The sequence below is a fragment of the Algoriphagus vanfongensis DSM 17529 genome (assembly GCF_000429465.1).
GTDB lineage: Bacteria > Bacteroidota > Bacteroidia > Cytophagales > Cyclobacteriaceae > Algoriphagus > Algoriphagus vanfongensis.
Genome location: NZ_AUBX01000018.1, coordinates 1 through 115,343 on the forward strand (window position 1 = coordinate 1; position 115,343 = coordinate 115,343).

Here is a 115,343-nt window from a genome sequence, read left to right on the forward strand (position 1 = left end):
GGTGTAAAGGCAGTAATGTCATAGCTGAGCAGTACTAATTGCCCGAAAGCTTACCTACGCTGTGTTACAGTTTCTACGATATATGTTATCCCGATAGGAATCGGGATAGTACCAAGTACGATGTACAACGTACCAAGAACAATAAAATATTACATACCGAACAGGTATCAAGATTTAGGCGGCCTAGCGCAGGGGTCCCACCTCTTCCCATCCCGAACAGAGAAGTTAAGCCCTGCCGCGCCGATGGTACTGGGGTTACACCCGGGAGAGTAGGTCGCCGCCACATTATTCAAACCTCAGTCTAGCGACTGGGGTTTTTGTGTTTTAGGGCTTTTCCTATTCCGGAGCAGTAGCGTAGAACTTGTCCCGAATATCGGAAACCTGTCCCGAATATCGGGAACCTGTCCCGAGCATCGGGATCACTGCCATATAATTTTAAGCCCCTTGGTTGATCCCAGAGGGCTTTTGTTGTTTAAAGTTCTTTCCCACAAACTTACACCGTGATGTTTTTTTTTGTCTAGTAGAATTAAAGGAAGTTTTTTAATTACATCTGATTTTAAGTATTCCTATTTCCCTAAGAAATGATCCTGATTCTGGAGTGATTTGATTCCCAGCGGTTAAGATGTCCTTTACAACTAGATGTTCTTAGACATAGTACTTGCCTTTTTCATTTTTCCTGATTTTTATCATGTCTTAGGCTGTGATTTGATCAGATAATATCACGTGCTCTAAAAGTAGCTTTGATGTATAATCAAGCACATGGAGACACGTTTATCAATAGCTGCCAAATTTCACCTTCCTGAGGGATTCCTTAGTAGCTATTATAGCGCTTCTTTGAAGCCTGATTTTTTGGATTTGAGAAGTGAAGTTGTACATGAAGGAATTCCGAAATTGGCTAATGATCCTACATTATTTGCAGCTGACTTGGAGGAGATTTTGGATTGGCTTCATGTGGATGAATTGCCCAAGCCTTTCGAAAAAGAATTGTGTGAGACACCCGTCTTACTATACGTCCCTGCATTTTCTACCACGCATTTACTGTTTCATTACGATGGTAGTCCAGCTTCGGCTGAATTGATAAAAAATTTCTTAGTTCTTTTCAAAGACTTGGTCAAAGAGAGTAAAGCTACCATCATTTCGCCAAGTTTTATTCCTAAATCGAAAATCCACGAAGAGCAAGAATTGATCAACCTGGTGTCGCAGTCGACCAAAGAAACAAGTTTTATCAAATTCAATTTTTCTAGAATAGGTGATTTTTGGTCTTATGCAGTACAGCATCGGTGTACCCTTTTGGTGACTTCAAAATCCAATCATTTTGAATTGGTAAAGCTTCTATTTCACTTTTATAAAGGGTCTCTTTGGAGTAGTACACTTTCGTTTTACTTAGCTACTTAGTCCATAAAACTGACTTTTATCATGTTTTACGCCTATTTAATCTCTTAAATTTAATGAAAAACCACTATGTCATCCATCTCTAACTCTACAGCTACTCAATGCTACCACTGTGGTGAGTTATGTGATGATGCGGTCTATTACTTCGATCAAAAGGACTTTTGCTGTCATGGTTGCCAGCTGGTCTACGAAGTATTGGCAGAAAAAGACATGGTTGGTTATTACCAATTGGAATCTTTTCCAGGTGCTAGTCAAAAATCAACATCAACCTTTTCGAACAAATTTGACTATTTGGATGATGAAGAGACTGAGGCAAACCTTTTGGATTTTAAGAATGAGTCAGAGAGTCATGTGACTTTTCTTATTCCTCTGATTCACTGCGCATCCTGTATTTGGCTTCTAGAAAATCTATTTCATCTGAATGCTTCGATCCTTTCTAGTCGGGTAGATTTTATTAAGAAGAAAGTACATATCAGATTCTCGAATTCAGAACTGAGTCTAAAATCTTTGGTGACTTTGCTGGCTACGATTGGCTATGAGCCTTCTATTCACCTTGGAAATCTTGATGAAACTAAGTCCAGAAAAGTGGACCGAAAGACTGTCAAAAAACTTGCGGTGGCTGGCTTTTGCTTTGGGAATATGATGCTGTTCAGTGTCCCGGAGTATTTCAGTGAAACAGCGTTGATAGCCGAAAATTTCAGAGGGCTCTTTAATTATCTAAATATCCTGCTGGCTCTACCGGTGGTTTTCTACGCAGCGAGCGATTACTATACTTCTGCTTGGAACTCTCTCAGACAAAAACGTATCAACATGGACGTGCCTATAGTCCTCGGGATTTTTGCCTTGTTTTTCTATTCTCTATGGGAGGTATTGACACTTGGGAATGCCGGCTATATGGATAGTTTGGGCGGACTTTTGTTTTTCTTGTTACTGGGTAAAGTGTATCAGGAGAAGACCTTTGCTACTTTGGAATTTGATAGAGATTACCGGTCCTATTTCCCCATTGCTGTTACGCGGCTCCAACAAAGTAGTGAGGAGGTAATTCCTTTGCGAAAGTTGGAAATTGGCAATAGGATTTTGGTCAGGGATGAAGAGTTAATTCCGGCTGATTCTGTCTTGCTCAGTGCTTCTGCTTTGATCGATTACAGTTTCGTAACAGGCGAAGAAGTACCTGTTCCTAAGAGAAAAGGGGAGCATATCTATGCAGGTGGAAGACAGATAGGGGAAGCCATAGAATTGGCTGTGGTCAAGTCCCCTTCGCAGGGTTACTTGACAGATCTCTGGAATAATGAAAGTTTCGAAAAGGAGAAAACTGGTCAATTGGTGCCTCTATCCAACAAAATATCAGGCATTTTCACGTGGACTGTCTTGCTTGTTGCATTCGGCTCATTTGTTATTTGGGCGATGACAGATTTGTCCATGGGAGTGAAGGTTTTTGCTTCTGTCCTTATCGTTGCATGCCCCTGTGCTTTGGCGATGTCGACCCCTTTTACTTTGGGAAATACACTTCGGATTTTTGGCAGAAGTAAATTATATCTTAAAAATGGCGCTGTCATCGAGCGATTAGCCGAGGTAAATACCATCGTGTTTGATAAGACAGGGACGTTGACAGATCCCAGCCAGGCCAAAGTAGAGTATCATGGGATTCCTTTGACAGAAGAAACGCTCCAGATACTTCATGCAATGGTAAGTCGCTCTACTCATCCTTTGAGCAACCGAATTCATCAATGGCTTGGGAAAAGACCTCCTTTGGTTTTGGATGAAGCTCGCGAAATAAAAGGGGCCGGAATAAGAGCTCTGTACCACGGACAGGAGATTTTACTGGGCTCAAAAGACTTTGCCGGCTCTGTAGATATGCCTGTTTTTGCTACAGGAAATCAAGTGTATCTATCTATTGGGGGAAGCTGTGTGGGAATGTTCCATGTTCAGTCAGGGCTTCGGGATCAAGCGACCGACTTGATCACACAATTGGGAGATGTGTATGATCTGCATTTGATCTCTGGCGATCATCCACATGAATATGAATCGCTTCAGGCTAGTCTGGGCCGAAAAATGAAGTATAATTTTCTGCAAAGCCCCAAGGACAAACTAGCCTATGTGAAGCAGTTGAATCAGGAAGGGAAAAGCACCTTGATGGTAGGAGATGGGCTTAATGATGCTGGAGCATTGCGGGAAGGTACTGTCGGGGTGGCAGTGACGGACCAGGTATCGCATTTCAGTCCTGCTAGCGATGCGATCATCAGTGCGGATTCTATGTGGAAGATGCCTGGATTTTTAGATTTTGCAAAAAGTAGCAGGAAGATCATCAAAGCCAGTTTTGTGCTGAGTTTGCTCTACAATGTGATCGGCTTGAGTCTAGCTATACAAGGGATACTGAGCCCAGTAATCTGTGCTGTTTTGATGCCTTTGAGCAGTATCTCAGTGGTGGTGTTTACCACTCTGGCCACCAATTTCGTCGCCTGGAAAAAAGGGCTTTTAGCACCAAATACAACATGACATGGAAGTAATATTTCTCTTGATAGGAATCAGTCTTGTCTTGGCCGTCACTTTTTTATGGCTCTTTTTCAAAGCCATGAAAGATGGGCAGTTTGATGACGACTATACCCCGTCTATCCGAATGCTATTCGATTCTCAAAAAAAAACAACTAAAGATCCATCAACAAAACCAAAGTCACATGAATGATGCTACACTGGAGAGGTTCTATTATGACAATAAAATTGTCAAATATTTTGGAGCCGCTACTATCATCTGGGGAGTAGTCGGGATGCTGGTTGGGGTGCTCGCTGCCACCCAACTGTTCCTACCTGAAGCTAATTTGGGCACTCCTTATACCACTTTTGGTAGAATTCGCCCGCTTCATACAAATGCGGTGATTTTCGCCTTTGTGGGAAATGCAATTTTTGCTGGGGTTTATTATTCCATGCCCCGATTGCTCAAAACCCCGATGTGGAATAAAAGTTTGAGCTGGTTTCATTTTTGGGGCTGGCAGCTGATTATCCTGGCAGCCGCGATCACATTGCCTCTGGGACTGACGACATCCAAAGAATATGCTGAGCTGGAGTGGCCTATTGATATTGCGATAGCTTTGGTATGGGTGGCGTTTGGAGCCAACATGATCGGGACCCTGATCAAGAGACGAGAGCGGCACATGTATGTGGCGATTTGGTTTTACTTGGGATCCTTTGTGACAGTAGCTGTTCTCCATATTTTCAACTCACTAGAGCTGCCTGTTAATCTCTTTAAAAGCTATTCTGCCTATGCAGGCGTACAGGATGCACTGGTGCAATGGTGGTATGGGCATAATGCCGTGGCGTTTTTCTTGACCACACCTTTTTTGGGCTTGATGTACTATTACCTTCCCAAAGCTGCCAATAGACCAGTGTATTCCTATAAACTCTCTATTGTACACTTTTGGTCCCTGATATTTATCTACATGTGGGCAGGGCCTCACCATCTCCTGTACACCGCTTTGCCAGAATGGGCCCAAGTATTAGGCACAGTGTTCTCTGTGATGCTGATCGCTCCCTCTTGGGGTGGGATGGTCAATGGGCTCTTGACTCTACGAGGTGCTTGGGACAAGGTCAGACAAGATCCTGTTTTGAAATTCATGGTAGTAGCTGTGACTGCTTATGGCATGGCTACTTTTGAAGGGCCCTTGCTGTCCTTGAAAAATGTAAATGCCATTGCTCACTATACGGATTGGATCGTGGCACACGTCCATATCGGAGGGCTAGGCTGGAATGGCTTTTTGACATTTGGAGTATTGTATTGGATGTGGCCACGAATATTCAAGACCACCATTTACTCCCAGAAACTCGCTAATGTTCATTTTTGGATTGGTACACTTGGGATTGTATTCTATGCTTTGCCGATGTACGTGGCAGCGCTGACTCAGTTTTTTATGCTGAGAGAGTTTGATGAGATGGGCCGATTGGCGTATGGGAATTTCCTCCAGACCGTCGTGGAACTAGTGCCCATGTATATGCTGAGAGCTTTTGGAGGCTTGTTGTACTTGTCTGGAGCAATCATCATGGTATACAATATGTACAAAACTGCCCAACAGGGTTCTTTTCAAGAATATGAAGAGGATCAAGCACCTGCTCTTGCGAAAGCCTATAATCCAAAAGGAGAATTTTGGCATAGAGCATGGGAAAGAAAACCGATTTTCTTTACAATTCTAGCCACCATAGCGATCGCCATAGGTGGAGCGATAGAGATCATTCCTACTATTCTGGTGAAATCTAATGTGCCAACTATTTCTTCAGTGAAGCCTTACACTCCATTGGAACTGGAGGGTCGGGACCTATATATCAAAAATGGCTGTGTAGGCTGTCACTCTCAGATGATTCGGCCGTTTAGGTTTGAGACAGAGCGATATGGAGAGTACTCGAAAGCCGGGGAGTTTGTATATGATAGACCATTCCTCTGGGGGTCCAAAAGAACAGGCCCAGACCTACATCGGGTAGGAGGGAAATATCCGGACTCCTGGCACTATTTCCACATGCAGGATCCTACCTCCATGTCTCCGGGGTCTCTCATGCCTCCTTACCCGTGGATGCTGGAGAATACCATGGATTATTCGGCACTGCCTGCCAAAATCCGCACGCTGCAAAAATTGGGAGTACCATATCCTGAGGGATACGATGAGCAGGCTATGAGTGACCTGAATGCGCAGGCAAGCCAGATTACAGCAAACTTGAAAGATGCTGGAATCGAGACTTTACCGAATACGGAAATTGTAGCCTTGATTGCTTATTTGCAGCGATTGGGTACAGATATCAAAGCAACTGCAGGAAATTAACCCCCAAAAATCATGTATAAAGACGTATTGAGATCGATTGAAAATATAGACATCTATCCGGTGATTTCCCTCTTGATTTTCGTCCTGTTCTTTTTGGGCGTATTTATCTGGGTGATCAAGATGCCGAAGGATTTTGTAGATCATATGAAGTCCCTCCCGATGGATGAAGACACTGAACTAACCGAAAAGCAGCCATGAAAAAGTTTTTAATGAGTTTAGCAATGCTAGCCTTGGCTGGTCCCGCTTGGGCACAATCGGAAGAAGCCCACTGGTTCACCACACTTCAAAATATAGATCCAGGTGAGTTTACGCTGTTGGTAATTATTGGGATAGTTCTGTTTGTGATCCTGATTCTATTGGTATTGATGATTTACCTGATGTCATTTATGGTGACAGTCTTAAAAAAGGAAAATCCTGAATTAGAGCATGAACCTAGTTGGTGGGACAAATTCAATGAGAGGTTTATCACCGGTAAAATGGACGAAGTCGGTGGAGAAGCCGAACAAGAAAAATTGATGTCGGATCACTCTTATGATGGAATCACGGAACTAGATAATTTCATGCCGCCTTGGCTTCAATGGGTTTTTGTAGGCTCCATAGTGGTAGCAGCAGTATATTTTGTGAATTATACTGTGTTGGGATATGGGCTGACAGGGGTAGAAGAATATGAAGAAGAATTGAGAATAGAGGCCATAGCGGCTGAAGCTAGAATGGCAACGATGGTGGCATCGATAGACGAGACGAATGTCACAGTAGATGAATCCTCAGGAGGATTAGGAGCTGGCAAGTCAATCTTCGAAACCAACTGCGCGGCCTGTCATGCTGCAGATGGAGGAGGGGGCGTCGGTCCCAATCTGACAGATACCTATTGGCTTCATGGCGGGGATATCAAGGATGTCTTTACCGTAGTCAAATACGGAGTGGTGGCCAAAGGAATGGTTCCATGGGAAGACTTATTGACACCGCAGGAGATCCAGCAAGTATCCAGCTATATCCTTAGTTTGCAAGGAAGCTCCCCTGCCAACCCCAAGGAACCTCAAGGAGAGCTGTATAGTCCTGAGGCTGCTCCTGATCTTAGTCCGCCGGCAGAGACAGACAGTACAGCAGTAGTAGCAGTGCTTTGAAATACACGAGTCGCTGGAATAGCTCCAGCGACTGACTTCGATAAGTTATGGCAAAGAAAAATCCACATTTAGATCCCAATACCTTCAGAGATTCTCTTGGAACTGTCCGGGATGATGGGAAGAGAAATTGGGTTTATCCTAAAAAGGTTTCAGGGATTTTCTATCGCTACCGAACCTACCTTTCTTGGTTATTGCTGGCAATTTTATTTGCGGGACCATTTATTACTGTGGAAGGAAGACCGTGGCTTCTCTTCAATATATTTGAGAGAAAGTTTATCATCTTCGGAGCAGTATTCTGGCCTCAGGATACACACTTGCTTATTTTTCTGTTGTTGATTCTTTTTGTTTTTATCATCCTCTTTACGGTTGTTTTCGGAAGGGTCTGGTGTGGATGGGCTTGTCCGCAGACTCTTTTTATGGAGATGGTGTTCAGAAAAATCGAGTACTTAATTGAGGGGGATGCAAATCAGCAAAGAAAACTGAATGAAGCTCCTTGGAACAGTGAAAAGATCTGGAAAAAGGGCTTGAAAATCACCGTGTTTGGTCTGATATCGTTAGCCATCGGGCATCTAGTGATGGCTTATTTGATCGGAGTGGAACAAGTGCTCGATATTGTGACTCAGCCCCCATCTGCTCATATGGCCGGTTTTATGGGGCTGGTGGCTTTTTCCGGTATTTTCATGTTTATTTTCACATGGTTTAGAGAGCAGGCATGCATTGTCGTCTGCCCTTACGGGAGACTTCAGGGGGTCTTTTTGGATAATAATTCCATCAATGTCATGTATGACTATGTTCGGGGCGAGCCACGTGGACCTATTCGTAAAAATCAGATAGAAACCAACCCAAAAGGGGATTGTGTAGACTGTAATCTCTGTGTGCAGGTGTGCCCGACAGGTATAGATATCCGGAATGGAATCCAAATGGAATGCGTCAATTGTACTGCCTGCATTGATGTGTGCGATGAAGTCATGGTCAAGGTAGACCGTCCCAAAGGCCTGATTCGCTATGCTTCTGAAAACAGTGTCAAAGAAGGGTTCCAAAAGTTGATTACTGGAAGAGTCAAAGCCTATTCAGTGGTTTTGGTTTTATTGGTGGTGGGATTCATAGCTTTGATAGCCACACGAGATGAATTGTCGGCGACAGTCACACGATTTCCAGGGATGACTTATCAGATGAGGGACAATGGAACTGTGTCCAATCTTTATCAGATCATTTTGATCAATAAGACATTTGAATCTCAAACGGTAGATTTACAGTCTTTGGCACCCGGGATGGATGTTGAAATTTTAGGAGATCAAGTCTGGGTGCTGGAACCGCAATCCAAATTGGAAGGGAGGTTTTTTCTAGTGCAAGATCAACAGGAAGTCCTGACCCCGCAGCAAAAGGTAAAACTATCCCTGAGGCATGAAGGTCAAGAAATAGATGAAATCAATACAAGTTTTATGGCTCCTGTAGCCGAAAAATAAGCCTATGAACTGGGGAAAAGGAATCATATTTACATTCTTGGGTTTTATAGCCATCATGATCACGATGGTAGTGATCTCAGTGAGGATGGAAGGGATAGAGCTCGTGACAGAAAATTACTATGAGGAGGAGATCAAATATCAGCAACAAATAGACAAAGAGCTGTCCACCTTGGCCCTAAATAGGGAGGTGCTTAGGTTTGACGGTCCTTCCAAAGCCCTGATTTTGGATTTGCCTGTAGGTGCCAAAGGAACGCTGAATTTGTTTCGGCCTTCGGATATCGAGCTCGACAGGGAGTTGCCGGTTGATATACAGGAAGTTGGTGAAAAAACAGTTTATCTGGGAGATCTCAAAGCTGGATATTGGAAGATTCAGCTGAGTTGGGAAGAAGATGGAAGAGCTTATTATCAGGAAAAAAAGATCAACCTATGATATTCTGGACTGCAGTCGTGCTAGGGTTTATGGGATCATTTCACTGCGTGGGAATGTGTGGCCCAATAGCCATGGCTGTAGGTAATTCTTCCCAAAAGTTTTTGACCAATAAAATCCTCTACAATATCGGAAGAAGTATCACCTATGCACTTCTGGGCCTCATAGTTGGCGTGATTGGATTTACATTTTCATTGGCAGGCATCCAGCAAGCTTTTTCCATCTTTATTGGTCTCATGATTATTTTAATCGCAGTGAGTGTCAAAGGTTCCGAAAGATGGGTTTCCATCTCATTCCTAGCTACTCCGGTCCGATGGATTAAATCAAGACTTTCCTTTTTCTTAAAAAGAGGTGGAGCAATAGCATTTTTTGCCACTGGCCTGATCAATGGCTTACTTCCATGTGGCATGGTCTATTTGGCCCTTGTAGCAGCTTTGGGCTTGCAAAACCCATGGATGGGAGCGGCATATATGTTTTTCTTTGGTCTTGGCACGATTCCGTTGCTATTGGCTTTGATGTTTTCGGGAAAACTCATCCCTCTCAAGTCTAGACTTAAAATTCAAAAAGTCATGCCATTAGTAGGAGTGTTAGTTGGTCTGATCTTTATTTTTCGCGGATTGGGTCTTGGGATTCATGGCTTCAGTCCAAATCTTCAAGTCTACCATTATGGAGAAAAACAAGTGGAAATTACTGTTTGCCGCTGATTAAATTGCCTTACTAAATACAGGTGATTCACTTGCTTTATTTGCCATTCTCAGATCAAACTGCTTGCAGATATTTCTGACGATGGCCATTCCTTCATCAGTGATTTTTACTCGATTTTGATTGATGTGAAGCAAACCCTCGACTTCCATTTGAAGCAGGTTAGCTTTGTTTTCTTCAGGCATGGCATCCCAAATGACGTCATCGATAGTAGCCTGCTGATTGCAAATCAGATCCAAAATCAACTCTTTGACTGCGATATCTTCCTGACTCAATGCATGTCCTTTGACCAGAGGCCACTTGTCTGCTAAAAGAGTATTCTGATACGTTTCGATAGACTTTGTGTTTTGCGCATAGCCAATATGGAGGTCAGATATGCTACTGGCTCCCAATCCCAGAAGCATTTTTGAAGGAGAGGTGGTATAGCCCATGAAATTGCGATGGAGTTTCCCCACTTTTTTTGCTTGATTGAGTGGATCGGTAGGTTTGGCAAAATGATCCATGCCTATTTCCTCATATCCCATTCTTATGAGTTGATCCTTGCCAAACTCATACATTTGTCGTTTCAAAAATTCATCTGGAAGGTGTTTCTCATAGCTTTTTTGAGCAGGGAAAGCACTCGGAACGTGGGCGTAAGAATAGAATGCGATTCGCTCTGGTGCCAAGTCTTGGACTGATTCAAAGGTGCTTTGCAGGGAGGTGATAGACTGGTGAGGAAGTCCGTAGATCAGATCGAAGTTAATGGATTGATACTCGTTTTGGCGAGCATTATAGACCGCTTTCTTGACGGCGTCCAGCGGCTGAATGCGGTGAATGGCCTGCTGAACTTTAGAGTCAAAATCCTGAATGCCATAACTCACCCGATCAAAGCCCAGTTCAGCTAGATTTTTCAGATGTGAGAAAGTGGTGTTGTTTGGATGGCCTTCAAAGCTAAATTCCCGATCATCCAGTACATCACAGTCATCCATAATGGTTGCGAGTAAGAAATAGAGATTGTCCGGAGAAAAGAAGGTCGGCGTGCCGCCTCCTAAGTGGATTCCTGCAAGTTTTGGCTTCTCCCCAATAAGATTTAAGTATATATCCCATTCTCGCAGCAGAGCCAGAATGTAGGGAAACTCGGTTTGATGATTTTTGGTGATTCTCTTGTTGCAGCCACAGTAGGTACATAGGCTTTCGCAAAAAGGCAAATGAATATAGAGACTGATTCCCTCTTCCTTTCCATAAAGGGCAAAAGCCTTTGTGACAAGGTCGCTCCACGAACTACCAGTGAGGTCATTTTGCCAAAATGGGACCGTGGGATAGCTTGTATAGCGGGGTGCAGGAGTGTTGTATTTGCTGATCAGCTCAGAATTCAGTCTCATAGCTTTTTTTTCAAAGGTCGTCAGACTCCTTGCTCAAAGCTTTGATCTAAATAAGCCCAAAACCTGATCTTTGTCAGGTTTTGGGTGAAGGGAGTGTCAGGTTAGTCCAGAAGAAAATTGTTGAGAAAGCTGCTTTTCAGCATCATCCAAAAGAAGAATAGCAGAATCCCCCAAAAGAGATAAACTCGATAATAATCTGTTGTTTCCCGGTATCTGTTTTCTTCTACTTCACTTTTTTCTAGCGTATCGATCTGGTCAAAGATATTCTGAAGTGCATTGCCATCTGAAGCTCTGAAAAACTCTGCCTCCGTCAACTTGGCTATTTCACGAAGGGTAGTTTCATCAAGATAGCTCTCGACCATCTGTGGTCTGCCAAAGAAGTCAGTACCATAAGGGACCATCCCGTCTTTGCCCACGGCGATAGTATAGATTTTGATTCCAAGCGCTGAGGCTAGCTGAGCCGCAAACATCGGATCGACATTGCCAGCATTGCTCTCCCCATCGGATAGGAGTATCATTACTTTTGATACCGAACCTGCTTCTTTCATTCTGTTGGTTCCAGCGGCGATTGCCGAACCGATAGCAGTGCCTTTTGCCTCCATCATATCAAAGGAAATCTCTGAAATGAGGTCTGTGAGAAGCTTGTAGTCATTGGTCAGGGGAGCCAAAGAGAAAGCTTCGCCGGCAAAAATAACCATGCCGATTCGGTCACCTACTCGACCATTGATGAAATCTATAGCGGTAGATTTGGCAGCCTCCAGTCTATTGGGAGTGAAATCCTGCAGGTCCATCGATTCTGAAATATCCATCACGAGCATGATGTCAATGCCTTCGGTGTATTGCTCCACACGTTCATTGCTTCGCTGCGGTCTGGCTAGCGCGACGATGATCATGGCCAGTGCCAATAGGAAAAATCCGGTAGGAACTAGTCTAAGATAGGTCCAAGGGTTGTTGCTGGCTACTTTCTTAGGGAGGGAAAGTTCCAGAACTGGATTTTTGAGAAATTTGATAAACTTCCTGATAAGCATCAACAGCGGAATGATCCAGATCAGGTTGAGCAGAATAGGTTTTTCCCACTCATAAGTTTGAAAGGTCTCTGGCAGAAACCAAGACCAGCTGAAGAATTCAGACACTTGCTCTAGCATGCTTGATTTTGCTTATTTTTTCGAGATGTTTTTCTTTAGCTACTTGGAGTAGGTAGTTAGATGCTGATTGAATTTCAGCCTTCTTTCCTGCATAGATGATGATTTCGATCGCTCTGAGAGAATCGAAGACTTGCATATCGCCGAGTTTTTCTCCGATCTCGCTGGAGGTCCACTCCCGGATCGGGAGGGAAGTCAGGCTTTCGAGATAGCCTTTCCAAAGTCCGATTAATTCATCTGCAGCTTCCATGGTAGGGTTTTGCTCTAGTTGAGCACTAGCCTGTTGCCATTGTTTTTGAAACTTGCTCCAACGGCGTTTCTCGCCTCTTTCGTTCCAAAATTTCTTGATCTGATCGGCAAACAGCCAATAAAGAGCGCCCAAAAGCACTAATACTGCAAGGGCAATTGCACCAAAGAGCATCCAATTCCACTTCTTTTCTATGGATTGATAGACATTGTTTTCTTTGAATACCAACTGCTCTGGGATGCTGTCTAGGGTCAGTTTGAGTTTGAGCTCAGCTTCTAATGGGAAATGCGTGACACTGTCGTAGCGGTTGAGTTCGTAGACAGGCAGAGTCAAGTATGAGCTCTGGTCCAGCTCAAAGTTGGATAGATAATAGACCACACTGTCCTGAGTGATATCAGATTCGGTATGTGAGATGTAGGTCTTCTTTTCCAACAGCACAAATGAGCCGAAATCAAACGTGGAATCGGGAAATATCAACTGCTTGCTAGCAGGATAGTCGGCTTTTAGCACATAGCCGACCCGTTCGCCAAGTTTGGCGGAATCTTGCATGAAATAGCCTTCTACTTTTACTTCTTGGGCAAAAGAGGTGACTGAGCACAAGAAGCTGATGAGGATCAATAACTTCTTAGCCACGCTTCATGCTTTTATTTCTGTACTTAAATAGCTCTATCAAAGGCATCACGATGTCTTGAGTAGTATCGATGGGTAGATAGTTGATTTGGTTTTTTTTGCAGATATCTTTCAAATTCTCTCTTTCGGAAGTGAAGGTATCAGAAATTTTTCTCGAAAAGCTACCAAAAGCAGTATTGACCCAGGTAGTGCGTCCTTTTTCCTTGTCATAGACCGGGATGATCCCCAGTGAAGGAAGGGCAGACTCTCTCGGGTCAGTCAGCTGGATGGCGACGAGATCATGCCGCTCTGCCAGAGCTCTGAAGGGACGCTCGTAGCCATCGTCTATAAAATCAGAGATCACTACGATGATACTCCGCTTTTTGATCAGATTGAGAGTAAAGGTGAACAGTGCCGAGAGATCTGTGCCGAGTGAGTTGTTTTCATGCTCGAAAATACCCCGGATCATCTTTACTCCTTGTTTACCGCCTTTGGAAGGCAAGATGATTTTTTCCTTTTGATCGGAAAAACTGATCAGCCCCACCTGACTTCCTTCGAAAATAGCGGCTAAAGTCAATACTCCGGCGATGACCTTTCCTTGGTCGATTTTTTTATGACCGGGCTGTCCGATGTCCTGAGAACCCGAAATATCCAGAAGGAAATAGACAGATTGCTCTTTGTCTTCCTTGAAAGTTTTGACAAATGTGCCATGTCCCTTTGCAGAAACCTTCCACTCGATCGTCCGTACATCGTCACCATACTGATAGGGACGCAAATCGTCAAATTCCAGCCCGGAACCTTTAAAGAGGGACTGGTATTCTCCTTGCAGGTGATTGTTGGCCACCTTTCGGATCATGATTTCGTACTTTCGAAGCTTGCTGAAGAGTTGATTCATGCAGGGATATTTTGAACCGACTAAGTTATACTACTGAGTTCAATTTTAAAATTTGACTTACAGGAAGGGTAAGGAGAATATCCGTTAAAAAAACCTAATTTTGAAAGGTGAAAAGATTAATTCCGATTTTATTTTGTGTGGTTTTCTTGATTTCCTGTGATAAGGAAGAAAAACCGAGTGGATTGCTCTCGGAAGATCAAATGGTCAATGTCCTCGTGGATATCCATCTGACCGAAGGAGTGAGTAGCGCTTTGCCGATTCCATACGATTCGTCTCAGGTACTCTATAGACTACTGGAGCGAGAGGTTTTTGTCGAGCACGAGATCTCTGATTCCACTTTTGTCCAAAGCATGCGCTACTATCTCCAGTATCCTAAAACAATGGATGAGATCTATGCCAGAGTAGTGGATACGCTCGTAGTCAAAGAATCCACCCCCATGACAGAAGAGAATTTCTGATGCTATACCCCACCAATCTCGAACAGAAAGTAAATTTTCAAAAAATCAAGGAACTGCTCAAGGCAGAGTGTAGCTCTGGTCTTGGAGCAGAATATGTTGATAAAGTTTCCTTCTCCTCAGATTTTCGTTTGGTCAACAAGCTTTTGGATCAGACTCAGGAGTTTTTGGATATATTGATTTCAGGTGAAAATTTCCCTGCTTCTAATTTTACCAACCTGAATCCCTATTTGGAGAAAGCCAAACTGGAAGGAGCTTTTCTTGATCAGGATGAATTTCATGAGATCAAGCTTTCCCTCCAAACTTTAAAAGGCTGTATTGCCTTCTTCTCCAAGTTTGGAGAGCTCTATCCTGCGTTGGGACAATTGCTCGGTTTGGTTTTGGAGCTGGATTTGGGCTTGCTCAAAGCTATAGAACTGGTAGTCGATGAGAAAGGTGTCATCCGCAGCAATGCCAGCCGTGAACTCCAGCTCATTCGGAGTCAAATCATCTACGAAGAAGGTAGACTGCGCAAAGTGATGGAGCGGGTTTTCAAGGAAGCTCGTGCCAAAGGTCTGACTCCGGAAGACTCTGCGATCACTATTCGTTCAGGAAGAATGGTCATCCCCGTGGCAGCTGAAAACAAAAGAAAACTTAGGGGATTTATCCATGACGAATCTGCAACAGGTCAGACGGTCTTTATGGAGCCTGAGGAAGCATTGGATATCAATAATGAGATCCGGGACTTAGAATACATGGAGAGAAGGGAAATCATTAAGATTTTAACCCAACTCACAGATCGACTCCGACCATCAATTCCTGCTTTGAGAAAAGCTACCAACTATCTAGGATTAATTGATTTCATTCGTGCCAAAGCGAAGTTTGCCCAAAAAACAGAAAGCGTAAAGCCTGTTTTGGTCAAAGAGCGAGTTTTGTCTTGGACCAAGGCAAGACATCCTCTTTTGGAACTAGCCCTGCGATCTCAGCAGAAAAAGATCATTCCTCTTGATATCCATCTAGGAGGCCAAGATAGACTATTGGTGATTTCCGGTCCCAATGCCGGGGGGAAATCAGTGACCTTGAAGACAGTAGCACTTCTCCAATACATGCTCCAGTGTGGGATTTTGATACCGGTTCATCCCGATTCCAAGAGTTCCTTGTTCGATAATTTTTTCATAGATATTGGTGACGAGCAAAACCTAGAAAATGATCTGAGTACGTATAGCTCACATTTGATGAGTATGAAGTACTTTACTCAATTTGCCAATAAGAAGACCATTCTATTTATAGACGAGTTTGGGACGGGGACAGAGCCGCAGTTTGGTGGAGCGATAGCTGAGTCGATTTTGCTTTCACTCAATAAAGCAGGAGCATACGGCGTCGTGACCACACATTATGGTAATCTGAAACAATTGGCAAACAAAAATCAAGGTCTGGTCAATGGAGCTATGCGCTATGACGTAGAAAAGCTGGAGCCCATGTATCAGTTGGAAATCGGTAAGCCAGGCTCTTCGTTCGCATTGGAAATCGCGTCGAAAATCGGGATATCCAAAGAGATTTTGGCTTATGCCAAAAGCCAGATCGGTGATGAAAGAGTACGATATGACCGACTTTTGACACAGTTGGAAAATGAGAAAAATCAATATTCAGGGTTGCTGGCAGATGTCCAATCAAAAGAACGGCTGCTCAAGACCAGACTCCAAGAATATAATGAGCTAAAAGAGACACTCGAATCGACCAAAAAACGCTACATCCAAGAAGCTAAGCAGGAAGCCAAGCGTCTACTTGATGAAAGCAACAAGAAGATCGAGTCTACCATTCGAGAAATAAAAGAGGGGAAAGCTGAAAAGGAAGCAACCAAAAAGGCAAGACAGGTGCTGGAGGAGTTCAAGGAGCAAGTCAAGCCGGAGAAGCAAGCGGTGAAAGAGCCAGGGGTCAAAGTGCTTTCTGGCAAGATCGGAGAAGGAGATTGGGTTCGTCTTAAAGATACCGGCACCATCGCTCAGGTACTTCATGTAAGAAATAAGGAAGTAGATCTCTCAATCGGTGACCTCAAGTCTACGGTAAAGCTGGCACGATTGGAAAAGATCAGCCAAACTCAGGTAAAAAAAGAAAAGAAAACCAAGGCTACTTCCGGAAGCTTCAATGCCAATCAGAAGTTGATGGATTTTTCACCCAATTTGGATTTGAGAGGAAAAAGAGGAGAGGAGGTTTTGTCCTTGATTCAAAACTTCATCGATGAAGGCTATATGCTGGGCATCAAAGACCTTCGAATCGTTCATGGTAAAGGAGATGGGATTCTACGTGAGATCACTAGAAATCTACTTCGAACTATGAATTCGATTCAGAAAGTAGAAGATGAGCATGCAGATCGTGGAGGGAGTGGAGTCACGCTGGTGACTCTTAAATAAACTTCAAATCTTGGATTTCATCCAATTGACCAAGTAGTTCTTCTTTGAGGATCTCTCGATATTCCAGAGTCATTTTACAATCCAGTGTCATCTCTTGTGCGATGATCTGAAGGTCATGGTTTTTTACCAGTTTCATCACATCATTCATCACAGGATAGGGGAAATGGATAGTCACCTTTTCTTTGACCTGCTCGACGATGATTTCATTGGCTTCGATAGCCAAAGATGCTGAGCTTTTATAGGCCTGAATGAGTCCTCCTACTCCGAGTTTGGTACCACCGAAATAGCGAACTACCACGACTAATGTGTTGGTCAGTTGATGGGATCTGATCTGCCCCAAAATCGGGTCTCCGGCAGTATGATTAGGCTCTCCATCATCAGAAGCCCTGAAAAAATCCCCATCACGACCGATGACGAATCCATAACAATGGTGCCTTGCATCGTAATACTTTTTCTTCAATTCTGCCAGACGTTCTTTGACTTCCTCTTCATTGCTGACCGGAAAGGCGAAATAGAAAAACTTGCTGTTACGATCTTTGTAAAGTCCACTGGAATCTTTTGCCAGGGTCAAATAGCTGTCGGATGGGAGTGGTTCTTCCAATCTGATTTATTGTTTGCTGAATCAAAATCGAAATTAGAAAATTAACGGAAGCGTAACCTAGATTACTTTGGATTTGTCTTATTTTTAACTCGATTGTACATCGCATGACGACTTTGATTAAAAAAGAATTAACCCTGATCACCTTGGGCGGACAGAAGAGCCCACATGGAAATTTGTTTTATTGGGAAAATAAGGAATTGTTTCCCTTTGGAATTCAACGTTGTTTTTGGATCAATGAAGTGTCTGGGGACAATTCCCGAGGAAATCACGCTCACTGGGAGGAGTCTCAGGTGCTTGTAGCAGTACATGGCAGCGTGGAAGTGCTAGTACATGAGCCTGGCGAAGCAAAGCGGAAGTTCACACTTGATCATCCAGAAAAAGGACTATTTGTCCCTCCACTGCACTGGGTAGAAACTAGATTTGAAGAGGGAGCGGTTCTTTTGGGGCTTTCGGATCGTGAGTTTTCGGAGCAAGATTATATCAGAGACATCCAAGATTTTGAAAATTTACAAAAAGGAAATCACCGATAATTATAGCGTGGAGGTTTTGCCTTCTACCAAGATCAAGAAAGATTATCTCCTTTCAAATGAGATGTTGGTGGATCAGGGAGACTACCTGGATTTTGTATTGAGTAAAAAGGAAAAGATCAAGGTTACTCTGACACTAGCAGTCAAAGGATCCCAGGCGATATCTTTGCCACAGGCTCCATTTGGAGGCTTTTGGACCGAAGAAATGATCAACAGTGAGACTGCCGAATTTTTTATTTCCCAAGTTGAAGAGCTCCTGAAGTCTCGAGGTGTGAAGTCTCTGACCATCCACCAGGCCCCTAAACCTTACCAAAGGTGCCATGATCTTTTTTCTTTTTTGCTATTTCAAAATGGCTATGTCGCTGAAAATATGTCTGCTCATCAGTTTTTCATCGGTAAAAAGAAAATCAAGAAGCTTTCGCAGCATGATCATGCCAAGTTCACTAAGAAATTGAGTCAGGGGAGTTTGGAATTGTATTGTGGAGCGATTCAAAATTTTACGTTTCTCCAGCAGATTCGTGACTGGAACAGGTCCAAAGGCTATGAAGTCAATCTCCAAGAAAGCCGATTGATCTATCAGGTTTCAGAGTTTCCGGAGCGCTACTTTCTGATCACTTTGAGTAGAGATGGTGTGGCGATAGCGCATACACTGGCTGTCAAGCTGACACAGGATAGTCTATATTACTATCAGTCGGCGATCGATCCCAAAGTGACATTGAAAAATCTGGGAGACTTGTTGCTGATGAGATTGTTTCAATTGGCTGTGGATGAAAAAGTTGAGTTCATAGATCTGGGCACATCCGAACTGAGTACTGGTGCAAATCATAGCCTGATGTTTTTCAAGTCGCGATTTTCAAATGATATTTCTACTAAATTAACCTGGACAAAATCACTCTGAAATGGAAAATGGGGCCAAGGTAGGGATCATTTGTATTGCCTATAATCATGGGGAATGGGTCAAGGAGACGCTGGAAAGCGTAGCCCTGCAGGAATATTATCACAAGGAATTGATCGTGATAGACAATGGCAGCGAGGATCAAACTCGAGAGCAGATAGAGGAATGGGTGGCGCAGTTTACGGGGATGTTTCCCGTTCGAACCATTTTTCTTGATCAAACACGTCCCTATTGCCAACTTTTCAATGAGAGCCTCGAGAACTTGGACGCAGATTATGTCGTGGATTTAGCTGGAGATGATGTGTTATATCCCGATCATATTCTCAAATCTGTAGCCCTGCTTTCGCAAGATCCGAATGCCGCTTTTGTATTTTCTGATGCTTATATTTTGGATAAGAATGGGTTGGTGCGCACCTTCTATGAAAGGAATGACTACGGGGAGTTGATGGAGGGAATCGAGCTGGGGATCTTGTATCAGACACTTCTGGAGCGGAGCTTGATCTGTGCTCCTACGATGGTGTTCAATGCTCAGATTCTAAAGCAGGAGGGAGGGTATGATCCTAATTTGTTTTATGAGGATTTTGATATTCAGTTGCGGCTAGCTAGGAAATATCCGGCTTTGTTTTCTGATCATGTAGGAGTGCTGAAGAGAAAATTACCGAAATCCATGTCTTCGGGACAGTATCAGAGTTATCATTCCAAAATGCTTCCGAGCACAGTGATGGTTTGTGAAAAAGCTTTTGAAATGAATGAGAATGAGCGGGAGAATTGGGCTTTGGGCAAGCGGGTACTCTATGAGCTGAAGCATGCGCTCTGGTCAGCCAATTTTGAAGTGGCAGAAAACCTCGTAGCATTGGGAAAACGGTGTAAGCTCAAGTCTCCCAAATTTGCCATTTATCAGCTGTGGGCGAAATGGAAAGTGGATTTGTCTTGGCTTTATGAGTCTCTGACGTGATTTAGCCTACAATGACTTCAATCAACTCCTGATCTTTAAAATACTTTTGACCAATCCGGAGAATATCTTCTGCAGTGAAAGTTTTGAGGAAATCTAATTTGCGCTGATAAAAGTCCAGATCCAAACCAGCATAATGCACTGCTCTAAATCTGTCCATGAGGTCAAATGTAGAGCTAAATTGAGCCAACATCTGCCCGATTTGATAGTTCCGCAAAATTTCCAACTCATCATCAGTGACCTCTTCTGAGCTGAGTTTTTCAATCTCAATTCCGATTTCCCGGATGACTTCTTGAGTGAAATCTTTTTGAACATCGGCAGCGACTACCCAATAATTGGATTCACCTATTTCCGCCAAAGTGGAATATATTCCATACGTATGTCCCTTGTCTTCTCTGATGTTTTTAATCAGTCTGGACCCAAAATAACCTCCTAGCAATGTATTGAAGACACTCAATGCAATGAAGTCGGGATGATTTTTTGGGATGGAGAGTTTTCCTAGTCTCAAACTGCTCTGAACGGCATTTTCCCGAGTGACATGCGTTTGAGCGTTGGAGGTCATTGTGGGCAAAGCCACACTTTGCGAATATCGACGGACAGGGATTTGTGCCAGGTTTTCTTTTACCAACTCCCATTCTGCAGGTGAAAAATTTCCTGTAACGAAAATTTCCGTTTCCTGCCAAAGCATATTTTTAGCATAAAACTCCAACTGCTCAGGAGTGATCTCATCGACATGCTGAAGATCTATATCTACCCCATATGGATGATGCGTGCCAAATAGGTTTTGGCGAAAAAGCTGACCTGCCAAGGAGGCTGTTTTCTCTTTTTCCAGTTGAATGCTGAGCTTACGCTGTGATTTCTTCTTTGCTAAAATATCCTCAGGAAATGTGGGTTGTAAGATGATTTCCAACAAAAGAGGAAGTACATGGAATAGTTGGATTCGAGTACTCAATAGACTCAACCCCTCATGCGAAAAAGTAGAAATAGGGGAGATTTCACTCGCGTGGAAATCCAACAAGCTGGCTATTTCATCGCTGGATTTACTTTTGGTTCCTTCCAAAAGCATCTGCAACGTGAAGGACGGCAATAAAGTCTGGGAAAGAGGTAAGGCTGTTCGTTGGCCTTTGCCGGTAATTTCGATTTTGATTGCGTCCAGATTTGGAGTAGGAATCCAAAACAGAGAGGCTCCGCTAGCTAGAGTGAATTTTTCCGGCTGTGTCAAAGAGAAATCTTCCGGAACTCTAAATTCCGGTGCATGACTACGATCCAACTTGTACATTAATTGCTTGGGATGGTGTACATCAGAGTAAACCGCAATGTCTCGGCAAGCGGATTGTTTTGTGTCTGAGGTACTAAATAGGAGAAGTCAAAACCAAGTCTGTTCAGGTCCAGTCCTACCCCCATTGTGAAATATTTCCTTCCGCCTTTATTGGCGTTTTCGTAAAAATAACCAGTTCTGACAGCGAATTTTTGATTGTAGACATACTCAGCACCGAAGGAAATCATGATCTCTTGGAGCTCCTCCGAAAAGCCGTCTGGTGCGTCAGCAAAGGAGCCGAACATGCCGGAAATTAAGGCTCTATTAGGATCCTTGCCACTTTCGATGATCAGATTGCCATCTTCATCTGTTGCCAAAGTTCCGTCTGGATTGGTCTGGTATACAGGTGGAGTAGGTACTAGGAGTTTGTTAAAGTCCAACGCAAAAGTCAATTCATTCAGTTCATTCAATTCGATGGAATAGGCTGTACCAATTCTAAAATTGGTGGGGATATAATCCAGGTCATCGGCACTGTTGTAGGTGATCTTTGGACCTATATTGGAAATGTTGACCCCCCAAGACCAAGTGCCTTCTTTAGATCCTGCCAAGATAGGTTTGCTGTAATACAATCCGACGTCTGCTCCCACACTGACACCAGGCCTGCTTTCGCTTCCTCCTACAGAAGTGATTGCGCCTGAAAGATTGGAATGGATAAATCGTGCTGAAATACCCAAGCCCAGATAGTTGGAAAGTTTTCTGGAATAGGTGCCCCCAATAGCGATATCTCTCGGGTTAAATTCTCCTAATTCATTGCCCTGCCCATCTGTCAATTGGATGTCTCCCATGTTGAAATAACGCATGTCAAAGCCAAATGCGGAGTTTTGATCAATCTTGAAAAAGCCTGTCAGATAACTTAGGGACATGTCGTTGACGAGTTTTCCCAACCAAGGAGAATAGGAAAGCGAAAATCCCATATCGTCTTCTATGAATGCAAGTTTGCCGCTATTCCAATGAGCAGAATTGGCATCTGGAGAAGTTGCTACTCCTACATCCCCCATTGCGGAGTGTCGAGAGTCGGGAGCAAAATTAAGAAATGGGACAGCAGTAGTAATGACTCTACGGTCCGGATCTTGTCCTGAGATGACGACTGAATTTTGTGCCAAGGCTGAAGATCCCACTAGGGCAACTATCCCTAGTAGAGCTCCGAAATGCTTACAGATGGCTTTTAATTTCATTCAATGAGTATTTTTCCGCTTACAGAATCCAGGGTTCCGTCTTGTTCAGATTGAAGCGTTATTTTGTAAATATAAGTTCCTTTTGCTGGATATTTGGTTTGGTCCTGTAAAAAAATCCAGCTTAAATCTTTTATGATTTTATCAGCTTCGATTAAACGATAAGAATCACTAAATAGTATTTGACCACTCGAATTTATAATTTCAAATGACAAAATAAGCATTTCATCAGGTTTATTATGAAGAATCTCAAATTGACTTTGGGTAGAGGCAGGGTTGGGATAGACTTTATGTTTTAGAATTTTTAAACTTGTGCTTCCTCTTACCTCTACTTCAAATTCGAGAATACTTCCGTTTCCTACCAAGTCATATGCTTGTACCTGGAAATAATTAATTCCTTCATTCAAGTCTGATGCCTCCAGCAATACATAGCCCTCTCTATAGGATGCATTCAGACTTCTGTACTGGCTATTCAATATACTAGTTTTACTCTCATTGACCCTGATTTGAAGGTTTTTGTTTGGCGTCAAGCCTGAAACGTCAATGCCGCTGGAATCCTTTAGGTCCAGCCGTATTTGCAAGGAAGCACTTGGGAACACCCATGGATTTTCCTCTTGTCCTTCCACAAGGACCCTGATTTCTGGTCCCGCGAAATCTTGCACTTGAGAATTGCTTTCTCCACCAATGGTTACGTGTTCTACTCCCATGGCTTCGATCTGGAGTGTTGGGCTTGTGGCAAATAGTCGAAAATTAGCTGTGTTCAAGTCCACGTCTAAACCTTGCGGAAGAATCAAAGAGCCTTCAAATTGACCGTTCGTGACTTTTGCTATTCCTTTGAAAAGTATAATCTGCTCTTCCTTGAACTCCGCAGCAGCACTTTCATCGCCTAAGGTCTTTACTGCTGTGGCCGGCCCCATTAACTCAACCTCCACTTCTCCTTGAAATTCTGAAGCAATGGCTTGGTGAAGGTTATTGATCTCTCCGAAATAGTGAATTTCTTCTAAAGGAGTGAAGTTGGTCAGGGGAGTTCCTGTCGCATCGGTGAAAGATGTGATCCTTGCTTGATATTCTGGCTGGGCAAGTTTCAAACTTGGATCTCCCAAAAGACTGAAATTTCTATTGAGGGAGCCATTTAAACTGTTGTTTTTGGTTTGTCTGAAGATACTTCCCAGATCTTCGTAAGTATCTGGCTCTTTTGCAAGGACGGCTTTTATAAATGCTTCGTTAAGGGAAAAGTTAACCGAGCTGAAAACCGGACGGCCTGTAGCCAATAATCCAATTGCGCCTTTTCCCTTGGCAATCAACAATTCTTCAGCAGCTGACCTCAAATAGGGGCTATCGTGCCTGCCAAATTCACAGGTAGCTGTGATCCAAAGTGGGAGGCTACTCATCTCTGGCCAATTGGAGATGTCTTCGATTCGAAAAATTTCCTCTACTGCCAGCGTTGACTCATTCCCATGACCGATGTAATTAAGGAATAAAGTGCCTTCCTTTAAGGTTTTTAAAAGAGCCTCTTTTGCTTGGGGTGATTGTTGGTTTTCCTGGTTGAATCTATCTAAATATTGTTTGTGTTGCTTGAATGTGCTATGAGACTCAGCCAGAAAAGCGGAAAGTTTTTCGGCATCGCGGAGATGAATGTTATTGTCGCCATCATCTGCGATCCAGGTGAGATCTCTTTTCCAGTTTCCTAGGGAAGGGCTATTTTCGTAGGCAATAATTTTATTGACTACAAGGGATGCTTCTTGGCGGTTGATTACAGGGATCCTTCCTACACCTATTTGTAAAAGTTCGTCACCTTCTCTGCTTTCAGTCCAAATACCTTGACCTGGTGAAAGCAGTCCATAGAAATCATCCGAACTGTAAGTGGTGAGAGGGTCAAGACTACTTCTACTGCTATAGGATGGGATCAGATTTGGACGGCCACCAACTTTGGATTTGTAATCGAAAGTTCCTTTTCCAAGAAGCAATACGTTTTTTAGATTTTGTCCATTTTGAAAATGCCAAGCAAGAAAATTTCTTATCGCCACGGGATCAGGATTGCCGTAGCCAAATCCATCGTAAATCTCCGTGGTAGTCACTACCTCGGCTTCTATACCCATCGTCAGTTTGTGCGTCCGAAGGGTTTCAGCTTCTGGTAAAAACTCATCAGGGCAAATGATAATCAACTCAGGAGTGGAGGGACTGCTTCTTATACCGAGATTCGCTACTTCTAAGTCTTTTATCTCCAAAGGAGAATTGGGGTCTGTGATGGCTATTTTTTTGCTGGTAATCTCGCCTCCATCGGAAGGTGACAAAGAAGAGGGCTTCCAAAAGTCGCTTACGTCCCAATACATCCATTGAATATTGGAGACTGGAAAACCAGCATCTGAATTAGGGAAGTAGATGCCTGGTTCTAGTTGATCCGAAGCAATCGGGACTCCTAAGGCCAGGTATTCAAAATATCCTTGGCCATTTGGGTCGGAGCTTTCAAAAGCCAATTCTATCGTTTCGATTGCTTTGTCTTCCGGTAAATAGGTGATAGAGAAGTTTTGCTCTATTCCTTTCACTCCATATCTACTGGATGGGATCGACGCAATTGTGGTGGAGAAAATCTCGGTTCCACTTTCTATCAATTGTACCTTTCCTTCTGTGATACTTTGCCCCATTAGGTTTCCTTTGAGTTTCCAAGGCGCATTGCTTTCGGTTCTTTGACGAAAGGGGATGGATCGAATAGTACCAGCAGCAATAGGTTTGGAATACCAAGTTCGTCCTGAGTTAAGGATGTTTTCAAGCTCAGGATTGGCGGCCGACCATTGGTAGAGCGTCGCGGGAGCTCCTGTTTCTGGTTTTAAGGTTTTAGGTGCTACTCGCTTGGGAAGCTCTTTCCTTCCGATTAGGTAACGCTGGACATCGGTATAGGGGTGATTTTGGAAGCTTGGGCATGCAGCGGAATCAGGGATGAACTTATTCGCTGGACTCAAAAAGACCCATAGGTGGCCATCCTGAATATGAGTAGGGATCTCGATTAGTTCCAAAGAGCTTTCATCCAAAAGCTGGGGGAGAGGTCCAGGGTATCCAAAAATTGCGACCTGATTGACATCAGGAAATCCTAATTGCGAAAGTTGATCAGAATGAATTCGATAGATGCCTTCCTCATGGATTGGAAATTTGTACAAATTCTCCTGAGCCAAGGCAGGTGACATCCAGCAGCATGACATGCAAAAGAGAAAAACTAGCCCTATCCAACATGAGGTTTTCATGGGGAAGTAGCAGCATTTTCTACCATGGAAAGAGCTAGGTATGCTACTATGATCAGTGGGATGCCTCCCAACCCGAAGAATGCTAACATCAAAAGAGCAAGCCCGATCAGACCATAGCGGAACCTGTTGGAAGAAAAGGAAAAAGTTTTGAATTTCAATGCGATCAACGGGATTTCACTGACCAACAAAATTGAGAAAATCCATGCCAAAACTACCATTACCCATGGGTTTTGGATCCATGAATCGATCACTTCCCATTTATCTCCCAAAAACAGCAAGGTGCTGAAAAAAAGCGCGTTGGCCGGGGTGGGAAGGCCTATAAACCGATCCGATTGTCGTGTGTCAATGTTGAATTTGGCTAAGCGGTAAGCTGAAAGCAAAGGAAGGATCAAAGTCAGATAGGGGAGCCAGATCAGCTCTGTGTTCGACTCGCATATCTTAAAGATGATAAAGCCAGGCAATACGCCAAACGATACTAAGTCAGCCAAAGAATCCAGTTGTTTACCTATTTCCCCTGCTACATTCAAGAGTCTTGCCGCGAAGCCATCTAAAAAGTCAAAGAAAGCTGACAAGAAAATAAAATAAGCTCCACTTTCTACTTTTCCCTGAAGGACAAATAGAATGCCTATCACCCCGGAGAGTAAATTCAAGAGAGTGAGGCTATTGGGGGTTTGGGATTTGATAGTCAATAGGATGCGTTTTTTCCCACAAAGGGATTATGTTCTTTTTCAAATGCTATAGTCGTCTCGGGTCCATGGCCAGGATAGACTGTGGTCTTGTCTGGAAGGGAGAATAGCTCTGATTTGATACGTGAAAGCAGTAAGTCATGGTTTCCTCCGGGTAGATCTGTTCTGCCGATGCTTCCGCGAAAAAGGGTGTCTCCGGCTATGCAAGTTTGGGTAGATTCATGGTAAAACACCACATGTCCTGGTGCATGCCCCGGTACAAAAAGTACCTGAAGTATCTCGTTACCGATTTCGATGTCGTGGCCTTCAGAGAGGTAGCCATCTGGTTCTACTGATTCAAATCCAGGAAATCCATAGGGGCCAGCTATCACTTCTGCCGAATTGAGCACAGCAACTTCTTGATCATGGATCAGAAAAGGAATTCCATAGGTTCTTTTGACCCAGGCATTGCCAAGCACATGGTCGATATGGCAATGGGTGTTCAGAAGAAGTACTGGCTGGAGGCCTTCCTGTTCAATAAAATCTACCAATTCCTGTTTTTCATATTGCTTATAGCAACCAGGGTCGATGATGGCTGCTGATCCATTGGCATCATACACTACGTAGGTGTTTTCTTGAAATGGATTGAAGGTGAAGGACTTAATTTTCAACATGGTTTTTGTCTTTCCAATTCAAACAAATTAAGGAATAAAACCTTTTATTTGAGCTATGGAAATTGATTTTTTGCTCATTGGACAGGGGCTGGCAGGGACAGCGCTCGGCTACCGACTTAAGCAAAGAGGGTATTCGATCAAGATCATGGATACTCCTGCAGACAACCAGTCCAGTAGGGTAGCTGCAGGCTTGTTTAACCCAGTGACAGGAAGAAAAATGGTGAAAACTTGGAATGCAGACTTGCTGTTTCCAGAGATCATTCCCTTTTATTCAGAGTTGGAGCAGTTGACCGAGCAGCAGTTTCTTACTATTCAGTCGATTTACCGTCCATTTCTCTCTGTGGAAGAGCAAAATGAATGGATGGGCCATAGTGCAGATGAGGCTTTTCAGCCTTATTTGAAGGCAATAGTCCAGGAAAGTCAATCGGAATATTTGCAGGATCCTTATGGAGGAGTGTATTTGAAAAATAGTGGTTGGCTAGATATCGTCAGTTTTTTGGATGCGATGAAAGGCTATTTCGGGGAAGATCTGATCTTGCGGAAATTTACTGAAGAACAGTTTCGGTTGGAAAATGGTAAATGGACAGATGGGGAAATAGTGACTGGAAACCTGATCTTTTGTTCGGGTGTCAAAGCAATGGAGACCCGTTTTTTTTCTGAGCTGCCATTTGCTCCCGTGAAAGGAGAAATTTTGGAGGTGAGGCAAGACTTCACTCCGGACTATATAGTGAACCGAGGAGTATTTCGAGTGCCACTCAGTGAGGGACTCCATCGAGTAGGGTCGACTTACACCTGGCATGATCTGGATCAAGGGCCTACCGAAAGAGCCAAAAAAGAATTGACAGAGCGGCTAGCCTCTTTGGTCAAATTGCCTGTGGAGAAATATGTGTCTCACAAAACAGGAATCAGGCCGGCAACTAAGGATAGAAAACCATTTTTGGGCAAACATCCTGATCATCCAAACGTTTACTTATTCGACGGTTTCGGAGCCAAAGGAGTTTCTTTGATCCCATACTTCAGCAAAATCATGATGCATCACCTAGTAGATCAGTCACCAATCCCGTCAGATGTGGACATCGCTAGGTATTTTGACTATATTTAGATAAAATCACCTGACAGCATGCAATTAAAGTCGACTCGTTTAGTTCTTTTTTTAGGTCTCTGGCTGTTTGCCCTTAGTGCTTATGCACAGTTTGATCAGGAGCGCTTCGGCAAAAATAGGATTCAGCACAAAGAATTCGAATGGTACTTCTTTACGTCCAATAACTTTGAAGTATACTATTACGATCGTGGAGGTGCCAACGCCAAAATGGCGATCGAATATTTGGAATCCGAGTTTCAGAGACTGACTCAAATGATAGGCTATGTAGCCTACACAAAACCCAAAATTTACATTTATAATTCTCCGGAGGAGCTATTGCAAAGCAACCTCAATCTGAATAAAGATGAGTATAGCGAGGATGGTCAGACCAATTTCAGCAGGCTGATCGCTGAGGTGTCCTACAAAGGGGAAATGGATCTTTTCAAAGAAGATCTGGTCTATGCTACCTCCAAGGTCATCATCCAAGAAATGCTTTACGGTGCTTCTGTGGCAGATGCATTTCAGTCCAACTTGATGAATGGCTTTCCGGAATGGTATGTAGATGGGATTTCACTGTATCTGGCTAAAGGTTGGAGCCGGGAAATGGATGATTATATCCGACATTATCTCAAAGAAGATGAAAACCCCAAAATACTTAAGCTGAAATCTCTGGAAGCAGCATTGGTAGGTCAGTCAGTTTGGAATTATATCGCAGAACGCTACGGGAGAAGATATATTTCCAGTATTCTCAATCTATCCAGAATCAATCGCAACGAGGAAAATAGTATTGCTAACACCGTAGGGCTGAATTATAAGACATTCACTGAGGATTGGAAAAAATACTACGTCAATGTGAATCAACAAGTCACTCAAAACTTCAGCGATATCAATCAAGAAGCGGCGATAGCTGAGACAAGTAATAAGGTGATAGGAGTGATCAATGATGTGAAGTTTAGTCCGGATGGTTTGCATCTGGCTTATGTGATCAACAACGGCGGGAAATACAAAGTCCAAATCCGAGAAATCGGCAGTGGCAACGAACGTACCATTATGCAAGGTGGTGCTGTATATGATGATCAGACTCCAAATTTCCGCACGCCCGTCATCGCCTGGAAGGATTCCGCTAATTTGGCGATAGCTTCATTTAAGAGAGGGTTTTCTACCCTGAGGTTGCGGTCTATCGATGGAAGTAATCAGGATAAAATATTTTTAAGAAATATCACGCAAATTCTGAGTTTGGATTTTAATAGCACTGGGAGAAATATGGTTCTTTCTGCTATCTCCAATGGTAAAACAGATATTTATACGTTGAATGTCCGAGGACAGGGACGTAGGCTTACCAATGATGAGTATGATGATTTGACTCCGATGTTTCTCAATGATTCTACGATCATCTATGCTTCTAATTTTGTAGAAACACCCGATTCAGTAGCAGTGGAAGAGCAGGGATTAGACAAATTTCAGGATAGCTATAACCTCTTTTTACTAGAAGATAGGGACACCATGAAGATCAGCAGGCTGACCAATTCATCCAGTAAAAATATCCGACCAAGAAAGGTCAACTCCAATAACGTGGTCTTTTTGAGTGATTTGAGTGGAATCAATAACCTGATGCGATTAAATGTCGGCAATCAGATTTCCAATCAGATCTCTGGTTATAACAAGAGCTTGGAGTCTTTTGACGTCAATTCAAGAATGAATCAGATCGCTTTTTCTGTCCGAGACGGGAAAGAGAGTTTTTTGATTTTGCAAAGCTATAGTGGAGCTGATTATTTTACTCCAAGTACACCAAGGGTGCAATTAGAACAGGCAAAGAGTCTCAATGAACGGATAGCGGCAAGAAGGCTGCTGGAAGAGACTCAGAACAGAACTGCAGCAAAAGAGCAAACACAGGAAGCTACCACCACTCAGGTCGATCCAGTTCCTTTGGATACGGTTTCTACCAAAACGACTACCTCTATAAATGTAGATAGACTGAAATTCCAGAATAAAAAGGGGATTGATACTGAGAATTATACGTTTGACTCACTCCCTCGCCCTCAGAGTAGCGGGCAGCTGGCCTCTGAGCAAGACAACAAAATCAATTTGTTGGAAACATTCAGAAAGCAAAGTCTTCAAAAAAGAGTGTCTGGCCCGAGGTTGATGGAGCCGCAATTTTTCACCAATCACATCAATACCCGATTTATTGTTGACCCATTACGAGGATTCGGAATCAGTCTTCAGGGGAAAATGACAGATTTGCTTGACAATCACTCCTTCCAAGGTGGAGTATCTACTTCATTGGATTTCAGGTCTGGGGGTGATTTGTACTTCGAATATGAATACCTCAAAAGCAGACTTGATTTCAGAGGTCGATTTGATAGGAGAACAATCCGGATTTCAGAAGGAGATATCACTTTCCAAAAATATGTCCTGACCAAAGTGGAATTGGGCGTGTCCTATCCGTTTACAGTTAATTCGCGAATTACCGTCGCCCCATTCCTCGCAAAATCTCAGTATTTCAATTTGAATTCAGATTCTTTGATCTATGGTCAGGTAGCGGAGCAAAACAGATTTGATGTCAACTATGCGGGTGCAAAAGCTGAATTTGTTTTTGATAAGACGAAGCAAATTGGGCTGTATTCCTCTACAGGGTTGAAAGGAAAAGTTGGCTTTGTGCATTATCAGGGATTAAATCACGGCGATAGAAGTTTTAGCAATTTCTATTTGGACATCCGCAATTACCAGAAGATACACAAAAACATAGTCTTGGCCTCCAAGCTCTACGCTGGATCCTTTTTTGGGAATAATCCTCAAACTTATCTCGTTGGAGGAATGGATAACTGGTTGTTCAATGAATTTTACAGACCACCTTCCAATAGACCGGAAGTCTCTCCGATACGGAACCCAACTGGGGTAGAAAATTCCAATATCCTCTTTGCAGACTTTATGGATTTGAGAGGGTATGATTATGACGAGATCCGGGGAAACAAAGTCATTACATTCACGACGGAGCTTAGGATTCCGGTGTTTTCCTATTTGACCAGAGGCAATATTACCTCCAATTTTATCCGAAACTTCCAATTGGTAGGGTTTTATGATATAGGCTCGGCATGGGATGCGTCGGCTCCTTGGGAGCGGGTCAATGATCAAAATACCGAAGTGATCAATACAGAAGGATCACCATTTACAATTGTGCTCAATAATTTCAATAATCCATGGCTGCAAAGTTACGGTGCTGGATTGCGTACGGTGCTGCTGAATTATTTTGTGAAATTCGATGTCGCCCGACCTATCCGAAATTATGAGGCAGAAGATCTGAAGTTCTATGTAACTTTGGGCTACAATTTCTAAAAACAACAAGCATGATAAAATCGATGACCGGCTTTGGGAATGCCGGATGGGAGAATGAGGAATATATGATCCATGTGGAAGTCAAATCACTCAACTCCAAATTTTTGGATTTGTCGATTCGAAGCCCAAGACAATTTTCTGACAAGGAACTGGAAATCAGAAATCTGGTGCAGTCTGTACTAGAAAGGGGAAAAGTAAGCCTTTCAATTGAGTTTTTGGCAAAAAAATCTTCAGACCTTCCCGTGGTCATCAATGAAGAGTTGTTCAAAACTTATTATTCCAAGTTTGAATCTTTGGCCAAGTCTGTCGGCAATGAGTCCGTGGAGTTGTTTAAGCTTGCTCTGCAGGCACCATCTGTCATTTCCAATACCAACGCGGAACAACGCGATACCGAGGCTGAGTGGGAAATCGTCAAAAAAGTCATCGTAGATGCAGTGGCTAACTGTGATGAATTCAGAAAGGATGAAGGAAGGGTGCTGGAGCAAAAGCTTTCGGAGAATATTGAAGCGATAGCTTCGGGACTTGCTAGTGTCAAGGCAGAAGAAGGAGCTCGGAAAGAAAAGATTCAGAAAAGAATCAAGAATCATTTTCAGGAATGGCTCGATGAAAATTCATTTGATGCCAATCGATTTGAGCAAGAGCTGATCTATTACTTTGAAAAGCTGGATATCACAGAAGAACTAGTTCGATTGGATACCCATTTGAAATACTTTGCAAAAACTCTGAAAGAGGATAGCAATCAAGGAAAAAAACTTGGTTTCATCAGCCAGGAAATCGGAAGAGAGATCAATACGATTGGTTCCAAAGCCAACGATGCAGGGATACAGCGTCATGTGATTCTGATGAAAGATGAACTTGAAAAAATCAAAGAGCAATCGATGAATGTAATTTAAAAGGGCTTTTGCCCTTTTTTTATTTCCCTTTTCTGAGCACTTTTCCAGCTCTGATATTTTTGAATTCTCCGTGTTCTACTGCCAATTCCCCATTGATGATGACAGCGTCAATTCCCACAGGATATTGATGCGGGTCTGTGAAAGTGGCTTGGTCTCTTATCGTGGCCGGGTCAAAAATGGTAATATCAGCGAATGCTCCTTCCTTCAGTATTCCTCGATCCGTAATCCCAAGCCTTTTGGCAGGTAGACCGGTCATTTTGTAGATGGCAGTTGATAGCTCTAATACCCCCAATTCCCTGACATAATATCCCAATACTCTTGGGAAAGTGCCATACGCTCTTGGGTGTGGGTGTCCCAATCCTGGCTGCGATAGACGGCCATCAGAACCTATCATTGTCATGGGGTGCTGCATGATTTTTTTAACATCTTCAGCATCGATGGCGTGATAGATTGTTCCTGTTCCGCCATTCAGTTGGGCTTGAATCACAAGTTCAGCTCCATTTTCTACGGTAGGTTCGAAGCCTTCTAGAATAGCCCAATCGTGGAGGGTTTTACCTTCAAGTTCTTTTCTCCAAGCGACTCTGGAGAATTGGATTCTTCTCAAATCTTCACCGCCACGATCATTGAGTATGTTGAAAATAATGGCTGCTTTGATGCTGTCTTTTAGAATAGGATCACTGACTCGCTGCTCAAATTCTGTCCCTTCCAATGCCCAGCTAGGTATCAAGACACTGATTCCAGTGTGGCTGGCTGTATATGGGTACTGATCCATCATGATGTCCAATCCTTTATTCCTTGCGGAGTCCACCAGAGCCAATGTTTGATTACTCGCCCCCCACATTTTGACGCCCATTGCTTTGTGGTGAGTTAAAACTACCGGGATGTCGGCTTCTTTGGAGATTAGAATTGCTTCTTTGACAGCATCGAGGAGGCCGAGACCTTCTTCACGGAGATGAGATGTGTAGATACCGCCTGATTTAGTCGCCATTTGAGAGAGCGTCACTATTTCATCTCTTTTGGCAAAAGTGCCCGGAAGGTATTTCAATCCTGTTGATATGCCAAAAGCTCCAGCAGCCATTGCTTCTTCTACATAGGTTTTCATGAGATCCATTTCTTCCTCAGAAGGCTGTCGATCTTCATTTCCCATCACTTCCCTGCGAATGGTGTTATGCCCAACTAGATAAGCCACGTTTGGGCCGGTTCCGAGATTTTCCAAGGTATCTAAGAATTTCTCGAATGGCCAAGGACTGCCTCCATCTGGCCCTCCAAGTGCTAATGTAGCCCCTTGTCTAACCAAGCTTTCTGCTTCTGGCATTTCCAAAATGGGTTCGAGATGGGTATGCATGTCGATGAATCCTGGACTTACCGCCTTGCCTTTGGCGTCGAAAGTCTTGGCGGCTTTAGCGTGCTTTAACGAGCCTATCTTGACTATTCGGTCACCTATAATTCCGATGTCAGTTAGCCGTGCTTCTGATCCTGTCCCATCATAAACCTGGCCATTGAGGATAAGTATATCGTATGAATCATTGGTGCATGAAATCAAGCAACTGAATATTAAAAAAGCTAAGATTTTTTTCATGAGATGTATGTTGAGAGTTTTAAAAATACAGCTTTGACAGCGAAGTGTTTCTCTCATTGCATATTCTTATAATTAAAAAGGGGCCGAAGCCCCCTAGTTAATTGAGTTTGAACTTGATCGGCATGGCCATTCGGGATCTCACGGGTAGACCTCCCATTTTGCCGGGGTTCCAGTTAGGCGAGTTTTCGATCACTTGTATTGCCTCCTCATCACATCCTCCTCCTATGGATCTCATGACTTGGACATCTTGGACAGATCCATCCTTATTGATCACGAACCTGACAATGACTGTACCTTCTATTCCTATTCTTCTAGCGGTGGTGGGATAGTGGAGATTTTTTCGGAGGTATTCATACCAGGCATCCATTCCGCCTTTGAAAGAGGCCTGTACTTCGGTGAAATCCACAATTTCATCTGCTATTTCTACCTTAGGAGGGACTTCATCTAGAATTACATCTGGGATTGCTGTTTTTTCGTCTGTATTGATATCGATCTGAAGGTCTAGATCATCAATTTGAATATCATCCGGTTTGGCGATGATGACTGGAGCGACTTGTGGAGGTGGTGTAGGAGGAGCTTGGATAGATATGGGGATGTCAAGGTCATCCCAATTTTCCTGATTACTGTGAATTTGTTTTAATGGTCCATCTGGATAGCTTTTCCATTCGAAAGCCAAAAGTGAAAATCCAATACTTGTCGCAAGTCCCAAATGAAGTAATGTTCCAGACCATTTTCTCAGATCAGCTGTGGGGTATTTTTTTGTTTCCATGGTATTTGTGGATTAGGTTTAAAATTAATACCATAGAAATTACCAAGTAATGTTCTGAAAATCTGTTAATTAACGGATGTTAACTATGTTAAAATTACTTACTGAATTGGTGGGGAGGAATAAAAAAAGCCCTGATGTAAATCAGGGCTTTCTATTTATGCTAGGTGTAAATTAGCTCAATTTGAATCGGATTGGAAGTCTCATACGAGTACGTACTGGACGACCTCTTTGCTTACCAGGAGTCCAGTTAGGTGCTTCTTGAACAACCTTCACTGCTTCCTCATCGCAACCTCCGCCAATACCTCTCAGTACTTCTACATCTTGGATAGATCCGTCAGTGTTGATGACGAAAACCACGATTACTGTACCTTCGATACCCATACGTCTTGCTTGAGTAGGGTATTTCAAGTTTTTGGAAAGGTATTGATTCCATCCTGACATACCACCCGGTGGTTCAGGTTGATTTTCTACCACGTCAAAGATTTGATCAGCTTTCTCCTCTACAGGAGCTTCAGCGATCACTACTTCTTTGATCACAGTCTCTTCTTTGACATCGACGTCAAAGTTTACTTCGATTTTTTCTTCGATTTCTACTTCATCAGGGATTTCCTGAATGATAGGCTGCTCTACCGGCGGCGGTGGTGGCGGTGGCGGTTGTTCGGTAATAGGAATATCGAGCAGCTCTTCAAAGTTGTCATCTGTCATGCCTAGATCCTTGAGGGCTCCGTCATCAAATGACTTCCATTCGAAGGCAGCAAGAGTAACACCTACAGCCACTGCCAAACCCAAGTTCAGGAACATTCCTGTCTTTTTGGTTAGATCAGCACTAGGAGTCTTTTTTGCTTCCATGGCGAATTTGGTTTATACAGGTTAACTTATTTCTTATTCAGTCTAACAATTGTAAGGATAATGACGCATTAATGCAAGCGCAAAGGGATGGTTGGAGTCTTAAAATATGCTAATATTCCTACTAAAACGCCTAGTTGATTGACTATCAGGTCATAGATGTCAAAGGAGCGATTGGGGATGTAAAGCTGAGCAAATTCAAATCCTACTGAGGGTATCCCGATAAAGAGGATACTGAGGATTAAATTTTTGAGAGTCCAAGGTTCTAGTTTGCTTTTACGTCCCACACCTATCCATAAGTAGGAGAGTTGTGAGAAGCAAAGCAAATGAATCACTTTGTCTTGAAAGTCAAATGCATCGATTTCCGGAAAGCGATCTCCTGGTGTCAGCATGGCAAAAGCCAGTACAATCATCCAGGAAATACTCAACGCAAGTCTCAATCCTTCTTAGTCTTTTCCGACTAGCTCTGCATACGCATCACTACTCAATAGATCACTAGGAAGATCTCCTTCGATTTTCACTTTGACCATCCATCCATCTTCATAAGGAGACTCATTGACTAGTTCAGGAGAGCCCTCCAATTCTTCATTGAACTCAAGAATTTCACCTGTAAGTGGCATAAAAAGGTCAGAAACGGTTTTTACAGCCTCAACTGTTCCGAAAACCTCTCCTGTTTCGATAGTCTCTCCCACGGTCTCTACTTCTACATAGACGATATCACCCAATTCAGCTTGCGCAAATTCAGTGATGCCGATAGTCGCTACGTCGCCTTCGATTTTTACCCACTCGTGATCTTTGGTGTACTTTAATTCCTGTGGAAAATTCATAGTTACTGTTATTTTAAAAGGAAGCCCAAAAATAAGATGATTCCTAGCTATAAAAAATCTATTGAGATAAATTAAATCTGAGTTGCCCTCCAAAAGAAGTCGAGGCTCGCTTGTAGGAGGTCGTCACTCTCGGGTCATTGATCGTTCGGTCAAAATACAAGGTCAAATTGAGGTTTTGATTGATCACATATCCGACTGTAGGACGGAATTGTAAATTGAGATTGCCATTGGTGATTGTGCTACCTTCTTCGATTTTGCGTTGTACTTGTCGCGTGTCGGTCACTTTCATATCGATTCGGAAAGTGACGTCATTTTTCAGGATTGTTTCTCTCCCTTGGATTTTGAATGGGATTTTCATCCCAGATTTGATGTAGCCGATATTGACACCAAAATCATTGCTACGCTGCTCAGTGACTTGAGAGTTGGAAAAGTTGAGACCCAAGTTTCGCTCTTTGTTGTACACTACTGCGATGTTTAGTCGGTCTTTAGTCAACAAATCGACACCGATAAGCGGTGAAAATCGCTCTGATAGTACTACTTGATTCAGTACAAAAATCGGAATGAATTGTCCATCGTCATTGATTTCGGTAGGTAGCCTCGTCTCTTGAAGTGTGTTGTAAAGTTCCAATCCTTCTTGGTACTGCAGTGAATTGGAGAAGTTACTCACATTGTAATTGGACGTATAGCCATGCTTGATATTGATATTGGTGAAAATATCGCTCAGCCCTTTTAGTCTAGAAAGCCCCGTGTAATTGACGGTCCAATTGGGAAGAGGTGTTTTGGGGAATGGATTTAGGTTAAATGAATTGGCATCTTTTCCCTTGTAGGCAGCCAAGAAAGAAGGGATCAGTACATCCTGACCATTGAGGCTATATTCACCTGCGTTGCTATTTTGAGCATCTAATCTACTCTTGATAATTGCCCGGTTGTTTTCGAAGTCTTGAAATAGCGGTGAGTTATTATCACTGTCATCTTTTGCAAAGCTAGTTCCAAGCATGATCGTCGAGATCGAATATGCACTCATCAGTCGCGTGGGACTCACCGAGACATAGTCACCGGGATCGTCTGCCGAATTCCTGAAAATCTCATTGTATTCGCCGACTTCCCGTTTTTCGGCATTGAGTGTGATCGTGAAATCCTGCACTGGCCTTACCACTGCCCCAAATCGCATATTGACGGCTTTGTTTTGCCGGAATGTTTGTGTCAGCTCGGAGCTTGGGGCCATCAGCCCCTGCATGGCCAGTTCATTTCTGATGGCTGGATTTTGACTGCCAAAGACAAAGGCCCAACCGGGATTGTTAAATGCTCGATCCATTCCCAATAATCCGGAATTAGGTAAATAGCCCGGTAAGAATGTGCCTTCTATCACGCCATAATTAAAGGTGACCTCCTTCACCATCATCAGCATTTTCAAGAGCTTATTGGTAAAAGGCGTACCAATAGTATCTTCCGCTGCGACCGAGTTCCTACCTGGAATACTCGGACGTTTGGGAGCATTCAGCGCTTCCAGTTTTTTGTTTTTATTATACAATCTGACTAGGTCAAATTTGCCAGTCAACGTCTGTTCTCGGGTATTTTGAATCGTATTACCCAAGGTGTCCTTTTGGCCAATGGCGCCAGTCAGCCAAGTATAAGTCGTGTTGTAGCGATAATCTGACCTGATCCAGTTGAGCGCCGGCACTTTGTCAAATGGTATAGTGTAATTCAGATTGACGGCGTGATTGTAATTGGTTCTCCTTCCAAAATTCCAGAAGTTGGTGCGTACAGAATCTATTTTTTCCTCAGTATCCAGATCCCCTTCAGGCTCATCGATCACAGCCATGACCGTGCCGGTGTAGTCAACTCGCAGGTTCTTTGTCAAATCCCAATTCAACGTATAGAATCGATTCATAAAGAATGACTTCTGGAATAATGGATCAACACCAGTGGTACTGAGTTGGTCATTTCTATACTGGGATCTTAAAAATCTCCGATCTATATCTACCCGTGCCAAAACAAGTGTAGGTGAAAGATTGAGGTTAAAGTCTTTGATCAATTGCAAATACGGTGAATTCAGCCATTCTGAATTTTTGAAAGGCTCGAAACTCATCGGTTTAGGCTGAAAACTGTAAGTAATATTTCCCTTGTTGGTTTTGTAGGAATATTCCTGAATCTGAGCGTTGGTTTGGGTAACCGTCCCCATAGCGTAGGAGAAGGATAAATTGCTGAAATCATAGAACCGAGAAGGCGCTTCTGGATTGGATTTTAGCTTTCGGACATTATTGAAACTGACATTTTTGCGGTTTAATTGATCCAGTGCGATTTCCCTGTAAGCGTCTCTTTCTGCGTCAGTTTCAAATTTGGCCAGCGCCAGTTCAAAAGGTACATCCGGATTGAGAGGGTCATATTCAGGCTTGGTGGTGGAGTTTTCCACACTGAAGTACATAGGAATACTTACTCCCAGCTGCTCGGGAAGAAGTTTGTCAATATTGAGGTTCGTAGAGATGTCATACTGAGTGGTGGCATTTCGAGATCTCTCTGAGAGTCGAGTTTCCAGTCCCCCAAATCCGATCGAGCTATGCCGCACTGAAGCTGATACAACACCCAAATCTGCTATTTTAGCATTGAGATAGGCATTAGCTGCCCATCCATTTGATTTGGTAAAGCCGGTTACCCGGAGTTCATTTGCCCAGATGCAGACACTGCGGCTGCCACCCAATCCACCACCTGGATTTCTGACACCGATCATACTTCCCTGAGATTGGTTTAGCTCAGGTCTCCCTATGACTGTGACTGTGTAGATTCCGACTTCTTTAGAGTAGGGGAGGTTTTGGGGTACTCCCATGTTGTCCCGTTCTATTTTCACATCGACAATGTCCTGAATAGCGATGTCTATTTCATTTTCCAAAGGCCAGATTTGTCTGGGGTCATTGGTGCCATTAGGAGTGATGAGTAGCGGGACTTCAATTTCGTAGTAATTGTCTGTGTAGTCCGTACCCAATCTCAAAAATGCAGTCAACTCTCCATCCTGGGCATTTTCACTTTCTGCATGGAAAAACATCTTGATTCGCTCAAACTGAACTAGATCTAGGGTGACGTTTTTAAACACCGCTCTTGCATCCCGATCAGCAAGGTCTTCGACACAGATTCTCAATGATTGCTCGTTGAGCCTTCGCTCTACCGTGGAGGTATTGTCTCTATCTCGGGTGATTCCAGGAGGCAATACGTAGGGGCTCTCCGTAGCACTTCCCTGCGAATTTTCTTCTATACTGACTACATCGACAGTCACATTGGAAATATCAGGCTCTGGGATTTCAAAGAATCCTCTTTCATACAGAGACTCCTGAAATACTCGCCACTGACTACCCACCATCCGGAAATTGGCCATCCTCAAAACAACCGGCTGGCTGAAATCTGTCAAGTATGTTCTGATCCACCGAATTGATTTGAAGCCGGTGATATCACCTTGTGTACGGTCGGGTTGTCGGACAGGAATCCTGAATAGATACCAATTCACTTCCTCGCCGTTTTCGTTGTGCGTGACCTGATCGACGATGTAGTTTTGACCCACCACAAGATTATCGGGCTTTAAGTCGATCTCATACTCATAGTAGTTTTCGAGCTCGTTGATTGTGTTATCTGTATTAAGGTCTTCATTGTCAGGGTTATTTGATCCGGACGGAGTATAAGGGAGGTTTTCATTGGCAGTGACTGGCGAATTGCCTTCCATCCCGTTATATTTTTTGTATCGCTCTAGGATTTTGATGTCTTGCTGATCGAAGTTTTCATCGAGATAATATTGAAACAAATCACCCGAAACATCTTGTCTGATGGTGGAAAGGGCTTGCTGGGATACATTTAATCTATCCAAAAACCGGGATTGGAAAAACTCTGCCTCATCTTCATTTTTCAGTCCATCCAAGCCTACATCCTGATTTTGTCTCGAAGTTTCAGAATTGTCAAAAGCTGGTAAAAGGAACTGCTCTCGGGTGATTCTTCCCCATTCATTAGCTCTGGTTTCTGAAGGATCTCCGTCTGTTGGCAATCCATTTTCAAAAGCATGGCTACCATCTTTCATTACATCCTCAGAAATGTCTCCCAAGTTGAAATATAACTTTCCTCCTGTAGTGTTGTTGGTGTTGAAAACCCCGTCCAGTACCCGGCCATTTTCCCCTTCAATAAAAGGATCCAACAGCCAGAATTCTAGATATTCAATATTGGTTCGGTCAAAATCTACTTCCGTAGTGATCGCTCTGGTGATCCCCCCAAAGTTTTGTCTTGGCTCAGGGAGAAGTCCGTTTTGAGTGAGGTTGGGGTTGTAGTTGTACATCCCTCTTTCACTTGGGAAGTAGGCAAGTTCAAACAAAGGCTCAGGCGTAATGATAACTTCTCGGTCCTGCTGAGGGAAAATCTCCTGAGGTACGACTCTTCTCACATAGTGATTTCTTCGATCTTCCCGGGTAATATTGGTAGGTACTCCCACACCACTCTCCCTATAAAAGATATTGTCAATATTGTACCAAGCCAGTCGAGCTCTCCGATAGGCAGCGCCTAAGTTGTCCTCCGTCTGCATGCTCAGATCAAAACGATTGTCAGGTGTGGCAGGCGTTGATGAAAGTTTCCAGTTTTGGTTGGCTGCACCACCAAGATTGAAAGGAGTGATGGCAGCTTCAAAGTCATCAATGTAAGAAGCTGCTTCTCCATTGACTGTATTGGAGGTGCCTGGGATTAAGTGGGCAAATTCAGCATTGACCTGCACCATAGAGGTCTCTTTGGTGTCTGTAAATGGCAATGCGTCCGCTAGTTTGGTGAGCCATCTGGATTCGTCGGCATAGTTGGCATCCAGTCCCCAAAGACTATTTCTCAGGGTTTCACTTCCTGTGGCAATTCGTGTCACATTGGGGCGCTCATTGAGATAAAGGAATGTACCTCCTAGATTAAACTTGTCATTAAAGAGGTAGTCCAGACGTGTCCCCAGCAAACTTCTGGTTTGAAATGAGACCAAATCCGCTTTTTCAAAACTGATATTGAGCTGTTTTCCTGATTGCAAAATGGCATCATTGATGATCACCAGTCGACCTACATTGTAGTCAATGGTGAAATCAACTCCTTCGGTCAGAGGAATATTGCCAGCCATGACGATGACCGAGCCCGGAGAAATATTCAATCCAGGAAGCTGGATTTCGCTAGCCGATCCAGCAGTCAATCGGCCTTTTATAAAATATTTATTAAGGCGAGTGACTAATTTGGCATCCGCCTGAGTCGTGCCGTAGAGTGTGTCATAGACGTATTTTTCCCGAAGGACACTTTCTGTAGGGAGAAACTTTGAGTCAAGATTAGATCCAAACGGTTCCAATACGGGGAAGACAAGTAGCCCTCTATTTGAAATCATCGTGAGCCCCTCGACGAAGTCAAAATTCCCATCTGGAGCGGGGTCATTTTGAGGGTTGAGATTGTCCAGTCCTGTCAATCTAATCAGCGGAATGTCTTTTACATTTTGACCTTCCAAGAGGGAAGGATTGTCCAGACCTGTGCGGTCATCCCGATAGATCAGCTGCAACTGGAAGCCGTCCCGCATTACCTGACTTGCATTGAGACTGTAGACGTTTTTCATCATCAGATCCCAAGTAGGTACTTGCGTGCTGATCCTAGCTGGACGCAATAGCTTCAAAAATATCAATTCATCTTCTTGTCGACTTTGGTAATCCTCTGTGAGTTCCCCGACTTTATACACCTGTCCGTTGTAGGTATATTCATAGGAGACTGCGAGGACTTCGTCATTTTGCAGTCTGCGGAAAAGGGATAAATACCCGAGTTGCGCATTGAAAAAGTATTCTGTGGATTCAAGCTTTCGAGCGCCGTTGATCTGCTCAAAATCCACCCCTTTGCGGAGCCCCAAAGCGGATTCAATAGCTCTTGATCCTGTGTCAAAGGGTCTAAACGAAGGGTTGTTGGCAATATTGGAATATAGGTTATTTGCTCCATTTCCGGCAGGTGCATTGGGGTCTCCAGGTCCGATGTTAGGGTTGGTCGGATTGAGTAATACTCTTCCTTCACCCATATCCATGAAAGCCGCAAAGTTTCGCAAAGTTTCAGTATTGGCGGCGCGGTTCATGATGTAGACTTCTATTCTGGTTACATTGACTCCGGATAATACTTGGGGAAGTCCCCTCAACCACCTTTCGTAATTGTCCCTAAAGAAATGGGACAGAAAGAAGTGCCTGTTTTCATCATAGTCCGATGCTTGGATTTCAAAACTTCTGCCCTGACCATTGGCATCGATGACCAAATTATCCCTTCTCCCGCGCTGCGTAGATGCCACTGCAGTCACATTTAATTTCCCGAACTGTAACTGGGTTTTGAGACCAAATAGATTTTGTGCCCCTTGAATCAGACTATTCTGAACGGGCATAGATACATTTCCTATTTCGATGGACTGAATGATGTCTTCCTCAAATCCATCGTATTCCAATTTGAGTTGGTTCTGAAAATCAAAGGAGTTGTTGGAGTCGAAATTTGCAGCAATTTTCATTTTTTCTCCCAGTGATCCATTGACGGCCATTTGGATCTGCTGGTCAAAATTGAACCCTCCGTTTCGTTGCTGACGAATCGGCAGAGTAGGATTATCTATCCTCCTGAAAATCGCTCCGAAATCTAAATTCACATAGCCGGTCGGGGTGATATTGATGTCACTCCCACCAAAAATCCTGTCAAAGCTCGGGCTGACTGTCAGGGGAGGGATGAGTCCACGGCCTTCTACAGCGCTTTCTCCATCTGAGCCTCGGGACCTATTTCTCCAATATTCCTGACGGACTTTATATTCCTGAATTTTCGAAAATTGCTCAAAGTCATACTCTTGTTCATTGCCGTATCGAGTTGTGTCGATTTCATCGACGATATTGTAGCGGAGCGTTGAGTCTACTTTGACTTGAACTTCTTGCCTTAAAATAGGATTGGGTAGAAATGGGGAACTGGGCTGTAAAAATGGGTTGCGATAAGGGAAAAGAGGATTAGTTCTCATATTCTGCCAAAGCAGAAATGAGGGAGCCATTCTCCGGGCATTGAGGGAGTCTATTCGGGCTTGGCTGGTGGTGTCGTTGGCTGTTTGTTGGGCCTGAGATGACAAAGTGCTCAGAAACAATGCAAACAGGATGAAGCAAACAGGCCAATAGCCTCTAGACCTTCCCCTGCAAAAAGTCAGTATTGTCCAAAAGTTCAATCCTAATTCAAATTATGTTGTCTTTAAAGATGCTTTAATTAAATCTTCTAAGGAAATTTCTCCGTTGGTTTTTTTGAGTACCTGACTGATATTTTTCTCAGCGGCAGCTTTGGGAAAACCTAATGTAATCAAGGCTTGTAACGCTTCCTCACGGATTTTATTACTTGATTTCAAGAAACCCAATTGACTAGGACTGGTTTCGCTTGTGGTTTTTCCTACTTTATCTTTGAGCTCGAGTATGATACGCTGAGCAGTTTTGGCACCGATACCTTTGACATGCTGGATCGTAGCTACATCTCCGGACAAAATTGCCTGCTCAATTTCCTCTGTAGAGAGGGAGGAAAGTATCATCAGCCCAGTGTTAGGACCTACTCCATTGATAGAGATCAGGAGTAAAAAAAGTCGTTTTTCATCCTCTTCTTTGAACCCGTAGAGGGTATGAGCGTCCTCTTTGATATGCAAAAAGGTGAGGAGCTTGATCTGCTCCTCATCTTTGATTTTGCTATAAGTCTGAAGGGATATTTTCACCTGATATCCTACTCCTGCTACATCTATGATCACATAGGTAGGATCCTTGAAAACGAGTCTTCCCTGTAAGTATGCTATCATAGCGAGTTAGATGATTGTGCATCTACTACTGCCACGGCTACCATGTTGACAATCTCGCGGATCGAGCTGCCCAGCTGCAGAATGTGAACTGGTTTGTTCATCCCCAGCAAAATTGGCCCAATGGCCTCAGCATTGCCGAGTTCTGCCATCAGTTTGTAGGCGATATTTCCAGATGCTAGGTCTGGGAAAATCAAGGTGTTTACTCGCTTGCCTATCAAGTTGGAGAATGGATAGACATCTCGCTGGATTTCTTCATTCAAAGCTACATTAGCTTGCATTTCGCCTTCGATGATCAGTTCCGGATATTTGGCCTTTGCCAGGGCGGTGGCTTTTGCCATTTTCTCTGCAAATTCTCCTTTGGCAGAACCAAAATTGGAATAGGAAAGCATGGCGATGCGAGGCTCCATGTTGAAGAATCTTACAGCCTCAGCAGTCAAACCAATGATTTCCACCAGTTCTTCGGCTGTAGGGTTTAGATTGACAGTCGCGTCGGCAAAGAAATAAGGACCTTTGTCCGTATTCATGATATACATCCCCGCTACACGCTTTGTACCTTCTTTGACTCCGATAGAGTGGAGTGAAGGGAGGATCGTTTTCGGATAGTCTCTCGTCAAACCAGAAATAAAAGCATCAGCCATTCCTGTTTCGACCATCATGGCTCCAAAATAATTTCTTTGAGTCACCAGTCTAGCTGCATCTGCCGGAGTCATGCCTTTTCGCTGTCTTTTTTTGAAAAGGATATCTGTAAACTGACTGAGCCTTTGTGTCTCTTCTAGCGGGTCGATGATCGTCACACCTTGTAGGTCGAGTGAGTTTTCTTCGATTAGAGTCAGGATGCGCTCTTTATTCCCCAATAAGATTGGAATTGCAATTTTTTCATCCCGCACAGTTTGAGCTGCTTTCAGGATTTTGCGATTGTCAGCTTCAGCAAAGACCACACGCTTCGGATCTTTTTTGGCTCGGGCGATGACTACAGACATCAGTCGCTGATCGATACCTATGCGCTCTTGAAGCTCGAGCTCGTATGCTCCCCAGTCAATGACTGGATTTTTAGCAACACCTGTTTCCATAGCTGCCTTAGCCACCGCAGGAGCGATAGTCGTGATCAGTCTTGGATCCAATGGTTTTGGGATCAGGTAAAGTCTACCAAAGCCCAGTTTATCTTCCCCATACGCTTTGTTGACGATATCAGGGACAGGTTCTTTGGCTAGTTTGGCAATAGCTTTGGCTGCTGCCAGTTTCATCTCTTCATTGATAGCTGTGGCTCTTACGTCCAATGCTCCCCTAAAAATGTATGGGAATCCCAGTACATTATTAACTTGGTTTGGATGATCTGATCGACCGGTCGCCATGATGATATCTTCTCTGGCATCCATCGCCAGTTCATAGGCGATTTCAGGATCTGGATTGGCAAGGGCAAAGACGATTGGGTCATTTGCCATCAGTCTGAGCTGATCTTGAGAGACGACATTGCCTGCGGAAAGTCCCAGAAATACATCTGCTCCCTTCATGGCATCATCTAGAGACTTTAGGTCTCGGCTAGTGCTGAATTCCCTTCTGATTTCGTCCAGGTCAGTTCTGTCATGTCTCAAGATTCCATCTTTGTCACACAGTACAATATTTTCTCTTTTTATCCCGAGAGAGATATAGAATCTGGTACATGAGATGGCAGCTGCTCCAGCGCCATTGACGACAAGTTTTATTTCTGAGATATCCTTGCCGACTATTTCCAAGGCATTCAATAATGCAGCTCCGGAAATAATAGCTGTGCCATGCTGATCATCATGCATGACAGGGATATTCATTTCTTTTTTAAGTGTTTGCTCTATTTCAAAGCATTCAGGGGCTTTGATGTCTTCAAGGTTGATACCTCCAAAAGTCGGCTCAAGGGACTTGATAGTTTGAATCAGTTTTTTGGGATCCTTTTCGTCTATTTCGATGTCAAAGACATCTATTCCTGCGAATTTTTTGAATAGGACTCCTTTTCCCTCCATTACTGGTTTGGAAGCTGCCGCACCTATATCTCCTAATCCTAAGACGGCAGAACCGTTGGAAATAACACCTACTAGATTTGCCTTGGAGGTGTACTTGTAGGCGTTTTCTGGGTTGGAAGCGATCTCTTTACAAGGTTCGGCTACTCCAGGAGAATATGCCAAAGCCAGGTCCATTTGACTGGACAGGGGCTTTGTAGGCATGACTTCTATCTTTCCCGGTGTTCCTTGTTGGTGATAATTGAGAGCGTCTTCTTTACGAATTTTGATTGCCATAAAAAGCTCAATATTTGGGTTTAGGCTCCTGTATTGGGAGTCCAACTCACATCAGTATTGAGCAAAATGGTTTCAATTTCACGAAGTGCGTCTCGATGTACTTCATTAGGGAAGTATACAAAGCCTTCGATGTAATACAGTTTTCCTTTTTTCTCGTCAACCATGAGGTACCCGAGATAGGATCCACCCATGCTGATGTTGTTGGTCTTCCAAGAAGCCCTCATTTCGGTAGTAAAATTATCATTTATCACCATGTTTCGGAAAGCAGGAGGGATTTGTTTTTCAGTGATCACAAATGAATTGGGGTCTTCGGGATCGCCGAATATATGCTTGTTAGTGATTGAGTCTCTGATTTTCAGGATGTTTTCAGGGAAAGTTTGCTCTTCGGATATGTAGTCTTCGACATGAAAAAACAGACTGATATCCGCTCTGTTACCCGATGGAGTTGGCTGTCTGACCCATAAGAAGCCAGGTTCTGACTTCGCTACTTGATAGGATGCAGGGACATTGATCTGGATACCTAGGTTCTTTTCCGCCTCAGCATTGGCTGCTGTGTTTTTCCTTGCTAGGATCGCTTTTTCGAGTCTTCCTCTTTCTCTGACTTCAAATAGATTTTGGAGTCTGTCCCCGTTTGCTTTCAGGTTTTTGATGAGCTGCTCCTCAGTATTTCCAAAAAGATACAGGACTTCCTGTCCAACAGCATATTCATCTTCTACCCGAAGTGAATAGATCGTTGGGTCATTGAGTGCTTTTTCTTTGGATTCCTTAGAAAATTGCTGATTGATCACCTGAGAGGATGCTGCTTTGTCATCAAAAGTGGTGACATAGATTAAATTGGTGGACATCTTAAGCATACGGGTCATGGCTCTAGGGTCCACTGTATTTACTTTGAACTTGGCTTCTGATCGGATCATGCCAGGCAGATCTGCTTCGAATATATCTTTGAGAGCATCGCCTACCGGTCCTGCGTATTTGGCAGAATCGATCACTAGGATGATCTCTCCGATGGAGCCTCTTGCTTTGGGTTTGGCGCTATCCAGTCCTTTGCCGTCTGTATCACAGGCGTAAAAGGTGGCGCAAATCGCAATAAGTCCAAGGATTTTTGAAAGGGTTTTCATTCAGATATGGTTTGATTCTTTGGGTATTTCAAAATACGGTAATTCCCCACTTATACCCGAATAGGAGCCCATCTTTTGGGCTTTGTTAAAAAAAATTAACGTTTTCGACTGTCAAATCGATTTTGATCAGCCAATAATCAGTTTTTGACCAGGCTTGATATTGTTGTTGTTCAGATTGTTCAGGCGCTTGATTTGCTCGACTGATAGGCCTGTGTGTCTTTTGGATATGATCCACAAAGAATCGCCTGGCTGTACGGTGTAAGTTTTTTGTCCACTGGAATTGGTGCTGACCTGAGCGATGGCCTGTGTATTAGCTGAATAGATGGTGAGCCTCTGACCGACACGGATCAAATTGGAGGAAAGCCCATTCCAAGATTTGATCTGCGATACACTTACTCCGTGTCTGGAAGCGATTCTTCCTAGTACATCTCCAGAACGTACACGATAGGTGATTCCTTCCCGCTGGATTTCTTGCGCTAGTGACTCTACGGGTTGGACGATCAGTTTGTCACTTGCCAATAATGTCAAAGGTGCATTGCCCAAAGAGTCTGAGATCCAAGCGAGATTATCCTGAACAAAAGGAGCTTTGGACCGAGGAATGCGGATGGCCATGCTACGATTAGTTTCAGGTACTTTCCTGCGCTTGATAGACGGGTTGAGTTTTTCCAAATCAGCTACACAAAGATTGGTCAGCTCTGCAAGCTTTTCCAGACTCATAGCTCTATCAAATCTGATTTTCTCATACGCTACCGCATAGGTGGGCTCTTCTGGGTGGAAGTTGTGCTCATCCAAGTGGTTCAAAATATAGAGCATGGCCTGAAATTGGGGCACATAGCCTCGAGTCTCTCTAGGTAGGTAGTTATACACTCCCCAAAATGTCTTTTTGCCTCCGGATCTACGGATTGCTTTCCGCACATTGCCTGGGCCGCAGTTGTATGCAGCTAGTGCAAGCTCCCAATCATCAAACATCCTGTAGAGCGATTTTAGATATTTGGCTGCAGATTCAGTGGATAGTTCTGGATCCATTCTATCATCCACATCGGGATTGACATTCATCCCATACATTCTGCCAGTGGCTGGCATAAATTGCCAGAGACCCATGGCCCCAACTCTGGAACGGATCTGAGGATCCAGGCCAGATTCTATAATCGAAAGAAATTTGATTTCTTCCGGCATTTCATGCTTGCGGAGAGTCTCATCAAACATGGGCCAAAAATGGTCCTTTCGGGCCAATACCATTTTGGTATAGTCCCGGTTTCGTACAGTGAAATATTGGATAAAAGAAAAAATCCGATCATTCAATTCAAAAGGCATATCTGTCTTCATTGCCTTGATGCGACGGTCGATCTCATCGTAGGTGAAGTCAGGAATGTATTCGTATTGATAATTTGGCTGGATTTCTTCTTCTGAAAAATCAGTAGCTGCTGCCACCAATTCCCCATCTTGAGAAAAGGCAGGACTCAGAAGCATCGTACAGGGAATAAGTGCAAGTAGGAATGATCTGAATCGAGTCTTTTTCATGAGGTCTATGTTATGAAGTCAAATTTGTCAAATAATTGGAAAATGCGTAGAGTTCCGCTTCTTTGAACGAATTGGAAATCACCTGCAAGCCAATTGGCATGCCTTCAGCATCTTTCCCGTTGGGAATAGAGATAGCCGGGACACCGGATACGGATGCTTGGACCGTAAATAAGTCTTCCAGGTACATCGCTACCGGATCACCGCTGTGCTCTCCAAATTTGAACGCTGTAGAAGGCGTTGTCGGCATAATAAGATAGTCAAAATCATTCAAAAGATCTTCGGTGAAATCTTTAATCAGTCTTCTGACTTTCTGTGCCTTGGTGAAATAGGCATCGTAATAACTGGCACTGAGTACAAATGTACCCAGCATGATTCTCTTTTTTACTTCGTCGCCAAATCCCTCGGATCTCGAAAGCTTGTACATGCTTTCCAAATTATGAGCCTGTGGACTGCGATGGCCATACTTGACTCCGTCAAATCTGGATAAGTTGGAGCTGGCCTCAGCAGTAGTCAGGATATAGTAGGTAGGCAAAACATATTCAAGTAGCGGAAATTCCACTTCCTCGACTTCATGGCCTTCTGACTTTAGTTTTTCTAAGACCGCCAATGTCTGCGCTTTGATCTCAGGCTGTAAGGCAGGAGATTCAATGGCTTCCTTGAAGTAGGCTATTTTTGCTTTTTTCTCAAAGTGCAAAAGCTCCGAATAGGGAAGGACAGGCTTGCGAGAAGAGGTGCTGTCAAAGTCATCATGTCCGGCGATGACCTGCATGATTCTCGCATTGTCTTTCACGGTGTGAGAAAATACCCCTATCGTGTCAAAGGAGGAAGCGTAGGCAATCAAGCCCCATCTCGATACTCTTGAATAGGTAGGCTTCATCCCAATGACCCCTGTGAAGGCTGCCGGCTGACGTACAGAACCTCCAGTATCAGTGCCAAGAGATGCAGTGCATAGATTGGCCTGAACAGCTACCGCTGATCCTCCGGACGAACCTCCAGGTACGCGGCTTTCATCTGCTGCATTGAGCACTTTGCCGTGTGCGGAGTTTTCATTGGATGATCCCATTCCGAATTCATCACAGTTCAGACGACCGATGATGATCGCATCTTGATCGATGAGTCTTTGAACTGCCGTGGTAGTGAATTGGGCTTCGTAGCCCTTAAGAATTGAGGAGGCTGCGTTGGACTCAAACCCTTTGTAATTCAAGACGTCCTTGATGCCAATGACCATGCCGGCTAGTTTGCCTGCGTTGCCATTTGCGAGTCGTTCGTCAATGGATCGGGCCTGTTCCAAAGCGGATTGCTCATAAACTTCGACGAAGGCGTTGAGATGCGCCTTCGTCTTGATGTTTTGTAGATAATAGCTGACTATCGCTTGACAATCAGTCTCTTTTTTCTCGAGCGATTTTTTTATTTCGTCGAATGAAATAAATTTTTCCAAAGCTTATGGGCTTAAGGGATTACTTTTTTTTATCCTTTAGTCCCTCTTCGAGATCATTTTGAATATCCTTGGTAGCGTCTTTGAACTCTCTAATTCCTCGTCCAAGACCTCTGGCCAATTCAGGGATTCTTTTAGCTCCGAATAGAAGGAGGATGACCAAAACGATCAATACGATCGAGCCACCGCCCATGTTCTGAATAAAACCCAATGTTGTCATGATTACTTTTGTTTTAGGGTAAATGTGGTCACAAAGATAAAACTGTCATTGGCTTAGACAAAAGAAGCTTTGCAACTCGGGAAATCTTTTTAATGAATATACGAAATTTTAACCTATTTGGACGTGATCCATGTTGCGGGATCCATTTTTTGAAGTCCTTTCCAAGTTTGAAAGTGAACTTCTGCCTCGCCATTGGCATCCGTAGCTACTTGCCCAAGTACGTCTTTTGATTTGACTGACTGGCCGGATTTTACAGAAACGGACTTAAGCTTGGTGTATAAGGTATAATACTCGCCATGTTTGATCAAAACTGTCTCTCCATACCCTGGCATGGAGGCGACTTTGGCCACTGTGCCATCGAAGACTGCCCGGACACTTGAGTTGGGCTGAGTCCGAATATTGATGCCGTCATTTTGGACATAAATGCCTCTCAATGATGGGTGAGGGTTGTTTCCATAGTTCATGGTTATAAAACCAGTTTCCACAGGCCAAGGTAGTCTTCCTTTGTTTCCGGCAAAAGAACTGGAAAGTGCCCGTGCTTCCGGAGTCAGAGGCATACTGCTACCTGCTGATTTCGTAGTAGAGCTATTTTCTTTATTCGCAGCTGCTTCAGCGAGTCGGATTTCCTCCTCAATCGCTTTTCGGATCATAGATTCGAGCTGTTGTTGCTGCTTTTTGGTAGCTGTGATCTGTTTTTTGATGTCTCTTTCTTTGCGGGAAAGGACGTTGACCATACCTTGTTGTTCTTTCCGGAGCTCTTCCAGCTTGGCTCTTTCTTTCTGTTCCTCGGCCAATACTTTTACTTTGTCTGCTTTGCGGACATCAAGTAGTTTTCTTTCTTCTTCCAGTTCTAGGGAGAGAATTTCAATTTGCTCTGCTTGCTGCTTACGGCTGTCAGTGTACTGCTTGAGGTATTTCAGTCTCATGTAGAGCTGATTGAAAGAGCCAGAACTGAATACAAATGAGACGATTGAGAGATTCCTGTTCATTTTGGAAGCATTGTAGACCATGCGGGCGTATTCTTCCTTTAGCTCTTTGAGTTCCTGAGTCAGCGATTCGATTTTGTCCTCGTTTTCGGAGATTTCCTGATCGAGTACTTTTACCTCGCGGGAGAGTGTATTGACGAGTCTGCTTTGTGTTTCGTATTGACGGGTGATAGCGTTGAGCTCTCCGATTGTATTTTTTTTCGTTGCTGCAGTTTGCTTGAGAATGGCGTCAAACTCCCTCAGTTTGGCTTGGACTTCAGCTTTGTCTTTTTCCAGTTGCTCACGTGTACGACTGGTCTGAGCTATCAAGTCTTGACTCAGCAGACCTGTCAAAACCAACATACATACAAAGATCAAAGATAGGTGGCGCATGCTAGGAATTAGAATCTGAATGGAAAACTAAGTGGATCGGATTGCGGATCGATACTGGTCCATTCCACATTGATGATGGTATTTTGACCACCTTCTGGTAGCTTGTAAGCGAGCTTGTAAAGGACTTCCGCAGGAAAAGGCTTTCCTCCCACATCTTGAAAAGTCGCAAAGCTGGCCAGTAAACTGCCTCGATCATCCAGAGAATTGCTGACGAGTTCGGAGACTTTTGCATACGAAACGTCCACCTTGCTGAAATAGCGTACTTTTTCTCTGACCTGTGTCAATTCATACGATTTGCCTACTTTGAGTAGTCTATCTTTGTAGTCAAAAGAGTGAGGTGGGTTGGCCCAAAGGAGATTTTGGAAGAGATCCAGAGAAAGCTTTAATCCATAATGAGTTTCAAATTCGGCAAAAGTCAAATTGATGTCATCTTTACCCAACCTATCTTTGATTTGAATTTTCTCCTGAGTGATCAGACCTCTCACGGCCTCCATGCCCATGCCGGGTGAGATGGTAAACCAAAGAACACTGTCTTTTTTAGCGCGTAGATTGAGACTACCCCGTGTGATTTTACCAGATTCTTCCTCGATCACGATCTTAGCTTTGGCATTGAGATAGTCAAAGTCCGCATAAATGGGACTGAAGTCCTCCATCCTTCCATCGGCATCGAAGGGGATCGTTTTTTTGGCACAAGAATTTAAAAAAATCAGTCCTGACACTAGCAGCAGGAAAGGCAAAAATTTACTCATGGTATTTTCCATCTTTGATTTTTAAAGGCAATAACTCAGAAGCCTCGGTGCTGTCGGCAGCTTTTTTCCAATAACTCAACGCTTCGGACTTGTCACCCAGGTGATACAGGATGTCGCCATAATGCTCCAGCATGACTCCGCTAGGTTCATTTTCATGTTGCATCGCCAAATCCATGTATTTTCTGGCTCCCTCAAAATCTCCTAGCTGAAACAACACCCATGCATGTGTATCCAAAAAAGTGCCATTGTCTGGAAATCTCTCAACAACTTTTTGGGACATGCTTTTTGCCTTTTCCAAATCCCGTTTTTCTAAAGAAAGGAAATAGGCATAATTGTTCATCGTCTGTTCATCTCTTGGGTTGAGTTCAAGAGCTTTGTCAAAGTAGTGAAACGCTGAGTCGATCTCTCCAAGATTGTACAGCGAACTTCCTAAGGAACCGTAAGCGACTTGGTCCAATTGCGGGTTTTTGCTCGAGTTGAGCTCCAGTGCCTTAGTGAGTGATTCCACTGCCGCACTGTCTTTTTTGACAGCGGATTTGACTATGCCGTCATAAAACCAGAATTCTGGATTTTCGGGAAACTCATCCACTCCCATAATGGTAAACTTCTCAGCTTCCGCAAAATCTGGAGTGTCTCCAAATGACCCCAAAATAACCTGCTCGAGAAGTTTTGCATTTTTAGGATTGAGAGTCAGTGATTTTTTGAATAAAGCAATAGCTTCTGCCTGATTACCTTCTTTGATTTTCCGCTCTCCCAACGCTTCATAGATTGCTGCGTTTTGAGGTTCTGTTTGAGACATATATCCCGCGAGTGTGTCGAGCATCCCCTCTCTTTCGGGAGTCTTGATCTCATTGAGCAAGGAGACAAAAGCTCTGGCTTTGACTTCTGGATCCAAGTCCGGGCTGGAAAAAGCCTGGATCAAATAAGAGTTAGAAGCTTTGATTTGTCCCTTTTCTTTGAGCAGGGAATGGGCTGCCATTTGCAACTCGGGTTGATTGGGATATTTGCTGATTTCTTCATTGACAAGCGTCAAGGCTTGATCGATTTGGTTGTTATTATAGAGGATTTCTACAAGATTGAGTACATAAGTCGGGTTGCCGGGACGTGCCTCGATGAGTCTTTCACCTTCTTCTATTGCCTTGTCCAGATTGTTGTTCCGGAGATAGATTCGCTGCTTTTGGACTGTGATCGGTTCCAGCACTCCGTAGTATTCTTCGGCTCTGTCTAATACTACCAAGGCTTGGTCAAATTCCCCCGCATTGAGCAGCAAGGAAGCCAAGTCAAGGTTGTATTGCTGGTTGCTCTCTCCATCAGCAGTGAGCTGATCGAGGATTTCAGCAGCTTTGAGTGGTTGCTTGAGATTATTGTAGATCTCGGCTACCATCAGAGCATAATACTTGTTTTCTGAATCGAGTTGTACAGCTTTTTCAGCATAGGGGAGAGCCTTTTCGGATTGGTTGGCTCTGCTGTAGAGTTCGGCGATTTTATAGTTGATTGCGGCTTCTTCCGGACTGAGTTCGAGAGATTTTTGGAGGTAGAAAAATGCTTTGTCCAGATCGCCCAAACTCATTTGTTTGGTGCCCTCGATGAAATAGCGGCTCGTGAGCGCTTCGGTTTCTTGTTGTTTTCTCTCTTTTTTGGAAAGTTTTTGCTGCGCAAAACCAGTCCAAGTCACAAGAGAAAAGAATATGTATAGGAATAGAAATTTCTTGAAAACCACGTAGTACAGGGATTGAGAATCAAATCACAAACATAATGCCTTTTGACGAAAGGGCGGAAGAAAGATTCGTAGGTGAGGAATCTAGGTGAGAACACATAAAAGCAAAAAATGATCCCAATTGCTTTAGGTAGTTTTTCTCCTAAGTTTTTTTAACTCCTCTTTTTCCAGTAAAAGCAGCAAAAGCGTAAAGGGAATCAAGAGTGCATTTTTGCCCATAAAATTCAATACCGTGCTTCCGAGGTCTAGATAGAATCCACCATAGCTCAGCACAAAAGCAACAATGAGATAGAATGAGTCTCTCCCTGTCTGATATGGGATAGGATAATACTTTTGTCCATAGAGAAAGCAAAGAATACACATCACCAAGTAGCAAAGGATGGTACTCAAGGAGCCGCCCAAATATCCAAACTTTGGCACCAGTAGAAAAATGACTGCAATAGTGACAGCGGCACCTGCCAAGGTGATCCAAAAGCTATACTTGGTTTGATCGGTGATCTTAAACCAGATGGAGAGGTTGAAATAGATCCCCAATAGCAAATAGCCCATCAAGAGCATCGGAACCATAAATAGACCGGTTAAGTAGCTTTCATCTCTCAAAAACAGTGGGCCGATCCAAAACAAATTTACAGAAATCGCTACCATTAGGAATGAGCAAAAAATGATAAAAGCATGCATCACTCTGGCGTAGAGTTGTGGGCTATTTTTGTTGGTAGATTGACTGAAGAAAAAAGGTTCTGCGGCATACTTGAATGCTTGTACGACCAGATTCATCAAAATGGCCAGTTTGAAATTGGCCCCGAAAACTCCTCCAGCTTCTCTGCTGTTCATACCCGAGTAGAAGTTTTCTGGAAGCAGGTATTCAAAGAGTAGTCTGGAAATCAGTTCGTTGGTCACTCCTGCCAATCCCATAAATAAAAGTGGGATGGAATAATCCCACATGGGCTTGATGATTTCCTTTTCCAGTCGGAAGCTGAAAAATCCAGCTTTCCACCAGACAAATGGGATAATCAACCCGTTGGCAAAAAGATTGGCCAGCAAGATATACTCGACTCCCCAGTCAGATCGATATCCCAAAAATCCTTCTGAGATGATGCCTGAGTCGATCATTTTGGGAAATACTGCTATCAAAAGAATATTGAAAGCGACGTTCAAAAAGATGTTGAGCAATTTTGCAGAGGCAAAAGTCAATGACTTATTGTCCAGCCTCAATTTGGCAAAAGGAATGGCAAGAATCGCATCGAATGAAAGAATCAAGGCCGTCCATCGGAACAGGTAAGCCTGGCCGGGATAGTCCATCCAGACCGACAATGTCGGAGCCAATAAGTATAGTCCGGTACCTAGTCCAAGAGTGGAAAGGATGAGGATAGATTGCGTGTTGGAATAGACCCGCTTGGGATCGAGATTTTTACCTGTGGAAAAACGGAAAAAGCTGGTTTCCATTCCATAGGTAAAAATGATGTTTAAAAAGCCGACCAGCGCATAGATGCTTGTAAAGGAGCCCATGGACTCTGTACTCAGAAACTCCGTGTACAGAATAATGAGTAAAAAATTAATGGACCTGCCCAGTATACTGCTCAGTCCATACACTGCGGTTTGCCCGGCGAGTTTTTTTAAACTACTCATGAAGTACCAAGGGATTTATTCTCCCTTGAAAATTGGTTTTCTTTTTTCCAGAAATGCCGAAGTACCTTCCACATAGTCACCTGATTTGACACATCTGGCAAAGCTATTTGCTTCGGTCTGGAAACCATTTTCGTCAGATAAAAATGCTGCGTTGACACAATCGATGATCATGCCGATCGCCAAAGGAGCTTTGGACATGATTTTGGCTATGATTTCCTCTGCTTTGTCGATAGCGTCAGCTTTGGTAGGTAATACGTAGTTGACGAGCTTGAGCTGCAATGCTTCGTCTGCACCGATCATATCGCCGGTCATCATCAATTCATTGGCCTTTCCCCGTCCCACAAGGATGGTCAGTCGCTGCGTGCCCCCGTAGCCTGGGATGATTCCCAGATTGACTTCCGGTTGGCCAAATTTTGCGTTTGCCGTCGCGATACGGATATGACAAGCCATTGCCAACTCACAGCCTCCACCCAGTGTGTAGCCATTGGTCACGGCTATCACAGGCTTATGGCAGTTCTCGATCATGGCAAAAATTTCCTGGCCATTTTCTGCGAATTTCCGAGCATTGACTTCATTTAATTCAGAGATTTCCTGAATGTCAGCGCCTGCCACAAAGGCTTTATCACCCGATCCGGTGAGGATCACGGCCTTGATATCTTTGTTGTCCACGACTTCATCGAAAATCTCCCTCAATTCCTCCAGAGTTTCAAAATTCAATGCATTCATTTTATCCTCCCTGTTAACTGTCAGATAGAGAACGCTTTCTTTTTCTTCAGTCAGAATATTTCGAAAATTTTCCATAGAATGTAGATTCAGTTGCAAACAAATATACAAGTGGGGTAGCCAATCCCAAATTTCCTATTGGGAAAATCTAAGCGGGAAAGTCCCGATTTGATTGGAATTGGCCTATTATTTTGATCTAAATTAATCATTTTCAAGGGCCCGTCCAGCAATTTTTAATTACTTTTGCCACTGAAAATTTTCAATATAAACCACAATATATATGTCTTCAAAAAAGAAAATCACCGTAGCCTATGGTGATGGTATTGGTCCGGAAATCATGAAAGCCACATTGAATATTTTGGAAGCTGCCGGAGCAGCGCTGGAATATGATGTGATCGAAATCGGCGAGCAGGTTTATCTCAAAGGGATTTCTTCCGGTATGGAGCCAAGTGCTTTTGATTCACTCCGCGAAACCAAGGTTTTCTTGAAGGCACCTATCACCACTCCGCAAGGTGGAGGGTTCAAGTCTTTGAATGTAACGACTCGTACTTCATTTGGTTTGTATGCCAATGTACGACCGTGTAAGTCATTTTCACCTTTTATCCAGACTCATTTTCCTGAGACAGACATGGTGATCATCCGTGAAAATGAAGAAGATCTATATGCCGGAATTGAGCATAGATCTACACAGGATGTCTATCAGTCTTTGAAGTTGATCTCCAGACCGGGATCTGAGAAAATCATCCGATATGCTTTTGAATATGCCAAGAAAAATGGTCGTCAAAAAGTGACTTGTATGACCAAGGATAACATCATGAAATTGGCGGATGGATTATTCCACAAAACTTTTGACGAGATCGCAAAAGAATATCCAGATATCAAAGCTGATCACAAAATCATCGATATCGGGACAGCCTTGATCGCGGACAGACCGGAGATGTTTGACGTAGTGGTGACTTTGAACCTATACGGTGACATCATTTCTGACGTAGCAGCTCAGGTCACTGGATCAGTTGGATTAGGTGGGTCTGCCAACGTAGGAGAAGAGGTAGCTATGTTCGAAGCGATTCACGGTTCTGCACCTGATATCGCTGGAATGGGCATCGCCAATCCATCAGGTTTGTTGAATGGAGCAATCATGATGTTGGTGCATATCGGTCAGCCAGAAGTCGCAGAGAAAGTTGCCAATGCATGGATGAAAACCTTGGAAGATGGAATTCACACTGGAGATATCTATCAAGAAGAGCTTTCTACCAAAAAAGTAGGTACTCAAGAGTTTGCAGACGCGGTGATCGCCAGAATGGGTCAAAAGCCAGAGAAAATGACTCCTGCATCTTTTAATACTGAAGATACAGAGCCAATGAACATCTTTGTGTCTGATAAACCAAAGCAAGATAAAAAGCTAATCGGTGTGGATGTATTTGTCGATTGGAATGAAAGCGGAAGAGATCCACAGGTATTGGGTGAGACTTTGAGAAAAGCCAATGCAGATGGCCTTCAGCTAACCTTGATCACCAACCGTGGGATCAAAGTATTCCCGGGTGGAATGAAAGAATCTTTCTGCACAGATCACTGGAGATGTAGATTCCAAAATGCCGAACAATCAGAAATTTCTCCCGCTCAAATCTTGGATCTATTGAAGCAAGTTGGAGACCTAGGGTTGGAGTTTGTCCAAGTAGCTAACTTGTACTCTTTCGACGGAGTGAGAGGTTATTCTTTGGCTCAGGGAGAATAAAAATGAAGATTTGAAATTCAGGATTCTAAATTGAGTTTCGATTTGAAATAAAATTAAAGATGAAGGGAGGAAGGAATTTCTCCCTTTCTTTTTGTCCTATATTTTTCCAATTTCGGCTTTGTATGGAGCACAAACTTTCCAAAAGAGTATTAATCATTACCTATTATTGGCCGCCAAGTGCCGGATCGGGAGTTCAGCGTTGGTTGAAATTCGCCAAATACCTTCCTGAGGCAGGCTGGGAACCAGTCATTTTTACTCCCGAAAATCCAGATTTTGATTTGCAGGATGAGTCCTTGCTCCAAGAGATTCCAGAATCTTTAGAGGTGATCAAATTTCCGATTTGGGAGCCTTATTCGCTGGTTTCCAAAATCAGAGGAAAAGGCAAAAGCCATCCTGCGCGAATGCTGGAGCAAAAAGAAAAAGGATGGATAGAGAAAGCCTCCATTTGGCTCAGAGCTAATTATCTGGTCCCGGACCCTAGAGTTTTTTGGGTGAAGCCTTCGATTAAATTTTTGACTGATTTGCTCTCAAATGGCCAGTTTGAGGCAGTTATCACAACCGGGCCACCCCATTCCATGCATTTGATTGGGAGAGATCTGAAAAGAAAAACAGGGGTCAAGTGGATCGCAGACTTCCGTGATCCTTGGTCAGAGTGGGAGTTTTTGGATACGCTTCCCATGAAGGATTCTGTTCGTCAAAAGCATCAAAAACTTGAAAAAGAGGTTTTGAAAGAAGCGGATCAGGTTTTGACGATTTCCCCAACTTTCCAGAGGGAATTGGAGAAAATCGGCAGGCGAAAAATCCAGTTGTTGACTAATGGCTTTGATCCGGCTGACCTGCCCCAAGGTTTCCAATCCAAAAAGAAAGAGAAGGGAGAACTTCATTTGGTTTATACCGGGATCATCGATGCTATACGAAACCCGATACCCTTATTGAAATCTATTCAAGAAGAATTCAAAGGAACGGAGGAAAAGGCAAGCATGAGTTTCGTCGGGAAAGTAAGCGAGCCGGTTCAGGAATTTGTGAAAAATGACAATTGGCTCAAGGAGCATGTCTTTTTCCCCGGATACGTCAGCCATCAGGAAGTTTTTGATTTCTATGCGAAAGCAGATGCTTTGGTTTTGATTCTCACGGATACCAAAAATGCCAAAGGAAATATTCCCGGGAAGCTATTTGAATATTTAGCTATTGGGGTTCCGATTTTGGCTTTGGGAGATCCTGAAGGGGATTCCGCTCAGATTTTGAAGAGCTCAGGACAAAATCAGGTGATTTCCCATGAAGATTTGGTAGGCATCCAAGTGGCTTTGAGAAAATTGATGGATGGAGATTTTGAGGGGGAAAGTGGAGGAAATCCTGAAGAGTATTCACGAAAGAATTTGGCAATAAAACTGGGAGGCATTCTGGATGAAAATTCCCTTTCTTGATTTAAGTCGGATGGATCAGGCTTTGCAATCTGCATTGAAAGACAAGTTTGCAAAAGTCTTGGAGGAGGGGAGATTCTCATTCGGGGAAGAGGTGTTGACTTTTGAGAAAAGGGTAGGAGATAGGCTGAAAAGCCCTCATGCCATTTCCTGCGCCAATGGGACCGATGCTTTGGAATTGGCCCTAAGAGCTTTAACTATCGGGCCTGGTGATGAGGTGATCGTTCCGGCGATGACTTGGGTGAGTACTGCGGAAGTTGTTTTGATGGTTGGGGCAAAACCTATTTTTTGGGACACAGATGGATGGGGTCTGTTGAGAGCTGATTGGGAAAAAGCAATTACATCCAAAACCAAAGCTGTAATTCCAGTTCATCTTTATGGAAAGATGGTCCCAATGGCAAAGTTGATGGCTAAAGCCAAAAAGGCCAATATCGCAGTAATCGAAGATGCTGCTCAGGCTTTTGGAGCTTTTCAGGATGGAAAAGCTACCGGAACTTGGGGAGACGTGGGCTGTTTGAGTTTTTACCCAACCAAAAACTTGGGGGCTTTGGGAGAGGCAGGAATGTGTTTGACGAATCTAAAGGATTTAGCAGAGCAAATCAGATTGCTTTCCAATCATGGGCAACTACAACGTGATGAACATACTTTAGTGGGGAGAAATAGTCGAATCGATACGCTGCAAGCCGCTTTTATGAATGTGTTGCTGGAGAGATTTGATGAGTTTCAGGGGAAGAGAAAAAAGCTGGCTGAAATTTATTGGGAGGAATTAGCAGAAATTAAAGAATTGACTTTGCCACCAAAAGCAGAAGACTCCAATCTTCATCTTTTTGTAATCCAAACCGAAAAGAGGGATTTATTAAAAGAATTTCTTCAAAGTAATGGAGTTGGGACAGCGATTCATTATCCGACTATTGTTCCAGATATTCCGGTTTACCAGCAGGAAGGGGACTTTTCCAATGCCAGAAAACTCAGTCAAAATGGACTTTCTCTGCCTTTAAACCCTTGGTTGGAGGAGAAGGAAGTGATGGAGGTTTGTGGGTTGGTGAGGGAGTTTTTTGAATGAATTAATTTGAAGATATTATTCTTTTAACAATCAAGTTTGCAGACTGACTTGCTAAAAAATAACTAGAACAATCGGAGGTGTTTATTACAATATTTTTCTTAGCAAGTTTATTCCAATACTTGATTTCCTTCCTTTTGTAAGTTTGTGAATACATTATTCCATTTTCCAAATTAGGTGGTAATGGAGGAAGAGAAATTGTGATATCTCTGTGACTACTTTTTCTTGAAGGAGGAGATACATCTATGAATTTATTAATCCTGTTCCCCAAGACTAAGTATTGCTCTCCAAATTGAAATACCTGAGTACAATTTCCTTCATTAAATTGATTAATGGTTACTTCGTTTTGGGGAACATTCCCTTTCAAAACTGAGTCTACTTTAAATATTATTTCGATCCCTTCATTTTCTAAGTTCCAATTGTTTCTTATTTCTCTATTGAAATTTAAATTTTCTTTAGGGTGGCCAATTAATACAAATTCAACTTCATTTAATAGTGCATCAATGGTTGTACTATCTAATGGGAAACAGGTACAAGCGTAAATTAAATTTGTAAATACTGTGAAATTGAAAATCAGTAAAATTCTCTTTAGATACATTAGGTCACAACAATAAAAGCACCTACCAAAACCTTTTAAATCTTGATAGATGCTGAATTTGAAATTCAATTTAGAATCGAAGGTTTACCAACGATACCCTCCTCCATACATTCCAACATTGATTGATGGACTGACTCCCATTCCATAGGGACCTCCATAGAAATTCAGCCCCACTCCTCCGGTCATGTGCATGTTAGAGCATGCTGGAAGAATCATGGATACGGCTACGATGGCAACAAAAGTTATGATTTTCTTTTTCATGAGTTCGGAATTAAGGATTGTAAACTTGAAGTGCTAATGGTGCTCCTGTCGGGTCAAGGATAACTGCCACGGAACCGTTTCTAATGGATGCATTCGGTTCGATTAAGACTTTCGCCCCTGCTGTTTTGGCTTTAGCCAAAGTCGCATTCACATCTGCTACGCGGATATAAGGAAGCCAGTGACTTCTTACAGCAGTGGATGGATTTTGAAGCATACCGGCACAGTTCATATCACCCATTTTGAAAACTGTATAATCGATTGACCCTTGTTTTGTGGAGGCAGTTTCGTAGCCCACGACAGATTTATAAAATCCTTCTGATTGTGCCGGGTCATTGGACCAGAGCTCCAAGCCTAGGAATTGATTGGTAGGAGCGACTTTCACATCAGGATCTCCGCTTGCCAATTTGATCAAGGAAAAATGCGCACCCTGAGGGTCCTGAACAAATGAAATAGTTCCCTGATTTTCGATTTGATCAGGCTTTCTCATGATTTTGGCTCCTTCGCTTTTTGCTGCACTAGTCGCTGCTGCCACGTCAGATACGGAAATTGCACCGATCCACTCACCGGAATTATTGTCACTGTTGTAATGCGCCATCAAGGCCACAGGTTTTTCTCCATCTCGGAAAACCCAGATCTTCTTTTTGTCATCTCCAAATGGAACGGTATTCCATCCAAAAACACTCTCATAGAAGTTTTTCGAAGCTTCGGGATTGGGCGAGGCAAGATTGTACCAGACTACTCTGCCTGGGTGGTATTCCGCATCTCCTATTTCTGTCAAAATCGGAGGAGCCGAACTAGGGGTACAAGCACTCAGGAAGCCTAGAATAGCTACTAGGGTAAAAAGCTGTTTCATGTTTTTTAAAATTTTGTTCCAATTAAGTTAGTTAGTGGTGGCTTCAAAACCAATGGAGAGACTTCTAAATCTTGCTTTTTTGATAGAATACATTTCATAGTCTTCATCTCTTTGTATTTTTCCCCATGACTTTTCTCCAACATCCTCTATTTGTGGCTGGGGTGCTTTGCTTCTCTGTGACATTCTCTGTTTGGTTGAATAGATTTTCTTGGGGGAAAACTATAGGTACTCCGATTTTGGTGATACTATTTTGTGCCTTGGCTTCCAATGTTGGAATTATCCCCAGTGCTATGGATGGCAATGTGGTCTATGATGGAGTCTTTAGGTATTTGGCCCCATTGGGGATTTTTATAGCCTTGTTGGAAGTGGATTTGAAAAGCCTCCGAAAAGCGGGCGGGCCCATTTTATTGATGTTTGGTCTGGGGACGGTCGGAACACTAATAGGGGTTTTTATTTCCTGGTTTTTGGTGAGACCAGCCGCTGAAATCGGAGAATTGGCATCTGCCGTAGCAGGTATGTTCGCAGGAACATACATAGGAGGAAGTATCAATTTCAACGCCATTGCGCTGAGTTATGGAGTCAATGAAAATGGAGTATTGTATGCTGCGACTACCGTGGTGGATAATCTGATCGGGACGCCTTGGATCGTGATTTCTTTGATTTTACCTCGATACCTTCAAAAAGCATTTCCAAGAAAGAGGCTGATTGCTACATCAGAACAAGAGAAAGTGACACATTCAGAGCAAATCTCAATTGCTTCACTAGCTGCGATTTTAGCTATGGGCTTGTCGGCTATGATGCTGAGTCAATGGCTTGCTTCACGACTCCCTCAGATCCCAGAAATCATCACTTTGACTACCATCGCCTTGATTTTGGCTCAGTTTCCCGCTGTTCAAAAACTAAAGGGAAAGCAGACTATCGGGTTCTTTTTCATTCTGATCTTTTTGGCGGTAATTGGGACGCTTTGTGACGTTGGAGCAATTTCAGGGATTGGAAGTTTAGCTGGAACCTTAATACTCTTTGTTTTCCTAATGGTGTTGATTCACGGAATTTTCATTTTTGGGGTAGGAGGGCTGCTGAAGATGGACTGGGATGTGGTTTCAGTCGCTTCTTTGGCCAATGTGGGAGGAAATACTACAGCTTTGGCAGCTGCTGAAAGCTTGGAAAGACCTGACTTGTTGATCCCAGGAGTGTTGGTAGGGAGTCTTGGGAATGCCTTGGGAACCTATCTGGGGTTTTTGGTCGCGGGGATGCTTTGAGAAATTTGAAGATTGAAAAATTGAGATTTGATTTATTCTTTCGCCGTTGCTAGCAAGCTTTCTTATGAAGTACAGACTATTAATCATACTTTCTCTATTAGTAATCATTCAATCCTTTGGACAGGATATTAATAAAATTGCCTTCACATCACAGGGTTTTGACGAGCCACCGACAAAACAAGGTAAGCCATTACTGATAGTGGAGTATAAGAAAGATGATTCTGGAAATTTTACTGCCACACATTATTTGAAAAATAACAGCAAAAAGAAACTTGAAAATTCGATAACAATTGAAAAAGAAAGAGTAGAAGTATTTAAAGAATGGAAATCAAAAGGGGTAAAAACATTTGAACTTTCAGATTTGGGAATTAGTGATGATCCAATCAGAGATAAAGAAAAGTCAGAGGCTATTAAAACTACCTTTTCGCTTCCAGAAAATCTTTTGGTGCAGACAGATTCATTCAGCTATTGTCAAAAGTGGAAAATGACAAAAACCATTTCAACAGGTGGATATGAACTGGAAATGGTAATTTATTTTGCTAATAATGAAACCGAAAAATTTGTTTTTGGCTCGAATGATTTAGGGATGGGACTGTTTGACCTCAAAGGATATCTCTATTCTTTTAAATTATTGTCTGAAAAAATACCAAATCAAGTTCCTCAATATGATTTCTTCTCAATGGACAACCTTGCCAATATATTATTGACATATTACAAAACAGTTGAGTGCGAGGGCTATTATTATAATGAGTTCATTGAAAAGAATTCGAAAAGGTCAGCACAAGAAAACAGGATGATGACCGGGTGGGACTTTGTAGAGTATATGAGGCAAAGAAAAAAAGTAAAATAGGATAAGAAGGAAATCTTGCAATACGACCGATAAGCTCCGCCCTTGTTCGTGTCCCCACGAACAAGAAATCATAACTGAAGACACAAATGGGGGCCTAAGAATAGAAGACTTTCAGAACCTGAATCTGCGAAAATCTGTGATTTTTTCTGTGACCCTCGATAGTTATCGGGGTGTGGGAAAATAAAAAGGCAATGGAGATTGAAATCTCAAAACAAACTCGTCTGGCCTTTCGGTTGCATAGCTTTGGCATTCTCCAGTTTTAGGAGTTTTTTCTTTGCCTCCAAACCTCCCGCATAGCCAACCAAACTTCCGTCCGAACCGATGATTCGATGACATGGAATCAATATAGAAATGGCATTTGCCCCGTTGGCGGAGGCTACAGCACGGATGGCATCTGGATTTCCCAAGTCCTGAGATAATTGAAGATAGCTTCTCGTTTCTCCAAAAGGAATCTGGATCAATGCCTTCCAAACTCTCTGTTGGAAATCAGATCCAACTAACTTCAAAGGGATGTCAAACTCCTTTCTTGCTCCCTCCAAATACTCTTGAATCTGGGTTTTAGTTGTTTCGATCAGAGGATGAGTACCTATTTCAAAATCAGCATCCAATCCTTTTTTAATGCGCTCATCGACGGCATTTCTCATTTTTCTATACTTCCAGTCACATAGACAGAGTTGATCTTCAAAAACTCCCAAAGTGATTTCTCCTACAGGTGTTTTGAAGTCTTGGGTTAAAATAGTATTCATTTCTACATGGATTGGAAAGCTGGAAGTTGCTGCTTTTCTGGATTAGGATCAAACTTTTCTCAGTAACTGTCACAAAATCAGTCAAAAGGCTCAATGTGAATCAAAATACTTCCCAGTTGAGGGATTTCCTTTTGAAGGCGGTCTTTGAGATGATGGGATATGGCATGGCCTTCCCGTACCGTGAGGTCTCCGATGACATGGGCATGCAGATCGACGTGGTATTTCATTCCAGCTTTTCTGATAAAAAGCTTTTCGGTGTCTTTGACTCCTTTTACTTGGATAGCAATTCCCCGAATTTCTTTGGCCAGATCCTCATGATTATCCTCATCCATGACTTCACTGAGAGCAGGACGAAAGATCTTATAGCAATTGAAAAGAATAAAAGCAACGGCAATAAGTGCAGCATAGTCGTCAGCAACTTCGTATCCTTCTCCGCCCCAGATGGCAATGACAATCCCGATAAAAGCCGCAATGGAGGTGATGGCGTCGCTTCTATGATGCCAAGCTTCTGCTTTGAGCGCAGAACTCTTCAGCTTCTTACTTCGGCTCATGACCAACTGAAAGGAGGCTTCTTTCCAAAGTATAATCCCTGCTAAAACGACAAGAGTCCAAGGCCGTGGACCTTCGTGAGGTATGCGGATGTGTTGGACTGCCTGATAAGCGATGAGTGTGGCAGAAAAAAACAAAAAACCTACGATCATGAAAGTGATCAGAGGTTCCGCCTTACCATGACCATAGGGATGATTGTCATCCGCCGGTCTTGCCGCATAGCGAATACCAATCAGTACCAAAATGCTGGCAAATACATCGACTACAGACTCGATGGCATCGGCAATTAGCGCAAAGGAATTGCCTAAAAAACCACTGATGAACTTGATCAGCGCCAAGGCCACATTGCCCAGCATGCTGAAGATGACTGTTCGGATGGCTATTTTGGCGGCTGGCATAGGCCGAAATTACAAAAAGCTGTCGAATAGAATTGACCTAATTGTCGAAAGAAATCAGGCTTTTTCTTTAAACTCTTTTCTCCCAAACCAATACAAAAGGGAACCGATAGCGATAAAAAGTGCAGTCATCCAGACAGATGTCCAGCTCACCTGAAGCATTAGCCAAAGACAGGATAAAATCCCCAAAGCAGGGATCAAATAGCCTCCTTTGAGGATAAATCTACCAGGTCCGCGAAACTTGGGTCTTAGAACTGGAATCGCTGCACAACTCATCCCAAATAGGAAAAGCCTTGCCAGAACGGTCATGGCCGCCAGAAAAATAAAGGAGCCCATAGCTGAAAGCGCAAATGCCGCTATTCCAAAGAAGATGACTGAATTGAAAGGGGTCAGGTATTTTGGATGAACATTTCCAAACCATGCCGGAAGGCTGTTTTCCAAAGAAAGGGCATAAGTCACTCTGGTAGCAGAAAACATGCTTCCGATCAAGTTTGCTATCACGGATGTAGCTACACCAAGCATTAAAAGCCAAGCTCCGCTTTCTCCGAAAAGCGCAGAAGAAGCATCCAAAAGTGGTGTAGTGCTACTAGCCAAATCAGGAACTGCCGCCTGGGATACCAATTGAATCAGCATGTATAAAATAGCCACGACAACCAAACCCAGCAAAAGGCCCAAAGGCATGTCTCGCTCAGGTCTTTTTGCTTCTCCGGCAGGGACCACCGCTCCCTCAAATCCCACAAATGCATAAATCAAGAGCAAAGCGGCTTTACCCAAATCGGATGTTGATGGATGCGGTGAATTGAAGTTGGGTAAGACTTGATCTCCCAAAATCACCATGCCTCCGAAAATCAATCCTAAGAGGACTGCAAACTTGATAATGGTGAACAGAGTCATGGACCGGATGGATTCCATGGAACCGATCATATTGATCACACTCAATGCAAGGCAGGTCAATGCTATCGTGATTAAACGACCTGTTCCCTCTCCAGCAAAAGGTAGAAAATAAGCTATGCTATCTGTCAGCAACACGGTATTGGCTGCGAAAGAGATCAATCTGGCCAAGTAATAAAGCCAGCCTCCCTGAAAACCCACAAAGGATCCAAAAGCAAGTGTTCCATAGCGGATCGGACCTCCCGTTCCCCGGAAATAACTTCCCAATTCGGCAAAACAGAGAATGACGGGTAGAATTAAAATGGCGCAAAAAGCATACATCAGGACGCTATATTCTCCGGCCAAGGCCACAGCTCCACTGGGAAGGCCAAAAATTCCAGCACCGATTAATCCATTGACTACGAGCATCCAGATACCCCAAAGGCCTAGATTTCTGGGTAACTTCTCTTGAGCTTCCTGAGACACAAAATTCGATTTGGGTGAAAAAACAATTTTGGGAATATAACCAGATTGCTTTAAGATTTAAATCGAAAAGTGATGAAGGTCTAGGTGAGTGGAAACCTACTAAGTCTCCTATGACACTTGGCGTTTTCTTAAGTCTATTATTTCTTTAGTAGGTTCTTGATCCATTTTTCAGCTTCCACAGCGTGGAATACCACCAAGCCCATACCTGCACTGAAACCTAATTCGACGAGGGTCAGGGGCGCAGTATGGAAAATTTGATTGAAAAACGGGACATAGATCACAGCTAGCTGAAGGGCAATGGTAATGCCGATGGAGATGATCAGAACTGGATTACTGAAGATGCCTATTTGAAACAAAAAGCGACGATCACTTCGGATGCCCATCACATGACCCAACTGGGAAAATGCCAGCACAGTAAAGACCATCGTTTGCCAATGCCAGTCAAGCTTGATAGCCCAATATTGGGTAAAGAGTGTTGCAGCTGCCATCAGAATTCCCACCCAAATAATATGAAAGCCCACTCCTTCAGCGAAAAGATTTTGCTTAGGCGGTCGAGGCGGTCGGTTCATGATGTCTTTTTCGGCTTTTTCGCCAGCCAGTGCCAAAGCTGGAACTCCATCTGTGACTAAATTGATCCAGAGAATATGAATGGGAAGCAATGGGACTGGCAAACCCAGAAACGGAGCAAGCGCAATGGTCCAGATTTCAGCACCGTTGCAGGTCATGATATACTTCACAAACTTCCGAATGTTGTCAAAAATCCTACGGCCTTCACGGATCGCTTTGACGATCGTGGCAAAATTATCATCCAAAAGAATCATCGCCGCGGCTTCTTTGCTTACATCTGTACCAGTGATGCCCATCGCGACACCGATGGTGCTGCTTCGCAAAGAAGGCGCATCATTCACCCCGTCTCCAGTCATGGCTACATAATGTCCTTTTTTCTGAAGAGCCTTGACGATCTTGAGCTTTTGGTCTGGGCTGACCCGGGCATAGACAGTGATTGTTTCTACCTGTTTTTCAAAATCCTCCTCCGTGATTTCTCTGAGCTCAGCTCCTGAGATTACTTTCCGGCTTTCATCCAAAATCCCGACTTCTCGGGCAATGGCTCTGGCAGTCTCGGGGTGGTCGCCAGTGATCATCACTGGAGTGATTCCGGCATTTTTACATTCTTGGATTGCCTTGATGGCTTCCTCGCGCGGTGGGTCGATCATCCCACAGATTCCGATGAAGTCAAGATCGGATTCCAGTGAATTCCAGTCCTGCTTTGCGGGTAAGTTGGTGATGATTTTTCCTGCGAAAGCCAAAACGCGCTGCCCATTCTTAGCCCAATCCAAACTCTGATTTTTACTTTCTCCAAAAGTGGAATTGCTAGCCAAAGTATCATCAATCGCTTCAAATGCGCCTTTGCAAAGGATCAAAACTTGATTCCCAACCTGGTGGAAGGTGCTCATCCGTTTTCGATCCGAGTCAAATGGTATTTCGCCGATTCTTGGAAATTCATCTTGGATATGTTGGTAGGTTTCTGTCCCGAGTTGCTGCAGTGTCCAGTGAACCAAGGCAAGTTCGGTCGCTTCACCGATCAAGTCACCATCTTTTTCTTCTTTGACATCATGATTTAGAGCCATGGCCAGGTGTAGATTGGAATGGCTAGGACTAAACGCAGGGATATCATTCTCCTCAGCCTGCATCACCGTCATTTTGTTTTTAGTCAGCGTGCCGGTCTTGTCGGTACAGATGTAGGTGATAGAGCCTAGACTTTCTACAGCCGGGAGTTTTCGGATCAGGGATTCCTTTTTTGCCAATCTGGCAGCGCCAAGAGATAAAGCAATGGTAATCAAAGCCGGTAATGCCTCCGGAATGGCCGCCACAGCTAGGCTGACAGACAATAGTAATAACGGAATGGGCTCTTCTCCTCTGAGAATTCCCAAACCGAAAATGATCAAACAAATCAGCAGAACCAGATAGGAAATGGTTTTGCCAAATCGCTCCATTTTCTCTTGTAGCGGTGTTTTAGGTCGATCTTCCTGAAGTAAATCTGCGATTTTCCCGAGTTGGGTTTCCATCCCAGTTCGGAGTACCAAAGCAGTCGCTCGACCATTGGTGACCAGAGTACCTTTAAATACTTGAAAACTGTTTTCTATCGACGTGTCCTCGACGATTTGGTGACGTTCGGCTGTCTTCTCGACGGGAACGGACTCGCCTGTCAGAGAAGCTTCATCGACTTTGAGGGCTACTTCTTCCAAGAGTTGGAGATCGGCAGGAACCATGCTTCCCGCTTCCAAAAAGACAAGATCTCCTGGGACCAACAGATGAGATTCTATTTTCTTGAGTTGTCCATCTCGTTTGACCTGCACCTTGACTTCGCTCATTTTTTTGAGGGATTCCATGGCCTTTTCTGCACGATATTCCTGGACAAAGCCCAAGATGGCATTAAGCACAACGATGATCAGGATGATGATGGCGTCAGTCCACTCGCCAGCGATGCCTGAAATCAAGGCTGCAATCAACAAAACCACGATCATGAAATCCCGGAATTGATCCAAAAAAAGTCGCCAGGCCGGTTTTTTGGCTTTTTCTTTCAGGCTGTTTGGACCGAATTGTTCGAGCCTTTTTTGAGCTTCAGATTCAGAAATTCCTGTTTTGAGAAATTGGGAAAAATCTTCGGGTAGCTTAGGGAAAATAGCCATAGGTAGGTTTGTGATTTTCCCTTTGAAGTTAGAAAAAGTCCGAAGGATTTCTTCGGACTTTGTCAATATTAAAATTTGGCTTTCAGAGAAATGATCCAATTTCTCCCTGCTCCGGAAATCCCTGAACTGTAGGGTCGATAGCGTTGGTCGCTGATGTTTTCCAGACCGGCATTGACTTGAAGAAAATCAAACAAAGCATAACTCGCTTTTAAGTTGAGTGTATGCCAAGCGGGCGCATAATTATTTCCATTCGCATCCTTGGCGTAGATTTCATCTTTGGCCCTTTCTTCCTCCGGCAATTCATCAAAGGATCGCTCGCCCTGATACTGGGCATAAAACTGCACTTGCAATTTCTGATGGGTATAGGTCAGACGAGAAATCCCAAAAGTCGGAGCAGCATGTCGTGAGGGACTTGTGCTACCATCATCTAGTTCTTCTTCACCTCGCTGGAAGTTGATATCGGAATTGAAGGTTAGTTTTTTGGAAAACTGAATTTCCAATCCAGCCTGTAGGCCATAGACTCGTGCTTGAGCGGCATTTTGCATGGCCTGCACCTGACTCATTTCACCTTGATACAAAATGCTATCTTGACTATTGAGCGTGTAATCTCTTCGAACAAGTGCATTGTTCAGAATCGTGTAATAACCTGTCAGGTCGAATTTCGCAAAGTTTCCTATTCTTTTCGCCATTCCTAAATCCAAGTTGTAAGCATATTCTGCTTCCAAATCTGGGTTGGGAATAGTGACCGCTCCGGGTTCTGAATCGAAAACTTTCCCCATGTCATCCACATTCGGAGCACGAAAAGCCGTTCCAAAATTCCCGCTGAAAACCCAAGTTTCTGTAGGTCGCCAGACGGCTCCGACGCTTCCTGTCACAGAAGAATTGGTGCTATTGGCTTCCGTGAAAGGAAAGTCATAAAATCGGGTGTCAAACTCCGCATCCAAACCGAAGACATTGTAACGCAACCCAGCTTGAATATTGATTTTCTCATTGAATTTATGCTCCTCGGTGATATAAAGACCAAAAGAACTCCAATCCGACTGAGGATATCGGGCGGGACCTTCTTCCATATTTCCATCGGTGATGTCAGTAGTGAAGCCCGTTGAAGTCACCTGATTTAGTACATATTCAGTTCCATAAACCAATGTGTTTTTGGCATCCAAGATTTTGGTAAAATCCACATTGATAGAGTAGGCATCGACCAATTCCTCTTGTGTGTTGCGAATCGGGTCATTGAGACTTCGGTCGATTCGACTTTCCTCAAACCGCTGCTGAGCCAGTCGAACACTCATCTGGTCAAAGAATCCGTAAGCTGCAAAATGGTTTATTTGAAAGGAATTCATCATCCATTTTTGAGGGCCGTAATCCCACTCAGCGTAGCGGGGAAGACCATTTCGCATTCTGGTATGTCTATCGTAGCGACCATAGGCGGAAGTTTCCGAATAGTGAAACCCATATTGGAAATCCCATTTTTGAGAAGGCTTGAAGCGGACTTTTTGCATCAAATTGAGCTGGGAATAGGCTGATGGAATCTGCAGCAAAGGATCTTCCTGCTGGATTACTACATCCTCATTTCCGACTCTTTCGACATAAACTGACTTGAGATAGTCATCAGGTCCATTTTTGCCCTGTCTCAAATCGTCATAGTCCCAATAGGAGATACTCGTGACAGAAGCCCATTTTTTCCAGCCTAGATTCAAATCAAAATGTCCAGTCTTCTCCTGATTGGCTGAGGAGAAGCGAGTGACTGCGTTGCCACTTACCAAGGTCTGAGAATCCAGTGATAGCTTTGGTGTTAAAGTTTTGAAACTCATCACTCCGCCAATCGCATCGCTTCCGTAAATCACCGAACCTGGACCAAAAAAGACCTCGGTATGCTCCATGGTGAATGGATCCAAATTGATCACATTCTGGATGTTTCCTCCCCGGAAAATCGCTGTGTTCATCCTCACTCCATCCACGGAGTACAAAAGCCTATTAGTTGCGAAACCACGGATCATGGGACTTCCGCCTCCTTGCTGACTTTTTTGGATATAGACTTTTCCAGAGATTCCCAAAAGGTCCGCCGATGTTTGAGGATTTTGGAATTCAATGGATTTGGGAGAAATCGTCGTGATTTTGGAAGGTGTTTCGTCTAAGTCTCTGGCCCAGCGATTTCCGGAAATCACGACCTCGTTGAGGTTGAGTTTGGAAAGTTCCAAGTGGAGGGTGGCTCCTTGTTGTATCAGTTTATCATAGGATGTTTCTATAGTTTGGTAGCCAAAGCTACTGATAGTGATTTTGTCAGAATCGACAAAAGCACTGATGTCCACCTGACCTTTGGCATTGCTGATCTCAAAGGCAGGAGGTTTTTCGCTACTGAGCGTAGCAAAATTGATCGGCTGGGAGGTGCTATGATCCACTAGCGTGATAGTTTGACCCATCGCACTGGCAAGCAGGCACAGCCACCCAACCAACACGAATGCATATTTCATTTTTGTCGGTTTTAGTTTTTGATTTTGTTTATCAGACGATTCGTCTGATTCTATGTCAAATCAAAACCGAATAGGAGGAGGGGAAGGAGGGCAAAGAGCTAGGGAATAATAGCTTTTTTGAAGAGTTGGAAATTTCTCTTGACGAGTTACTAGTTTCGAAATTTGAATTTCTAAACCGGATTTGCTAGAAAATAGCTGGAAGTGTTGAGAGATAGATTCGGATTCTTCGTTTTCTTCCAGATCCCAATCCAGCAGTTCGCCCAATAGTCTTTTAAGTTTGGTCTCTTCATGATCTGGCCAAACGACATAGGAGATTTGGTTTCCATTTTCATGGATTTCCACCACATCATACATCTGGCCTTGGTATTCAAATTCCCGCTCATGCTCCCAATCTAGCAGTGTTTGGCTTTCTGATATGGTGAAAGTCAGCGTCACCAGTTCTCTTGGATTTTCTTCTTTTTCTATCCGTTCTTCAACTGTGTTTTGCATCAAAGCAATATCCCAATTCAGCCAAAGCATGGCCAAGCTCATCGGTGCCATCAGAGCGAAGAGTAAGGCAAAAGCATGAATTTTAAGAGACATAAAAGGACAAGAAGCTTTAACGAAATGGATTTTGGGTCTAAAGCCACTGATAGATTCCTATTCTCAATCTCCCAAAAAAAATCCAAAAATCTAAAACAATTCTATCTGGGGAAGATATGCGGGATGTGAGGGAAATGATTTAATAAAACTGTCCTTTTAATATGAACTGGCTTTCCTCTTGTTCTAGCCCAGTATCAAACTCAGGACATAAATAATCAGCATGGCAGCCGTGCTCATGATCAAAGTACCCAAACTATGGGATTGGTTGCCTTGCTTGATGCTCATACCGGAGAGTTGGGTGACGACCCAAAAGCCACTGTCATTGGCATGAGAGATAGCCATAGCTCCGGCTCCACAAGATAGGGCGGTAAGGACTTTCATCGTTTCCGATTCCAATCCAAGTGGTCCAAGCAAAGGAGCAATGATGGAGGCTGCTGTGATCATGGCGACTGTGGTCGATCCTTGGGCAGTTTTCAAAGCAAAAGCAATGACAAATGGAAGAAAAATCCCCCAATTGGCATCTTTCATTCCTTCAGAAACTAAAGCGCCTATTCCGGAATTTTGGAGCATTTTCCCAAAAACAGCCCCCGCTCCCGTGATGAATATGACAGGAGCAGCGATTAGTAATGCTTCGCCTACCCAGCCAGTGGCGGAGAGCATTTTTTTATCCAATTTTTTAGGAAGCGTGAAGGATAGTAAAACGCCAATAAATAAGGCGATCACCGGAGCTCCTAAAAACTCTAGGGCTTTGATCCATTTTCCGGTTCCCAAAGGTTGGGATGGATAGTTGGCAATAGATGCTAGGATGATCAGCATCAGTGGAATGATAATGGGAAGAAATGACTTAAGTGCAGATGGAAATTCAACTCGGTTTAGTTTTTCCTCGGAAGTGGACAGTTTTGCAATGAGTGGGATTTTAGAAACCGAGACATTGACAAAAATGTAGCCTGGGATCAGGGTGAGTAGAGAAACTATAATCCCTAGGAAAATCAATTGGCCCAAATCTGCCCCCAATATCCCTGCGGTTGCAATAGGTCCAGGCGTCGGTGGAACCAATGAATGCGAACACATCGCTCCTAATGAAAGAGCGATCATAGTGCCGGCGTAAGATCTGGAAGTTTTTAGCGCTAGACTTTTAGCGATGGGATTCATCATGATAATCGTTGAATCTCCAAAGACCGGAATGGAAAGAATATAGCCTCCCAGCATCATGGTGAGGTTGATGGCTTTTTTGCCAGTCCAGTTTAAAATCCGCTCTGCGATGACGATAGCTCCTCCTGTTTTCTCCAGAAAAGTCCCTAAAATCACTCCCAAGATTATCAACAAACCCACTGAGCCAAGTACTCCGCCGAATCCATCCGAAATGGACTGAAGAATGAGTTCCGAATCCATGCCGGCAAGTAAGCCAAAGAGCAGTGCGCCGCCTAAAAGGGCAAGAAATGGATGAATTTCAAATTTGACAATGGCCACAAGGATCAAGGCCAGCACGAGCAGGATCAAAAAAAGAATCAGCATGTAGGTTAGGTTGGGTTTTGATCTAAAATATCAGGAATTCAATCAGATAGCTAACTAATTGATAAAAAAATGAAATAGGTGATTCCGTCAAGCTCCAAATTTTTCATTAGATGCCTACAAGTGACATGAAGATGAAATTCAAGTTTTGGTTTAGGGAATTGTGAATCTTGACCTATGCACTTGACGACTTTCGAAGTCTTTAGTATCTTATTGAAGCTTTTTCATCACTTTCAAAAAGTGACAAGAGTCATAGTTTTTATCAATCGAAAAAATTAAACTATCAATTTTTAAATAAGTAAATTGAGCCTAGAAATTAATCCATAACCCTATAATCAAAACAAATTATGTCAGACAAAGAAAATGGAAGCTTAGATGTCAACGGTGGAGATATCTCCAAATGTCCCTTTCACAATGGCAGTATGAGCAATGGGAAAATCAGTACTGAAGGCACTCAGAACAAAGACTGGTGGCCAAAACTGCTTTCCTTAGATATTTTGCGTCAGCACTCAAGTCTCACCGATCCAATGGGGGAAGAGTTTGACTATGCCAAGGAATTTAAAAGCTTGGATTACGAAGCTTTGAAAAAAGATCTGACAGATTTAATGACAGATTCTCAAGAGTGGTGGCCAGCTGACTTTGGACATTATGGTCCGTTTTTTATCCGAATGGCCTGGCATAGTGCCGGTACCTACAGACAGCAAGATGGTCGTGGTGGCGGAGGTAGAGGACAGCAGCGTTTTGCTCCGCTGAGTAGCTGGCCTGACAATGCGAGTTTGGACAAAGCACGTCGATTACTGTGGCCGATCAAGCAGAAATATGGTAAAAAAATATCCTGGGCAGATTTGATGATTTTGACAGGAAATGTGGCTCTTGAATCCATGGGTTTCAAAACCTTTGGTTTTGGAGGAGGTCGCGTCGATGTCTGGGAGGCTGATAAGGATGTGTATTGGGGAGATGAGACTGAGTGGGTCGCTTCCCATAGAAGTCCCGAAAGTCTTGCCAACCCTTTGGGTGCTACCGAAATGGGATTGATCTACGTGAATCCAGAAGGCCCAGATCACAATCCAGATCCAATATTGGCAGCTCATGCGATCCGCAAGACATTTGGCAATATGGGAATGAATGACGAGGAGACAGTGGCTTTGATTGCTGGTGGACATACCTTTGGCAAAACGCATGGAGCCGGTGATGTATCCAATGTAGGATTGGAGCCAGTAGCGGAAGAGTTGGAACTGCAGGGATTAGGCTGGGTCAGTAAATTCGGTACAGGTATAGGTGCGGATACGATCACCAGTGGGTTGGAAGTGACCTGGACCAGTACTCCTACCAAATGGAGCAATAATTTCTTCTGGAATCTGTTTGGCTATGATTGGGAATTAACAAAGAGTCCAGCGGGCGCTCATCAGTGGAAGCCAAAACATGATGCGGGTGCTAATTCTGTACCGGATGCACATGATCCTAATAAGCGTCATGCTCCTGCGATGTTGACGACCGATCTTTCGCTAAAATTTGATCCTGCTTACGAGAAAATCTCCCGAAGATTCTACGAAAATCCAGATGAGTTTGCTGATGCATTTGCGAAAGCATGGTACAAATTGGTGCATAGAGATATGGGGCCAAAGTCTCGTTATTTGGGTCCAGAAGTACCAGAGACAGATTTTGTTTGGCAGGATCCACTACCGAAAGCAAGTGGAGAAGCAATAGACGCGGCGGATATCAGTGTGCTGAAAAGTAAAATCTCAGCTAGCGGACTTTCGGTTTCTGAAATGGTGAAAACTGCCTGGGCATCTGCATCTACTTTCAGAGGTTCTGATAAGCGTGGAGGTGCCAATGGCGCTAGAATTCGTTTGGCTCCACAGAAGTTTTGGGAAGTAAACAACCCGACGCAGCTATCTCAAGTGCTGGATAAACTGGAGGCGATTCAGGCCGAATTCAACTCAGGTGCTAAGAAAGTTTCCTTGGCTGACTTGATTGTATTGGCTGGAGTAGTGGGAGTAGAGACTGCCGCCAAAAATGCCGGTGTTGCAGTGGAGGTGCCTTTCACCCCGGGAAGAGTAGATGCATCTCAGGAAGATACCGATGTCGAACTGTTTGGGTTTTTGGAGCCAGCAGCGGATGGATTTAGGAATTATCTCAAAGCAAAACAGTCTGCTTCGACAGAGAGCTTGTTGGTAGACAAGGCGCAACTATTGACCTTGACCGCTCCTGAAATGACTGTGCTAGTAGGAGGGATGAGAGCTATCGGAGCCAATTTCTCTGATTCAGATTCAGGTATTTTGACCAATCAGGCAGGAGCGCTTAGCAATGATTTCTTTGTCAATCTATTGGATATGGGTACTGTGTGGAATGCTACAGACGAGTCCAAGGAGTATTTTGAAGGGAAAGACAGAAAGTCCGGAGAAACTAAATGGACTGCTACTCGTGCAGATTTGATCTTCGGTTCACATCCAGAACTGAGAGCTTTGGCTGAGGTTTACGCTTGTTCGGATTCCAAAGAGAAATTCGTCAAGGACTTTGTGAAAGCCTGGGACAAGGTAATGATGCTGGATAGATTTGATTTGGCTTAATCTGCTTTTTAAAATAATTGAAAAACGGCCCGGGTCACCCGGGCCGTTTTTTTTCTGATTGCAGTTAGTTTTTTAGATCCTGGATTTTTTGTTCCAAAGAATAAACAAAATCCTCTCCGTAATACTTTGCGGCTTTTTGTCCTTCTATAAATGCTGCAATTGCTTCTTCAGTCTTTCCCATTTGGAGGTACATGTCACCCATGTGTTCCCAGCCATAGGCAAAGTAAGGCTCCAGGCTTACCGCCTTTCTGAGTGAAGATATCGCTTCGTCATTTTTACCCATTTCAAAAAGACACTCAGCCACAGAATCGTATGCGCTTGGGTTGAGAGAGTCTTTTTTCTGAAAAGAATAAAAAGTCTTGAGAGCTTCTGATGTGTGTCCGAGACGCAGGTAGGCGTAGCCCAGATGATTGTAGGCAGGGTAATAGTCTCCTTGCTGAGCGATCAGTTTTTGAAGGATGATCTTGGCCTCATCAGATTTGTTTTGGGCTACTAGAATCATCCCCAGAAGATGAGTGCCAAAAATATCCGTGCTGTCAGCTTTCAAATAGTCCTTCACATTGCTTTCGCAGCCAAACAAATCCCCAGATGCGAAATTGCAAAGAGCCAAAATAATAGCGTGATCGGCATCGGTCTCCTGAGTCAAGGTCAGCGCTTTCTCCAGGTGGATGCTGGGGTCCCGAAAGAGCACAAACTCGACCAAGGCCATGTATGCGTGTGCCAGAGCTTTGTTTTGATGATTATGTGTGAGTTCTTCAAAAAGAACCGAAGCTTTTTCGTAATAAGTCCTGTGAAATACCATGCGGGCTTCCGCTAGCTCTCTTTCAAAATCCTGCTGAGCGGCTAGCTCTTGAGGATTCCAAAATGCGAGAAGGCTGAGTATCAAAAAGAACCGATACGAAAATAGACCTGTGTAAAGTTTTCCCATAGAAGTGAGTTAGTTTGAAAAATGAAACACTCTGAATTTAACTTTGTTTTGACCAAAAATCAATAGAAAGAGTTTTCAAAGCGGTCTGAAACCAATACTTCGTTTCAGAGATTGTTGCCATTGAGGATGTAGCCTTCCTTGACGGTTTTGAGATAGGAAACTGCTTTACCGTCTTCGCCGACTTCGACTACTCGATAGCTAGGGAAAGGATTGCCCCAAGAGCCGCCAAAATGGCCAGACCACAGAAAGGGTTTTTTGCCAAAAAGCATCATGCCGTCTACATCGTGATCATGGCCGTGAAATGTCGCCCGAACATTCGGATAGGAACAGAGCAAGTCCAAAAAAGGATTGCAGTCTACACCATGTCTGGTCCAGTCATTTTGGGAAATATGGACAAAGACGAAAACATGCGGCAAATCCTTGAAGCTATCGAGGGAAGCTTTGGCAATATCCATATCGGCACAGAGGTATTCACCTTGCTCGTTGGAACAGTCCAAAAGTACGATGCCAAAATCCTCCTTGACCAGTTGGGTATGATTGGTTGGATGACCCATTGTCTTTAGAAAAGTGTCCTGACTGACTCTGTCATGATTGCCACGGCAGGTCAGGTAGGGAGCTTGGATTTGATCAAAAATGCCCTTTACCTCAGGGAGCAATACGGGATCATCATGAATCAAATCTCCATTTATTACCACAAAATCCACATCTGATTCTTGATTGATCGCCTCGATGAGTTGACGATGAGAAGTCTCAAAATCTGTGTTTGGTTGACCCCAATGTCCATCTGAGGCAGTGATAAACTTGAGTTTGGTGTTTTTCGGGAAATCCATTTTCCCATATAGCATAAAGGGCATAGACATCAGGCTGGATCCTATGAGGCTGATTTTTTGTAGAAAAGGACGTCTTTTCATGAGTTGATCAATTTGGCTCGATTCAATTTACAAAACGACCTTTACTACCCTGTTACTTAAAAATGAAGTTTCCCCTTGAGCTTCTTGAGTTTCAAAGCCAAAATCACGTGGAAAATACCAATAGTCAATAAGGTCAAGCCTGTCAAAGCCACCAAAGTCATACCGGCAAATAGTGGGTTCCAGATCATCAAAAAGGATAAAATTATTCCTAAAACTCCCAAAAGCATCAGATAACCCCAGCTCTGTACGCCATATGCCTTCATATCTAGAGCAAGGCCAATTCCGGCAACAGAACGAAATAGAAATAGAAAACCCAATATAAAAGGCAATGTCACCATGGAGATTTCTGGATGAATGTATAGGATGATTCCGACTAGAAGAGTTAGGATGCCCATGGCAAGTGTCCAACCCCAGTTGTCGATTTCATTTCGATTGGCAATAGCAAAAATGAGATCTGAAAGACCAGAGAAGATAAAAGAAAGGCTAAACAGAATAGCTAAGGTCACGTAGGCTTCTGCTGGAGAAAACATTGTGTAAAGCCCGATGATCAAAAATAAGACACCAATCAGCAAGGGAAGATACCAATGTTTGATGACGGTACTGATAGTTTTGAGAAATGGGTTATTCATGTGAAAAGTCAGTTTAGTCAACTAATTGACTAAAAGTTACATACAAACTCGGAAAGAGGCAAAAAAAATCCCTTTCAGTTTCGACCGAAAGGGATTTGATAGGGTTTTAACTTCTCACTAGGCTTAACCTAGCTTGGAAAGGCTTTCTTCCAAAGCCTTGATTTTAGCTTCAGCATCTGCCTGCTTTTTCTTTTCATTTTCTACTACTTGAGCAGGAGCTCCTGCCACAAATCGCTCGTTGCTCAACTTCTTGATCACTGAATTCAGGAAGCCTCTGGTGTATTCGAGTTCCTTTTGAATGTTGGCCTTTTCCTCTTCGATATCGATGGAGTCTCCCATCGGCACGAAGCATTCGTCGGACTTCACCACAAAGCTCATCGCATTTTCTACTTTCTCTGCGAAAGCAAGGCTGGATAGGTTTGCCAACTTGGTCAAAACAGCTTCGAATCTTCCATAAAGCTCAGGGTTCTTGGCATTGATAGTCAGTTCCAGAGCTTCTTTAGGAGACATTCCCTTAGATGCTCTCAAGTTTCTCACCTGTGAAACCACCTCAAATACTTGAGCGGCTTCTTCGATGATTGTAGTATCAAAAGAGCTTGATTCAGGCCAAGAAGCCAAAATCAAAGATTCTTCAACACTTCTTTCTTTGATCTGATGCCAGATTTCCTCAGAAAGGAAAGGCATAAATGGATGCAAAATCTTCAGGATATCTTCGAAGAAGGCTATTGTCTTGTTATAAGTCGCTTGATCAATCGGCTGCTGATATGCAGGCTTGATCATTTCCAGATACCAAGAGCAGAAGTCATCCCAAACCAGTTTGTAAGTAGACATCAAAGCATCAGAAATTCTGAATTTCTCAAAATGATCATTGATCTCTGAAAGGGTTTGTTGGAATCGGTTCTCAAACCACTCCAAACTTGCTGCATTCGCAGATCCATCCAAGCTCGGGTCGATTTCCCAACCTTTTACCAATCGGAAGGCATTCCAGATTTTGTTGGAGAAGTTACGTCCTTGCTCCACCAATTTTTCATCGAAAGGCAAGTCATTGCCGGCAGGAGAGGAGAAAAGCATTCCCGTTCTCACGCCATCTGCCCCGTACTGAGCCATCAAATCCAATGGGTCAGGTGAGTTGCCCAAAGACTTGGACATTTTTCTTCCCAATTTATCACGAACGATACCTGTCAAATAAACATTTTTAAAAGGTTTCTCGCCCATATACTCATATCCCGCAATGATCATTCTCGCTACCCAGAAGAAAAGAATCTCCGGTGCTGTCACCAAGTCATTGGTAGGATAGTAATACTTCAATTCTTCGTTTGGCTGACCGGTAGTGAATACATCTGTATCAAAAACGGAAATAGGCCACAACCAAGAGCTGAACCATGTATCCAATACATCTTCGTCTTGAGTCAAGTCTTCCAAAGTATAAGAAGAATCATGCTTCTCTTTAGCAATCACCAAGGCCTCTTCTTTGGTCTTTGCAACTACAAATTCACCATTCGGAAGGTAGAATGCCGGAATCTGATGTCCCCACCAAAGCTGACGGGAGATACACCAATCGCGGACATTGTCCATCCAAGCGCGGTACATGTTCTTGAACTTTGGCGGATGCAATTGGATCACATCATCCATCACAGAACTTAAAGCAGGCTTCGTGATGTCCTCCATTTTCAAGAACCACTGCAAAGAAAGCTTCGGCTCGATTACCGCATCCGTTCTTTCAGAATGGCCCACATTGGATTTGTAGTCCTCGATTTTATCCAATTGACCGATTTCGTCAATCAATTTTCCGATTTTCTTACGAGCTACGAATCGATCTTCACCTACTAGAATCTGAGCTTTTTCATTCAAAGTACCATCATCATTCAAGATGTCGATTACTTCTAGTTTATGCTTGATACCCAGTTCGTAGTCATTGATGTCATGAGCTGGAGTCACTTTCAGACAACCCGTACCAAACTCCATATCCACATACTCATCTTCGATGATAGGAATAGCACGATTGATCAATGGAACAATTGCTTTCTTGCCCTTGAGATGTGTGAATCGAGGATCATTTGGATTGACGCAGATCGCAACATCGGCCATGATTGTTTCAGGTCGGGTGGTAGCGATAGTCAAGAATTCATCTTCAGTTCCTTCGATTTGGTATTTGATGTAGTAAAGCTTGGAAGCCACCTCTTTGGTGATTACCTCATCATCAGAAAGGGCTGTTTTGCCTTTCGGATCCCAGTTGACCATTCTTACTCCACGATAGATTTTGCCTTTGTTGTACAAGTCAACGAAAACAGAAATTACTGCATCGCTCAATCCTGGATCCATGGTGAAGGAAGTTCTGTCCCAATCACAAGAAGCTCCCAATTTTTTCAGCTGCTCCAGGATGATTCCACCATATTTTTCTTTCCACTCCCAAGCATATTTCAGGAATTCTTCACGAGTCAGGGATTTCTTGTCGATCCCCTGATCCTTGAGCATAGCGACGACTTTCGCTTCAGTTGCGATGGAAGCGTGGTCTGTGCCAGGTACCCAGCAAGCATTTTTGCCCTGCATTCTGGCTCTTCTTACCAATACATCTTGGATGGTATTGTTGAGCATGTGTCCCATGTGAAGGACGCCTGTGACGTTTGGTGGAGGAATTACAATCGTGTAAGGTTCCTTTTCAGGGTCAACTTTGGAAGAGAAAAGTTTGTGCTCCATCCAGTAGGCGTACCATTTGGCTTCAGCTGCTGCAGGGTCGTATTTGCTGGCAATCGTAGACATGTGCTCAGGTAATTTTTAATGAAGGGGCAAAATTAGGTTTTTTTGGGGATTTGGGCCGAAAAAAAGGGAGGTAAAAGCCTCCCTGATATTGATTATATATGAAGATTGGATTTTAGGTCCTATTCCAGTTTCGTCTGCTATTAGTTTCCCATGCTGGGACTTGGATATTTTCTACTGATTGAGCCTGGGATTTGCTGGTCAGATTTAAGGATGATAAATCCGGCCAAGGCGCAAGCAGCCATTCCCATGACCATCGGAAAAGCTGTGCCATCATGGAAAAAGCTAACTACAGCTGTCACAATTCCGCCGATTGCCATTCTCAAACTTCCCAAAAGAGCGGAGGCACTTCCGGCATTTCGAGAAAAAGGTTCCATCGAAAGAGCGGCAGTATTAGGTCCATTGAGTCCGTGAGCAGTCAGGAAAAGAAACATCAAGGCTACTAGTACATAGACATTGTACAGCTGGAAATAAGTACCTACGACCAAAACCAATCCTGTGATGACTTGATAGTTCAGTGAGAAATTAATGATCTGCTGACTTTTGAATTTTTTCAAAAGCAAATGATTGAGCTGCGTGGAGCCGATCATTGCGAAAGCCAATAGACCAAATATCCAACCATAAGTCTGCTCACTTACCTGATAGATATTCATAAATACATCAGCCGAACTCGCGATATAAGCAAAAGGAGCAGCTCCTGCCAGTCCGCCAACTAGCATGTAAACTAGAAATTGCCTGTTTTGCATGACCTCCCGATAATTGATCCAGACTTTTTGAGGTCTGAGAGAAATAGCCGGATCAGGATCAGCTCCATCGGGCAAAACATAGATGGCCGCTATCCAAATGATCACAGTCAGCAAAGCCAAAATAATAAAGACCCAATGCCAATTGTAAAATGCGGTGACATATCCACCCAAGGTAGGAGCGATCATCGGAGATACTGCGATCACCAAGGTCAAAAGTGCCAAGACTTGGGCAGTTTTTTGAACAGGAAAGATATCCCTCACCATGGCTTGGGCGCAGACCATTCCTACACATCCTCCCAAAGCTTGGAATAGACGCATGATGATGAGGTTTTCGACGGATTGGGAAAATGCGCAACCTATCGAAGCCAATACATAAATACCCAGTCCAATATATAGCGGTTTTTTCCTGCCATATTTATCCAAAAGCGGTCCGTAGAAGAGCTGTCCAATAGCAATGCCCACAAGATAGGCAGTCAGAGATAATTGGATTTGGGAAATGGGCGTGCCCAGATCTCTGGCCATCTCAGGAAAACCTGGCAGATACATGTCTATGGAAAATGGACTGATGGTACACAGTGCCCCTAAGACCAAGACAATAGTAAAGTACGTTCGCTTGTTAAAAGTATTTTCCAAAATCAAAAGGCTTGAAATTTCCGATAGGTATTCTGGGCTAACAGGAGTGTCTGGCGCAAAGTTCGTAAAAAATGAAAAGAAATTTTAAGAAAAATATAATGAAACTGCTTGAAAATTAGTGTTTTGTAAAATCTCAGTTTTATTCTATCGATTGCATGGGCTTTAAAGCAAGATACTTTGGAAAGGCGAGTTTTTTTCAGGGGATTAGATGGAAGAAAAAAGGCCAAAGTTTTTTAAGACTTTGGCCGGATGTTTCATGAGTGATAATTCTTGATCAGACTACTTGATCATCGGAAGCACGATTCTACTTGGATGAACCCCTCCATGATGAATGGAGTTGGTGGCAATCACTCCTTCGCTTTCATCGTAGTTATTTCCTCCTGTATTCAAGTTTCTATCAAATCTCGGGAAGTTGGAAGAGGTGATCTCAATCCGGATTTGATGACCTTTTTCGAAGTAATTGGAAGTACTCATGGGAGTCATTTTGACTTCATAGACTTTTCCATCTTCCATGAAAACTTCCTTGTCATAGCCTTCTCGATAGCGAACTCGCTGGATTGTTTCATCCAAATTGTAAGCTTTTCCATCAGGATAGACATCGATGAGCTTGATCGTCACATCGGTGTCTTTGGCATCGGAGGAGAGATAAAGATAACTTTCAATAAATCCGGATATTTCAACACCTTCATCCAAAGGCTCGGAAGTATATACCAAAATATCATCTCTCAGTTCCATCTCCGATTGGTCGAATGAGCCGCCTTGTACGGCATTTCCGGTACAGCAGACATTCCCCCCGTAGGAATTCACCGGATTCATGGGGTCATAAGTGAAGGTGTCTTGGTTTTGTTTTTTTGGAAGTTTGCTGACCAACTTTCCATCTCCATTTCTGGTATTGGCGCTGCCTTCAGAATCTAAGTAAAAGGTCGTCATTTTCGCAGCTGCTGGTGGCCATACATCGGAGGACTGCCATTGGTTGGTGCCCATCGTGTAGTAGGTCACTTTTGGCATCTTGGAGATCTCTCCTTTGTCTTCACTTTTCAGCCAAAGGTCAAACCACGCCGTGATGATCTCATCATATTCATAACGAGCATCTCCTACGCTTCTTTCGCCTACGATCGTGTTTTCAGTAGCTCTGGTGTAAGAACAGTGAAGTACTGGAGCAATGATCAAGTATTGATTGTCCCGTGCAGCTTGGGAAACTGCGTTTTCTCTCACGTGATTGTAGAGAGCCAAATTGGGGCTGGTGGATACATCGTACCAGGAGACGAACCAAAAACTTGGCTTGTCAAAAGGCATACTGTCATGATACAATCCTCCCTGATACCATCTTGGATCATTTGGCTTGCGAGTGATCATCTCTTCGTAGATACCATTTGGGCCATTGACATTGTTGATGATATCGGAGACGGGAAGGTGGGAAAGACCTTCTTTCCAGTCCACTCGCGGATATTCGGGTGCCATGTCGTAGAATCGCTGCAATCTCAAAAGATCCTCCTGAGCAATTCCTTTCGGAAGTTTTGGAGCCAACGGGTCATGTTGCGTACCATAAAGCCATGCTGTGAAAAGCATCTGTCCCGCACCACCACGGTACCAGTTGCCTTGCTCGTAAAACTCTCCGATTCTACCTACACCTGCTCCGAATCCTTGAGGAGCCATCGCCGCATGGGCCGGATGATTCAGGGAAGCTGCTGCCATTTGCCATTCGGCAGTGGAAGAGCAGCCTAGAGTTCCTATTTTTCCATTGCTCCAGGCTTGCTTGGCCATCCAGTCAAAAGCGTCATAACTATCAGTCAGCGGAGTGCCTAAAATATCCCATTCTCCTTCGGAAAAGAATCGCCCTCTTTCGTTTTGGACCACATAGGCATAGCCTTTTTTGACCCATTCCAGTGCAGTTTGGAGTGTTCTGATCCTTAGTTCTCCATCTCCATAAGTATTGAAGTTGTAAGGAGTTCTGGAGAAAATGATCGGGACTTTTGCATCTCCTTTTGGACGGTAGATATCCGTGGCGAGTCGATTTCCATCTCTCATGGGCATCATGATTTTTTGATCCACGATGGCCACTTCCTCCAATTGATCTAGCAATGGAACTTCTTGGGCATAGAGCCCACAAGAAGCCCATAGGAAACTGAAAAATACAAGTGCGGGAATGAGGCGTAATTTCATGATAGGAATGATTGATCGGTGAAAAATAAAAAGAAGAATAAATCTTAGTTGTGGATAATTGATGAGTGGACGAATTAATATAAGTCGGGTGGCCTTTTTTCCATAGGAAATTTGTTGTTTTTTGGAAAATGAAAGGCTTGAAGACGTTCTTTGACAAGGGAAGATGTGCAAGATTTTTCCGTTTTCGGGCTAAAGACTACCTTTGGGGGCAGAACTATAAAACATGAGTGATAAATCGATGACTAGTCTTGAGACTTGGGTAGAGGTTCCTAAAAATTCAGACTTTACCATTTACAACCTTCCATTTGGGGTTTTCAAAAACAAGCGACTGTCAGCACGGATAGGGATAGCTATCGGAGACAAAATAGTGGATTTGAGTATCCTGGATCAAGAAGGTTTTTTCTCAGATATGTTTTTGCCAGAGGGCGTATTTTTGCAGGATTCTCTCAATGAACTGATTGCTTTGGGAAAAGTACAGACCCGAAAGATCAGAGAAAAAGTGCAGGAACTATTGCTTGCAGAAAATGAAAAACTAAGGGATCACTCAATTAGAGGCAAGGTCATGGTCAATCGTCGTGAAGCGGAGATGCTCATGCCGGTGAAAATTGGTGACTACACGGATTTTTATAGCTCGATGGAGCATGCTACCAATGTAGGGAAGATGTTTCGGGATCCCGAGAATGCCCTTCTTCCCAATTGGAAGCATTTGCCGGTAGGCTATCATGGCCGTGCATCTTCTATCATCCCTTCCGGTCAGGATATTTTCAGGCCCAAAGGACAATTCAAAGACGCTGATATGGATAGTCCAGGCTTTGGGCCGTCCAGGAGATTGGATTTCGAACTGGAACTTGCATTTATCACTGGCAAGTCGACGAAGTTAGGAGACACAATCTCCACAGCAGATGCGGAGGATTATATTTTTGGTTTTGTCCTATTCAATGACTGGTCTGCGAGAGATATCCAAGCATGGGAATATGTACCATTAGGTCCGTTTTTGGGCAAAAGTTTTGCGTCTTCTATCTCTCCGTGGGTAGTCACGTTGGAAGCGCTGGATTATTTCCGGGTGGACGGTCCTAGTCAAGACCCAGAGGTTTTACCCTATCTCCAATGTGAAAAAGCGCATAGTTTCGATTTGCAACTAGAGGCCTATATACAGCCCGATCAAGTCAAAAAAGCTACAAAAGTTTCTACTTCCAATTTCAAATATATGTATTGGAATGTCGCTCAGCAGCTTGCCCATCATACAGTAAATGGTTGTAATATCAATGTGGGGGATTTGATGGCGTCGGGGACTATTTCCGGTCCTTCGGAGGATTCCTTTGGATCTATGCTGGAATTGAGCTGGAAAGGTACCAAACCTATTAGACTGGATTCTGGAGAAGAGCGGAAATTCATCGAGGATGGAGATACGGTGATCTTGAAAGGCTTTGCCGAAAAAGAAGGAGTGCGGGTTGGTTTTGGAGAGCTGAAATCCAAAGTTCTACCATCCAAATAACATTGGAAAAATTCAATTCATAGCCCCAAAATAGGATTGTTTGGGGCTATTTTTATTTTTTGTTTTTAGATTTTTTATAATTGATTAACTTAAAACAAGTTGATTTTCAACATGTTGAGTTGATCCTGTTTTTAGATTTACTCAGGTTCCCAAGCTCTTTTGGGATTTGCATTTGAAGGCTCGCAATGAGCCCAATCTTTTTTTTATACCTATAACCCATCAAACACCATGGCAAAAATTAGAAATTTGTCCATCACCACTCCCATCTTGTTTGCGATGCCACTGAGGAGTGAATGGGCGTCCACTCCCATAGACCTGGCAGCTCCTCTTAGTTCAGGAGCTTGGGAAGATGCCGGGACTCTGAAATTTAGTAGAGGATATGTCCTCGCAAAGAATGACTCCAGATATCTGTATCTGGCACTGGATGTCATCCAAGATACCGGAAATGACCCCGGCACTGGAGACTATTTTTGGTTGAGTTTCGACAACAATCGCGACCGTGGGATCACAGCGAACGTGGACGTGAACTATGGAAACTATCCTGGCCAGCCCAATAAACTGGGAATTCAAAAATATCTTGGGCCGGGTCGCTGGACTGGCATAGCTGTACCGCCTAACTCTGAGGTTGTTCAGGAGTTTGGATCAAGTATGAACAGTGACGTGAGTCATCGAATCTGGAAGTTTAAAATAGAACTGTCAGAAATCAATGTTGCCTTATCTTGGCCTTTGAGCACTCCCTATACCTATTTTGGATTTCGGGTCAAATCCAGTAGTCCTGGGTTTACCACTGATTTTCCCGGGAATTTCTATCGAGATTTCAGCAAGCTCCGACAATTGATTCTTTCCCGGAAACCATCGATTCCTAGCAGTCAACTGGGTGAACTGATAGGAAGTGTAGGGCTGATACCCGCTGGGAAAAATTCCTCCAATCAGGATATCATCAATCAAAGCACAGGCCGTGCTACCACTGATGCGGGGTATTTCGTCAAAGTAGACAATGCGGCTTTTGGAGGAACGCTCAATCTCATCGGAAACCGGACCAAGCTACAGACTCTCTGGAACGCTAATAATAAAAGGTATATCGTCGAGATCGCACCTCCCGGTGGGACTTTTTCCAAGCTGATTTCCAATTGGTCCAACTATAGATGGTCGGGAAGCAACTATGTATTGGAGTCATTTGCGCCGAATTATTACGGGATCTATCAAATGGCCAATCCCGCTACTGATTATTCGATTGATGACCTTCTGATTCAGTTTCCGACTACAGCACTACTGCCAGGATTGTACTCTATCCGGGTCACCTTCTATGTGGGGAGCTCCAGTGCGGTAGCGGCATCGCAAGTATTGAAATTGTACATAGACAATCAGGTGCCATCTACGATCATCGAAAGTGTCAAGCATGGCTCTAGTGAAGTCTCTGCATGTGCGATTGAGACGATCGGTCCTGCTCCAGATGGAGTCAATTTCAAAATCACAGCACATGATCCAGAAGGAAATCTCCGAGCTGTCAGCTTCAGAGCTACTTATGGAGATGGATTGGCCACGACCATTTATTCTGAAAACTACAATCCATCGAGTGGCTTGTGGCAAGGGTTTACCAATCTTCAGGTACCCTCATCCGGTAATTGGAGGCCGCCTCAGACCTGCGCTTACAGTTTTGTGTTGACTGCTTGGGCGAGGACGACCAATGGCTACGGCTATATTGGTCACAATTCCACCCATAGAAATCTGACCTTGCTCTTAGGATAATGGTTTCCAAAGGAAAGCCTCCTGTGACAGGGAGGCTTTTTTAGTGGATTTGGATAGCTTTGGGGATGAATGCTAAAACCAAGACAGAAAGAATCCCTTTGTCCATGAGCTGGTCTGGCGGTAAAGATAGTGCAATGGCACTGTGGAAACTGCTGCATAATCCTGTCTATCAGGTAGTCAGGTTGCATACTACTTTTGGTGAAGAAACGAGGAGAGTAGGAATGCATGGTATTCCTGAGCATTTGATTGAGATGCAGGCAGAGGCTCTTGGACTGCCATTGGATAAGCTCTACTATCCTGCCAGTGGAGACAATCAGGCTTATGAAAAAGCCATTCATGCATATTTGAATCAGTTGCAGGGTTTAGGCATCAGCCATATAGCGTATGGGGATATATATTTGGAAGATCTGAAAGGCTATCGGGAAAAGAAGTTGGCTGAAAAAAGTTTCAATGCAGTTTTTCCTCTTTGGAACCAAAAGACTTTTGCCCTCATCGGAGAATTTTTAGATGCAGGATTCCGTACCAAAATTTGTGCTGCTGATGCAGATTTGATAGCTGAAAAATGGGTTGGACAAGATCTTGACAGGGACTTTATCGCGAGTCTACCTGATCAGGTAGATCCCTGTGGAGAAAATGGTGAATTTCACACCTACTGCTATGCTGGTCCTATTTTTCAAAAGGAAATAATGGTCAACCTAGAAGAACGCAGCCGCAAAACATATTCTTTTTTACTTTCCAATGGCGAAAAGGGAGAGAAGCATTTCTGGTTTGCGGATCTTAAAAAGGCCTAGCGATTTGCTAGGCCTTGGTGGGTGGTTTATTTGGTGTAGTGTTTTTTCATTGCTTCAAAATCATACTCTGGATCTTGTCCAGCTTTTCGTTTCGCACGGTAATCTTTGAGTGCTTCCAGAGCCGGTTTTCTCAAAAGAAGGATGGCGATAATATTCAACCAAGCCATCAAGCCGACACCGATATCCCCAAATGTCCAGGCTAATTCGGCAGTCCGTATAGAGCCATAGAAAGTAGCGATCAAGATCACTATACGTAGGAGATGAACTTGCCATGCTTTGCTTTTGTCTTTCTGCAAATAACTCAAGTTGGTCTCAGCGATGTAGTAGTAAGCCATGATGGTAGTAAAGGAGAAAAACATCAAGGCAATGGCAACGAATCCAGCTCCAATCGTTGGGAAATGGGTGGCTATGGCACTTTGAGTATATTCTGGTCCGATACTGATACCGGGTAGATTTTCGACTATGAATCCACCTTCTGGATCGACGACATTGTACTGACCGGTGAATAAAATCATAAAGGCAGTAGCCGTGCAGACAAAGAGCGTGTCGATATAGACCGAAAAGGCCTGAACTAGACCTTGCTTGGCTGGGTGGCTAACTTCCGCCGCTGCAGCTGCATGAGGGGCAGTACCTTGCCCAGCTTCATTGGAATAGATTCCACGCTTGATTCCCCAAGCTATTGCGGAGCCAAATACACCAGAGAATGCAGCTTCAGCATTGAATGCAGAGCCAACGATCAGTTTGAATACTGATGGAATTTCTGTGAAATTCATGGAGATAATCACCACTGCAATCAGGATATACCCCGCCGCCATGAAGGGAACGACAATTTCGGCTACTTTTCCGATTCGTTTGATTCCTCCAAAAATGATCAGTGCTAATAGCAGACAAACAAAACCTCCCGTGTATTCGACAGGGATATTGAAGGCATTGTTGACGCTGAGAGCGATACTGTTACTTTGGACACCAGGAAGTAGAAAAGCCATACTGCCCATCGTCACAAAGGCAAAAAGCATTGCGTACCATTTGATACCGAGGCCTTTTTCGATGTAGTAAGCGGGCCCGCCTCGATATTGTCCGTCTTTTACTTCTTTGAAGATCTGTCCCAGCGTCGCTTCGATATAGGCAGATGCAGACCCCAAAAAGGCAATCACCCACATCCAAAAGATGGAGCCAGGGCCACCCATGCCGATGGCTGTAGCCACACCTGCGATGTTTCCTGTACCGATTCTTCCAGAAAGGGCCAGTGCAAAGGCCTGAAAAGAAGAAACTCCTTTTTCTGAAGATTTTCCAGAGAAAAGGAGTCGGATCATTTCTGTAAAATATCTAAGCTGAACCAGCTTCGTCGCAATCGAAAAATAAATTCCGGCGCCAAGACAGAGTACGATCAGCGCATTGCTCCAAATCAGGTCGTTGATTGAGTAAATAAATTGCTCCATGGGTAGTATATTCTGGAAGGGTTTGTTTGGTGTTCCAATAATCCGATTAAGGATTGTATTTTTCTACTAAAGGCATCAAAGATATAGGCTTGAGCCAAAGTTGCCTATTTTTTTGAGACAAAAGGGTGTTTTTTCATGTGAGTACCAAAAGATTCCGAAAGAAAATAATCTCTATAGGATTCAATGATTTGTGAGAAAAAGTAAAACGGATCAGTTGAATCCTAATGAGATGTTAAATAATGAGTGGAAAGTATTATTCCTAGGGATAATAATTAGGTCTGGGTACTGAGAAACTGAACGAAAAAAGCCAGTCAAAATAGACTGGCTTTGAATATTGTAAAAAGGAGACGATTACTCGAATCCGATTTTTTTCAATCCTTCATGGGAGATCTTGATAGCTTCCATAGGGTCTAGGTCAAAGGTATTGTCCTGCTCCACCAAGTAGAACTCCATTCCTGATTTTTCTTTTTCGGCCAAAATTCTGGCAAAATCAATCGAGCCAGTGCCTACTGGAGCGAAGTTGCCTTCAGCATTCATATCTTTGACATGCCAAGCAATAAATCTACCTGGATATTTTTCAAAATATGCCAATGGATCTACTTCAGCTTTGGTCACCCAGAACAGGTCCATCTGGAAGTTCACAAACTCAGGATTGCATTTTTCCAAAAGCAAATCTTCGATGACTGTTCCGTCTTCAAGAGCTTTGAACTCAAAGTCATGGTTGTGATAAAGCAATTTGATTCCGGCCGCATGACACTTCTCTCCCAAAGTATCCATGATGTTTACTAGGTCTTCAGGCTTACCTTTCAATCCCATGGAGCGAGTCTCTTGGTTGAAAGTAAACATGCCCATAGGAGGGACAGGAATCACAAAGTATTCGATGCCTGCTGCTTTGACGTCAGCGATCAATTGATCTGCATTTTCCATGTTGACCATGCCCATGTGCGCACTTTTGGCAGTCAGACCGAGTGAAGCCAAGTAGTCTTTGAACTCCGCGGGAGTCATGCCATAAAATTTGCCGTCGGCATAGTTGGCAGCCTCTACGTAGGCATAGCCTGCATCAGCTACTGCCTGAAGCGTAGCTTTGGGATTGCTGGCCATGGAATCTCGAACGGTATAGAGTGCCAATCCGCCAAAATTGCTGACTTCAGTGCTGGATTCTTCTACGAGCTCGACTGTGCTATCGGTTTTGGGTCCACAGGCATTGATCCCGATCATCAGAGATAGGATCAAGAATAGGTTTAAGGTGATTTTTTTCATTTGGATCATTGGTTTATTGAAAAGGAAAGATATCTAATTCCTTTCAATTTTGGGCAGATAGTTTGATGAAGCGTCGGAGTAGCATGGAGGGCTATACTGATTTTATGTTTCTATACTTCGCTGTTCTGTAGATGAATCGTGTGGTAGGTACTTCTCAATTTGAGGAATGTGGAAGCGGTAATTGTCTGGAAATGTGTGATTAGAGCTCGCTAAGGTAGGTGTAGTTTATGGCTTGGGCTTTGGAATTATATAGGAGAGAACTTTAAATAACCAAACTACAACAACCATGAACGTGGAAATATTGAAAATAGAAAAGCTAACGCATGATGTGAAACAGCTGAAAGTGGAAAAGCCTAAGGGGTTTACATTTGTCCCAGGCCAAGCCACAGAAGTAGCTATAAAGAAGCAGGGTTGGGAGGAAAAGAAACGGCCCTTTACTTTCACTTCACTTCCAGAGGAGGATTACCTGCAATTTGTGATCAAATCCTATCATGACCATGATGGTGTGACGGATCGTATCGATCGATTGAAAATAGGCGATCAACTTATTCTCGACGATGCTTGGGGAGCGATCCAGTACAAGGGGAAAGGTGTGTTTATAGCTGGTGGTGCGGGAGTGACTCCCTTTATCTCAATTTTCAAATCATTGAAAGAGTCCGGTGAGTTGGCGGGTAATAAGCTGATTTTTGCCAATAAAACGGCTGAGGATGTGATTTTGGAAAGTTGGTTTCGAGAGATTCTTGGGGATGATTTTCTTTCCATTCTTGATAAAGAAGACTTGGAAGGTCATTTTCATGGGCGAGTAGACAAAGAATTTCTTGAGAATCATGTGGATGACTTCAGTCAGCAATTCTATGTATGTGGACCGGAACCCATGATCAAAGCTGTAAACCAAAACCTCGAAGAGCTAGGTGCTGATGCAGAGGAGATTGTGTTTGAGAAGTGAGGGAAGGAATGGTTTATTTTATATCAAAGCCATTTAGAAGATTTAGAATCAGAGTTTCATTCTTTTTCCAAACATTTTCACTAGACCATGTAGTAAATTGAACGGATCCTCGATCATCAGAATAATAATATGAATCAAAGATGAAAGTGATTCCAGAATAGTTTGCTTTTAAAACACCTCTTAATAAATCTTTATCATTAACTATCCGAGATTCAATTTTGATGACCTCTACTGTAGCACCGGTATTTTCTTCCATAGTATTTTTGGCAATTTTGAGAAGGGTTTCTTTTGCAATAGGAGTTTCTTCAGAAATTACCACTGACCAGATGTCAGTTTTTCTTGCTTGAAAAGCAAATTCTGCATCTTCGTTTAATTCACCGGCAGGAACTCGTTTCCAAATGGCTTCATCATAAAATATATCAAAGAATTCCCATTGGTTAGAAATGGATTTTGATGAACTGTTGGGAGTATAAAATGGAGTAGTAACAGGTTCAATTTGCAATTGGAGGTCTAAAAAAGCCATGGGGGCATTTTGGGAGTTTTGATCTGATAATTCATAACTCCACGTTCCATTATTATATACATAAATAGTATCTCCACGCTCGGTTACAGCCTTGATTTGAGCTTGGGCAAAACCTATTATACTTATGAAAAGAAAAGTTGCGAAAACAATTTGACGCTTTAACATTGAATAGAATGATGTATATGAATTGCGAAAATAACTTTTAGTAGGATTGTTTCTTTAGGTTGATGAAAAAAAAGATTAGCTCCGGTTTCCGATGAAAAGCGAAAACCGGAGAAAGTCAGTTGCTTTTATCTAAACCCAAATAGTATGGGGAATAGAAAAACGATAATCACTGTCCAAGTAAAATAAACCGGTAGGTAGGCAGCGATGCTAATCCCGACTTTTTCTAAGGAAAGCTTTCGAGTGACCAAACCCCAAAGTGATTTGCCTACAATTATCAAGTGAATGAGCATCAGTACATTGACGCCGAGCACTGCCAGCCTGTTTGGGGTGATTCCCCATTCTGATATTCTGAAGATAATAGCGGATAGAGCGATCCCATTGACGAGGATAGTGACAATCGATAAGGCCAGTAGAATCCAGTTGCCTACAGCATTTTTTGAGGATGATTTTTCAGCGATCGAAAAGAAGATCAATGCCTTCACTCCGACAAGAAGTAAATTGAAAATCAATAGGAATTCACGGTCATTGTAGGGGTCTTTGCCAGTGAACGCAATAGCTCCGAGATATACGATCAACATGATCAAAACCAAAGGACTGAAAATTTTGGCGATCACAGGAGAGACCTTGTTGACTAATTGCGGATTGGTCTGAGTGAGGAAAGCTGCAAATGGAGGGATGGCAGCTGCTCCGAAGATCAGGATGTACTTGGTGTAGAAGTCTACGATATTCAAACCGATCAATTCAAAAAGCCCAATAGTCAGGCCTGTCAAGGCCATTCCCGATAGTCCCAATACAGCCCCCATGATGATAGCGTCGCCGTTGAACCTCAAGAAGGCTAGCCTGCGGGACATGTTGAGCCAATCATTGCCTGAGAAAGCAGCTCCTAGGACTCCCCAAAGTAACAAGGGAAGATGTATGCATGCCAAGATCAAGGTGTCGCTTTCTTTGTTGGAAGGTAGAAGATTGATGTAGATCCAGGAAATGGTTGTGGCAATGCCCAGGACCAAAACTTTGCGTTGCGAGAGTTGATTTTTCCATGCAAAGAATGCTGCCAATCCCGGAAAGACTAAGAATGCAAGGTTTCTTGGATAAAAGAATTCCTCATCTACCGTGAAAATTTCAGGGAATTTGGCAATAAAGCCAGCCAATAGAGAAATAATGATGATAAATGTAAATTCCTTTTTGGTGCCCCAAGATATGCCGTCGGATTCATAGTTCAGGCGCTCATTCCAGACTTCAGCGAGGATAGGATGCCCTGCCTGTATTTCGGGAAGCGCTTCCGCGAAAGCAGTTTTAAAACTGCTTTTGTTTTTTCGATAGAGTTTCTCCAGTTCAGTAGGAGAATTGAGATGGGAAAGGATTAGGTCTTTCATAGTATATCAGTACTTGATGAATATAAATATTTTAAGCCTCACTCAAAACAGGCGAATTGTTGTTCCAATTGATTTTCCGAGAGATGTACATCGTGGTCGCCAAGGCAACAAAAAGACCCACACTTCCAAGTAGCAAAGCGAAATCTTGTTGCTTGATAATCACAAATATGAAAGTGTAGAATACTGCAAGGATGATAGTGAAAATGGCCGTTTGCCTGAATTTTGGAAAAAGAGTTTTGGCATAAAGTCCAAGCAAGCTCACTGTGGCAATCGTAGCCGTCAAATAGGCAAGGCTAAATCCAATATGCTCAGACAAGGCAATTAGCAAAGTGTAATAGAGGACTAGGGCAAAGCCAATCAAGGTGTATTGGGCTGGATGAATGCTCTTTTTGGTAAGGATTTCCATCATAAAAAGTGACAGAAAACTCAAGACAATGATCAATAAAGCATATTTGGTCGTGCGAATGCTTTGCTGGTATTGATCTGCCGGATTGACCAATGAAAGTCCGAATGTGCTGGATTCAAAGTTGGGGATAGAGCCGATAAACTCCTGTCCAAAAGGCCTGTTGAAGTGAAGAACCTTCCAGCTACTTTCAAAACCGCTATCTGTGATATTTCTGGTTTCGGGTAAAAACTCACCTTGAAAGCTTGGATTTGGCCAATTGCCTGATAGACTCAGGTTGGTTGTTTTTCCCAATGGAGCAATGAAGAAATCCTTGCTTCCCTTGATATCCAATGTTCCAGAGAAATTCAATTCGGAGTTATTCTCAGGATTTAGAACCAAATTGACAAGCAGTCCTTTTTGGCTGGTTTTGAAATCAGTGAAAGGTTCTGGAGATAATTCTTCATTGTTCACGAGCAGCTTTGTGTCACCACTGATTCCTCTTAAATCACTAATTCCTATCAGGATACTTGCTTGATCCCATTGTACATTTTCTGGTAGAATGTTCAGTTTCTCTAATGTCAGCGGGAGGAATTTTGCCGAAAAATTAATCTTATTCGTATAGACTGCTACATCAAAAATGCCTCGATGTAAAGATTCTGTTTCCAGGTTTCCATTGATTTCCAATTGATCAGGTAGGAAATAGGCGGTATTGAGTTCCTTGATGATTTTCTTTTCACCCTTGGTTTCAATTTCTCTTAATTCATAATAAGGTAAGCTGATGTAGGGACCCGTGATAGTTTGATCTCTGGACCATTTTTCACGGATTTCATGTTCAGCTTCTTCCAGTCTAAATTGCCTTTCTACAATGAGATTGGTGGTGTAGGATTGTGGAATGAGCAGAATCAGCACAATGAACCCAATGACTAAAAGTTTGATGCTTGAGGAATTGGATATCCAATCCTGAAAATTTTTAAAAGCGGAGTTGTTAGATGGTGTTTCCATTTTTTGTTTTTGAAAATGTTTAAAGTGGTTTAGGTAAAGTTTTTTAATCCCAATGTCCGGTGATACTGAATGCCAGGACCGAGAAAAGCCAAAGGCAGATGAAGTAGATGATGCAGCTGAAAATCAATGCAATGAGTTTTTGATTGCCTCTTGGAAACCAATGGAAGCCCATCATGTAAAAGAAAATGCCTCCAAATGCACCTCCTATAGGGATGATCACAAGTGGCAATGCCATCCAGAGTTCGTAAGAGTCTCTATTGGCAATGATCAGAAAGATCAGCAAAGCGCTTGGGATAATTGCTCCCAGAAGGGCGGGGAGGAGAAGGGACTTGGGATCTAGTCCAAGTATAGATTTCAATTGATTTTTCATCGTTTTAGAGTTTTGAAAGTACTTTGAAATTCAAAGTGAATAGATAAATTTTTTTAGGTTTTGTTTTCTTTGATCAAATTTTCGAGGAAATCCAGATGTGCCTGAAATGCGTCTTTTCCGGATTTTGTGGCCGAATAGTTGGTTTGTGGTTTTCTGCCCACAAAGCTCTTTTCGACTTGGATATATACTTGCTTTTCCAGATTCCGAAGATGTGTGGCCAGATTGCCATCTGTCACGTCCAAGAGCTCTTTGAAGGTGTTGAAATCCACCTGTTCATTGACCATCAGGATGGACATGACACGCAGTCTTACGACATTTTCGAAAGCCTTATCGTAATTCCCCTTCACGCTTACCGATCGTATTTGTAGTACATCATGGCGCCATAGATGATATGTGCCATTCCAAACCCTGCTGCCCAACAGTAAATCCCGATTTCAGGAAAAAAGCCTGCGATCAAACCTATCATCAACTGGATAAGACCCAGATTTTTTAGTTCGCTTATCGTAAAGTGTGAAGCATTGATCAATCCCAATCCATAGAATATCAAGGTGGTAGCTGGGATCAGATTGAAATAGCTCTCGTGAAGTAGGGCAAATGAAAACAACCCACCCGCCAATACAGGAATAAACAAAGCACTCATAAATCGTTTACCGGCAGAAGACCAGAATTTATTGGCTGTTTTCTGGCTCTTTTTCTGAGAGAAAATATAACCCGTCACCAAGGCCAGAAGCAAAACGACTAATGCCAAAATCAACAATCTGTTCATCAAGGCTCGATGATCCAAAGCACTGGCTAAACCAAGCGTTTCGGGACCTTCTATCCAGTACCACGCCATGCCAGAGCCGATCAGGGCGTAGATGCCTGCCATGACTCCGGATAAACCACTGAGAGAAAGAAAGCGTGTGCTCCGCTCCATCATGGACTTGATGTCCGCTAATTCTTGTTCTGGTTTTCTCATTTTAAAAGTACTTTGATATACAAAGTAAATGAAGATTTTTGAATTCAAATCGACTTGAAAGAATTTTTTAGAAAAATTTTGATTTGAAAACGTATTAGAAAGACTCGCCGATTCTAAAGTAAAAGCCCCAATCGTCCTTGCCCACAGCGGCATCTAGACCGATATTGAATTTGACAGATTTAAAGGCTCTATAGCGATAGCCGATTCCTCCTCCGGGGTAGAGCTTCCAGTCAAAAGACTCGGTGTCTGAGCCATAGATTGTGCCCATTCCAAAGAATCCAACCAAACCCATTTTCGGGTTCAGATTGTATCGATATTCCGCCTGTGCAGCGATCAGACCATCTCCTCTATATTTCCCCTCAGAGTAGCCGCGGATGTCTTTTCCTCCCAAAGTCACCTGCTGCTCGAATGCAATGTCTCCCAATCCAAATTTGCCTGCAAATCTCGCTGCCAGGACATCTTCTCCATTTCTCATGGAGAAGTATTGGTTGTACTCCATATTGACTTTTTGGGCTTCGACATCATTGCCAAACCAAGTTGGAAAACTGATCCATTTGAGATTGGATTTGATACCTTCGGTGGGATAGTACACATCATCTCTATTGTCGAACAGCGTGGTGATCTGCAGGCCGTTGGTTTCCACAGTAGAAGCTGGCTGTACATCGTCCTCATATTCGGTATAGTGATGCGCATAGGAGTAATTCAAGCCAGCATAGAAGTGCGGGATTATTTTTCGTTGAAATCCCACCATCACAAAGGTGGTTTTGGTGCCGTAATCGTAGAAACCGGGAGCATCAATGTCATCCATGTAAAACTGGGAAATGTGGTCGCCGGTCATACCGAAAGCTACAAGCCTCCATCTATCCTCGTCGAGATAGATCTTATTGAAAAAAGATACAAAATAGGACTTGTTGGTCGTGTAGACAGCAGCTACGCCGGAGAGTGATTTGGGTGAAATCGTGTCTTGTGGATTGAGCCTGTACATTCCCATGGGGATGACTCCGATCATGAATTTCAGATTTCGATTGTAGCTCATGTAGGGCATGATACTGAAGTCTACTTTTTTGGCAACTATGGTCGTGTCGCTAGCCAGGCTGTCAGTCTGCTGGGAATAGGAGGCGATCGACAGGGAGTATATCAAACAAATGGCAAGGAGATATTTCATCGAAAAGTAATTTGAGAAAATGGTTCACCTAAATATACACATAATGAGGGGCCAAGGAATTTTATCTATCAAAGAATAGAAGTATGAGGTTTTTTTTGTGCGTCGACTAAGTAGGAAGGGGAATGTGGGACTTAAAGTTTTTGAGAGAGAAAATAGAGCTTACCTTTGCGGCTGATTTGAGAACAAAAACATTCTACAGTCTTTTGCTTTTGATTGCAGCGATGCAATGCCTCTACGTGGGTGCCATAGTTTACGAGCATTCACATCGGCTGGAGGTCTGGCTTTTCGTATTACTGTTTTGCTTTTTGATAGCCTCTTTTTTTCAATCCAGGAAGAAACCGTATACAGTCGATTTCGATTCTTGGAGAGTGGCTATTTGGGTGTTTTTTGGATCTTTGGGTACTTGGTGGCTAAGAGAGCAGGGGATGGGAGTTGTCATGGCTGCAGCCACGATGGGTCTGATAGGATCTTCGTTTACTTTGATCCCGAGAGCCCAGTCTTATTTCAGGCAAATTTCTGCTCCCGTTTATTGTGGGGCATTTATAGGGATGACCAGTGTCCAGTCTGACCCTGTTTTTTTATTGCTGGCATCGACATTTACCTTGGTTCTTTTTGTGATGGGCAGATCGCTGATTCAGGGCGTCGGGGGCAAATTGGGGACGTTGGCTTTTATCGGTGTGATCTTAGCCTATGGGGTACATTATAGTTTTAAGTGGATATGATGGAGGGTTTGTTGGTGACGTGTGTGGCTACCGTGTCTGCTGGTTTGACTTATTTCATTCATACGAAGTGGAGACTGAATCCTGTTTTGGTTTCTGCTGCAATAGCTCTACTTGTTTCATTGTTTTGTGAGTCTGTTTCTGGAGGTGGAAGCACACTTATCGAGGCGATTCCTTTTGTCTCTTTAGGTGGTACTTTCGTGGGCATGAGCGCCAAGAAAAAAGTAAAATCTATCTATCCGATATTAATAGCGGGTTTTGTGTTTTCTCTTCTTTTTATCAGGTCCAGTAGTTTGTTTGAGGGTTTTGGTGGTGCGCTGGGTTTGTCGGCTTGCATTTCCGTTTTGGCAGTCACTGGCATGCAAAAAGTGCTGAAAAAAACGAGAGTCACTGTGCACAAGAGAAAACTGCGGAAGAGTTCTTATTGAGATTGTGCTGGTTTTTTAAGGTTTCCCAAGTGGGTGAAGTGAAAGCCTTTTTCATATTTCAGGCCATAACCAAAGATCCTGTCAAATGCTGCATGTGAAAAGAGTATAATTCCCGCTAGTGTCAAGGGAATGCTCTCCAAGAAATATCCGGAGAAATACAAGACGATGGCGAGACCGCGATGATGCAACAGGTTGTAGGTCCAGGCTCCGGCTTTTTCATGAATCAAATATCCCAGCATCCCGATGTCCGGCAAGAAAAACAAACCCAACATCCACCACCACGAAAGTCCAGTCAAGTGAAAGGCAAAGGATCCAAGGACAAATAGACAGATTTCTTCTAGTTTGAGCAGAGTATTCATCACCATCTTGTTTGTTTGTTGAAGCTATAAAAGTATCAGTCTGAGTTTATTTGAGGTTACTATTTCTTTGTTTTTTTGAAACAAAAAGCGCGACTCTATATAGAATCGCGCTAATGGACAATAGGAAGATTGGGGACTTAATATCAAAACAACATTGGGGCAAAAAGCACCAAATAATCTCTCCAATTGGCCCAAGTATGACCGCCTTCGCTTTCATGGTATTCATGTGCTAGGCCTGTTTTATCCAAAATGGACAAGAGTCTCTTGTTGGACTCCATGACAAAATCAGTTTTGCCGCAGGCTACCCAATATTTGGCGACTCCGCTATCTTTCAATGCATTGAATTTTTGTTCCAATTCTGCCATGTCGGCATTGGGGTCAAAGATGCCGCTACTGAAGACTCCGATATAGTCAAAAGTGCCCGGGTAATTGATAGAAGCCGTGATTGTATGACCACCACCCATAGATAGGCCAGCGATAGCTCGGGAAGATTTATCAGATTTCACCCGATAGTTTTTTTCGATATATGGCACTACATCTTCGACCAGACTTTTCTCAAATTTCCCCGCCCACTGCATGTAGGTTTCACGTGTAGGAGGGCTGACTCCCGGTGCTTGGGTCAAAGTTGAGCTTTGCCAAGCATTCCCATTGGTCATCACTACAAGCATAGGCTTGGCTTTGCCAGCGGCGATCAGATTGTCTAGGATCAGGTTGGTTCTTCCCAAAGAAGACCAAGCATCTTCATCCCCGCCAGCTCCATGAAGGAGATACAATACCGGATAGGATTCGCTGCTGGATTCGTAGCCAGGAGGAGTGTATACATACATTCGGCGCTTCATATCAAGAGAAGGTGAATCGTACCAGACTTTAGAAAGAGTACCGTGTGGCACAGGGTTTTGCTGAAACACCTCGGCTTCTTTGCCTGGGATCATCAACAAACTAGCATAGCGGGTACCATCGCGCAGTGCATGTGGATTGGTGACATCAATAGCCGCTACTCCGTCGATGAAGAAATTGTAATGGTACATCGTGGATGCGAGGGGATCTATAGTCACTTCCCACACACCATTTTCGGTTTTTGATAGGGCAAGGGTCTCTCCGAAATCCATCCAGCTTCCATTGATAGTGACTTCATTGGCTTTGGGAGAGTAAACTCGGAAAGTGACTGATCTGTCTGGAGCAATAGCTGGAGACACTACTTGAGGTGCCTGCATGGCACTTATTTCCTGCGCATTGCTCCTATGGAAATGGAGTAGTCCCGCGTAGAGAAGAAAGAGGATTAAAGAGTGTTTGAGTTTCATGGTTTTGGGTTGATTGAGAGAAATCCTGTGCGCCTTAAGGCACACAGGAGCTACAATAGGTTCAGGTAATTTATTGGAAAAGCTGAGGTGCAAACTGGGTAAGATAAACTCGCCAGTTTCTCCAGATATGACCACCTTCGGACTCTACGTAGTCATAAGGCATGTCCATTGCATCAAGCTTTTGTCTATATTCTGTATTTGCATCGTAGAGAAAATCGGTTTTACCAATAGCTATCCAGTAGAGTTTGTAGCCATTTTCTTTTTGAGTTTGTAGAGTCTGGTCAAAATCACTGTAAACTTTGCCGGTGGCATCCTCTCGAGGCATGATGGCTGCCGAAAACAAACCGATGTAGTCGAATGTATTGGGATAGTATCTGGAAATATGGAGGGTGTGAAAACCACCCATGGATAGACCTGCGATTGCTCTATTTGATTTATCGGCTTTGACGCGATAGTTGCTTTCTACAAAGTTGATAATGTCCTGAAAAGCTCCCTCGTAAGTTCCGTCCATGGTCTTTGGTACCATAAATTGTGGTTTGTAAAAACCTTTGCTTCCTTCTCCCGGTGCGCCATCCTGGATTACATTGCCGTTTGGCATCACCACGATCATCGGCTTAGCTTTCCCCGCTGCGATCAAATTGTCCAAAATCTGCGAAGTTCTTCCTAGATTGATCCAAGCCTCCTCATCTCCTCCAGCTCCATGAAGCAAGTAAAGCACCGGGTAAGTAGCAGATGAGTTTTCATATCCTGGAGGAGTGTAAATCGTAATCCTTCTGTCCATATCTAGCCCCGGCGAATCATACCACCTCCGAGCTACAGTGCCATGGGGTACATCCTGCACTTGATACAGATCTGCCTGATCTCCGCCTATGATAAAAATATTGGTAGCAGAGGCGACATCGCGAATCAAAAATGGATTGCTGGGATCTGTTGTCGTAAAGCCATCGATGATAAAGGAATAATTGTATAGTTCGGGAGGGAGAGTCGCTGACTTGTAGATCCAAACTCCATTTTCGTCTTTTGTCAGGTCGGCCTTCCCCGGGCCGTCCATTTGCCCCATGGGAGTGTCCATTTTGACAGATGGAAGAAAATCTCCTGTGATCTGTACGGAAGATGCTTCTGGGGCAAAGAGTCTAAACGTGACTGATTTGTCTGGATGAACTTCCGGTGAAATTATCTGCTGTGCACGAAACAGCGCTTCTTGTGCGAGAACTGAACTACTGATCAAAAAGCAAAGGATCAGTGCTGAAAGTACTTGTTTGGTCATAATACGTGGATCTATTGTGTCATAGTGGAAAAATAGAAAAAACGAAAAGGAAATCCTACTAAATTTTGGCAGAAAAAACACAAAAAAAGCTCTAGCAAAATGCTAGAGCTCTTGAGTCGGACAAGGTCGAATTAGCGGTCTTGTACTTTTTTGACCAGTAGCTGTTCGACTTTAAACTGCCAATCTGAAAATTGATGCTCCTGATTAGCCAGGTGAACGTGATGATCTTGATCAATGATGTAATCGGCAGGTTTGTCTAGCTGTCTAGTCTGTCCATAGACTGCTTCCACCTGAGATTGTATAGCTTCCCATTCTGATGTGAGGGTTTTGAGTTTCGCTTCAGCCTGGCTTCTGGATTCACCACTTGGCTCGTCTAGTTCTGCCAAGGTCAGTAGTGTTCTGTTGGTGAACTGAGCGACTTGCGCCACTTGCTCATAGACTTCCAGTTTGTAGGTGTTGCGTTTTGCCAATTTTTTGGATTCGGCGATTTGCTCCAAAATTGCTTCGATTCGAGCTTGGTTTTCCTCGGCTTTGGCAAGTCTGTCCTGGTATTTTTCAGTCCAAGTACCGGCAGAATCCAAATTAGGCATTTCGATCAGTGATCGCATGGCATTTTCACCATGATTGGCTAGTCGATTTCGATCTTGGCCCGGTTTCAGAAGGGAATTTTTCCAGAAGCCTACAGCCAATTCCAGAGAATCTATAAATTCCATCGATTCGTCAGCAAGCGCGGGGCCGAAGGTTCTTTGTCTAAATGTCTTTTCTAATTCTTCGATAGATCTTTTATCTCCAGCCCAAGTGTATTCGGCAAAAATGGAGATGCCTCTGCTGTAAAGTTCGAAATGGGGTGAGTCATCATCCCAAAGTGTAAGAAGTAGTCCCTTGGCTCCATTTCTGATCGAAATCAAGGCGAAATCCCGGATGTTTTTCGCATTACTTTGATTCAGCGGCATCAGGTTCCAGCGTGTCTGTCCGGCTGTGGCGCCCATGACTTCGAAGCCATTGTCTGTAAACCATTTCATGGCTCTTTCATTACCGGGAGTCTCAGGATGGCTATAATTCCACCTCATGTAGACGCAGTTTTTTGGGAACATGTCCACATACTTATTCAGTTCTGGTTCCTGTTTTGTCCAGATACTGTCTACCTGAGATTCGGTTAGTTTTTCATTGAACATGGACTGATAAACTCCAGCATTTTTTAGTGGCATATCGTCCCAGAAAATCGGGGTTAGGCCTTTTTGCTCTGCGTATTCACTGACGCGGTTTAGCCAGATTAGTTGAAGTTCCAAAGCTGATTTTCCGCTATTTCTTCCCGTCGTATGCACTTCATCTCCACCTACGTGTAGGTAGGTAGCGTAGGGAAATGCTTTCAGTGCATCTTCATATAGGTCAAACTGAACTTTGTAGGTTTCTTCATCCAATGGATTGAATGCCCAGTCACTCTTCGGGTCATCCCTCAGATGTTTGTATTCTTCATGTTTCAAAATAAAAGAAGCATGTCCCAATCCTTGGACCAATGGACTTAACTCTATGTTTCGTGCTTTTGCATAGTCGCTGATTGCTTTCCATTCTTCTATGCTAAAAGCGTCCGAAGAGCCTACTTTGGGTTGGAGCTGAAAAGCCAATTTATCCTCAATCTCAACGATGATAGCATTGATTTTCTGAGTGGCCAGTTGGTCCAAAAGGTCATAGTAGTATTCCTTTTTCTCGAGGTGGTGCTTGACATCCCAGTGGATAGCTCTGTATGTCAATTCAGGTTCATCTTCAATTTTCAGCTGAGGTAAATCTGCGTTCTGGTCTTGACAGTCTTGTAAGATCTGTCCCAAAGTCATCAAGCCATACCAAAGTCCTTCTTGGCTGCTAGCTGAAACAGACACTGCATCAGAATCAATTTCTAGTTCGTAGCCTTCTGGAGCAATTTGTTTCGCTTCGTCATAGGTAAAGGTGATGACAGGATTTTCAAATGAATCCAAGTTTCCGTTGGCTACAAAATATTCATATGCTTTCGTATAAGCCGCTTCCACTGCTGCTAAGCTCAGGTCTGAGTGTCCCGTCAGGGTGAGGGAACTTGGACTCGGGAGAATCTGTAGTGCTACAGGTTGGGATCCTTTCTTTTGACAGGATAAAGTCAAAAAAGCCAAGCAGAATAAAACAATAAGGTTTTTCATAAACAGGGTTAATTGTAACTGTGAAAAAGTAAAATTATAAAATTATAAAATGGAAAAAAGTTATTATAAAATTTTAAATAAGTATAAGGGGAGAATCGAGTTCATTGTTTGCAAATAAGTTGCATTTTATATTCCTTTGTCCGCTCAAAGTCAGTCGAAGGGAAGATCATGCAAACGACTATAATCTCCGATTTCAGCAGTAACAGTAAAAGCTCAAGAATTGCTTCTATTGATATCTTGCGTGGGTTAGTCATGTTGATTATGCTGTTGGATCATGTACGGGAGCGATTCTTTTACCATCATCAGGTATCGGATCCCATGGTACTTTCTGACGTTGCCCCATCCTTGTTTTTTACGAGATTGGCGGCGCATTTGTGTGCTCCGGTATTTGTGTTTTTGACTGGATTGGGAGCCTGGCTCTATGCTCATCCTTCCGGTAAAGCTCCTCGTTCGCCAAAGTCGTTTCTGCTCAAGCGTGGACTGTTTTTAGTTCTTTTGGAAATCACACTGGTGAACTTTTCATGGTTTGGGTCATTTCAAACGATTTACCTTCAAGTCATATGGGCGATCGGTTTGAGCATGATTTTCTTAGCTTTCTGTAGTGGTATGCCTAGACATTTGCTTGGTCTTTTTGGTCTGGTGATAGTTTTCGGGCACAATGCACTATCGTTTGTTGAGTTTTCTCCTGGAGAATGGGGATATACAAGTTGGGCCATTCTTCATGACAGAGGCTTTTTGATCGATACTGATTGGCTGAGGATAAAAGCCTCCTATCCGATTTTGCCTTGGATGGGCGTGATTCTGTGTGGGTATTGGATGGGACCGCTTTTTGGCAAAGAAGTCAGCCAACAGAAAAGGATTTCTACCTTGGTTTATTTTGGATTGGGGTCTTTTTTGGTATTGGCAATCCTTCGGGGCACGAATAGCTATGGGGAGACTTTGCCTTGGAAAGTGCAAGAATCAATCACACTGACGGTGATGGATTTTTTGAATTTCACCAAATATCCTCCTTCCTTGGATTTTATCCTATTGACATTGGGAATTGGCTTTTTACTGTTGGCAGGATTTGAAAAGAACACATGGAAGCCAATGGAAGTGCTACGGATCTATGGCAACGCACCCATGTTTTTCTACATTCTTCACCTTTATGTCTTGCTGGTTTTGTATACGTTATTCAATTCCATATTTGGTCCTACTCAGGGGAAACTCTTCGGATTTGAGCATCTCTGGCAGGTATGGACTTTAGCAGTGATATTGGGTTTTGGACTTTACTTTCCGACGAGGTGGTTTGGGAAGTTGAAAAGGAGAAGTCCCTATGCAATTCTGAAATATTTTTAAGATCGCTTAAATAGTCAGGTAATTTTCAAATTTTTCAATCTTCCCATTTTCCAATCTGATTTCTCATTTGTCAATCCCTTAATCTCCTGTAACTTTACTGGCTCATTCAAAACCAATAGCCGTGGCAAACAAAAACGTCAAAGTAGGTCTGGTGCAGCTCAGTTGCTCTGGGGATGTCGCCGAAAATATGAAGAAAACAATCGCAGGTATCCGTGAAGCGGCCCAGAAAGGTGCGCAAGTGGTTGTACTGCAGGAGCTTTTCAGATCTCTCTATTTCTGTGATGTGGAGGACTATGACAATTTTAATTTGGCAGAAGCCATTCCAGGTCCATCTACTGAAACCTTGGGAGAAATTGCCAAAGATCTAGGAGTAGTTATTGTCGCCTCTCTATTTGAAAAGCGTGCCGAAGGTCTCTATCACAATACCACTGCGGTATTGGATGCTGACGGTAGCTATTTGGGTAAATACCGGAAAATGCACATTCCTGATGATCCAGGATATTTTGAGAAATTCTACTTCACACCTGGAGACTTGGGTTACAAAGTTTTCAAAACCAAATTCGCTACAATCGGAGTATTGATCTGCTGGGATCAGTGGTATCCGGAAGCGGCAAGAATCACTGCTTTGAAAGGAGCGGATTTCTTGGTTTACCCAACGGCAATCGGATGGGCTAAGTCTCAGGATGAGGCGACCAATGACGAACAGTATGGCGCTTGGCAGACTATTCAGCGATCTCATGCTGTAGCCAATGGTATCCCGGTAGTGTCTGTAAACAGAACCGGAGAAGAAGCCGAAATGCAGTTTTGGGGTGGATCTTTTGTTGCTAATCCATTTGGTAGGGTCGTTTACAAGGCGCCTCATTTGGAAGAAGAAGTGCATGTGGAAGAGCTGGATCTGACAGGTTCGGATCGATACAGAACTCACTGGCCTTTCCTTCGTGACAGAAGAATTGATTCTTACGAACCTATCACCAAGCGTTTCCTCGACGAAGATTAATTGATGAAAGATATTTTCAAACTTGCTGAAACTGGAGCTGCAACTCCAGCTGAATTGGGTTACTATTTCCCTGCGGAATTTGCACCTCAAGAATCCATGTGGCTAAGTTGGCCACATAAAGAGGAGTCTTGGCCTGGGAAAATTGAAACTATTTACGCGCCTTATTCTCAGTTTATCAAGGAAGTTTCCAAGGGTCAAAAAGTAAATATCAATGTTGCTGATGAGGCAATGAAGAGGTTTGCTTTGGGCCATTTGGATCAAGCAGGAGTAGATTTAGGCAAGACTTCCTTTCATTTCTTTCCCACCAATGATGCCTGGTGCAGAGATCATGGACCTGCATTTTTGATCAATCCTCAAGCTGAAGTAAAAAAGGCTTTGGTAAAATGGAATTACAATGCTTGGGGAGAGAAATACCCTCCTCATGACTTGGATAACCAGATTCCGATTCACATAGCTAAAGCACTCGGGATTCCTTGCTTTAAGCCGGGGATTGTCATGGAAGGTGGATCTGTGGAATTCAATGGAAAAGGCACTTTGTTGACTTCCAAGGCATGTTTGCTCAATAAAAATAGAAATCCTCACCTGAATCAGGCGGAGATTGAAAAATACCTTTGCGATTATTATGGGGTCAGCCATATCCTTTGGGTAGGAGATGGGATCGTCGGAGATGATACGGATGGGCATATAGATGATATCACCCGCTTTGTCAATGAGGACACAGTAGTGACTGTCATTGAAGATCACAAAGGAGATGAGAACTACGATATCCTAAAGGAAAACCTTGAGATGCTGGAGCAGATGAAGCTTCAGGATGGAAAGCCTTTGAATATTGTGGAATTGCCGATGCCAAGCCCGGTTGTTTGGGAAGGCCAGAGATTGCCTGCATCCTATGCCAATTTCTACATTGGAAATGAGGTGGTTGTGGTTCCAGTTTTCAGAGATAAAAATGATCAAAAAGCTTTGGATATCCTTTCAGGCTGTTTCCCGGAGAGAAAAGTAATTGGAATAGATTCCACAGACATTATTTGGGGACTGGGAAGTTTCCATTGTCTGAGTCAGCAGGAACCTTCGGTTTAGGAAGCAGTGGTCAGAACTCTGTAATAGTCGGATCTATACTCGGAAAGGGGCTGTCAATGATTGAAAATAATATGAAAATAGAGAAGGCGATCCTTGTGGATTGCCTTTTTTGCTTCAAAAGCAGCTTTAGTTTGGATCGACATCGATCACCCATCTCACAGCTCTGAACTGCGGTATCGCTTGCAGTTCCTCCAATATCTTGCTGAGCTGCTCTTTGAAATCAGTTTGAGTAGGGCCTGATCGGTCTAGTTTGATGAGACTTTCGAATTGATATTGGTTCTTGATCCTGCCGATAATTGCTTTTTCCGGACCCAGCACAATCTTTTTTACCGGGATTTTGGCCATTTCCTGATGCAGTGCCAAAGCAGCTTTTTCGCATACTTTGAAATCAGCATGTCGGGTCGTGATTTTCACCAGTTTGACATAGGGAGGATAGTAGAAATTCTTGCGCTCCGCCATCTCCTGGCGAAAATATTGATAGTAGTCACCCTTGATTACCTTTTCAAAAACTTCATTGTCAGGATTTCTGGACTGGATGATGACTTGACCTTTTTCAGCTCTTCTCCCAGCTCTACCCGCTACTTGAGTGATTTGTTGATAGGCTCGTTCTCCGGCTCTGAAGTCAGGAAAATTCAAAATCCGATCTCCATCCCAAATCCCAACTACAGTTACTCTTCCAAAGTCTAAGCCTTTGGTGATCATCTGTGTACCGACCAAAATATCGATCTGACCAGCTCCAAATTCATCCAAAATCCGCTGATAGCCATATTTATTTCGGGTGGTGTCCAGATCCATCCTTCCCAGTCTTGCCTCAGGAAAAAGGAGGCTCAAAGATTCTTCAATTCGCTCGGTGCCCATTCCCAAGGTGCTCAGTTGGGTGCTGCCGCAAGCTGGACAAGAGCTAGGGACTTTTTCCTTGTAGCCGCAATAGTGACATCGCAATTCCTCGGCATATTGATGGTAGGTTAGGCTGACATCGCATTGCACGCATTCCCCAGTCCAGCCGCAATCCTCGCATTGGACATAAGGAGAGTAGCCGCGTCTGTTTTGGAAAATCAACACTTGCTCGTTTTTGTCCAGAGCAGCCTGAATTTTTTCCCTCATCAGGCGAGTAGAGTCCAGTTTGAGAAGGTTTTTTTTTCGATCCGCACTCAAATTTGCCAAATGATACTCCGGTAAACTGGCATCACCAAAACGATGGGTCAGTTCCACATAGCCATACTTGCTCTGGCTGGCGTTGAAATAACTTTCGAAAGACGGAGTGGCCGATCCCAAAATGCATTTGGCCTGATGAAAATATGCCAACATGATGGCTGAATCCCGCGCCTGAAAACGTGGTGCTGGGTCAAATTGCTTGAAGCTGGCCTCATGCTCCTCATCTACAATGATCAATCCTAAGCTATCAAATGGAAGGAAAATTGATGACCTCACTCCAACAACAAAGGAGAATCTTCCGCTTAAAACTCCATTCCAAACTTCGACCCGCTCATTATCAGAGTACTTGGAATGATAAACTCCCATCTGAGAGCCAAATACCTGTTGGAGTCGGCTGACTATCTGGGTGGTCAGGGCTATTTCAGGAAGCAAAAGGAGAACTTGCGAACCACTTTCCATCGCTTCCCGAATCAGCTGAATGTAGATTTCGGTCTTTCCACTTCCGGTAACCCCATGAAGCAAAACCGTCTGTTTCTCCTCGAAATGCTGCTTGATTTCATCTAAAGCTTGATTTTGAGATTCAGAAAGAACTGCAGGCTCTTTTTCTGGCTCTACTTCTTCGATACGGTTAATGACTAGTTTGAATGATTCAAAAACTCCATTTTTGATCAATGTTTTGAGAGAACTTTCAGAGTCTCCCTCTTCCAAAAGTGATGACTTGGCTATTCCTTTTTCGTTCAGTTTGAGATTTTGAAAAATTGGAACATCTCTCAAATATTTTAGCAGAATAGACTCCTGCTTGGATTTGCCGGCGATGGCTTCAAATACAGCTTCCAAAGCTTTCCTGTCAGAAGCAATTTCATTCACAATCCGAACTCTCGTTTCGACTTTCGGGCTGTACTTTTCCTGTACTTTTTCAAAAATCAATACCGCTTCTTTGGCAACCAGACTTTTCAGAATTGGGTGAATTGTTTTGATGCCGAGGATTTTTTCGCAGTCCTCATAGCTGATTTCTGCTTGGTTTTCCAATGCATCTAAAATCAAATCCTCACGATCATCCATGGGATAGCTGCTATTTTCCCGATCGAAATTCGGATTTGCCTGGATTTTGGATTCACTGCTCAGGCGCAAACCCGAAGGAATCGCCGCATGCATGACTTCACCGATATGGCAGCAATAGTAGCTAGCCATCCAAACCCAAAAGCGAATTTGAATCGGATTGACCGTCGGCTGATCATCCAAAACCTCCAAAATCGGCTTGGCATCATAAGCCTGTGGAGGTTTGTTGTGAACCTTACCAATAATTCCTGTCAAGACCTTTTTTCTTCCAAATTGCACGATCACCCGGGCTCCGATTTGAATCTGGGAGGCAAGAGAAGATGGGATTTTGTAAGTGAACATCCGGGGAATAGGAACCGGCAAAATGATGTCCGCAAAGTTTTTACCGGACTCCTGGTTTCCAAATTCCTCGTCTCCAAAAAGGTTGTGCACAGATTTAACTTAAATAGGGTAATTGGCTGATGGCCTCTTTGACTGTGCCGACAGGTTTTTGACAGGCATGATCAAAGCAAACATAAATTAAGGCATTTCCATCTTGATCTGCATACTTTCCAGCCAAAAGTGGGGCAGTTTCTGTCACTTCTTCGGACCAAGCCACCACCAAGTTGGAAGGATGTGTTTTCAGAAGTTCCAAAGCCAATTTTTCTGCTCCTTTTCCTACAATCGCTATTTCAGCTGTTGGGACGATGTTTTCTAGAAGTAAAGTTGCCCAATTGCTAAGAAATCCAGGATCTTTTAAGATCAAATCCTTCATTCCGCTGATCATCTTTTTTGAAATAGACAAATAGTTCTCCTCATAAGTCAATAATGCCAAATGGTGAAGGTTTCTTGCCATCACAGAATTGGAGGCGGGAATCACATTGTCAAAAAGCTCCTTTTTGTTGGCGATCAACTTCTCTGCGTCTGGATTATTGAAAAAGAAAAAACCATCGGCTTCATCAAAGAAATGCAGCAAACAAAAGTCAGTGAGCGATTGTGCCAGTTTCAAATATTTCCCCTTCCCACTTACCTGATAGGCCATCAAAGAAGCTTTAATGACTGCAGCATAATCTTCTAAAAAGGCAGGAGTATAAGCTTGTTTGTTTTTATAAGACCTGAAGAGAACTCCATCTAGGATCATTTTCTCTTGGATAAAGTCAAGGTTATCCACAGCTAGTTGTAGTGTGGATTTGTCCTGCGTTGCTATGAAAGCTTGAATCAAGCCAGAACTCATCCAGCCGTTCCATCCAGCCAGGATTTTATCATCTTTTCCAGGGAATATTCGTTGATTTCTGATCTCAAGAAGTTTGGCTTTCAGTGGGTTGAGTCTCTCAAGAAGCTCTGATTCAGTCATGTTGAATTCCGTAGCGACCTCTTGATATGATTGGGTTTGAAAAAGGATATTGACGCCATCTTCCCAGTTGCCATGGATTTTCAGATTGTAGAGTTTGCTAATCCAAGGCATCTCATCTCCTACGATCTCTTGCAGTTCTGCATAAGTCCAAGTGTAAAATTTGCCCTCAACCCCTTCGCTGTCCGCATCTTGAGCTGCCTCAAAAGCACCTTCCGGTGTAAGCATTTCTGCTTTGAGCCATTCGATAGTTTCAGTGATTTTTTCCAAAAAAAGTGGATCCTGACTGCTTTGAAATGCCTTGGAATAGAGCTCCAGCAACTGTCCGTTGTCATAGAGCATCTTTTCGAAGTGGGGAGCAAACCATTCTCCATCTACTGAGTAGCGAGCAAATCCACCTCTCAGCTGATCGTAGATTCCACCCATTCCGATTTTCTTCAATGTGAAATAGGCTGAATCCAGCAAATCCTGATTTTTGGAAATAAAGCCATAATACAGGACAAAATTCCAGATTGCTGGCATGGGGAACTTGGGAATGCGATTCATTCCACCCCATTCTTTGTCAAATTGAGAGGCTAGTTTTGCGCTGATTTCAATCAAGTCATCTGGATCAAAATCTACATTTCCTGCCTGAATTCCATATTTTTCAATTTCAGATCGGTTCAGATTGTTTCCAAAACCTTCCGCGCTTTCCGCCAATTGATCATGATGCTTTTCAAAGGCATTGGCAATGTTGGCGAGCAAACCTTTCCATTGCTCATTTTTGAAATAAGTACCTCCATAAAATGGCTTTTGATTAGGCATCAAGAATACATTCAAAGGCCAGCCACCTTGTAAGCCCATAGCCTGAACCGCATCCATGTAGATATTGTCCAAGTCTGGCCTTTCTTCCCGATCGATTTTGATGCAGACAAAATGTGTATTCATCAAATCAGCGGTAATCTCATCCTCAAAACTTTCCCGCTCCATGACATGACACCAATGGCAGGCAGAGTAGCCAATCGAAACCAAAATCGGCTTGTTCTCAACTTCTGCTTTTTTGAGTGCTTCCGGTCCCCAAGGAAACCAATCCACAGGATTATGTGCATGCTGTAGGAGGTAAGGACTTTGGGAATTGATGAGGCGGTTCATGATCTGGAATTGAAATATTGGAAAATTAGAAAATTGAAAAATTCTGTCACCCTGAGCGGAGTCGAAGGGTGTTTTTTTCCTAAGACGGTTTTGACTGGAGGTCTTTGCTAAGAGCTTTGATCTCTTTTGAAAAATCAAATTCTTCATTCAATCGTTCCAGCTTTGCCACTAAGTTTTGCTGAAACTTTCGGTGGGAATCCGATTCTGGATTGAGTGGACGATGCGCTAGCTCAAGTTGGATTTTTGAAATTTCTGCTGCTTTTTTTTCAGTTTCAGTGTCAAAAATGGCCTTTTTCCACTTTTCCCAAATGTAATTTTCAGCCTCCTCAGTAGGATGTATCAAATCGGATTTATAGAATCTATAATCCCGCAATTCATCCATCATGATTTCATAGGCAGGAAAATAGCTCACAAAATCAAATTGCCTTTCAAGATTGCCGCAGAGCACTCTCAAGAGGCTTTTGCTGAGTTGATTTTCGGAAATTCCATCTTTGATATGTCTCACAGGGCTGACTGTCAAGATGATGTTAAGCTGAGGAAAGGCTCCGGAAATATTCTCAAATACAAGAGCCAAGTCGTTTTGCATTTCCTCGAGGGAGGAAAGCTTCTTTTCGAAAAGCTTTTGGGCTTGTTTGTGACAGTTGGCCACTCTTCCGTATCCAGGTAATTCGTATATCCAAGATGTCCCAAAGGTCAAAATCAAATGACTGCCTTTTTCCAAGTATTCTTTGGTTTGAGTCATCTTGGAAGAGTATTGCTGAGCCAAGTCTTCTTTGCTTTTTCCCTTTAGG

91 protein-coding genes and 1 rRNA gene (1 of these 92 running past the window's edge) are annotated in these 115,343 nt (G+C 43.3%); 33 read left to right on the forward strand and 59 right to left on the reverse strand.

From position 1 onward, the window contains the following. Positions 1–174 precede the first annotated feature (174 nt). The 10 genes from rrf to G460_RS0118280 all read left to right on the forward strand — a co-directional run bounded on the left by rrf (position 175) and on the right by G460_RS0118280 (position 9,915). Positions 175–286 (forward strand): 5S ribosomal RNA (gene rrf / locus G460_RS0118240). A gap of 473 nt (positions 287–759) precedes the next feature. Beyond that, positions 760–1,395, forward strand: coding sequence for a hypothetical protein (locus G460_RS0118245; protein ID WP_026956702.1), 636 nt, complete (start codon positions 760–762; stop codon positions 1,393–1,395). A 66-nt stretch (positions 1,396–1,461) separates the two neighbouring features. After that, positions 1,462–3,888, forward strand: a complete 2,427-nt coding sequence (locus tag G460_RS0118250; protein WP_026956703.1) for a heavy metal translocating P-type ATPase — start codon at positions 1,462–1,464, stop codon at positions 3,886–3,888. A gap of 1 nt (position 3,889) precedes the next feature. Next, positions 3,890–4,075 carry a cbb3-type cytochrome oxidase assembly protein CcoS gene (gene ccoS / locus G460_RS22180; protein ID WP_035464755.1) on the forward strand — a complete coding sequence of 62 codons (186 nt, stop codon included), beginning with the start codon at positions 3,890–3,892 and terminating at the stop codon, positions 4,073–4,075. Further along, positions 4,068–6,194: a cytochrome-c oxidase, cbb3-type subunit I gene (gene ccoN, locus G460_RS0118255; protein ID WP_026956704.1), complete on the forward strand. Its 2,127-nt coding sequence runs from the start codon at positions 4,068–4,070 to the stop codon at positions 6,192–6,194. The genes ccoS and ccoN overlap by 8 nt, the downstream gene beginning before the upstream one ends. 12 nt (positions 6,195–6,206) lie before the next feature. Further along, a complete protein-coding gene (locus G460_RS0118260; RefSeq protein WP_026956705.1) occupies positions 6,207–6,392 on the forward strand; it encodes a hypothetical protein in 186 nt (61 codons plus the stop codon). Then, on the forward strand, positions 6,389–7,318 hold the full coding sequence (locus tag G460_RS22185; RefSeq protein ID WP_035464757.1) for a cbb3-type cytochrome c oxidase N-terminal domain-containing protein: 930 nt from the start codon (positions 6,389–6,391) through the stop codon (positions 7,316–7,318). The genes G460_RS0118260 and G460_RS22185 overlap by 4 nt, the downstream gene beginning before the upstream one ends. Before the next feature lie 47 nt (positions 7,319–7,365). Continuing rightward, positions 7,366–8,784, forward strand: coding sequence for a cytochrome c oxidase accessory protein CcoG (gene ccoG / locus G460_RS0118270; RefSeq protein ID WP_026956706.1), 1,419 nt, complete (start codon positions 7,366–7,368; stop codon positions 8,782–8,784). 4 nt (positions 8,785–8,788) lie between these two features. Continuing rightward, complete coding sequence (locus G460_RS0118275; RefSeq protein ID WP_026956707.1) at positions 8,789–9,214, forward strand: FixH family protein; 426 nt, start codon at positions 8,789–8,791, stop codon at positions 9,212–9,214. Beyond that, a complete protein-coding gene (locus tag G460_RS0118280; protein ID WP_342667616.1) occupies positions 9,211–9,915 on the forward strand; it encodes a sulfite exporter TauE/SafE family protein in 705 nt (234 codons plus the stop codon). The genes G460_RS0118275 and G460_RS0118280 overlap by 4 nt, the downstream gene beginning before the upstream one ends. Here the strand turns inward: G460_RS0118280 and hemN are convergent, their stop codons facing one another. The 4 genes from hemN to G460_RS0118300 form a co-directional block, all read right to left on the reverse strand. Continuing rightward, positions 9,916–11,274, reverse strand: a complete 1,359-nt coding sequence (gene hemN, locus G460_RS0118285; RefSeq protein ID WP_026956709.1) for an oxygen-independent coproporphyrinogen III oxidase — start codon at positions 11,272–11,274, stop codon at positions 9,916–9,918. A gap of 101 nt (positions 11,275–11,375) precedes the next feature. After that, the gene (locus tag G460_RS0118290) at positions 11,376–12,419 is read right to left on the reverse strand and encodes a VWA domain-containing protein (protein WP_026956710.1); all 1,044 of its coding nucleotides are present in this window, start codon (positions 12,417–12,419) and stop codon (positions 11,376–11,378) included. Further along, a complete protein-coding gene (locus G460_RS0118295) occupies positions 12,400–13,296 on the reverse strand; it encodes a hypothetical protein (protein WP_026956711.1) in 897 nt (298 codons plus the stop codon). The genes G460_RS0118290 and G460_RS0118295 overlap by 20 nt, the downstream gene beginning before the upstream one ends. Continuing rightward, a complete protein-coding gene (locus tag G460_RS0118300; protein WP_026956712.1) occupies positions 13,289–14,167 on the reverse strand; it encodes a DUF58 domain-containing protein in 879 nt (292 codons plus the stop codon). The genes G460_RS0118295 and G460_RS0118300 overlap by 8 nt, the downstream gene beginning before the upstream one ends. A 107-nt stretch (positions 14,168–14,274) precedes the next feature. Between G460_RS0118300 and G460_RS0118305 the strand changes: the two genes are divergently transcribed. Both G460_RS0118305 and G460_RS0118310 read left to right on the forward strand, forming a co-directional pair. Further along, a complete protein-coding gene (locus G460_RS0118305; RefSeq protein WP_026956713.1) occupies positions 14,275–14,625 on the forward strand; it encodes a DUF4296 domain-containing protein in 351 nt (116 codons plus the stop codon). Further along, positions 14,625–17,012 (forward strand): endonuclease MutS2, encoded by a 2,388-nt coding sequence (locus tag G460_RS0118310; protein ID WP_026956714.1) that lies wholly within the window; start codon positions 14,625–14,627, stop codon positions 17,010–17,012. The genes G460_RS0118305 and G460_RS0118310 overlap by 1 nt, the downstream gene beginning before the upstream one ends. Here the strand turns inward: G460_RS0118310 and G460_RS0118315 are convergent. Continuing rightward, entirely contained in the window at positions 17,005–17,613 is a 609-nt protein-coding gene (locus tag G460_RS0118315) for an IMPACT family protein (protein WP_035464759.1), read from the reverse strand. The genes G460_RS0118310 and G460_RS0118315 overlap by 8 nt on opposite strands. Before the next feature lie 104 nt (positions 17,614–17,717). On the opposite strand from G460_RS0118315, the gene G460_RS0118320 reads away from it, so the two are divergent. The 3 genes from G460_RS0118320 to G460_RS0118330 are packed head-to-tail and all read left to right on the forward strand — an operon-like array spanning position 17,718 to position 19,990. Further along, on the forward strand, positions 17,718–18,143 hold the full coding sequence (locus tag G460_RS0118320; protein ID WP_026956716.1) for a sugar 3,4-ketoisomerase: 426 nt from the start codon (positions 17,718–17,720) through the stop codon (positions 18,141–18,143). Beyond that, positions 18,112–19,038, forward strand: a complete 927-nt coding sequence (locus tag G460_RS0118325) for a GNAT family N-acetyltransferase (protein ID WP_245578754.1) — start codon at positions 18,112–18,114, stop codon at positions 19,036–19,038. The genes G460_RS0118320 and G460_RS0118325 overlap by 32 nt, the downstream gene beginning before the upstream one ends. Position 19,039: 1 nt before the next feature. Further along, positions 19,040–19,990, forward strand: coding sequence for a glycosyltransferase family 2 protein (locus G460_RS0118330; protein ID WP_026956718.1), 951 nt, complete (start codon positions 19,040–19,042; stop codon positions 19,988–19,990). Position 19,991: 1 nt separating this feature from the next. On the opposite strand, the gene G460_RS0118335 is transcribed toward G460_RS0118330, so the two are convergent. The 5 genes from G460_RS0118335 to G460_RS0118355 are packed head-to-tail and all read right to left on the reverse strand — an operon-like array spanning position 19,992 to position 27,055. Next, the gene (locus G460_RS0118335) at positions 19,992–21,266 is read right to left on the reverse strand and encodes a M16 family metallopeptidase (RefSeq protein ID WP_026956719.1); all 1,275 of its coding nucleotides are present in this window, start codon (positions 21,264–21,266) and stop codon (positions 19,992–19,994) included. Then, positions 21,266–22,480: a type IX secretion system outer membrane channel protein PorV gene (gene porV / locus G460_RS0118340; RefSeq protein ID WP_026956720.1), complete on the reverse strand. Its 1,215-nt coding sequence runs from the start codon at positions 22,478–22,480 to the stop codon at positions 21,266–21,268. Before porV ends, G460_RS0118335 begins: the two co-directional genes overlap by 1 nt. Next, positions 22,477–25,659, reverse strand: coding sequence for a type IX secretion system sortase PorU (gene porU / locus G460_RS0118345; protein ID WP_051316114.1), 3,183 nt, complete (start codon positions 25,657–25,659; stop codon positions 22,477–22,479). Before porU ends, porV begins: the two co-directional genes overlap by 4 nt. Before the next feature lie 53 nt (positions 25,660–25,712). Beyond that, the gene (gene pssA, locus G460_RS0118350) at positions 25,713–26,405 is read right to left on the reverse strand and encodes a CDP-diacylglycerol--serine O-phosphatidyltransferase (RefSeq protein WP_026956722.1); all 693 of its coding nucleotides are present in this window, start codon (positions 26,403–26,405) and stop codon (positions 25,713–25,715) included. Next, positions 26,402–27,055, reverse strand: coding sequence for an MBL fold metallo-hydrolase (locus G460_RS0118355; RefSeq protein WP_026956723.1), 654 nt, complete (start codon positions 27,053–27,055; stop codon positions 26,402–26,404). The genes pssA and G460_RS0118355 overlap by 4 nt, the downstream gene beginning before the upstream one ends. A 55-nt stretch (positions 27,056–27,110) precedes the next feature. Here G460_RS0118355 and G460_RS0118360 point away from each other — a divergent pair, with 55 nt between their 5' ends. From G460_RS0118360 to G460_RS0118370, 3 genes are read left to right on the forward strand one after another with little or no spacing between them, the layout of a single operon-like run. Beyond that, a complete protein-coding gene (locus tag G460_RS0118360; protein WP_026956724.1) occupies positions 27,111–28,157 on the forward strand; it encodes an NAD(P)/FAD-dependent oxidoreductase in 1,047 nt (348 codons plus the stop codon). A gap of 18 nt (positions 28,158–28,175) precedes the next feature. Further along, positions 28,176–31,469: a biopolymer transporter Tol gene (locus tag G460_RS0118365; RefSeq protein ID WP_026956725.1), complete on the forward strand. Its 3,294-nt coding sequence runs from the start codon at positions 28,176–28,178 to the stop codon at positions 31,467–31,469. Between the two features lie 11 nt (positions 31,470–31,480). After that, positions 31,481–32,362, forward strand: coding sequence for a YicC/YloC family endoribonuclease (locus G460_RS0118370; RefSeq protein ID WP_026956726.1), 882 nt, complete (start codon positions 31,481–31,483; stop codon positions 32,360–32,362). Between the two features lie 19 nt (positions 32,363–32,381). On the opposite strand, the gene G460_RS0118375 is transcribed toward G460_RS0118370, so the two are convergent. The 17 genes from G460_RS0118375 to G460_RS0118455 form a co-directional block, all read right to left on the reverse strand. Then, complete coding sequence (locus G460_RS0118375; protein WP_035464761.1) at positions 32,382–33,941, reverse strand: N-acyl-D-amino-acid deacylase family protein; 1,560 nt, start codon at positions 33,939–33,941, stop codon at positions 32,382–32,384. 97 nt (positions 33,942–34,038) lie between these two features. Next, the gene (locus G460_RS0118380; protein ID WP_026956728.1) at positions 34,039–34,710 is read right to left on the reverse strand and encodes an energy transducer TonB; all 672 of its coding nucleotides are present in this window, start codon (positions 34,708–34,710) and stop codon (positions 34,039–34,041) included. A gap of 171 nt (positions 34,711–34,881) precedes the next feature. Beyond that, on the reverse strand, positions 34,882–35,559 hold the full coding sequence (locus G460_RS0118385; protein ID WP_026956729.1) for an energy transducer TonB: 678 nt from the start codon (positions 35,557–35,559) through the stop codon (positions 34,882–34,884). 68 nt (positions 35,560–35,627) lie between these two features. Next, positions 35,628–35,996, reverse strand: a complete 369-nt coding sequence (locus tag G460_RS0118390; protein ID WP_157366962.1) for a VanZ family protein — start codon at positions 35,994–35,996, stop codon at positions 35,628–35,630. A gap of 6 nt (positions 35,997–36,002) precedes the next feature. Beyond that, positions 36,003–36,383 (reverse strand): glycine cleavage system protein GcvH, encoded by a 381-nt coding sequence (gcvH, locus tag G460_RS0118395; protein ID WP_026956731.1) that lies wholly within the window; start codon positions 36,381–36,383, stop codon positions 36,003–36,005. 58 nt (positions 36,384–36,441) lie between these two features. Next, positions 36,442–43,503, reverse strand: coding sequence for a T9SS outer membrane translocon Sov/SprA (sov, locus tag G460_RS0118400; protein ID WP_483756952.1), 7,062 nt, complete (start codon positions 43,501–43,503; stop codon positions 36,442–36,444). A gap of 90 nt (positions 43,504–43,593) precedes the next feature. Further along, positions 43,594–44,190, reverse strand: a complete 597-nt coding sequence (gene ruvA, locus G460_RS0118405) for a Holliday junction branch migration protein RuvA (protein WP_026956733.1) — start codon at positions 44,188–44,190, stop codon at positions 43,594–43,596. Continuing rightward, a complete protein-coding gene (locus tag G460_RS0118410) occupies positions 44,187–46,457 on the reverse strand; it encodes an NADP-dependent malic enzyme (RefSeq protein WP_026956734.1) in 2,271 nt (756 codons plus the stop codon). The genes ruvA and G460_RS0118410 overlap by 4 nt, the downstream gene beginning before the upstream one ends. A 20-nt stretch (positions 46,458–46,477) precedes the next feature. Then, entirely contained in the window at positions 46,478–47,575 is a 1,098-nt protein-coding gene (locus G460_RS0118415) for a DUF4837 family protein (RefSeq protein WP_026956735.1), read from the reverse strand. 126 nt (positions 47,576–47,701) lie between these two features. Continuing rightward, on the reverse strand, positions 47,702–49,096 hold the full coding sequence (locus tag G460_RS0118420; RefSeq protein ID WP_026956736.1) for a LysM peptidoglycan-binding domain-containing protein: 1,395 nt from the start codon (positions 49,094–49,096) through the stop codon (positions 47,702–47,704). Between the two features lie 10 nt (positions 49,097–49,106). Continuing rightward, the gene (gene gatA / locus G460_RS0118425) at positions 49,107–50,534 is read right to left on the reverse strand and encodes an Asp-tRNA(Asn)/Glu-tRNA(Gln) amidotransferase subunit GatA (RefSeq protein WP_026956737.1); all 1,428 of its coding nucleotides are present in this window, start codon (positions 50,532–50,534) and stop codon (positions 49,107–49,109) included. A gap of 19 nt (positions 50,535–50,553) precedes the next feature. Next, positions 50,554–50,751, reverse strand: coding sequence for a twin-arginine translocase TatA/TatE family subunit (gene tatA, locus G460_RS0118430; protein WP_026956738.1), 198 nt, complete (start codon positions 50,749–50,751; stop codon positions 50,554–50,556). 113 nt (positions 50,752–50,864) lie between these two features. Further along, positions 50,865–52,109: a murein hydrolase activator EnvC family protein gene (locus G460_RS0118435; protein ID WP_026956739.1), complete on the reverse strand. Its 1,245-nt coding sequence runs from the start codon at positions 52,107–52,109 to the stop codon at positions 50,865–50,867. An 8-nt stretch (positions 52,110–52,117) separates the two neighbouring features. Beyond that, a complete protein-coding gene (gene lolB1 / locus G460_RS0118440; protein WP_026956740.1) occupies positions 52,118–52,858 on the reverse strand; it encodes a lipoprotein insertase outer membrane protein LolB1 in 741 nt (246 codons plus the stop codon). Then, a complete protein-coding gene (locus tag G460_RS0118445) occupies positions 52,851–54,578 on the reverse strand; it encodes a tetratricopeptide repeat protein (RefSeq protein ID WP_026956741.1) in 1,728 nt (575 codons plus the stop codon). Before G460_RS0118445 ends, lolB1 begins: the two co-directional genes overlap by 8 nt. Positions 54,579–54,701: 123 nt before the next feature. Then, a complete protein-coding gene (locus tag G460_RS0118450) occupies positions 54,702–56,201 on the reverse strand; it encodes a lipopolysaccharide biosynthesis protein (RefSeq protein WP_026956742.1) in 1,500 nt (499 codons plus the stop codon). 15 nt (positions 56,202–56,216) lie between these two features. Beyond that, the gene (locus tag G460_RS0118455; RefSeq protein WP_026956743.1) at positions 56,217–57,002 is read right to left on the reverse strand and encodes an enoyl-CoA hydratase/isomerase family protein; all 786 of its coding nucleotides are present in this window, start codon (positions 57,000–57,002) and stop codon (positions 56,217–56,219) included. A gap of 202 nt (positions 57,003–57,204) precedes the next feature. On the opposite strand from G460_RS0118455, the gene G460_RS0118460 reads away from it, so the two are divergent. The 3 genes from G460_RS0118460 to G460_RS0118470 all read left to right on the forward strand — a co-directional run bounded on the left by G460_RS0118460 (position 57,205) and on the right by G460_RS0118470 (position 61,143). Next, positions 57,205–58,659 carry an NADP-dependent isocitrate dehydrogenase gene (locus tag G460_RS0118460; RefSeq protein WP_026956744.1) on the forward strand — a complete coding sequence of 485 codons (1,455 nt, stop codon included), beginning with the start codon at positions 57,205–57,207 and terminating at the stop codon, positions 58,657–58,659. Positions 58,660–58,781: 122 nt separating this feature from the next. Further along, positions 58,782–60,083 (forward strand): glycosyltransferase family 4 protein, encoded by a 1,302-nt coding sequence (locus tag G460_RS0118465; RefSeq protein ID WP_026956745.1) that lies wholly within the window; start codon positions 58,782–58,784, stop codon positions 60,081–60,083. Then, positions 60,064–61,143, forward strand: coding sequence for a DegT/DnrJ/EryC1/StrS family aminotransferase (locus G460_RS0118470; RefSeq protein WP_026956746.1), 1,080 nt, complete (start codon positions 60,064–60,066; stop codon positions 61,141–61,143). The genes G460_RS0118465 and G460_RS0118470 overlap by 20 nt, the downstream gene beginning before the upstream one ends. Position 61,144: 1 nt before the next feature. On the opposite strand, the gene G460_RS0118475 is transcribed toward G460_RS0118470, so the two are convergent. The 3 genes from G460_RS0118475 to G460_RS0118485 are packed head-to-tail and all read right to left on the reverse strand — an operon-like array spanning position 61,145 to position 62,852. Next, positions 61,145–61,807, reverse strand: a complete 663-nt coding sequence (locus G460_RS0118475) for a hypothetical protein (protein ID WP_157366963.1) — start codon at positions 61,805–61,807, stop codon at positions 61,145–61,147. Positions 61,808–61,822: 15 nt separating this feature from the next. Continuing rightward, a complete protein-coding gene (locus G460_RS23235; RefSeq protein ID WP_157366964.1) occupies positions 61,823–61,999 on the reverse strand; it encodes a hypothetical protein in 177 nt (58 codons plus the stop codon). A gap of 10 nt (positions 62,000–62,009) precedes the next feature. Then, on the reverse strand, positions 62,010–62,852 hold the full coding sequence (locus G460_RS0118485; RefSeq protein WP_026956748.1) for a VOC family protein: 843 nt from the start codon (positions 62,850–62,852) through the stop codon (positions 62,010–62,012). Positions 62,853–62,977: 125 nt separating this feature from the next. Here G460_RS0118485 and G460_RS0118490 point away from each other — a divergent pair, with 125 nt between their 5' ends. Beyond that, positions 62,978–64,111 (forward strand): DUF819 family protein, encoded by a 1,134-nt coding sequence (locus tag G460_RS0118490; protein WP_026956749.1) that lies wholly within the window; start codon positions 62,978–62,980, stop codon positions 64,109–64,111. A gap of 64 nt (positions 64,112–64,175) precedes the next feature. Further along, the gene (locus tag G460_RS0118495; protein ID WP_026956750.1) at positions 64,176–64,961 is read left to right on the forward strand and encodes a hypothetical protein; all 786 of its coding nucleotides are present in this window, start codon (positions 64,176–64,178) and stop codon (positions 64,959–64,961) included. A 206-nt stretch (positions 64,962–65,167) separates the two neighbouring features. Here the strand turns inward: G460_RS0118495 and G460_RS0118500 are convergent, their stop codons facing one another. The 7 genes from G460_RS0118500 to G460_RS0118530 form a co-directional block, all read right to left on the reverse strand. Continuing rightward, complete coding sequence (locus tag G460_RS0118500) at positions 65,168–65,707, reverse strand: methylated-DNA--[protein]-cysteine S-methyltransferase (RefSeq protein WP_026956751.1); 540 nt, start codon at positions 65,705–65,707, stop codon at positions 65,168–65,170. Between the two features lie 77 nt (positions 65,708–65,784). After that, entirely contained in the window at positions 65,785–66,654 is an 870-nt protein-coding gene (locus tag G460_RS0118505) for a cation diffusion facilitator family transporter (RefSeq protein WP_026956752.1), read from the reverse strand. 54 nt (positions 66,655–66,708) lie between these two features. Continuing rightward, the gene (locus G460_RS0118510) at positions 66,709–68,007 is read right to left on the reverse strand and encodes an APC family permease (RefSeq protein WP_026956753.1); all 1,299 of its coding nucleotides are present in this window, start codon (positions 68,005–68,007) and stop codon (positions 66,709–66,711) included. Positions 68,008–68,144: 137 nt separating this feature from the next. Then, the gene (locus G460_RS0118515; protein ID WP_026956754.1) at positions 68,145–70,697 is read right to left on the reverse strand and encodes a cation-translocating P-type ATPase; all 2,553 of its coding nucleotides are present in this window, start codon (positions 70,695–70,697) and stop codon (positions 68,145–68,147) included. Positions 70,698–70,765: 68 nt separating this feature from the next. Beyond that, positions 70,766–73,171, reverse strand: a complete 2,406-nt coding sequence (locus tag G460_RS0118520; RefSeq protein WP_026956755.1) for a TonB-dependent receptor — start codon at positions 73,169–73,171, stop codon at positions 70,766–70,768. A 60-nt stretch (positions 73,172–73,231) separates the two neighbouring features. Beyond that, the gene (locus G460_RS0118525) at positions 73,232–73,753 is read right to left on the reverse strand and encodes a hypothetical protein (RefSeq protein ID WP_026956756.1); all 522 of its coding nucleotides are present in this window, start codon (positions 73,751–73,753) and stop codon (positions 73,232–73,234) included. Between the two features lie 183 nt (positions 73,754–73,936). Next, positions 73,937–75,268, reverse strand: a complete 1,332-nt coding sequence (locus tag G460_RS0118530; protein WP_026956757.1) for a GntP family permease — start codon at positions 75,266–75,268, stop codon at positions 73,937–73,939. 344 nt (positions 75,269–75,612) lie between these two features. Here G460_RS0118530 and katG point away from each other — a divergent pair, with 344 nt between their 5' ends. Next, entirely contained in the window at positions 75,613–77,835 is a 2,223-nt protein-coding gene (gene katG, locus G460_RS0118535) for a catalase/peroxidase HPI (RefSeq protein ID WP_051316116.1), read from the forward strand. Between the two features lie 64 nt (positions 77,836–77,899). On the opposite strand, the gene G460_RS0118540 is transcribed toward katG, so the two are convergent. From G460_RS0118540 to G460_RS0118570, 6 genes are all read right to left on the reverse strand, one after another. Then, on the reverse strand, positions 77,900–78,763 hold the full coding sequence (locus tag G460_RS0118540) for a tetratricopeptide repeat protein (RefSeq protein WP_026956759.1): 864 nt from the start codon (positions 78,761–78,763) through the stop codon (positions 77,900–77,902). A 104-nt stretch (positions 78,764–78,867) separates the two neighbouring features. After that, positions 78,868–79,674 (reverse strand): metallophosphoesterase family protein, encoded by an 807-nt coding sequence (locus G460_RS0118545; RefSeq protein WP_026956760.1) that lies wholly within the window; start codon positions 79,672–79,674, stop codon positions 78,868–78,870. 56 nt (positions 79,675–79,730) lie between these two features. After that, positions 79,731–80,303: an HdeD family acid-resistance protein gene (locus G460_RS22190; protein ID WP_035464763.1), complete on the reverse strand. Its 573-nt coding sequence runs from the start codon at positions 80,301–80,303 to the stop codon at positions 79,731–79,733. 123 nt (positions 80,304–80,426) lie between these two features. Next, entirely contained in the window at positions 80,427–83,063 is a 2,637-nt protein-coding gene (locus G460_RS0118555) for a valine--tRNA ligase (RefSeq protein WP_026956761.1), read from the reverse strand. Positions 83,064–83,203: 140 nt separating this feature from the next. Next, on the reverse strand, positions 83,204–84,439 hold the full coding sequence (locus G460_RS0118560) for a Bcr/CflA family efflux MFS transporter (RefSeq protein WP_084421435.1): 1,236 nt from the start codon (positions 84,437–84,439) through the stop codon (positions 83,204–83,206). A gap of 279 nt (positions 84,440–84,718) precedes the next feature. Further along, positions 84,719–86,602, reverse strand: coding sequence for a CocE/NonD family hydrolase (locus tag G460_RS0118570; protein WP_026956763.1), 1,884 nt, complete (start codon positions 86,600–86,602; stop codon positions 84,719–84,721). Between the two features lie 223 nt (positions 86,603–86,825). On the opposite strand from G460_RS0118570, the gene fahA reads away from it, so the two are divergent. The 3 genes from fahA to G460_RS0118585 all read left to right on the forward strand — a co-directional run bounded on the left by fahA (position 86,826) and on the right by G460_RS0118585 (position 90,637). After that, positions 86,826–88,097 (forward strand): fumarylacetoacetase, encoded by a 1,272-nt coding sequence (gene fahA, locus G460_RS0118575; RefSeq protein WP_026956764.1) that lies wholly within the window; start codon positions 86,826–86,828, stop codon positions 88,095–88,097. Positions 88,098–88,325: 228 nt separating this feature from the next. Continuing rightward, positions 88,326–89,846, forward strand: coding sequence for a hypothetical protein (locus G460_RS0118580; RefSeq protein WP_026956765.1), 1,521 nt, complete (start codon positions 88,326–88,328; stop codon positions 89,844–89,846). Positions 89,847–89,911: 65 nt separating this feature from the next. Continuing rightward, positions 89,912–90,637 (forward strand): Dph6-related ATP pyrophosphatase, encoded by a 726-nt coding sequence (locus G460_RS0118585; protein ID WP_035464764.1) that lies wholly within the window; start codon positions 89,912–89,914, stop codon positions 90,635–90,637. Between the two features lie 26 nt (positions 90,638–90,663). Here the strand turns inward: G460_RS0118585 and G460_RS0118590 are convergent, their stop codons facing one another. After that, complete coding sequence (locus G460_RS0118590; RefSeq protein WP_026956767.1) at positions 90,664–92,076, reverse strand: alanine/glycine:cation symporter family protein; 1,413 nt, start codon at positions 92,074–92,076, stop codon at positions 90,664–90,666. Between the two features lie 351 nt (positions 92,077–92,427). Further along, positions 92,428–93,336 carry a sugar phosphate isomerase/epimerase family protein gene (locus G460_RS0118595; RefSeq protein WP_026956768.1) on the reverse strand — a complete coding sequence of 303 codons (909 nt, stop codon included), beginning with the start codon at positions 93,334–93,336 and terminating at the stop codon, positions 92,428–92,430. Between the two features lie 286 nt (positions 93,337–93,622). On the opposite strand from G460_RS0118595, the gene G460_RS0118600 reads away from it, so the two are divergent. Next, complete coding sequence (locus tag G460_RS0118600) at positions 93,623–94,282, forward strand: FAD-binding oxidoreductase (protein ID WP_026956769.1); 660 nt, start codon at positions 93,623–93,625, stop codon at positions 94,280–94,282. 13 nt (positions 94,283–94,295) lie between these two features. Here the strand turns inward: G460_RS0118600 and G460_RS0118605 are convergent, their stop codons facing one another. The 7 genes from G460_RS0118605 to G460_RS0118635 form a co-directional block, all read right to left on the reverse strand. Next, entirely contained in the window at positions 94,296–94,970 is a 675-nt protein-coding gene (locus G460_RS0118605) for a hypothetical protein (RefSeq protein ID WP_026956770.1), read from the reverse strand. A gap of 125 nt (positions 94,971–95,095) precedes the next feature. Continuing rightward, positions 95,096–96,343 (reverse strand): DUF4153 domain-containing protein, encoded by a 1,248-nt coding sequence (locus G460_RS0118610; protein ID WP_026956771.1) that lies wholly within the window; start codon positions 96,341–96,343, stop codon positions 95,096–95,098. 31 nt (positions 96,344–96,374) lie between these two features. After that, positions 96,375–97,730, reverse strand: coding sequence for a cell envelope integrity protein CreD (gene creD / locus G460_RS22195; protein ID WP_051316118.1), 1,356 nt, complete (start codon positions 97,728–97,730; stop codon positions 96,375–96,377). Between the two features lie 43 nt (positions 97,731–97,773). Further along, positions 97,774–98,100, reverse strand: a complete 327-nt coding sequence (locus G460_RS0118620) for a hypothetical protein (protein ID WP_026956772.1) — start codon at positions 98,098–98,100, stop codon at positions 97,774–97,776. A 53-nt stretch (positions 98,101–98,153) separates the two neighbouring features. Then, positions 98,154–98,447 carry a winged helix-turn-helix domain-containing protein gene (locus G460_RS0118625; protein WP_026956773.1) on the reverse strand — a complete coding sequence of 98 codons (294 nt, stop codon included), beginning with the start codon at positions 98,445–98,447 and terminating at the stop codon, positions 98,154–98,156. 2 nt (positions 98,448–98,449) lie between these two features. Beyond that, positions 98,450–99,058: a hypothetical protein gene (locus tag G460_RS0118630; protein ID WP_026956774.1), complete on the reverse strand. Its 609-nt coding sequence runs from the start codon at positions 99,056–99,058 to the stop codon at positions 98,450–98,452. Between the two features lie 94 nt (positions 99,059–99,152). Beyond that, positions 99,153–100,223 (reverse strand): BamA/TamA family outer membrane protein, encoded by a 1,071-nt coding sequence (locus G460_RS0118635; RefSeq protein WP_026956775.1) that lies wholly within the window; start codon positions 100,221–100,223, stop codon positions 99,153–99,155. 122 nt (positions 100,224–100,345) lie between these two features. Between G460_RS0118635 and G460_RS0118640 the strand changes: the two genes are divergently transcribed. Together G460_RS0118640 and G460_RS0118645 are read left to right on the forward strand one after the other, a co-directional pair. Further along, positions 100,346–100,945 (forward strand): hypothetical protein, encoded by a 600-nt coding sequence (locus tag G460_RS0118640; RefSeq protein ID WP_026956776.1) that lies wholly within the window; start codon positions 100,346–100,348, stop codon positions 100,943–100,945. Beyond that, positions 100,942–101,370, forward strand: coding sequence for a hypothetical protein (locus G460_RS0118645; protein ID WP_026956777.1), 429 nt, complete (start codon positions 100,942–100,944; stop codon positions 101,368–101,370). The genes G460_RS0118640 and G460_RS0118645 overlap by 4 nt, the downstream gene beginning before the upstream one ends. On the opposite strand, the gene G460_RS0118650 is transcribed toward G460_RS0118645, so the two are convergent. The 4 genes from G460_RS0118650 to G460_RS22200 form a co-directional block, all read right to left on the reverse strand. Beyond that, positions 101,364–101,729 (reverse strand): DUF4260 domain-containing protein, encoded by a 366-nt coding sequence (locus G460_RS0118650; RefSeq protein WP_026956778.1) that lies wholly within the window; start codon positions 101,727–101,729, stop codon positions 101,364–101,366. The two genes, G460_RS0118645 and G460_RS0118650, sit on opposite strands and share 7 nt — an antisense overlap. Before the next feature lie 143 nt (positions 101,730–101,872). Continuing rightward, a complete protein-coding gene (locus G460_RS0118655) occupies positions 101,873–103,030 on the reverse strand; it encodes an esterase (protein WP_026956779.1) in 1,158 nt (385 codons plus the stop codon). Positions 103,031–103,100: 70 nt separating this feature from the next. Then, the gene (locus G460_RS0118660) at positions 103,101–104,297 is read right to left on the reverse strand and encodes an esterase (protein WP_026956780.1); all 1,197 of its coding nucleotides are present in this window, start codon (positions 104,295–104,297) and stop codon (positions 103,101–103,103) included. A 131-nt stretch (positions 104,298–104,428) separates the two neighbouring features. Further along, a complete protein-coding gene (locus G460_RS22200; protein WP_035464766.1) occupies positions 104,429–106,465 on the reverse strand; it encodes a beta-N-acetylhexosaminidase in 2,037 nt (678 codons plus the stop codon). Positions 106,466–106,633: 168 nt separating this feature from the next. Between G460_RS22200 and G460_RS0118670 the strand changes: the two genes are divergently transcribed. From G460_RS0118670 to G460_RS0118685, 3 genes are all read left to right on the forward strand, one after another. Further along, positions 106,634–107,803, forward strand: coding sequence for an acetyltransferase domain-containing protein (locus G460_RS0118670; RefSeq protein ID WP_035464768.1), 1,170 nt, complete (start codon positions 106,634–106,636; stop codon positions 107,801–107,803). A 121-nt stretch (positions 107,804–107,924) separates the two neighbouring features. After that, on the forward strand, positions 107,925–108,800 hold the full coding sequence (locus G460_RS0118680; RefSeq protein WP_026956782.1) for a carbon-nitrogen hydrolase: 876 nt from the start codon (positions 107,925–107,927) through the stop codon (positions 108,798–108,800). Positions 108,801–108,803: 3 nt separating this feature from the next. Continuing rightward, positions 108,804–109,877 carry an agmatine deiminase family protein gene (locus tag G460_RS0118685; RefSeq protein WP_051316121.1) on the forward strand — a complete coding sequence of 358 codons (1,074 nt, stop codon included), beginning with the start codon at positions 108,804–108,806 and terminating at the stop codon, positions 109,875–109,877. A gap of 126 nt (positions 109,878–110,003) precedes the next feature. Here G460_RS0118685 and priA read toward each other — a convergent pair whose 3' ends face one another. The 3 genes from priA to G460_RS0118700 form a co-directional block, all read right to left on the reverse strand. Beyond that, positions 110,004–112,523 carry a replication restart helicase PriA gene (priA, locus tag G460_RS0118690; protein ID WP_026956784.1) on the reverse strand — a complete coding sequence of 840 codons (2,520 nt, stop codon included), beginning with the start codon at positions 112,521–112,523 and terminating at the stop codon, positions 110,004–110,006. Between the two features lie 4 nt (positions 112,524–112,527). After that, positions 112,528–114,552 (reverse strand): thioredoxin domain-containing protein, encoded by a 2,025-nt coding sequence (locus G460_RS0118695; protein ID WP_026956785.1) that lies wholly within the window; start codon positions 114,550–114,552, stop codon positions 112,528–112,530. Positions 114,553–114,631: 79 nt separating this feature from the next. Next, positions 114,632–115,343: the 3' portion of a GSCFA domain-containing protein gene (locus tag G460_RS0118700; RefSeq protein WP_026956786.1), read on the reverse strand. 272 nt of this gene lie beyond the right edge of the window; the window shows 712 of its 984 coding nt (coding positions 273–984); its start codon lies beyond the right edge, outside the window; the stop codon is at positions 114,632–114,634.

What these genes read in the sequence shown, in the direction of transcription:
- G460_RS0118580 (WP_026956765.1), top strand. Translation starts at nt 88,326, where the DNA reads ATGGCAAAAATTAGAAATTTGTCCATCACCACTCCCATCTTGTTTGCG.
- G460_RS0118640 (WP_026956776.1), top strand. Translation starts at nt 100,346, where the DNA reads ATGTGGGACTTAAAGTTTTTGAGAGAGAAAATAGAGCTTACCTTTGCG.
- G460_RS23235 (WP_157366964.1), bottom strand. Translation starts at nt 61,999, where the DNA reads ATGAAAAAGAAAATCATAACTTTTGTTGCCATCGTAGCCGTATCCATG.
- G460_RS0118670 (WP_035464768.1), top strand. Translation starts at nt 106,634, where the DNA reads ATGCAAACGACTATAATCTCCGATTTCAGCAGTAACAGTAAAAGCTCA.
- creD (WP_051316118.1), bottom strand. Translation starts at nt 97,730, where the DNA reads ATGGAAACACCATCTAACAACTCCGCTTTTAAAAATTTTCAGGATTGG.
- G460_RS0118260 (WP_026956705.1), top strand. Translation starts at nt 6,207, where the DNA reads ATGTATAAAGACGTATTGAGATCGATTGAAAATATAGACATCTATCCG.
- G460_RS0118380 (WP_026956728.1), bottom strand. Translation starts at nt 34,710, where the DNA reads ATGGAAACAAAAAAATACCCCACAGCTGATCTGAGAAAATGGTCTGGA.
- G460_RS0118495 (WP_026956750.1), top strand. Translation starts at nt 64,176, where the DNA reads ATGAAGTACAGACTATTAATCATACTTTCTCTATTAGTAATCATTCAA.
- G460_RS0118410 (WP_026956734.1), bottom strand. Translation starts at nt 46,457, where the DNA reads ATGGCAATCAAAATTCGTAAAGAAGACGCTCTCAATTATCACCAACAA.
- G460_RS0118585 (WP_035464764.1), top strand. Translation starts at nt 89,912, where the DNA reads ATGAATGCTAAAACCAAGACAGAAAGAATCCCTTTGTCCATGAGCTGG.
- hemN (WP_026956709.1), bottom strand. Translation starts at nt 11,274, where the DNA reads ATGAGACTGAATTCTGAGCTGATCAGCAAATACAACACTCCTGCACCC.
- G460_RS0118530 (WP_026956757.1), bottom strand. Translation starts at nt 75,268, where the DNA reads ATGCTGATTCTTTTTTTGATCCTGCTCGTGCTGGCCTTGATCCTTGTG.
- G460_RS0118245 (WP_026956702.1), top strand. Translation starts at nt 760, where the DNA reads ATGGAGACACGTTTATCAATAGCTGCCAAATTTCACCTTCCTGAGGGA.
- G460_RS0118695 (WP_026956785.1), bottom strand. Translation starts at nt 114,552, where the DNA reads ATGAACCGCCTCATCAATTCCCAAAGTCCTTACCTCCTACAGCATGCA.
- G460_RS0118450 (WP_026956742.1), bottom strand. Translation starts at nt 56,201, where the DNA reads ATGAGTAGTTTAAAAAAACTCGCCGGGCAAACCGCAGTGTATGGACTG.
- porU (WP_051316114.1), bottom strand. Translation starts at nt 25,659, where the DNA reads ATGTCACCTGCCTTGGCTCAGGAGAATTTGTACAAATTTCCAATCCAT.
- G460_RS0118545 (WP_026956760.1), bottom strand. Translation starts at nt 79,674, where the DNA reads ATGAAAAGACGTCCTTTTCTACAAAAAATCAGCCTCATAGGATCCAGC.
- G460_RS0118645 (WP_026956777.1), top strand. Translation starts at nt 100,942, where the DNA reads ATGATGGAGGGTTTGTTGGTGACGTGTGTGGCTACCGTGTCTGCTGGT.
- G460_RS0118460 (WP_026956744.1), top strand. Translation starts at nt 57,205, where the DNA reads ATGTCTTCAAAAAAGAAAATCACCGTAGCCTATGGTGATGGTATTGGT.
- G460_RS0118280 (WP_342667616.1), top strand. Translation starts at nt 9,211, where the DNA reads ATGATATTCTGGACTGCAGTCGTGCTAGGGTTTATGGGATCATTTCAC.
- lolB1 (WP_026956740.1), bottom strand. Translation starts at nt 52,858, where the DNA reads ATGAGTAAATTTTTGCCTTTCCTGCTGCTAGTGTCAGGACTGATTTTT.
- fahA (WP_026956764.1), top strand. Translation starts at nt 86,826, where the DNA reads ATGAGTGATAAATCGATGACTAGTCTTGAGACTTGGGTAGAGGTTCCT.
- G460_RS0118660 (WP_026956780.1), bottom strand. Translation starts at nt 104,297, where the DNA reads ATGACCAAACAAGTACTTTCAGCACTGATCCTTTGCTTTTTGATCAGT.
- tatA (WP_026956738.1), bottom strand. Translation starts at nt 50,751, where the DNA reads ATGACAACATTGGGTTTTATTCAGAACATGGGCGGTGGCTCGATCGTA.
- G460_RS0118465 (WP_026956745.1), top strand. Translation starts at nt 58,782, where the DNA reads ATGGAGCACAAACTTTCCAAAAGAGTATTAATCATTACCTATTATTGG.
- G460_RS0118375 (WP_035464761.1), bottom strand. Translation starts at nt 33,941, where the DNA reads ATGAAAAAAATCTTAGCTTTTTTAATATTCAGTTGCTTGATTTCATGC.
- G460_RS0118620 (WP_026956772.1), bottom strand. Translation starts at nt 98,100, where the DNA reads ATGAAAAATCAATTGAAATCTATACTTGGACTAGATCCCAAGTCCCTT.
- G460_RS0118385 (WP_026956729.1), bottom strand. Translation starts at nt 35,559, where the DNA reads ATGGAAGCAAAAAAGACTCCTAGTGCTGATCTAACCAAAAAGACAGGA.
- G460_RS0118595 (WP_026956768.1), bottom strand. Translation starts at nt 93,336, where the DNA reads ATGAAAAAAATCACCTTAAACCTATTCTTGATCCTATCTCTGATGATC.
- G460_RS0118470 (WP_026956746.1), top strand. Translation starts at nt 60,064, where the DNA reads ATGAAAATTCCCTTTCTTGATTTAAGTCGGATGGATCAGGCTTTGCAA.
- G460_RS0118520 (WP_026956755.1), bottom strand. Translation starts at nt 73,171, where the DNA reads ATGAAATATGCATTCGTGTTGGTTGGGTGGCTGTGCCTGCTTGCCAGT.
- ccoG (WP_026956706.1), top strand. Translation starts at nt 7,366, where the DNA reads ATGGCAAAGAAAAATCCACATTTAGATCCCAATACCTTCAGAGATTCT.
- G460_RS0118330 (WP_026956718.1), top strand. Translation starts at nt 19,040, where the DNA reads ATGGAAAATGGGGCCAAGGTAGGGATCATTTGTATTGCCTATAATCAT.
- G460_RS0118370 (WP_026956726.1), top strand. Translation starts at nt 31,481, where the DNA reads ATGATAAAATCGATGACCGGCTTTGGGAATGCCGGATGGGAGAATGAG.
- G460_RS0118455 (WP_026956743.1), bottom strand. Translation starts at nt 57,002, where the DNA reads ATGGAAAATTTTCGAAATATTCTGACTGAAGAAAAAGAAAGCGTTCTC.
- ccoS (WP_035464755.1), top strand. Translation starts at nt 3,890, where the DNA reads ATGGAAGTAATATTTCTCTTGATAGGAATCAGTCTTGTCTTGGCCGTC.
- G460_RS0118630 (WP_026956774.1), bottom strand. Translation starts at nt 99,058, where the DNA reads ATGAGAAAACCAGAACAAGAATTAGCGGACATCAAGTCCATGATGGAG.
- G460_RS0118360 (WP_026956724.1), top strand. Translation starts at nt 27,111, where the DNA reads ATGGAAATTGATTTTTTGCTCATTGGACAGGGGCTGGCAGGGACAGCG.
- G460_RS0118420 (WP_026956736.1), bottom strand. Translation starts at nt 49,096, where the DNA reads ATGAAAAAGACTCGATTCAGATCATTCCTACTTGCACTTATTCCCTGT.
- G460_RS0118505 (WP_026956752.1), bottom strand. Translation starts at nt 66,654, where the DNA reads ATGCCAGCCGCCAAAATAGCCATCCGAACAGTCATCTTCAGCATGCTG.
- G460_RS0118540 (WP_026956759.1), bottom strand. Translation starts at nt 78,763, where the DNA reads ATGGGAAAACTTTACACAGGTCTATTTTCGTATCGGTTCTTTTTGATA.
- G460_RS0118555 (WP_026956761.1), bottom strand. Translation starts at nt 83,063, where the DNA reads ATGTCTACGATTGCCAGCAAATACGACCCTGCAGCAGCTGAAGCCAAA.
- G460_RS0118650 (WP_026956778.1), bottom strand. Translation starts at nt 101,729, where the DNA reads ATGAATACTCTGCTCAAACTAGAAGAAATCTGTCTATTTGTCCTTGGA.
- G460_RS0118525 (WP_026956756.1), bottom strand. Translation starts at nt 73,753, where the DNA reads ATGTCTCTTAAAATTCATGCTTTTGCCTTACTCTTCGCTCTGATGGCA.
- G460_RS0118605 (WP_026956770.1), bottom strand. Translation starts at nt 94,970, where the DNA reads ATGTTAAAGCGTCAAATTGTTTTCGCAACTTTTCTTTTCATAAGTATA.
- G460_RS0118435 (WP_026956739.1), bottom strand. Translation starts at nt 52,109, where the DNA reads ATGCGCCACCTATCTTTGATCTTTGTATGTATGTTGGTTTTGACAGGT.
- G460_RS0118515 (WP_026956754.1), bottom strand. Translation starts at nt 70,697, where the DNA reads ATGGCTATTTTCCCTAAGCTACCCGAAGATTTTTCCCAATTTCTCAAA.
- G460_RS0118590 (WP_026956767.1), bottom strand. Translation starts at nt 92,076, where the DNA reads ATGGAGCAATTTATTTACTCAATCAACGACCTGATTTGGAGCAATGCG.
- G460_RS0118415 (WP_026956735.1), bottom strand. Translation starts at nt 47,575, where the DNA reads ATGAAAACCCTTTCAAAAATCCTTGGACTTATTGCGATTTGCGCCACC.
- katG (WP_051316116.1), top strand. Translation starts at nt 75,613, where the DNA reads ATGTCAGACAAAGAAAATGGAAGCTTAGATGTCAACGGTGGAGATATC.
- ccoN (WP_026956704.1), top strand. Translation starts at nt 4,068, where the DNA reads ATGAATGATGCTACACTGGAGAGGTTCTATTATGACAATAAAATTGTC.
- G460_RS0118250 (WP_026956703.1), top strand. Translation starts at nt 1,462, where the DNA reads ATGTCATCCATCTCTAACTCTACAGCTACTCAATGCTACCACTGTGGT.
- G460_RS0118600 (WP_026956769.1), top strand. Translation starts at nt 93,623, where the DNA reads ATGAACGTGGAAATATTGAAAATAGAAAAGCTAACGCATGATGTGAAA.
- G460_RS0118355 (WP_026956723.1), bottom strand. Translation starts at nt 27,055, where the DNA reads ATGTTGAAAATTAAGTCCTTCACCTTCAATCCATTTCAAGAAAACACC.
- G460_RS0118290 (WP_026956710.1), bottom strand. Translation starts at nt 12,419, where the DNA reads ATGCTAGAGCAAGTGTCTGAATTCTTCAGCTGGTCTTGGTTTCTGCCA.
- G460_RS22185 (WP_035464757.1), top strand. Translation starts at nt 6,389, where the DNA reads ATGAAAAAGTTTTTAATGAGTTTAGCAATGCTAGCCTTGGCTGGTCCC.
- G460_RS0118300 (WP_026956712.1), bottom strand. Translation starts at nt 14,167, where the DNA reads ATGAATCAACTCTTCAGCAAGCTTCGAAAGTACGAAATCATGATCCGA.
- G460_RS22190 (WP_035464763.1), bottom strand. Translation starts at nt 80,303, where the DNA reads ATGAATAACCCATTTCTCAAAACTATCAGTACCGTCATCAAACATTGG.
- porV (WP_026956720.1), bottom strand. Translation starts at nt 22,480, where the DNA reads ATGAAATTAAAAGCCATCTGTAAGCATTTCGGAGCTCTACTAGGGATA.
- G460_RS22200 (WP_035464766.1), bottom strand. Translation starts at nt 106,465, where the DNA reads ATGAAAAACCTTATTGTTTTATTCTGCTTGGCTTTTTTGACTTTATCC.
- G460_RS0118685 (WP_051316121.1), top strand. Translation starts at nt 108,804, where the DNA reads ATGAAAGATATTTTCAAACTTGCTGAAACTGGAGCTGCAACTCCAGCT.
- G460_RS0118490 (WP_026956749.1), top strand. Translation starts at nt 62,978, where the DNA reads ATGACTTTTCTCCAACATCCTCTATTTGTGGCTGGGGTGCTTTGCTTC.
- G460_RS0118320 (WP_026956716.1), top strand. Translation starts at nt 17,718, where the DNA reads ATGACGACTTTGATTAAAAAAGAATTAACCCTGATCACCTTGGGCGGA.
- G460_RS0118310 (WP_026956714.1), top strand. Translation starts at nt 14,625, where the DNA reads ATGCTATACCCCACCAATCTCGAACAGAAAGTAAATTTTCAAAAAATC.
- G460_RS0118275 (WP_026956707.1), top strand. Translation starts at nt 8,789, where the DNA reads ATGAACTGGGGAAAAGGAATCATATTTACATTCTTGGGTTTTATAGCC.
- G460_RS0118500 (WP_026956751.1), bottom strand. Translation starts at nt 65,707, where the DNA reads ATGAATACTATTTTAACCCAAGACTTCAAAACACCTGTAGGAGAAATC.
- G460_RS0118655 (WP_026956779.1), bottom strand. Translation starts at nt 103,030, where the DNA reads ATGAAACTCAAACACTCTTTAATCCTCTTTCTTCTCTACGCGGGACTA.
- G460_RS0118365 (WP_026956725.1), top strand. Translation starts at nt 28,176, where the DNA reads ATGCAATTAAAGTCGACTCGTTTAGTTCTTTTTTTAGGTCTCTGGCTG.
- G460_RS0118335 (WP_026956719.1), bottom strand. Translation starts at nt 21,266, where the DNA reads ATGTACAAGTTGGATCGTAGTCATGCACCGGAATTTAGAGTTCCGGAA.
- G460_RS0118610 (WP_026956771.1), bottom strand. Translation starts at nt 96,343, where the DNA reads ATGAAAGACCTAATCCTTTCCCATCTCAATTCTCCTACTGAACTGGAG.
- G460_RS0118485 (WP_026956748.1), bottom strand. Translation starts at nt 62,852, where the DNA reads ATGAAACAGCTTTTTACCCTAGTAGCTATTCTAGGCTTCCTGAGTGCT.
- G460_RS0118570 (WP_026956763.1), bottom strand. Translation starts at nt 86,602, where the DNA reads ATGAAATTACGCCTCATTCCCGCACTTGTATTTTTCAGTTTCCTATGG.
- gcvH (WP_026956731.1), bottom strand. Translation starts at nt 36,383, where the DNA reads ATGAATTTTCCACAGGAATTAAAGTACACCAAAGATCACGAGTGGGTA.
- G460_RS0118635 (WP_026956775.1), bottom strand. Translation starts at nt 100,223, where the DNA reads ATGAAATATCTCCTTGCCATTTGTTTGATATACTCCCTGTCGATCGCC.
- ruvA (WP_026956733.1), bottom strand. Translation starts at nt 44,190, where the DNA reads ATGATAGCATACTTACAGGGAAGACTCGTTTTCAAGGATCCTACCTAT.